Here is a 110,204-nt window from a genome sequence, read left to right as displayed (position 1 = left end):
CGACAGCGTCGCCACGCTCTGGCCCAGCGGGCTCAGCTCCACCACGCCGGAAGCCGCGCCGGGATGCACGGCCAGCAGCGCCGCCGCTGTCTTGACCGACAGCGAGTCCGTGGCCTGCAGGTTCGAAACGCCCCCGGGTACGGGCACGCTCTCGACCGGGGCGGCCGCTTCGGTGTGGGGAATGGCGGTGACTTTCACGCGCGGATTCTAGGAAGGCCCTCTTGCGCGCCCGCGGCGCAAAGCGTGCAGATGCCACACCCGCGGCCGGGCGCCGCGGGCGCGGCGTCACAGGAACATGCCGCCCGAGGCCTCGATGCGCTGCGCGTTGACCCAGCCCAGCTCCGGCGACAGCAGCGCGGCCACCACGGCGCCGATGTCCTCCGGCCGCCCGGCGCGGCCCAGCGCGGTCTGCGAGGCGACGAAGGCGTTGAGCTGCGCGTTGTCGCGCACTGCGCCGCCGCCGAAGTCGGTTTCGATCGCCCCCGGCGCCAGCACGTTGACGGCGATGCCCCGCGGCCCAAGCTCCTTGGCCAGGTAGCGGGTGAGCACTTCCACGGCGCCTTTCATCGCGGCATAGGCGGCGTAGCCGGGCAGGGCAAAGCGCGCCAGGCCGCTGGAGAGGTTGAGGATGCGCCCGCCGTCGGCCATCAGCGGCAGCAGCGTCTGGGTCAGGAAGAAGGGGCCCTTGAGGTGCACGTTCATGAGCTGGTCGAACTGCGCCTCGGTGGTGTCCGCGAACGCGGCGTGCACGCCGATGCCGGCGTTGTTGACCAGGTGGTCGAAGTGCTCGCGCTGCCAGTGCTGGCGCAGCGCCGCGCGCACCTGCTCGGCGAAGGCCGGGAAGCTGGCGCTGTCGGCCACGTCCAGTGGCAGCGCCACGGCGCGCACGCCCAGCGCCTGCGCCTGGGCCACCACGGCCTGCGCCTCGGCCAGGCCCGAGCGGTAAGTCAAGATGAGATCGACGCCGCGCGCGGCCAGCGCCAGCGCGGCGCTGCGGCCCAGGCCGCGGCTGCCGCCGGTGATGAGGGCGATGTGGGAACGGTCCATGGCGGGCTCCTGTGTGCAGTGAAGGTTCAATCCCGTCCGCCAGGTTCGTGGACGGGATGGAGTCACTGTATTGATCCGGCTGCGACCGATAAACCGGCTGCGTTTGACTAGACTGTTCGCGCTAACAAGACAAACGGGAGGATGAACCTTGGATCAACTTGAAGCGATGCGCATCTACGTGCGCGTGGCCGAGCTGGCGAGCTTCACGCAGGCAGCGCAGGTGCTGGGGCTGCCCAAGGCTTCGGTGTCGACCGCGGTGCAGCGGCTGGAGTCGCTGCTGGGCACGCGGCTGCTGCAGCGGACCACGCGCCGCGTGCACGTGACGCCCGATGGGCAGCTCTACCTCGACCGCTGCCGCGAGCTGCTGGCCGACCTGGAGGACCTGCAGCAGCTGTTCCGGCCCGAAGCCGAAGGGCTGCAGGGCCGGCTGCGGGTGGACATGCCCACCGGCACGGCGCGCGCGGTGGTGGTGCCGCGGCTGCCGGAATTCCTGGCGCGGCATCCGGGCCTGCACCTGGAGCTGGGCAGCACCGACCGTCGCGTGGACGTGGTCGGCGAGGGCTTCGACTGCGTGCTGCGCGTGGGCGCGCTGGAGGACTCCAGCCTGGTGGCGCGGCCCCTGGGCCACCTGGTGCAGCTCAACTGCGCCAGCCCGTCCTACCTGGCGGAGTTCGGCACGCCGCGCACGCTGCAGGACCTGCAGCGGCACCGGCTGGTGCACTACGCCAGCGGCCTGGGCGCGCGCAGCCCGGGCTTCGAATTCGTCGATGCCGTCACCGGCGAGGCCTGCCGCGTGCCCATGGCGGGAGGGCTGACGGTGAACAACGCGCAGTCCTACGAGGCCGCCTGCCTGGCGGGGCTGGGCCTGATCCAGGCGCCCGACCTGGCGCTGCGCCCGCACCTGGAGAGCGGCCGGCTGGTGGAGGTGCTGCCCGAGTGGCGCGCGGCGCCGCTGCCCGTGACGCTGCTCTACGCCAACCGCCGCCACGTGGCGCGGCGGGCGCAGGCGTTCATGGCCTGGCTGGCGGAGATCCTGGAGCCGTTCCTGCTGCAGGCCGAGCGGGTCTGATCAGCCTTCGGCGCCCTCGCTGCCGTCCTCCGCGCGCGGCCCCTGCAGCTCGCGCAGCTTGCGGTAGAGGGAGCGCTCGCTGATGCCCAGCTGCCGCGCCAGCTCCGCGCGGCTGCCCCGGTGTGCAGCCAGCAGCGCCGACAGCGCCTCGCGCTCGGCGTCGCGCAGCGGCTGGCCGCTGCGCCCGGACAGCGTCGGCGTGTCGGGCGGGGGCTGCACGCGCGCGGCCGGCGCGGCGCGGCGCCGGCCCACCGCCAGCGCCTGCTCGATCTGCGCCGCCTCGATGCCGTTGCCGTCGGTGAGCAGCGCCGCGCGCTCCAGCACGTTGCGCAGCTCGCGCACGTTGCCGGGGAAGTCGTGGGCCGCCAGCCGCGCCAGGGCCTCGCGCGAGAGCGCCAGCTTGCGCGGCGCCACCCGCTCCAGCAGCGATTTCGCCAGCAGCGGGATGTCCTCGCGCCGCTCGCGCAGCGCCGGCAGCCGGATCGGGAAGGTGCTGAGCCGGTAGTACAGGTCCTCGCGGAAACGGCCGTCGGTCACCATGGCGTCCAGGTCGCGGTGCGTGGCCGAAACCACGCGCACGTCGGCGCGGCGCAGCTCGGTGCTGCCCACGCGGCGGTAGGTGCCGTTCTCCAGCAGCCGCAGCAGCTTCACCTGCATCTGCAGCGGGATGTCGCCGACCTCGTCCAGGAACAGCGTGCCGCCGCTGGCGGCCTCCACCAGGCCGGGCTTGCTGGCGTGCGCGCCGGTGAAAGCGCCGCGCTCGTGGCCGAAGAGCTCGCTCTCGAACAGCGTCTCCGGCAGGCTGGCGCAGTCCACCACCACCAGCGGGCGCGTGGCGCGCAGACTGACCTCGTGCAGCGCGCGCGCCACGAGCTCCTTGCCCGTGCCGGACTCGCCCAGCAGCAGCACGCTGGCCTGCGACGGGCCCACGCGGGCCACCAGCGCCAGCATCTCCTGGAAGGCCGGGGCGCGGCCGATCATGCCCTTGGCCGAAGGCGTGCCCTCGGCCACGCGCAGCGGCTCCATCTTCTCGACGTAGAACGCAGCCTCGCCCGAGGCGTCGAGCACCGGCGCGAGCTCGATGTTCACGTAGGCCTCGCCCTGCGGCGTGTGGTGCAGGTGCAGCACGCGCTCGCGCTGGCCGCTCTGGCGCGAGCGCGCCAGCGGGCAGCTCTCGCCGGCCTCGTCGCAGGGCCGGTCGAAGTGGTGCGAGACGTCGTAGCAGGTGCGCCCGATCACGGAGCCGGTCGGGCTGAACTGGCGCCGGTAGGCTGCGTTGGCCGCCACGATGCGGTACTGCCGGTCGAACACGATGTGCGGCTCGGACAGGCCTTCGAGAAAGGAGACGAGCTCGGGCAGGACGCTGGACATGGGCTGCCTGGAAGTGGGGTGGGGCGCCGCTGCCGCGGCGCAGGCACCGGGCCGGTTTGGCGCACTGGCGCGGCGCGCGCAGTCTACTGCCAGCATTGGCAGCCCAGGCTGGCAGCCGGGGGCCGCCCGCTGCCGCTGCGGTGTGCCAAGTGGGCGTGGCACAAGGGATTTTTGCGGCCAGCCCGTCTTGGCCTGCTTCTTGATAGCCCCCGCACATCACCAGAGCGATGCCTGAACGCCCCCGGCGCCGCCGCAACGCGGTTGCCGGGCGGCGCGGACTTCTCCATGTACTTCCGTTTGCTGCACGACGAGGCCAGCGGGGCGATGAGCTACCTGCTGGCCGACCTGGACGCCCGCGAGGCGGTGCTCGTGGATCCGCGCGGCGCCGACGTGGCAGTGCTGCGCGCCATGCTGGCGGAGCACCGGCTGCGGCTGCGCTGGGTGCTGCGCACGCACGCGCACGACGCCGCGCTGCCCGAAGCGGAACGGCTGGCGCTGGCCACGCTGGACGCGCCGTGGGTGCAGGGACGGCCGCTGCCGGACGGCAGCCTCACCTTCGGCGGCGAGGTGGTGCGCACGCTGGCGACGCCGGGCCACACGGCGCATTGCCTGAGCTTCCTTTGGCGCGACCGCCTGTTCTGCGGCGGCCTGCTGGCGGTGGATGCCTGTCCCTTCCAGCCGCGGCCGGCCGTGCCCGAGGCCTTGTGGGACAGCGTCACGCGCGAAGTGTTCACGCTGCCGGCGGAGACGCTGCTGTTCTGCGGCCACGCGCGAGCGTCGCGTGCCGTGAGCCAGGTGCATGAGCAGCGGCGCACGCACCCGTGGTTCGCCGGTGCCGGCCGCGACGAGTTCCTGGCCCGGGTGGCCGCGCTGCCGCCGGCGTAGCGGCGGCGGCCACCGCACGCTCAGCCGCGGCGCCGCTCGCGCATCAGGCCGTGCACCAGTTCGCAGCTGTCGGCCAGCCCGGCGCTGGCCAGCGACCAGGAGGGAACGCGCTGCGCCAGGCTGGCCACGGCATCGAGCCCGTGGCTGGAATGCGCCAGCGCGTTGAGCGTGGTCACGTACAGCCTTGCCCCGGCTTCAGCCGCTTGCAGCGGGCGCAGCACCGGCTCGCGCAGCAGGGGGTCGTGCCGCACGAAGATCAGCCCGGCCAGCGGGCAGGGCGCGTGCATCACGTCCGCAGGCAGCGCCGCTACCGGCACGTGCAGCGTGCGGCCCAGGTCCAGCACCTCGTCCTCGGGAAAGGCGTAGGGCCCCGGCGGGCGGCGCTTGAGGCACAGCGCATGCGGATAGGGATGCACCGCCAGCGACTCCAGGTCCACCGGGCTGAGCTCGTCGCTGAGGTAGCGCAGGCCGTGGTGCAGCAGGCCCCAGGTGGTGGTGGACTTGCCGGCGCCGGAGTCGCCGATCAGCAGCCAGGCCTGGCCTTCCCACGCCAGCGCCGCGGCATGCAGGTGCAGCAGATCCGGGCGCCGGGTCTGCAGCGCCACGATGAGGTCCTTCTCCAGGTAGAACAGCAGCTCGCACAGGTTGTCGGCCGTGATGGGCGCGCGGCCCTGGCGGTGCAGGAGGTAGGCGTCATGTCCCGGATGGCGCGCCGCCGCGTAGGCCAGGTCGGGAACGGCGCTGTCCGGCGCCGGGGGCATGGCGGCGAAGTTGCCCGTCACGATGCGCGCGACGGTGGGGTCGGCATAGGCGATGCGCACGGTCTGCCCCAGCAGCTGGAAGGTCAGCGCGGGTGGCGGCTCCCCGCGCGCGGGGCGGAACGGGATCGGGTGAGGGCTCGGCACAGGCGACGCTCCGTGGCGGCTTCAGGGGCCGGATCGCGCACCATGCCGCCGCCCGGTGGTCGGGCGCGTCGGCGCGTGCGGTGTTGCGGGAGGAAGGCGCTCGGTACGGCGACGGGGGTCGTATCGCACGGCGGGCGCCTGGAGGAAAGACGGACCAAGGCCGGAGGGCCTGGTCACGTTCGCGGGGTCGTCAGTTCCCGCCCTTGCCTGGCTTGCCGGGCTTGTCCGGCTTGCCGGGTTTATCGGGCTTGCCCGGGTCCTTGACGGACCCGGCCTTGGCGAAGGACGGCGCGGCGGCCAGGGTCAGGATGGCCGGCGCGGCGTAGGCGCCGCGCTTGACGAAGTCCCGCCGAGAGCGGTCGGGTACTGCCATGGGTTGTCTCCTTTCACGCCAGGGGATGCGTGGGCGTGCTCTCGCATTCGTCCAGCAGGTTCAGGGATTCCAGGCGCTGCAGCGTGGTGTGCACGTCGGCAAGTGCCTGCGCCTCGTCGACCGCGAAGTCCGCAGCCAGGATCGCCGCAATGGCTTGCGGCATTGCGCCGTCGCGGCGCATGCGCCAGACGATGCTGGCGGTCTCATTGAGTTGGTGGATGTGATTGGAAGCCGTGTCCAGGATCAGCAGCTCGCCATCCACTTCACGGACGATCATTCCCCCGGATGCGGGGCCGGTTGTCTGCATCTCGCCCTCCCTTCCTTGCTTCGCGCGCCCTGGTACTTGGGCGTCGCGAGTCCCAACAGCGAAACTGTTGTGAATATTCACGTCTGACGCGATGCAATTACCCCCAGGGAGGCCCCCGAAAGTGTGTGTGACTGGCTACAGAATGTTTTTCGCATGCGGTCCGCGCTGACGGGCCAGCTGCTGGCCTACGCGGCCACCGGGGCGCCGCTGCGCCTGGACCCGGCAGGTGCCACGGGCCAGGGCGAAGCGGTGCAGGAGGGCCAGTTCCGCTGGCTGGTGCGCGGCGGGCTCGGTCCGCTGCTGCACCACGCCCTGCGCGCGCAGCCCGAAGGCGTGCCTGCGCCATGGCGCGACGAGCTGCTGGCCGCGGAGCTGACGGCGCGGGTGCGGCAGTCGGCGCTGGCGCAGTCGGCAGCGGAGCTGATCGACGCCTGCGCCGACCTGGGCGTGGAGCTGACGCTGCTCAAGGGCATCTCCGTCAGCGAGCAGCTCTGGCCCGCGCCGCACCTGCGGCCGATGTCGGACATCGACGTGCTGCTGCCGCGGCGGCTGCTGGGCGAGGTTGAGTCAGCACTCACCGCCCCGGCCGGCGGCTACGAGCGCATGGCGTTCCCCGTGCGCCCCGGGCTGCACCACGACGCGCCGCTGCGCCATCGCAGCCACGGCACGGTGGTGGAGTTGCACAAGGCGCTCTTCCCCGAGGACTCGCCCTTCAGCGTGGGAGGGCTGTTCGCGCCGCAGGAGGTGCTTGCGCGCACGGTGGCATCGAGCTTCCAGGGCCGCGAGGTGCGGCGGCTGCCGCCGGCGCTGCAGCTGCCCTACATCGCCGCGGCCTGGTTCAACGACATCACCGAGCTCAAGGTCGATCCCAGCTTCCTGCCCTCGGCCTTCGACGCGGTGTTCCTGCTGCGCCACCACGGCGCGACGCTGGAGTGGGACACGCTGCGCGGCTGGCTGGAGGACGACGACGGCATGGTGCGGGGCTGTCTGGTCGCGATGCTGAGCTGGCTGCCGCGCTTCGGCGTGGCGCCCGCGCCCGAAGGGTTCATGACCTGGCTGGCCGGCAGCCAGCGCGTGGTGGGCCCGCTGCAGCGCCGGCTGATCCACTGGATGCTGGACCGCCACCTCGTCGGCGCGCGGCCCTGGTCGCTGCCCCTGCCGCCGCCGGTGCCCGGCCGCTACAGCCCGCGCTACCAGTGGCGCAAGCGCGTGCGCTGAAGGCCGGGCCTCAGCGCACCGTGCGCGTCACCAGGCGCTCTTCAGGTGCGACGGTTGCCGAGGCATACATGTCCTTGGCGACCTGCTCGCACACCGCGCGGCACAGCACGGCCACGCGCTCGCTCTGCAGCCGGTAGAACATCTGCGTGCTGTCGCGGCGCTTGGCCAGCACGCCGGCGCGGTACAGCGTGGCCAGGTGCTGCGACAGGTTGGGCTGCGTGGTGTCGATCTCGCCCAGCATCTGCGACACGTTCTTCTCGCCGTGGCACAGCGAGCGGATGATCTTCAGCCGGATGGGCGTGCCCAGGAGCGAGAACAGCTCGGCAACCGACTCCAGGACCTCGTCCGAATAGCAGTCGTCTTCGTTCATGCGTCGGATGGCCAATTCAAGGGTAGGCAAAAAGGCTGCCATTTTATCGGTGGCCCGGCCGGCGCCAGCCGCGCAGCGACGCCGGAGCTGCTCAACTCTTATATAAGCATTTGGCAATGCGTTGAGCTTGGCCGGTGCTTGCTTCCCCTTGGAAACACCGAAGGCGCCTGTGCTGCCGGCCCCTGCCAGGGCTGTCAGGCAGTGGCAGCCCGTGGCACCGGCGCCAAGCCGCGGTCGCCCGACGCCAGCGCTGCGCCCGCCGGGGGCGATGGCGGCGCGGCGGCGGTTGGCCCGCATCTTGATACACCAGGGCACGAGCGGCTGCCACGGCTGCCGCATCTCGCCAAGGACCGACCATGACCAACCTGACCCTCGATGCCGTTTCCTGTTCCGACCCCCAGCGCCGCCAGTGGCTCATCGCCACCGCGGGCGCCGGCGGCGTGGCCGCGGCGGCCACCGCCGTGCCTTTCGCCTCCACCTTCGCGCCCAGCGAGCGCGCCAAGGCGATGGGCGCAGCCGTGGAGGTGGACATCGGCGACATCCCGCCCGGCGGCATGAAGACCGTGGAGTGGCGCGGCAAGCCGGTGTGGGTGGTGCGGCGCACGCCGGAGATGATCGCGGCGCTGCAGCGCAACGCCGATGCGCTGGCCGACCCGGCATCTGCCCGGGACCAGCAGCCTGAATACGCCCGCAACCACAGCCGCTCGCTGCGCCCGGAGGTCTTCGTTGCGGTGGGCATCTGCACGCACCTGGGCTGCTCGCCCAGCGCGGTGCCGGCCAACAGCGCCAACCCGAGCCTGCCCGCGGACTGGGCGGGCGGCTATTTCTGTCCCTGCCACGGCTCCACCTTCGACGGCGCCGGCCGCGTGTTCAAGAACAAGCCCGCGCCGACCAACCTGGAGATCCCGCCGCACCGCTACCTCAGCGACACGCGGCTGCTCATCGGCGAGGACAAGGCCTGAAGACAGGGCGCCGCATGGGGGCGCCGCGCCGCGTGGCAAGCTGGCCGGCGCTCAACGCCTGAATTGCGGAACCTCCACCATGCTGTCCATCCCTCTCGGTCCCCTGGCCCTGCCGGTCGCGCCGCTGCTGCTGCTGGCGGCGCTGTGGCTGGCGACGCTGGTGGCGCGGCGCCTGGCGCCCGAGGCGGACGCGGTCCCGGCCGAGCGCACGCTGTGGCTGGCCGCCGCGCTGGGCTTGCTGGCTGCGCGAGCCGCGCACGTGCTGATCCACGCGCAACCTTATCTGGCGCAGCCGTGGTCGGTGCTGGACCTGCGCGACGGCGGCTGGGAGGACAGCGTGGGCGTGATCGTCGTCGCGGTCTGGCTGGCTGGGCGGACACGCACGCGCCCCGCGTTGCGCCGTCCGCTGGCCTGGGGCACGGTGGCCGGGATGGCTGCCTGGGTGGCGGGCAGCGTGGCGGCCCTGGCCGCCGGCGGCCAGCCCATGCAGGCACCGGCGCCGGCGGTGGCGATCACGGAGCTAGACAGCGCACGCACCCGCAGCCTGGCCGAGGAGCTGGACGGGCGCCCCACGGTCGTCAACCTCTGGGCCACCTGGTGCGGTCCCTGCCGCGCCGAGATGCCCGTGCTGGACGCCGCGCGCCGGCGCGAGCAGGACGTGCGCTTCCTCCTCGTGAACCAGGGCGAGTCCGCCGCCGTGGTGCGCGCCTACCTCCAGCGCGAGGGCCTGGCGGCCGAGGGCGTGTGGCTCGACGAGGCCCGCGCGCTGGGCCCGGCCGTGGGCTCGCGCGGGCTGCCGACCACGCTTTTCTTCGATGCCCGGGGCCGCTTCGTGGACGCGCACCTCGGCGCCCTCAACGCAGCCGCGCTGCAGGTGCGCCTGCAACGGCTGCGCCAACCCTGACCGCCGCGTGCGACCCTGAAGACACCGATGAACGACTCACTGCCCCTGATCTCCGACGAGCTCGACCTGCTGGAGAGCCTGGTACCGCTGGACGGCGCGCGCCTGGTCGAGCTGGGCTGCGGCGCCGCGCGCATGGCACGGGCGCTGCTGGAGCGCCATCACGATGCCGAGCTCACCGGGCTCGAAGTGGACGAGCGCCAGCACGCGAAGAACCTGGCCGCGCCGCAGCCGCGGCTGCAGTTCCTGCAGGCCGGGGCGCAGGCCATTCCGCTGCCTGATGCCGCCTTCGACGGCGCGCTGATGCTCAAGTCGCTGCACCACGTGCCCGTGCCGCTGATGGCGCAGGCGCTGGACGAGGTGGCGCGCGTGCTGCGGCCCGGCGGCTGGCTCTACGTGTCCGAGCCCGTCTACGGCGGTGCGCTCAACTAGTTGACCCGGCTCTACAACGACGAGGGCGAGGTGCGCGCCGCGGCCCAGCGCGCGCTGGACGCGGCGCTGCGCACGGGGCCGTGGGAAGCGTGGGCCGAGCGTCGTTTCGAGATGCCGGTGCAGTTCCGCGACTTCGCCGATTTCGAGGCGCGCATGATGCGCCCCACCTTCGCCGACCACCGCATTGACGACGCCAAGCTGGCGCAGGTGCGCGCGCGCTTCGAGCCGCTGGCCGGGCCTGAGGGCGTCGCGTTCAGGAAGCCGATGCACGTGCGGCTGCTGCGGCGCCGCGGCTGAGCTGTAACGTTCCCTGCGCGGCGGTGCTGGCACGCACCGGCGGCCCGTCCAGCAAGCCGCTTAGGACGCAGGGCCAGCTACCGCACCAGCGCCACGCGCGTCAGGCTGCCACGGCGGCCGGCGCCGCGCCGCTGCCGGCCGCGGCGTTGCCCGGCGCGCCCAGCGGCACCGTCACCCGCCAGTGCGTGCCCGGCCCGGGGCCGATCTCCACCAGGGCGTCGAGCTGGCGCGACAGCAGCGTCACCAGCCGCATGCCCAGGCTGGTGGCGCCGGCGGGTTCGAAGCCCGGCGGCAGGCCGGGGCCGCTGTCGTGCACCTCCAGCACCACGCTGCGCGGCGCGGCCGGCTCGGCCTCCGGCATGCGCAGCACCAGGCCGAGCACGCCTTCGCTGCCCGGGCCGTAGGCGTACTTGAGCGCGTTGGTGATCAGCTCGGTGACGATCAGCCCCAGCGGGATGGCCGTGTTCACCGGCAGCGTCAGGGGCTGCAGCTCGCAGGCCGGGCGCACCCGGCCTTCGGCGCCGAAGGAGCGGATGAGCTGGTCCGCCAGCGTGCGCAGGTAGTCCGCGAAGTTCAGCGCCGACAGCGTGGACTGCTGGTACAGCCGCTGGTGCACCAGCGCCATGGCGCGCACCCGGTGCTCGGTCTCGCTGAACACGGCCTCGATGGCCGGGTCGCGCAGCTGGCGGCGCTGCAGCTGCAGCAGGCTGGAGACCACCTGCAGGTTGTTCTTCACCCGGTGGTGCACCTCCTGCAGCAGCACCTCCTTCTCCGCCAGCGCTGCCTTGAGCCCGGCCTCGGCCTCGCGCCGCGCCGTGATGTCCATGTTGATGCCGATCTGGCGTTGCAGCTCCCCGGCATCGGAGAAGCTGGCCTGCGCATGGTCGGCCGTCCAGGCCCAGCCGCCCGCGGCCGTGCGCAGGCGGTACTCCGCCGTGTAGCCCGGCTGCGCCGGGCTCACCCCGGCCATGCGCGAGCGCAGCATCGCGCGGTCCTCGGGATGCACGCGATCGAGGTACTCCTCGCCGTGGCCGCGCGGCGCCAGCCCCAGGGACACGTACAGCGTGCCGATGCGCTGCACCTCGCCGGTGGCCGGGTCGTGGTCGTAGGCGCCCATGCGCGCCGCCTCCAGCGCCAGGCGCAGGCGCTCCTCGCCCAGGCGCAGCGCCTGCTCGGCGCGCTTGCGCTCGGTGATGTCCATGGTGGTGCCGACGTAGACCTCGTGCCCGCCCTCGTCGCGCGCCAGGTACACGTCCACCAGCACCTCCAGGGGGCTGCCGTCGCGCCGCCGCGCCGTGAGCTCGGTGCGGCAGGCGCCCCAGGCGCGCAGCTCCTCGTAGATGCGCTGCGCCTGGCCGGGCTGCGTGCAATGCAGCTCCACGGGCTGGCCCACCACCTCCTCGGGCCGCTCGTAGCCGAACTGCAGGGAAAAAGCGTCGTTGGCGTAGGTGATGTAGCCCCGCCTGTCCACGATGCTCACGCCGTTGAGCGAGTGCTTGAGCGCGCCGGCCAGCAGCTGCACCTCGGCCGTGCGCACGGCCACGTGCTTCTCCAGCGCGCGCAGCTGCATGCGCACCGCCACGGCCGCCAGCACCGACTGCGCGATGCGCTCCAGCGCCGTCCACTGCCGCGGCTTGTCGTCCACGACGCAGAAGCTGCCCAGCACGTGGCCGTCGGGCGTGGCCAGCGGCACGCCCAGGTAGGCCACCACGCCCTCGGGCACCGGCAGGGCGTAGCGCGGCGGCGGCGCGTGCCGCGCGTCCTCCACCACCAGCGCCTCGCCAGAGGTGACGACGAACTGGCAGAACGACTCCTGCACCGGCAGCTCGCGCGAGCCCGCCAGCGCCTCGGGCAGCCCGAAGGCGCTCTTGAAGAACTGGCGCCGGTCGTCCACCAGGCTGATCAGGCACAGCGGCGCCTGCAGCGTCAGCGCCGCCAGCCGCGTGAAGCGGTCGAAGTCCTCCTCCGGCGGCGTGTCCATCAGCTGCGTGCGCCGCAGCGCCTCCAGCCGCTCCGGCGCGTCCAGGCGCTGCGGCGATGGCTGTGCCGAGGGCCGCGCCACGCCGTCGCCGATGGAGCGCCACAGCGCCTCGTTGAGCTCGGCCGTCTGCCCGGCCTGCGCCTGCAGCCGGGTGTTGGCCTGGCTCAGCGACGCCTGCGCCTGCTCCAGCGCCCGCACCGTGTCGCCCAGCCGGCGCAGGCTGCGCTGCTGGCCCCAGCCTGCCCAGGCCACCAGCGCCAGCGACAGCAGGCTGCCCAGCGCCGTCACGGCAATGGTCAGGTTGGTGTTGCGCTGCACCGCCGCGTCGCGCTCGCCCAGCAGCCGCAGCTCCTCCGCGTCCAGCGCATCGAACAGGCCTGACATCGCTGCCAGCTCCGCCGGGCCCGTGCTCGCGGCGATGCGCTGGCGCGCGGCCGGCAGGCCCTGCACCACCGCGGCGCGCAGCACCGCCTCGTCCAGCTCGATCAGCGCCTGCAGGTGCCGCTCCAGCGCCGCGAGCCGCTGCTGCTGCGCCGGGTGGCGCTCGCTGAGCTGGCGCAGCCGCTGCAGACGCCGCGGCGCCTGGCGCTGCGCTTCGCGCCCGGGCTCCAGCCAGTCCTCGCGCCCGGTGGCCACGTAGCCGCGCACCGCGCGCGAGAGCTCCAGCACCTCGTTGCGCAGCTCGGTCAGCTCCAGCCGTACCTGGTGCGTGTGGGCGCGCCCGCGCACGGCTTCGCGGGCAACGTCCTGGAACCACAGCGCCGCCAGCGCCACCGCCAGCAGCAGCCCCAGCGCGAGGCCGATCGCCGGCGGAAGCGGCAGTCCGCCGGCGCGCGGCAACCTGGAAGCCGGTTCGGAATGTTGCAAGAAGCCCCCAAAACGTCCGTCGATGACACGGCACCCGGGAGGAGGCGGCGTCCCCGCGGCGACGCTGGCCGGCCAGGACAGCGCCGAGGGACCCATTTTGTGTCAAGCCGTGACGGAGGGTGCGCGCGTTTCCTTGCCGGACGGGCGCGCTGCCGGCCGTGTTTCTCCGGCCAGCAGCGCGCTCTCATCAAGGCACCAGCACCGCCGCCCCCTGCAGCCGGCCGCCGCGCAGGTCGTCCAGCGCCTGGTTGGCCAACTCCAGCGGGTAGACGCTGGTTTGCACCTCCAGCGGCCGGGCGGCCACCAGGTCCAGGAACTCCAGGCCGTCGCGCCGCGTGAGATTGGCTACCGACACCACCTGCCGCTCCTCCCACAGCAGCCGGTAGGCGAAGGCCGGGATGTCGCTCATGTGGATGCCGCCGCACACCACGCGCCCGCCCTTGCGCAGCGCCTGCAGCGCCAGCGGCACCAGGGCGCCCACGGGGGCGAACAGGATCGCCGCGTCCAGCAGCCGCGGCGGCGTCTCCTCGGAGGCGCCGGCCCAGGTCGCGCCCAGCCGGCGCGCGAAGTCCTGCGCCGCCGTGTCGCCCGCGCGCGTGAAGGCGTACACCTCGCGCCCCTGGCGCAGCGCCACCTGCGCCACCAGGTGCGCCGCCGCGCCGAAGCCGTACAGCCCCAGCGCCCGGGCCTCGTCGCCGGCCGCGCGCAGGCAGCGCCAGCCGATGAGCCCGGCGCACAGCAGCGGCGCCAGGTGCACCGCGTCGGCCGCCTGGGCGCGCAGCGGCAGGCAGAACGCGGCTTCGGCGACCACGTGCGTGGCGAAGCCGCCGTCGCGGGTGTGGCCGGTGAAGGCCGGCGCATCGCACAGGTTCTCGTGGCCGTGCGCGCAGTAGTCGCAGTGGCCGCAGGCGTGGCCCAGCCACGGCACGCCCACGCGGTCCCCGGGGCGCAGCGTCTCCACGCCCGGCCCCAGCGCCTCGACCTCGCCCACGATCTCGTGGCCCGGCACCACGGGCAGCCGCGTGCCGGGCAGCTCGCCGTCGACCACGTGCAGGTCGGTGCGGCACACCGCGCAGGCCAGCACCCGCAGCCGCACCTCGCCCGGACCGGGCACCGGGTCGGGACGCTCCTGCAGCACCAGCGGCGTGCCGGGCCGCTGCAACACCATGGCTCTCATGAAGGCACCTCCTCTTCAGGCGCGAGCCATTCTGAGCGCCGATCCGAAGCCGCGGCCTTGAGCGGGGTCAAGCGGCGCGACGATCGTTGCGAAGGCAACCGATGTATGAAAGCAGCCCCTGTTCGAAGGCGTCGTGCGCGGACGTTGATCTGCGTCACGGCGGCGACGCAGGGTCGCGCCGATGCTGTGTTGCATGCGGAGGCCGAGCCTGGCCGGGCCATGACCCGGGGCCGGCCCCTCCGTGTTGGCATGCGTCGGGGAGGCCGCATGCGCCTCGTCGTTGGAGGTGACGCATGAACGCTCGCAGGCCCTGGAGGCTGACGGACCGATTCCTGGCCACGCTGGCACTTGCCGCGTGCGCGCTGGCGCTGCCCGCGCCGGGCCTGGCGGACACGCCGGCCGCCGCGGCCATGGCGCCGCTCGCCGAGGCCCAGGCCCCGGCGGACCTGCCGCCGCCCACGCTGTCCCCGGCCACGGCCGCCGCGCCGAGCGCGGCCGGGGCGCCGCCGCAGGCTCCCGCCCCCGAGCCGAACGCGATGTACGTCCTGGCGCTGGTGGCCGCGGGGCTGCTCGGCGGCTGGCGGCGCGCCTTTTCCTGAGGTGTTGCGGAGCGGGTGCCGGGCTGGCGAAAGCCTGCCCGTCGCTTGAGCCGCATCAAGCCCCGCCCTGAATCCAGGCGCAAAGATGCGTTCGTGCCTGCCACCGCCATCACGTCCGGGCCGCCTGGAACGGCCCCCGCCGCTGCCGCGATGCCCGCGGCCACGGCGGCCGAAGCACCGCTGTTCCACGCCCGCGGCCTGAGCAAGACCTACGGCAGCGGCGCCGCCGAGGTGCGCGCGCTGCGCGACGTGGACCTGGACGTCGCGCGCGGCGAGTTCATCGTGCTGCTGGGCCCCTCGGGCAGCGGCAAGTCCACGCTGCTCAACATCCTGGGCGGGCTGGACGTGCCCAGCGCCGGCGAGCTGCGCTTCGGCGACCTGGACCTCGCCCGCGCCGACGAGGGCACGCTCACCGAGTACCGGCGCCGCCACGTGGGCTTCGTGTTCCAGTTCTACAACCTCATCCCCAGCCTCACGGTGCGCGAGAACGTGGCGCTGGTGACGGACATCGCCGAGCACCCCATGTCCGTGGACGAGGCGGTGGACCGCGTGGGCCTGACGCCGCGGCGCGACCACTTCCCGGCGCAGCTCTCCGGCGGCGAGCAGCAGCGCGTGGCCATCGCGCGCGCCATCGCCAAGCGCCCCGAGGTGCTGCTGTGCGACGAGCCCACCGGTGCGCTGGACGTGCACACCGGCAAGCTGGTGCTGGAGGTCATCGGCGGCGTGCACCGCGACACGGGCACCACCACCATCGTCATCACGCACAACGCCGCCATCGCCGCCATGGCCGACCGCGTGCTGCACATGGGCGACGGCCGGCTGCAGCGCGTGGAGGTGAACGCGCGCAAGGTGCCGGCCTCCGAGCTGGTCTGGTGAGCGGAGCGCGGCATGAAGGCGCTCGACGTCAAGCTCCTGCGCGACCTGCGGCTGATGTGGTCGCAGGCCCTGACCATCGCGCTGGTGGTGGCCAGCGGCGTGGGGGGCTTCCTCACCAGCCTGTCGGCGGTGGACTCGCTGGCCTGGGCGCGCGACGGCTACTACGCCGAGGGGCGCTTCGCCGACGTGTTCGCCGGCCTCAAGCGCGCGCCCGACGGGCTGCAGGAGAGCCTGCGCGCGCTGCCCGGCGTGGCCGAGGTACAGACCGGCGTCGAAGCCATGGTGCGCGTGACGATTCCCGGCTCGCCCGACCCCGTGATCGGCCAGCTCATCGGGCTGGATTTGCGCGTGCCGCAGCGCCTCAACCGCGTCACCGTCAGCGCCGGGCAGCCGCTGCAGGCCGAAGGCGGCGTGGCGCAGGACGGTGCCATTCCCGCCCTGGTGTCCGAGGCCTTCGCGCAGGTGCGCGGCCTGAGATTCGGCGACACCGTGGGCGTGCTGGTGAACGGGCGCCAGCGCCAGCTGCGCATCGTCGGCACCGCGCTGTCGCCGGAGTTCATCTTCGCCGGGCTGTGGGGCATGCCCGACCAGCGCGGCTACGGCGTGTTCTGGATCGACCGCGAGGTGCTGCAGGCCGCCTACGACCTGCGCGGCGCCTTCAACCAGGTGCGCGTGCGGCTGGCGCCCGGCGCGTCCGAGCCCACGGTGATCGCCGCGCTGCAGCAGCGCCTGGCGCCCTATGGCGGGCGCGACGTGCACGGCCGCGCCGACCAGGCCTCGCACGTGATGCTGGGCAACGAGATCAAGTCGCAGCGCGTCATCGGCACCGTGCTGCCGGCGATCTTCCTGGGCGTGGCGGCCTTCCTGCTCAACGTCGTGGTCTCGCGCCTGGTGGGCACGCAGCGCGAGCAGATCGCCGCGCTCAAGGCGCTGGGCTACCCGGACGCCGCCATCGCGCTGCACTACCTGAAGCTGGTGCTGCTGATCGTGGCGCTGGGGCTGCTGCTGGGGCTCGCGCTGGGCCAGTGGCTGGGCGGGCGGCTCACGGCGCTGTACGCGGAGTTCCTGCGCTTCCCACACTTCGAGCACCGCGTGGCGACGGGGCTGCTGGCGCTGGCCGCGGGCGTCACCGCCGCCACCGCGGTGCTGGGCACGCTGGGGGCGATCCTGGCCACGGTGCGGCTGGCGCCGGCCGAGGCCATGCGTCCGCCCGCGCCCGGGCGCTACCGGCCCACGCTGCTGGAGCGGCTGGGCGTGCGCCGCCTGGCGCCGGCGCTGCGCATGGTGCTGCGCAACATGGAGCGACGGCCGCTGCGCACGCTGCTGTCCATCGGCGGCATCGCCGCGGCGGTGGCCATCACGATCATGGGCAACTTCCTGCGCGACGCCATCGACGAGGTGGTGGACACGCAGTTCACGCTGTCGCTGCGCGGCGACGTGACGGTGTGGATGAACGACGCGGTGGACGACGCCGCACGGCTGGAGCTGGCGCGGCTGCCGGGCGTGCTGGGCGTGGAGTCCACGCACTTCGTGCCCGTGAACTTCAGCCACGGCGCCCGCCACGAGCGCGGGCTGATCCGCGGCTACGCGCCGCGCGCCGAGCTCTACCGCGTGATCGACGCCGAGCGGCGCCAGCTGCTGCTGGAGGACCGCGGCCTGGTGCTCACCGACCGCCTGGCCGACAAGCTCGGCGTGCGCCCGGGCGACAGCGTGCGCGCCGAGGTGCTGGTGGGCCGGCCGCGCACGCTGGAGCTGCAGGTGTCGGCCACGGTCAGCGAGATGATGGGGCTCAACGCCTACATGGACCGTCGCCAGCTCAACCGCCTGCTGGGCGACGGCGACGTCTCCACCGGCTTCGTGCTGTCGGTGCAGCGCGGCAGCGAGGCGGCGCTGCTGGCGGCCACGCAGCGCATGCCGCGCATCGCCGGTGCCTTCAGCAAGGCCACGATGCTGCGCAACATGCAGGAGATCAGCGCGCGCAACGTGCGCATCATGAGCACGGTGCTGACCGCCTTCGCGGCGGTGATCGCGGTGGGCGTGGTCTACAACAACGCGCGCATCGCGCTGGCCGAGCGCGGCTGGGAGCTGGCGAGCCTGCGCGTGCTGGGCTTCACGCGCGCGGAGGTGTCGGCGCTGCTGCTGGGCGAGCTGGCGCTGTCGATCGCGGTGGCGCTGCCCCTGGGGATGCTGCTGGGCTATGCGCTGATGCACGGCGTGGCGCAGGCGCTGCAGAGCGACCAGTTCATGTTCCCGGTGGTGGTGCGCGCGCGCACCTACGCCTGGGCCGCCCTGGCCGTGGTGGCCGCCGGCGTGGCCAGCGCGCTGGTGGTGCGCCGGCGCATCGACCGGCTGGACATGGTGGCGGTCTTGAAGACGAGGGATTGATGCGACCTGGCACCTTTCCCATCCAGATCTCCGTTCGGGTTGAGCTTGTCGAAGCCTGCCGGCCATGCCGGGCTGCAGGCCCTTCGACAGGCTCAGGGCGAACGGGCAAGGAGGCGAGATGAAGCGAAAGACCTGGGCCTTCGCCGCCGTCGGCGCGGTGCTGGCCGTGGCGCTGCTGGGCTGGGCCTTCGCGCCGCGCCCGGTGCCGGTGGAGACCGCGGCGGTGACGCAGGGCACCTTCGAGGCCGTGATCGAGGAGGAGGGCAAGACCCGCGTGCGCGACCGCTACGTGGTGAGCGCGCCGCTGGCCGGCGTGCTGCAGCGCATCGCGCTGCGCGAGGGTGACGCGGTGCAGCCCGGCGACCCGGTGGCGCTGCTCACGCCGGTGCTGCCGGTGCTGCAGGACGAGCGCACGCTGCGCGAGCAGCAGGCGCGGCTGGAGATGGCGCTGGCCGGGCGCGAGCGCGCCGCGGCGCGCGTGGCGCGCGCGCAGGTGGGCCTGCAGCAGGCTCGCACCGAGGCCGCGCGCAGCGGCGAACTGGTGCGCCAGGGCTTCGTGTCGCTGTCGCGCTTCGACAACGACCAGCTCGCGGTGCTGGCCGCGCAGCGCGACCTGGAGGCCGCGGAGCAGGACGGCCGCGTGGCCTGGCACGACGTGGAGCAGGCGCGCGCGGCGCTGAGCACCGTGCAGCGCGGCCCGGCCGCGGCGCAGGGACGCGCCTTCGTGCTGCGCTCGCCCGTGGCCGCGCGCGTGCTGCGCGTGGCGCAGCAGAGCGAAGGCGCGGTGGCGGTGGGCACGCCGCTGCTGGAGCTGGGCGACACGGCGCAGCTGGAAGTGGTGGCGGAGCTGCTGACCACCGACGCGCTCAAGGCCGTGCCGGGCAGCCGGGTGCTGGTCGAGCGCTGGGGCGGCGCGGGCGCGCTCGAAGGCCGGGTGCGGCTGGTGGAGCCCGCGGCCTTCACCAAGGTGTCGGCGCTGGGCGTGGAGGAGCAGCGCGTGCGCGTGCTCATCGACCTGGCTGGCGACCCTGCCGCCTGGCGCGCGCTGGGCGACGCCTACCGCGTGGGCGTGCGCATCGTCACCCTGTCGGTGGAAGGCGCGGTGCAGGTGCCGGTGGGCGCGGTGTTCCCGGTGGAGGACGGCGAGGCGATGGCGGTGTACCGCCTGGACGGCGGGCGCGCACGGCTGCAGCCGGTGGAGGTGGCCGCGCGCAACGGCGCGCAGGCCTGGGTCAGGAGCGGGCTCAAGCCGGGGCAGGAGGTGGTGGTGTACCCCTCCAGCGCGGTGCGCGACGGGCAGCGGGTGCAGCGGCGCAAGGTGTCGTGACGCCGAACGGCGCGGGATCGCGACCGGATGCACGAAGCGGCCGCGGGCGTGACGGATGGCATGCGGCACCTTGCGCGAGGTCAATCCGCGCGGGCCGGGCCTTTCTAGAGTGGGGGCGTGACATCAGCGAGAACGGAGAGCGGCGCCAGGGCGCCGGACACCATGGGCACGATGCGGGACCTTGAGATGCTGGAGCAGCCTTCGCTGCGCGAGCTGGGCGACGAGCGCCTGTTGCGCGTGTTCGAACGGCCGGACGGCTGGCACTGGATCGACGTCAACGGCCACCAGGAATTCGGCCCGTTCGGCACGCTGGCGCTGGCCCTGGCGGACATGGACGCCCCGGGCGAGCCCGCGCTCGACGAGGGCGAGTGCATCGAGGACAAGACCTCCTGGCTGGGCCTGGACCTGGAGACCGACGGTCCCGGCGACGACGGCTTCGAGCGCGCCGCCTGGGCGCTGGCCGACGCGGCTTGAAGGGCGCGGCGCGGTACGGCGCCGAGGCGCGCTGCGCCGACTGCACACTCCGGGGTTGTGAATCCAACGGAGCATGTGCATGAGAGTCGGCGTATTGACCGGAGGCGGTGACGGCCCGGGCCTGAACGCGGTGATCCGCGCCGTCACCAAGTCGCTCATCCGCCAGTGCGGGGCGCAGGTGGTGGGCATCGAGGACGGCTTTGCCGGGCTGCAGGAAGGCCGCGTGCGCCAGCTCGACTGGCGCGCGGTGAGCGGGCTGATCCACCTGGGCGGCACGGTCCTGGGCACCAGCAACCGCCGCAACCCGCTGCTCGAAGGCGAGGAGGGCACGCAGCGCGTGGTCGAGAGCGCGCAGGGGCTGGGCCTGGACGCGGTGGTGGCCGTGGGCGGCGACGGCACCATGGCCATCGCGCAGGCGATCCTGCAGCGCGGGCTGCCGATGGTGGGCGTGCCCAAGACCATCGACAACGACATCGTGGGCTGCGAGCGCAGCTTCGGCTTCGACACTGCGGTGTCCATCGCCACCGAGGCGCTGGAGCGGCTGCAGACCACGGGACAGGCGCACGGGCGCGTGATGATCCTGGAGACCATGGGCCGCGACGCGGGCTGGATCGCGCTGGAGGCCGGCATCGCCGGCGCGGCCGACGTGATCCTGCTGCCCGAGATTCCCTACGACATCGAGGCCGTGGCCGCCGTGTGCCGCGAGCGCGAGTCGCGGCAGCGCTTCACCGTGATCTGCGTGGCCGAGGGCGCCCGGCCGCGCGGCGGCGACGTGGTGGTGCAGGAGCGCATCGAGGGCCGTGACGAGCCGGTGCGGCTGGGCGGCGTGGCGCACGTGCTGGCGGCGCAGCTGCAGCCGCGGCTGCACAGCGAGGTGCGCGCCACGGTGCTGGGCCACGTGCAGCGCGGCGGCGCGCCCACGGCCTTCGACCGCGTGCTGGCCACGCGCTACGGCAACGAGGTGGCGCGGCTGGTGTGCCGCGGCGAGTTCGGCCGCATGGTGACGCTGCAGGGCGGCGAGCTCACCAGCGTGCCCCTGGAGGCCGTGGCCCGCGGGCGGCGCAGCATCCCGGCACAGCACCCGCTGCTGGACTGCGCGCGCGAGATCGGCGTGAGCCTGGGCGAGCCGGCCTGATCCGCTCGGGGCCGCAAGAAAACGTCTCGCAAAAGCAACAAGAAAGCGGCTCTCGCTCTCAACACCCGGCCGGGACGGCCGAAATAGGGGGTGTACCGAGCAGTTCCTGGAGCCTTGATGCCGCTTTCACTTCGACGCATTGCAAGGGCTCTGACGCTTGCATTGGTCCCGGCGCTGTGTGCCGCCACTGCTGTGGCTGCGGAGCCGGGCGGTCGGCTGGAGCGCATCCGCCAGGCGCGCGAGCTGCGTGTGTGCATCTGGCCCGACTACTACGGCATCTCGTACCGCCATCCGGTGACGCGCCAGCTCGCGGGCATCGACATCGACCTGGCGCAGGCGCTGGGCAAGGACCTGGGCGTGGAGGTGCGCTTCGTGGACAGCAGCTTCGCCAAGCTGTTCGAGGACGTGCTGGGCGACCGCTGCGACGTGGCGATGTTCGCCATCGGCATCACGCCCGCGCGCCAGGAGAAGCTGCGCTTCACCTCGCCCTACCTGGCCAGCGACATCTACGCCATCACCACGCGCAGCAACCGCCGCATCCGCACCTGGGACGACATCGACCGTCCCGGCGTGGTGGTGGCGGTGGCGCGCGGCACGCTGCACGAGCCGGTGATGCGCGAGCGGCTGCGCCAGGCGCAGCTGGCGGTGCTGGACACGCCCAACGCGCGCGAGCAGGAGGTCGAGTCCGGCCGTGCCGACGTGTTCATGACCGACTTTCCCTACAGCCGCCGCATGCTGTCCAGCACCGACTGGGCGCGGCTGGTGGCGCCCACGTCCACCTACCACGTGACGCCCTACGCCTGGGCCGTGGCGCCGGGCGACGAGCGCTGGTGGCAGGAGATGGAGAGCTTCGTGGCCCGCATCAAGCGCGACGGGCGGCTGTCGGCGGCGGCGCGCCGCCATGGGCTGATGCCCATCGTCGTCGAGCCCTGAGCGTGGTGCGGGCGGAGAAAGGCTGCCGATGCGCGTGGTGAAGTGGAGCCGACTGGCGGACTTGTCCATCGTGGTGGCCATCGTGCTGGGTGCGCTGGGAGCCCTGGGGGCGCTGCACTACCACGGCGAGCGGCTGGAGCAGGAACAGGTGCTGGCGCACCGACAGCTTGCGGTGCTGCAGGCGCGCCACAGCGGCCACCTCTTCGGCCAGACGCTGGCGGCGGTGGAGCTGTCGCTGCGCGGGCTGCTGCAGGCCGAGGCACAGGACAGCGGCGCGCAGGGGCGCGAGCAGCGGCTGCGCCAGGTGCTGCTCGACGCGCCGCACCTGCGCTCGCTGTCGCTGCTGGACCGCCGCGGCGTGGTGATGGCGAGCTCCAACGCGGCCAACGTGGGCGTGCGCGTGCACCTGAGCAGCTATTTGCCCGAGGCCGATCCCGGCGAGCCGCTGCTGCGCATCGGACGGGCGCAGGCCGGGCGCGACCTGGCCGACGGGCGTCCGCTGGGCAGTGACCCGTTGGCCGGCACGGACCTGGGCTTCGTGCCCGTGGTGCTGGGTGGCGGGCCGCAGGGCCTGGGCGTCGTGGCCACGCTCAACGCGGACTTCTTCCTCAACCGGCTGCTGGCGCGCGACGCCGACGCGCCCGGCGCGGTGGACGTGCTGCGCTGGGACGGCGAGCTGCTGCTGAGCACGCGCGAGGAGCTGTCGCCGGTCTGGCGCACGGCCAACCAGGCGCTGGTGCGGCGCTGGCAGGACGGCGCCGAGATGGGCACGCTGGTGCAGCCCCTCGCGGGCCTGGGCGAATGGATCACGGCCTGGCGCGGCGACCGCACGCGGCCCTTCACGGTGGTGGTGCGGGTGGAGCAGGCGCAGGCGCTGTCGCAGGCACGCACGGAGGCGCGGCGGCTGGAGCTGATCGCGGTGCCGCTGATCGTGCTGGGCGCCGCGGCGATGCTCACGGGCTACGGGCTGCTGCGCGGCGCCACGCTGCGGCGCATGCGCAGCCAGGCCGAGCAGGTGGAGCAGCAGGTGCGGCTGCTCGATGCGCTGCCGGCCAGCGTGACGCTGTTCGGCCCCGACGGCCGGGCGCTGATGCTCAACCAGGCCTGGCGCGACATGGCGCGCGACGCCGTGCTGGCGGCCGGGGTGCCGCAGGACGTGCACTACGCGGCGCTGGCCGGGCTGTTCCAGCCCGAGGACGGCCGCGGCGGGCTGGAGGAGGGCATTGCCGCGGTCCTGGACGGGGAACTCGACGCGTACGAGGGCAGCTTCCGCGTGGGCGGCGTGGAGGGGCCGCGCTGGTTCCGCATCCTCGTGCGCCCGCTGCTGCGCGAGGGCCTGCGCTGCGCGCTGGTGCTGCAGCTGGACGTCACGGCGCAGCGCCGCGCCGACGAGGCGCTGCACCTCAACAGCCTGGTCTTCGCCATCAGCGCGGAGGCCATCATCATCACCGACGGCAGCAGCCGCATCGTCTCGGTGAACCCGGCCTTCACGCGCATCACTGGCTACACCAGCGAGGAAGTGCTGGGCCGCACGCCGGCGCTGCTGTCCTCGGGGCAGCACGACAGCGCCTTCTACGCGGCGATGTGGACGCAGCTGCTGGCGCAGGGCATGTGGGCCGGCGAGATCGTCAACCGGCGCAAGAGCGGCGAGACCTTCACCGAGTGGCTGACCATCACCGTGGACCGCGACGCCGAGGGGAACCCGCGCCACTTCGTGGGCGTGTTCCAGGACATCACCGAGCGCAAGCGCTCCGAGGCGCGGCTGCGGCTGCTGGGCGCGGCGCTGGATGCGGCCGACAACGCGGTGATGATCACCGACGCCCATGCCGTGATCGAGTGGGCCAACCCCGCCTTCAGCCGGCTCAGCGGCTACACGCTGGCGCAGCTGGTGGGGCACCGCCCGCAGGAGCTGCTGAGCTCGGGGCAGCAGCGCCCCGAGGCGTACGCGCAGATGTGGCGCACCATCCTGGCCGGCGAGGTCTGGCGCGGCGAGATGATCAACCGCCGTCCCGACGGCACGCACTACCACGTGGCGCACACGGTCACGCCGCTGGCCGACGACGAGGGGCACCCGCGCCACTTCATCGCCGTGATGGAGGACATCAGCGCGCGCAAGCGCCAGGAGCAGGAGCTCAAGCGCCTGGCCACCACCGATGCGCTCACCGGGCTGCTCAACCGGCGCGCCTTCCTGGAAGAGGTGGTGCAGGCGCTGCAGCGCTACCGCCGCCACGGGCGCGAGGGCGCGCTGCTGATGCTGGACCTGGACCACTTCAAGCGTGTCAACGACCGCTATGGCCATCCCGTGGGCGACGCGGTGCTGGTGCAGGTCAGCGCCGCGCTGCGCGGGCGGCTGCGTCTGACCGACCGCATCGGCCGTCTGGGCGGCGAGGAGTTCGCGGTGCTGCTGCCCGAGACCACGCCGGAGGGAGCGCTAGTGCTGGCGCAGGCACTGCGCGAGGAAGTGGGGGCGCAGCGCATTCCCACCCCCGCAGGGCCGCTGTCCGTGACGGTGAGCATCGGGCTGTCGGCCTTCGCGCCCGGCGAGACCGACGCCGTGGCGCTGCTGAGCCGCGCCGACCAGGCGCTCTACCAGGCCAAGGAGCATGGCCGCAACCGCGTGGTGGTGGCGGAGGCGGCGCCGGTGGCCTGAGGCGCTGGCGCCTTTGCCCGCGCCAAGGGGTCCAGTTGCATTTGTGCAAATCTTGCCGCAGCAGGCGCCGCGGCCGCGTACCGCCGCCGGCACGGCTGCGGTGGCCCCGGCTTTCGAGGCGAATGGCCTCGCAGGGGGTGCCAGGAACGTCGGCATCGCGCTTGCCGCGCTCGCGTCTTGAGGCCCTGCGCCGCCTGCGGTGGCAGGCGGCGTGGGCAGGTTCGGTGCCAATGAAGGACTGCCATGCAAGCCAAGCTCATCAACGAGGGACCCGAGCGCACGTTCGCGCTCGTCTTCGAACATGGCGACGAGGTCGTCTCCCTGCTGGAGCGGTTTGCCGTCGAGCAGGGCCTGGAGGCCAGCCGCATCACGGCCATCGGCGCGTTCGAGCGCGCCACGCTGGGTTACTTCGACTGGGAGCGCAAGGACTATGAGCACATCCCGGTGCAGGAGCAGGTCGAGGTGCTGTCCCTCGTGGGCGACGTGGCGCTCGACGCGGGGCGCCCCAAGCTGCATGCCCATGTGGTGCTGGGCCGCCGTGACGGCAGCACGGTCGGCGGCCACCTGCTTGAAGCCCGTGTCAGGCCGACGCTGGAGGTGTTGGTGATCGACTCCCCGTCGTACCTCAAGCGCGTGTGCGACCCCGAAAGCGGCTTGGCGCTGATCCGTGCCGACGAGTGAGCGCCCGGGGCGCGCAATCGCTGGAGCACTGGAGGCCCTGCGCCCATGGGCGACCCGCTGCGCCACGCCGCTGTGGCCCAACTCGGCGGCAGCCCTAGACGCCGCTACTACAGGGGCCGGGACCTGGCGCGCGCGGTGGCGGTGGAGGACCTGCGCGCGATCACGCACCGGCGGATGCCGCGGTTCGTGCTGGAGTACCTGGAAGGCGGCGCCGAGGAGGAGGCCAGCCTCGCACGCGAGCGCGGCGCCTACGGCCACTGGCGCTTCATGCCCTGGCAACTCGTGGACGTGTCGCAGCGCACCCTGGCCACGGCGCTGCTCGGGCGTGAAGCCCCGATGCCGCTCGTGGTCGCGCCGACCGGGCTCAACGGCCTGTTTTGCCACCATGCCGACACCTCGCTGGCCCAGGCCGCTGCCACGTGCGGCGTGCCGTTCGTGCAGAGCACGATGTCCAACGACACGATGGAAGACGTGGCGCGCGTGCCGGGCCTGCGCCACTGGTGGCAGCTCTACGTCTTCGGCGGTGACGAGGTGTGGCAGGAACTGCTGCGGCGTGCCGACGCGGCCGGCTGCGAGGCCCTGGTGCTGACCACGAACGCCCAGATCTTCGGCAACCGGGAGTGGTCCACCCGCACCCAGGCAACGAAGACCCGGCTGTCGCTGTCCAGCGCCATCGATGCCGCGCTGCATCCGCGCTGGCTCGCCTCCACGCTGCTTGCGCATGGCCTGCCCGCGTTCAGCAACGTGGTGGACTTCGTGCCCAAGGACCGGCGCGGCTTCTTCGAAACCGCGTTCTGGATCCGCGAGCACCAGCCGGCCTCGCTGTCGTGGGCCACGGTCGAGCGCATCCGGCAGCGCTGGCGCAAGCCCTTCCTGCTCAAGGGACTGCTGCACCCGGACGATGTACGGCGGGCGCTGGATGCCGGGGTGGACGGCATCGTGCTCAGCACCCATGGCGGCCGGCAGCTGGACTGGAGCGTGGCGGCGCTGGACGTGCTGCCCGAGGCCCGCGCCATCGTGGGCCAGCGCATGGCGCTCTATGTCTCCGGCGGGCTGCGCCGCGGCACCGACCTGCTCAAGGCGCTGGCCCTGGGCGCCGATGCGGTGCTGGCCGGCCGTGCCGTCCTCTACGGCCTGTGCGCAGGCGGCGCGGCCGGTGCGCAGCGCGCGCTGCAGATCCTGCACCAGGAAGCACTGGACGCGATGGGCCTGCTGGGCGTGGCGTCGGTTCGCGAGCTGGGGCCGGGCTGTCTGCGCGCCGTCCGCGACCCAGGCCCTTGCGAACAGGTTCCGAAGGGCGGTACCCGCCGCTCGTCCACATCGCCGGCCGGCGACGCGCGGTGAGCCGAGCATCGCGCGGGCATGGCCCCTCATCACCACCCGTTGCGACGTCCAGGAACCACCCATGAATTACGGCGATGTTGAGGAAACCGTCCAGCGTGCCGTCGAGTGGCTGCGCCTGCTGGTGGAGACGCTGGGAGCCTTGGTCATCGCCGCGGGCATCGTGGTGGCGGTGTTCGGCCTGGTACGGCATGCGCTCAACGCCCGCGGCACGAGCTTCACGCCCATACGCCTGGCGTTCGCGCGCTACCTCACGCTGGCGCTGGAGCTGCAGCTGGCGGCCGACATCCTGTCCACCTCGGTGGCGCCGACCTGGGAGCGCATCGGCAAGCTCGCTGCCATCGCCATCATCCGCACCGCGCTCAACTACTTCCTGAGCCGCGAGATGAGGGACGAGCAGGCCGGCGAAGAGCCGGCGCTGCGCGGGCACGCCACCGTGCCCGACGCGCCCGCCGGGCCGGGCCGTGGTCACTGAGCGCTCGCCGCGGCGCGGCGGGCTTCGCGGCGAGTTGCTGCTGGCGCTGCTGCCTACCGCCACCGTGCTGCTGGTGCTGGCCTTCGTGGAGGCGCTGGCGCAGCAGCGGCTGCTGTTCGCGTCGCTGGCCTCCAGCGCCTTCCTGATCTACCTCGATCCCGAGCACGAGATGAACCGCGTGCGCACGCTGGTGCTGTCGCAGCTCGCGGCGGCGGGCATCGGCTGGCTATGCCATGTGGCACTGGGGCCCGGCTACCTGGCGGCCGGACTGTCGATGCTGGTGGTGATCGGGGCCATGGTGGCGCTGGACCTCATGCACCCGCCCGCGGTGTCCACCGCGCTGAGCTTCGGCCTGCAGGCCGCGGGTGAGCACAGCCTGGTCCTTTTCACCACCGCGGTGGCCATCACCGCCGTGCTGGTCGGCTTGCAGCAGGTGGTGCTGCGCCTGGCACGGCGGGTGCGCCGAGACCTGCGCTCCAGCGCGGAGCAAGGGCGTCTTCATGCGGATTGACGCCCCTGCGTCCCCAACGGGGCGGACTTCGGACGGAGGCTACAGGCGGTCCAGGCGACCGCCGTCCACGCGCAGCGCCGCGCCCTGCACGAAGACCGCCTCGTCGGAGGCGAGAAACGCCACGGCGGCGGCAACGTCCTGCGGCTGTCCCACGTCGGCGAGGCTGACGGTCTCGATGCCCGACTTCAGGTTCGGATTGGCCCACAGCATCGGCGTGTCCACGGCGCCGGGCAGGATGGCGTTGGCCCGGATGCCCTTGGCCTTGCCCTCGATGGCGGTGGAGCGCGTGAGCGACAGGAGCGCGGCCTTGGCCGCCGCGTAGGAGGCCACCAGCGGCGTGGTCTCCTCGGCGTGGATGCTGGAGACGTTGACGATCGCGCCGCCCGGGCGCATGTGGACGAAGGCCTGCCGCGTGAAGAAGAAGGCGCCCATCAGGTCCACGCACAGCACGCGCATCCAGTCGTCGGCCGTGTGCTCCTGCAGCGGCTTGAACACCATCAGCCCGGCGTTGTTGACCACCACGTCCAGCCGTCCCCAGCGCTGCAGCACCGCCTGCACGGCGGCGGCGACCTGCTCCTCCTGCGCCACGTCGCAGGCCTGGGCCAGCGCGTCGGGCGCGCCGTCGTCGCGCAGCTGCTGCACGGCCGCCCCGGCCTTGCCGGCATCCAGGTCGGCGACCAGCACGCGCGCACCCTCCTGACCCAGGCGCCGGGCCACGGCCAGGCCGATGCCGCTGGCCGCACCGGTGACGATGGCCACCTTGTCCTGGAATCGCATGATCAGCCTCCTTGCACGTCGTGCGGCTCGGTGGGCGTGCGGGCCAGTCCGGCCGAGGCCTCGGACCGCTGGCCGGCGGCCCAGGACTGCGCGTAGCGCCGCGGCCGCACCACGGGCACCTGCAGGCACACGCTCTGCGTCGGCAGCACCTCCCGCCAGTCGGCGATGAGCTTCTGGTAGGCCTGGCCCACGGGCCGGATCCTGCGGTCGAGGTCGTACAGCCCCAGCGGGTTGACGCGGCCGTTGGCCTCGCGCAGCGCCGTGTCCCAGTCCACCTGGTCGGTGAGCGAATACCAGGTGAAGCCCAGGATGGGCACGCCGTCGTTGCGCAGGCGCAGCACGTTGGCCCACTCCTTCCACAGCCAGTACACCGCCTCGTCGCCGTTGGGGCCCTGGGCGAGGTTGGTCTCGGTGTGCATGACCGGCAGCCGGTAGCGGTCGTAGTACTGCCACGTGAGCTCGTCGTAGCCGAACACCTCGCCGGCCGCGGCGGTGCGGCCGTCCTCCCACACCCGGTGCTCGTTGGTGACGTAGTAGTCGTTGCCCATGATGCAGTGGTGCTTGAGGCGCTGGCCCAGGAAGAAGTGGTACTCCTCGCGCGTCATGCCGTTGTCCAGCAGGTACTCGTACATCTGCGAGTCCACGCGCCGGCCGTAGTTCAGGTCCAGCGACAGGAAGCGGCGGGCATTGAGCACCTCGGCCGGGCCGATGGCCCGCGGGTTGTCGGCATGGAAGTACTCGGACGACTCGCTCTGGATGAAGAGGGCGTCGGGGCGCACGCCGAGGATGGCGCGCATCGCCAGCACGTTGGCCTTGACGACGTGCTTGAGCGCCGTGACGAAGGCGCGGTCGCTGCGCAGCTGCTCGTTCCACCAGCCGTAGGAGGCGGAGAACAAGGCGCAGATGAACATCTCGTTGACCGGCGTGTAGAGCTGCACCCAGGGAAAGCGGCGGGCGAACGCGGCGGCGTAGTCCGCGAACAGCGCAGGGAAATCGGGGTTCTGGAAGTTGCCGATCCAGTCCGGCACGCCGAAATGGCACAGGTCCACGATGGGAACGATGTCGCGCGCCGCCAGGTCGGCGAAGGTGGTGTCGGCGAAGGACCAGTCGTGATGTCCGGCACCGAGCCAGGTGCGGTGGATGGGCGGCCCATAGCGCAGGAACGACAGGCCGAGCGCCTGCACGCGATCGAAATCCTCCTTCCAGCGCGCGTAGTGGCCACAGGCGTCCATCTCGTCCCGGCGCATGCGGCCACCGTCGATGGTCGGGCATGAGTTCTCGATGCCAGTGGCAAACATGAAGGCCGGTCTCACGGCAGCTGCATTCCTCGACGGTGCGGGCACGGGGCCCTGCCCGGATGCGGGCAAGGAAGAGGCCCGGGCCGAGCGCGGCGAGGACCAGCCGCTTTCGAGCATGTCCTGCCTGCCGTGCTTAAGCCGCTCTTAAGCACACCGGCACCGCGCTTGCCGCGATGCCGGCTCAAGGCTTTCGCCGTCGCGACTGCAGGGAGGTTGCGCTGGTTTCCAGGCGATCGCTCACTGCCACCGAAGGGGCCCATGCCATGACCATGACCGTCAGCGACCAAGTCCTGCAGCGCCTGCACGAGTGGGGCGTGCGCCGCATCTACGGCTACCCCGGCGACGGCATCAACGGCCTGATGGGCGCGCTGGACCGCTGCAGCGACCGCGTCGAGTTCATCCAGGCCAGGCACGAGGAGCTGGCGGCCTTCATGGCCACCGCGCATGCCAAGTTCACGGGCGAGGTGGGCGTGTGCATGGCGACCTCCGGGCCGGGCGCGATCCACCTGCTCAACGGCCTGTACGACGCCAAGGCCGACCACCAGCCGGTGGTCGCCATCGTGGGGCAGCAGGCGCGCGCGGCGCTGGGCGGCGACTACCAGCAGGAGGTGGACCTGCTGAGCCTGTTCAAGGACGTGGCCCACGAGTACGTGCACATGGCCACCGTGCCGGCGCAGATCCGCCACCTGGTGGACCGCGCCATGCGCATCGCGCGCGACCAGCGCACCGTCACCTGCGTCATCCTGCCCAACGACCTGCAGGAGCTGAAGGCCGAGCCCGACCCGCCGCGCGAGCATGGCACCGTCCATTCGGGCATCGGGTTCACGGCCAAGCGCGTGCTGCCGGCGCAGGCCGACCTGCAGGCCGCGGCCGACGTGCTCAACGCCGGCCAGCGCGTGGCCATCCTGGCCGGGGCCGGCGCGCTGCACGCCACCGACGAGCTCATCGCCGTGGCCGAGACGCTGGGCGCGGGCGTCGCCAAGGCGCTGCTGGGCAAGATGGCCGTGCCCGACGACCTGCCCTATGTCACCGGTTCCATCGGGCTGCTGGGCACCGTGCCGAGCTGGGAGCTGATGAGCGGCTGCGACACGCTGCTGATGGTGGGGTCGAGCTTCCCGTACTCGGAGTTCCTGCCCAAGGAGGGCCAAGCGCGCGGCGTGCAGATCGACACCGACGGCCGCAAGCTCTCGCTGCGCTACCCGATGGAGGTCAACCTCGTCGGCGACAGCCGGCTCACGCTGCAGGCGCTGCTGCCGCTGCTGCAGCCCAAGGCGGACCGCGCGTGGCGCGACAAGATCGAGGCCGGCGTGCGCCAGTGGTGGCAGGTGCTGGAGCAGCGCGCCATGAACGAGGCCAAGCCGATCAACCCGCAGCGCGTGTTCTGGGAGCTGTCGCCGCGGCTGCCCGACAACGCCATCCTCACCTGCGACTCCGGCACCAGCGCCGCCTGGTACGCGCGCGACCTCAAGGCCCGGCGCGGCATGATGGGCTCGCTCTCCGGCGGCCTGGCCACCATGTGCCCGGCCGTGCCCTATGCCACCGCCGCCAAGTTCGCCTACCCGGACCGCCCGGTGGTGGCGCTGGTGGGCGACGGCGCGATGCAGATGCTGGGCCTCAACGCGCTGGTGACCATCGCGCACCAGTGGCGGCGCTGGAGCGACCCGCGGCTGGTGGTCATGGTGCTGCACAACGGCGACCTCAACATGGTCACCTGGGAGCAGCGCGTGGGCGCGGGCGATCCGAAGTTCGAGGACTCGCAGGTGCTGCCGGCCTTCCCCTACGCCCAGTACGCGCAGATGCTGGGCCTGCACGGCCTGCGGGTGGACCATCCGGACGCGATCGCCGGTGCCTGGGAGCAGGCGCTGTCGGCCGACCGCCCCGTGCTGCTGGAGATGGTGACCGACGCCAACGTGCCGCCGCTGCCGCCGCACGTGACGTGGAAGCAGGCCCGGCACTACGCCAAGGCGTTGCTGCACGGCGACCCCGAGGCGCTGCAGACCGTCATGGCCAGCATGCGCGAGGCCTGGGACGGGCTCACGGCCAAGCGCGGCTGAGGCGCGATGGCCATGCTGGCGGCGCCGCTCGACACCGCGGCCCTGGAGCGCCGCCTGCGCGAGACGGTGCGCGGCGAGGTGCGCTTCGACGACGGCAGCCGCGCCCTCTACGCCACGGACGCCTCCAACTACCGGCAGGTGCCCATCGGCGTGGTGATCCCGCGCGACGCGCAGGACGTGATCGCCACCGTCGCCGCCTGCCACGCGTTCCGGGCGCCCGTGCTCTCGCGCGGCGGTGGCACCAGCCTGTGCGGGCAGTGCTGCAACGTCGCGGTCGTGATGGACTTCTCCAAGCACATGAACCGCGTGCTGGAGATCGATCCGGCCGCGCGCACGGCGCGCGTGCAGCCCGGCGTGGTGCTGGACGAGCTGCGCGACCAGGCCGCGCGCCACGGCCTGACCTTCGCGCCCGACCCGGCCACGCACGACCACAACACGCTGGGCGGCATGATCGGCAACAACTCCTGCGGCCCGCATTCGGTCATGGGCGGCGAGACGGTGCACAACGTCATCGAGCTGGACGTGCTCACCCACGACGGCCTGCGCCTGACGGTGGGCGCTACCGACGACGCGGCCCTGGCACGCCTGCGTGCCGGCGGCGGGCGCGCAGCGGAGATCGTTGCCGGGCTCAAGCAACTGGCCGAACGCTACGCGCCGCTGATCCGGGAGAAATTCCCCGACATCCCGCGCCGGGTCTCGGGCTACAACCTGCCCGCGCTGCTGCCCGAGAAGGGTTTCGACCTTGCCAAGGCGCTGGTGGGCAGCGAGGGCACCTGCGTCGTGGTCCTGGAAGCGACGCTGCGGCTGCTGCCCAACCCCAAGGCGCGCACGCTGCTGGTGCTGGGCTACGACAGCGTCTATGAAGCCGGCGACCACGTGGTCGATGTCATGCAGGCCGGGCCGATCGCGCTGGAGGGCCTGGACGACCGGCTCATCGAGGACATGAAGCACACCCACCTGCACGTCAACTACGTCGGCCTGCTGCCCGAAGGCAAGGGCTGGCTGCTGGTGGAGTTCGGCGGCGACACGCGCGAGGAGGCGGACGCCAAGGCCCAGGCCCTGATGGACCGCCTCAAGCAGGTGGACAAGCCGCCCTCCATGAAGCGGGTGGACGACCCCGTGCAGGAGGCCCATCTCTGGAAGGTGCGCGAGTCGGGCCTGGGTGCCACGGCGCACGTGCCCAATGCGCCCGTCACCTGGGAAGGCTGGGAGGACTCCTCCGTGCCGCCCGAGCGGCTGGGCGAGTACCTGCGTGCGCTGCGCCGGCTGTTCGACGAGTACGGCTATGGTTGCGACCTCTACGGCCACTTCGGCCAGGGCTGCGTGCACACGCGCATCGACTTCGACCTGGAGACGCAGCCCGGCATCGACAAGTTCCGCCGCTTCCTGCACGACGCGGCCAGGCTCGTCACCTCGCTGGGCGGCTCGATCTCGGGCGAGCACGGCGACGGCCAGTCCAAGGCCGAGCTGCTGCCCATCATGTACGGGCCGGCGCTGGTGCGCGCCTTCGAGGAGTTCAAGGCGCTGTGGGACCCGGACAACCTGATGAACCCGGGCAAGGTGGTGCATCCCTACCGCGCCGACCAGCACCTGCGCCTGGGCACCAGCTACCGGCCGCTGCCCGTGGCCACGCGCATGTTCTTCGCCGACGACCAGGGCGATTTCAGCCGCAGCGTGCTGCGTTGCGTGGGCGTGGGCGAGTGCCGCAAGCGCGAGGGCACCATGTGCCCGAGCTACAAGGCGACGCTGGAGGAGCAGCATTCCACGCGCGGGCGCGCGCACCTGCTGTTCGAGATGCTCAACGGCGAGCGCGAGCAGGGCGTGCTCAAGCGCGGCTGGCAGGACGAGTCGGTGAAGGAGGCGCTGGACCTGTGCCTTTCCTGCAAGGCCTGCAAGCACGAGTGCCCGGTGAAGGTGGACATGGCGGCGTACAAGGCCGAGTTCCTGTCGCACTACCACGAGCACCACGCCAGGCCGCTGGCCGCGCGCGTCTTCGGCTTCATCGACCGCTGCTGCGCGATGGCCGAGCTGGCGCCGGGCGTGGTGAACGCCTTCTTGCAGCACGAGCCCTGGGCCGGACTGGCCAAGCGGGGCGTGGGCATCGCGCCGCAGCGGCGGCTGCCGGCCTTCGCGCGGCACAGCTTTCGCGCCGGCTTCGAGTGGCGGCGCGACGACGGCCCCGGCCTGCGTGGCGAGGTGCTGCTGTGGCCCGACACCTTCAACGACCACTTCCATCCCCAGGTGGCGCATGCCGCGGTGCGGGTGCTGCGGCACGCCGGCTTCGCGGTGCGGCTGCCGCGGCGGCGGCTGTGCTGCGGGCGGCCGCTGTACGAGTTCGGCTACCTGGATGCGGCGCGCACCTACCTGCGGCGGGTGCTGGACGAGCTGGACGCGGACCTTCACGCCGGGACGCCCATCGTCGTGCTGGAGCCCGCCTGCCTGTCGGTGTTCAAGGAGGAGCTGCCGATGATGCTGCCGCACGACGAGCAGGCGCGGCGGCTGCGGCAACAGAGCTTCCTGCTCAGCGACTTCCTGCAGCAGCGCGCCCCCGACCTGGCGCTGGCGCCGCTGCGCCGCCCGGCGCTGGTGCACCTGCACTGCCATCACAAGTCGGTGCTGGGCACCGAGGCCGAGCTAGCGCTGCTCAAGCAGACGGGATTGGACCTGCGTCAGCCTGATACCGGCTGCTGCGGCATGGCCGGCTCCTTCGGGTTCGAGGCGCGCAAGTACGAGGTGTCGATGCGCTGCGCCGAGCGCGTGCTGCTGCCCGCGGTGCGCGAGCTGGCGCCGGACGCGCTGGTGGTTGCCGACGGCTACAGCTGCCGCGAGCAGATCGTCCAGGCCACCGGGCGGCCGGTGCATCACCTGGCGGAGGTGCTGTGCATGGCACTGCCGGGAACCGACGCCATACCGCCATGACTTTGCCTGGCGAGGGCCGCGCCGGCGTCATGGCGGGTGTGGCTCTCACGGAGTCCGCGCGGCCCGCTGGCTGCAGCGCGCGAACCCCCTCAACCGCAGCAGCATCCGCCGCCGCGCTTCGGCGCGGTGGCCCCGCGCGGGGCGGCTGCCACCGGCACGGGCCGGGCCGAGTAGCCTGCGTCCTCGATGGCCTGGCGCAATTGCGCCGCCTGTGCCGCAGAATCGATCCGCACCAGGTGGCGTGCGAGATCCACATCGACTTGCGCCTGGGGATCAGTAGCCTTCACGGCCCGGGTGATGGCTCCGACGCAGTGTCCGCAGCTCATGTCATTGACTTGGAAGGCAATCATCTCGTTTCTCCAACGGCAAACCACAGTGGGAGCGAGTTTGAACCTTCCCACGATGGCAATCTCAACACGCATTGCCCCAAACCCGGGCCGGCAGCATGGTCGTGCAGGCCTTGGGCCCGGTCGGCTCCCAGAGGGCGAGTCAAGCCCGGCGTGCTGCCATGAAGAGGAACGGCCCTTGCCCGCACGTGTGTCATGACCGCATCCGGCAACCCGTCTGCGCACCGCTCCCTTGTCTTCCTGCTCGACGAGGGCAGCGTGATACCGCTGGCCCATGACGCCTATGTACAACTGGCGCAGGGGCAGAAGTCCTTGCCGCAGCTTGCCAACCGCCGGGTCAGGCTGGCCGACTGGTACGTCGAACTCCTGGAAGGTCAGCAGCTCCGGCGAGTAAGCGAGTGGTACGGATGGGTGTGTTTCGACGCGGAGGGCCGGCTCGATCCCGCACCCGACAGGCCGGCGGTGACTGGGACCGACAACGTCGATCCCACCGCGTTGCCCACGCCGGATGAAATCGAGCGCATGCGCCGATGCATGTCCCACGCGCAAGGCCAGCAGGAAGGCTCCGCATGATGCGACGCTGGCTTGTGCTGGCCGGGCTGCTGGTGCTCGTGGGCCTGCAGCTGCGCCGCCGCCGTGGGCGTGGGCCCGTGCCGGACGCGGGCGACGTCGCGCCCGATGGCACGACGTTGGAGCGGTACGCCGGGTAAGGTGGGGTACCGGCGCCGCGGCGCTCAGCGCCCCGAGCCGGCCTGGCGCAGCGGCTGCAGTTGCTGCGGCGGCTGCATGGCCGCGGGCTCCGTCTCGCGCGTGGCGAAGTCCACGCTGCCCAGGCCGAACAGCAGCGCCAGCGTCCCGGCGGCCACGGCGGCGGCCACGCGGGCCAGGGCGGTGCTGCGGCCCAGGCCCATGAACAGCCCCAGCACCAGCGCCGACTTGAGCGCGGCGATGGCCAGGCCGATCACCAGGTTGAGCCGGCCCAGCGGCAGGTAGGCGCTGCCCAGGCTCAGCAGCAGCAGCGCCAGCAGCGCGGCCCAGGCCATGCCGATGCGCCGGCAACGGCGCTCGAAGGCCGAAGCGTCGCGGCTCACGTCGCCCTCCCGGCCAGGTACAGCAGCGGGTACAGCACGATCCAGACGATGTCCACGAAGTGCCAGTACAGCCCGGCGACTTCCACGCGCCCGGCATCGGCCCAGGGCGAGCCCCGCCACGCGCCCCAGGCGAAGGTGCCCAGCAGTCCCACGCCGATGAGCAGGTGCAGCGCGTGCAGGCCCGTCATCACGAAATACAGCATGAAGAAAAGCTCCGCGCCCGCGTGCCGCGCCAGCGCGAAGCCCGGGCCGGGGAACAGGCCCTCGTGCCACTCCTTGGCGTACTCCACGCCCTTGAGCGCCAGGAAGGCCCCGCCCAGCAACGCGGCGCCGGCCAGCAGCCAACCCGTCGCACGCCGGCGCCGCTGCTCGCCCGCGCAGGCCGCCGCCACGGCCACCAGCGCGCTGCTGCTCAGCAGCAGCGCCGTGTTGAGCGTGCCCAGCACCACGTGGGTGTGGCGGCTGGCGACGCTGAAACCTTCGCTCCAGTGCGTGCGGCCCCAGGTGTAGGCGGCGAACAGCCCACCGAAGAACAGCAGCTCAGTGGCGAGGAAGATCCACATGCCCAGCTGCGCCGTGTCCGGTGGCGGGGCGGCGGCTTCGGCGGGGAGGGCGCTGCTCATGGCGGCGTGCTGGCGGCGCCGGCGTCCGGCAGCGGCCGGTCCCGCAAGGCGTCGGGCGCGGTGTGCTCGGTGGCCGCCTCGGGCGTGTAGTCGTACACCCGCCGCGGCGGCCGGGGCGGCTCGTTGAAGTTGTGCGTGGGCGGCGGCGAGCTGGTCTGCCACTCCAGTCCGGTCGCGCCGAAGGGGTTGTCCGTGGCGCGCCGGCCGCGGGCCAGCGACCACGCCAGGTACACCAGCGGCATCAGGTAGCCCAGCGCCAGCACCACCGCGCCGCTGGAGGAGAACAGGTTGAGCACCTGGAACTCCGGCGGATAGGCGTGGTAGCGCCGCGGCATGCCGTGCAGGCCCAGCAGGTACTGCGGGAAGAAGGTGAAGTTGAAGCCCAGGAAGATCAAAACGGCCGCGATGCGCGCCCACACCTCCGGGTACTCGCGGCCCGTGGCCTTGGGCCACCAGAAGTGCAGCGCGCCGAAATACGCCATCACCGAGCCGCCGACCATGATGTAGTGGAAGTGCGAGACCACGAAATACGTGTCCGACAGGTGCACGTCCAGCGACAGCGAGGCCAGGAACAGCCCCGTGAGGCCGCCGATGGTGAAGAGTCCCACGAAGCCCAGCGCGTAGAGCATGGGCGCATCGAACCGGATCGCGCCCTTGTGCAGCGTCGCGGTCCAGTTGAAGACCTTGATGGCCGAGGGAATCGCCACCAGGAAGCTCAGCAACGAGAAAACCATCGAGGCCGCCGGCGATTGCCCGGCCACGAACATGTGGTGCCCCCACACCAGGAAGCCGATGCTGGCGATGCCCAGGATGGCGTAGGCCATGAAGCGGTAGCCGAAGATGGGCCGGCGCGCGAAGCACGGCACGATCTCGCTGACCACGCCCATGGCCGGCAGCACCATGATGTAGACCGCCGGGTGCGAGTAGAACCAGAACAGGTGCTGGAACAGCAGCGGGTCGCCCCCGTGCGCCGGGTCGAACACGCCCACCTGGAACAGACGCTCCGCCACCACCAGCAGCGCCGTGACCGCCAGCACCGGCGTGGCCAGCACCAGGATCACGCTGGTGGCGTAGATCGCCCACACGAACAGCGGCAGCTGGAACCAGCCCAGGCCCGGCACGCGGCAGCGGTGCACCGTGACGATGAAGTTCAGCCCGGTGAGGATGGACGAGAAGCCGGTGACGAACACGCCCAGCAGCGTCAGCGTGACGTAGCCGTTGGAGAACATCGACGAGTAGGGCGTGTAGAAGGTCCAGCCCGTGTCCACGCCGCCCAGGAACAGCGCCGCCAGCGTCAGCACCCCGCCGGCGAGGTAGACGTACCAGCTCAGCAGGTTCAGCCGCGGGAAGGCCAAGTCGCGCGCGCCGATCATCAGCGGCAGCACGAAGTTGCCCATCACCGACGGGATCGACGGGATCAGGAACAGCCACACCATGATCACGCCGTGCGCGGTGAAGAGCTTGTTGTAGGTGTCGTCGCCCACCAGGTCGCCCGGCGGCGTGGCCAGCTCCAGCCGGATGATCGTCGCCGCCGCGCCGCCGACGAAGAAGAAGGCCGTGATGGCGATGGCGTAGAGGATGGCGATGCGCTTGTGGTCGCGCGCCAGCAGCCAGGAGCGCAGCGTCAGGCCGTCGTCGAGGTAGCTCATGGCCGTCCCTCCGTGGTGGCGTGCAGGTACGCGATCAGTGCCTGGATGTCCTCCTCGCTGACCTGTCCGGCGAAGGAAGGCATCACCGGCTCGAAGCCGGCCACCACGTCCTTGCGCGGCAGCAGGATGCTGTCGCGCAGGTAGTTGTCGTCGGCCACCACCGTGCGCCCGTCCTGCAGGTGCACGCGGCGTCCGGGCAAGTTGTCGAGCAGCGGCGCGTGCACGGTGGAGCCGGTGGCGTGGCAGCCACTGCAGCCGAGCTGGCGGAACAAGGCGAAGCCGTACTGCGCGAGGCTGGGCTGCGCCGGCCCCTCGGCCAGCCAGCGGCTGAAGTCGTCCGGGCGCATCACGACGACGCGACCGACCATGTGCGAGTGCTCGCTGCCGCAGTACTCGGCGCAGAAGAGGTGGAACTCGCCGAGCTGCGTGGGCGTGAACCACAGCGCCGTGATGCGTCCGGGCAGCACGTCCTGCTTGAGGCGGAAGGCGGGCACGTAGAAGCTGTGGATGGCATCCTGCGCGCTCATGCGCAGCAGCACCGGCTGGCCCAGCGGCACGTGCAGCTCGTTGATCTCGCGCCGGCCGTTGCGGTGCTGCAGCTTCCACATCCACTGCTTGGCCACCACCGCCACCGGCAGCGCGTCGGGCGGCGGGCGGTACAACCGCAAGTAGTCGCGCGCGGACCAGGCGCAGATGCCCACGAAGATGAACAGCGGCGTCAGCGTCCAGGCGACCTCCAGCCAGGTCAGGTTGCGCTTGGCCTTGGACCGCGGCGCGTTGCTGCCCTGGCGGTAGCGCACGCAGAAGAAGACGATCAGCACGCACACCCCCAGCGCCACGCTGCCGCACAGGATCACCATGGCCGTGAACAGCGTGTCCACCGGTGCCGCGGCGGTGGAGGCGGCCTGGTCCAGCAGGTGGAAGCCCGCGGACAGGCCGGCATCGACCTCGCTGCTCACCGCGGCCTCCGTCCCGGCCAGGCCTGCCGTGCCACGAAGGCCAGCAGCGCCAGCGCCGTGAGCAGCCCCACCGCGCGCACCGCCTGCAGCACCGCCGCGCTGTGGCGGCCGAGTTGCTCATCGAGGTGGGCGCACAGCAGCGCCAGGCGGTCCGACAGCCCGCCGATGCGGCCCTCGCCGGCGGCCACCAGCGCCAGCCGCAGCTCCGCGGGGTCGAAGCGCACGCCCGGCAGGTAGCGCGAGACGCGGCCATCGGGCGTGAGCACCGCCACCACGGCGGGGTGGGCGTAGGCGTCTTCCGGGCTGTTGGCGTCGCCGATGGAGCGGTAGCGCCAGCCCAGGGCGTCTGCCAATGAGCGCAGCGCCGGCTCGGTGCCGGTGAGCAGGCGCAGGTCCAGCGGCGTGTCCGGCCGGCGCGGCCCTTCCAGGACGTCGGCGTAGGCGAGGTTGGCGTCGCGCGCGGCTTGCGCGGTGGCCGGGGTGTCGGCCGGGTCGATGCTGACGCGCACGATCCGGTAGGCGCTGCGCGGCAAGCCGGTGTCGTGCAGCGCTTCGAGCAGACCCTGCATCAGCAGCCCGCACAGCTGCGTGCAGCGGTAGTAGCCCAGCACCAGCAGCACCGGGCGCCCGCCGAAGCTTTCACCCAGGCGCACCGGGCGGCCGGAGCTGTCCAGCAGGGGCAGCGCCGGCGGCAGTTGGGCGTCCAGGTGCTGCTGCAGGCCGGCGTCGGGGGGCGGAGGGGGCGGGGACAGCGGCTGGGCCATCGACGGCGCCAGGCACAGCAGCCAGGCTGCCGCGCAGCTCGCGAGGCGCTTGCCGGCTTTCACGGCGCTCCTCCTGCGCTGGCTGCCGGCGCCGCCAGCAGCGCCATCGCGTCCTCGATGGGGATGTGCACGATGCCCGCGCCGGCATCGACCCAGCCGCGCCCGTGCAGCCGCGCCTCCTTCTCTGCCCGGTAGGCCGCCAGGTCGGGCTGCGGCGCGTTCTGCACGCGGGGTCCGGGGATGGTCAGCGTGTAGGGCTGCGCCAGCCGCTCGCCGCCGGGACGCATGTCCCGCCCGTGCAGCCACAGCAGCACCAGGATCACCACGCCGATCACCGTGCCGGCGATGGCCGCGCCGGCCAGCGCGATGCGGCCGGTGGGCAGATCAGGCGCGGCCATGCCGCACCTCCTGCGTGGCGAATCCCGGCTCCGAGGCGCCCGCTGGCGCCTCGAACAGCAGCAGCCCCATGCCCAGCGCCAGCGAGGGCAGCAGCCACCAGGCGAGCCAGGTGCCGGTGGCGACCGAGGGCAGCACCAGCCACGCGGTGTTGAGCGCCTGCGTGAGCAGCAGCCCGGCGGCGATGCGGCCCAGCCACCGCGGCCGGTCCTTGAGCCGGCGCTGCAGCAGCGCCAGCAGCGGCAGCGCGAGCTGCAGCAGCACCAGCGCGACACCCACCCACCACCAGCCGCTGCGCAGCCGCGGCACGTACCAGGCGATCTCGGCCGGCAGGTTCTCGGCCCAGATGATCAGGAACTCCATGAACGCCAGGTAGGCCCAGGTCAGCAGCCACATCAGCAGCAGGTTGCCCAGGTCGCGCGCCACGGGAGTCTGCTCGGCCGCCTCGGCTTCCAGTGCCTTGGGCGCCCAGTGCGCCAGTTGCCACACGCTGAGCGCGGTGCCGCCCAGCGCCTGGCCCGAGAGCACGACCAGGCCGAAGGCGGTGCTGAACCAGCCCGGCACCAGCGACATCAGCAGGTCCACCGAGGCCAGCGTGCCGGTGAGCGTGTAGATCGCCAGCGCCGCTGCCGCGCGGCCCTTGCCGGCCAGCGAGGCAGGCCGGGTGAGCCACCACCACAGCGCGCCGTACAGCGCCAGGCGCATCCCGACGAAGCCCGGCTGCAGCCAGAACGTGGGGAAGGCCGGCCGTGCCAGACCTTGCGCCCAGCCCTGTGGATCGGCCGCCCAGGGATAGAGCTGGCGCAGGCCCAGTGCCAGCGGCAGGAACAGCAGCAGCGCCCAGGGCAGCCGCGATGCCGCTGCCAGTGCCGCCGGCCGCAGCGCCTGGCCCCAGGCACCGCCGACGAGACGGTGCAGCCACAGGTTGACCATCCCGCCCAGCATCAGCCCGGTGACGAACCACCAGGCCGCCAGCCAGCAGGCCCAGAACAGCCGCGCATCCAGTGCCGCGCCGGGCAGGGCCAGCGCGAGAGCCACCAGGCCGGCGGCCCGGCGGCGCGTGAGCCAGCGGCTGGCGGTGGCGTTCATCGCCCGTGGCCTTCCTCGGCCGCGGAAGCCGCCCCCGCCGGCGCCAGCGCCCGCAGCGAGGCCTGCAGCGCCGGCGGCAGCGAGGCGATGCGCGCGTGCTGGCTGAGCTGCAGCGCGCGGATGTAGGCGACGATGGCCCAGCGGTCGTCCGGTGCCACGCGGTCGGCGTAGGGCACCATGACCCCGTAGCCCTGCGTGATCACGTCGTAGAAGTGCCGGTCCGGCGCCTGGCGCAGCCGGTCCTGGTGGTAGCTGGGCGGCGCCGGGAAGCCGCGGCGCACGACGGGGCCGTCGCCGTCGCCCAGCGGGCTGTGGCAGGGCAGGCAGTAGATGGTGTAGCGCTCCTGGCCGCGGCGCAGCAGCTCGGCCGTGACGGGCGGCAGCGCCGTCGCGGCCTGTGCGGACTGCAGTTGCGCCGGCGCGTCGTCGCCGCGGCGTCCGCTGCTGGTGGCGGCCAGGTCGCCCATCGCATGCGCCACGCTGCCCGGCGGCGGCGGGCGCGAGGCCTTGCCGTCGGCGAACAAGGAGCTGGGCTCGCCCGGGTCCAGGCGCGGCTGGTCGTACATGTTGCGCATCAGGCGCTCGCAGCCCGCGAGCAGGAGCAGGGCGCACACCAGCAGCGGCCACGGACGCCTCACCGGAACACCTCCGAACGCCGCAGCGGCGCTTGCGCATCCAGCCAGGCCGCGCTGCGCTGCTCGTCGAAGGCCGGGTCGTCGGCGCGCAGGCACAGGAAGAAGCGGTTGCGCGTGGCCAGGTCGAAGTCCGGCGCCGAGAACACCGGGTGCGCCAGGTCGGGCAGCCGGTTGCCGAAGATGACCATGGCAAAGGCGGTGAGCGCACCGCCCAGCACCGTGAGCTCGAAGGCCACCGGCACGAACATCGGCCAGCTGTGCAGCGGCCGGCCGCCGATGTTCACCGGGTAGTCCACCACCGCCGAGTACCACTGCATGAAGTAGCCCAGGCTGCCGCCCAGCAGCGCGCCGATGAAGGTCGCCAGCGCCACCCGGTTGCGCGCGAAACCCACGGCCTGCGCCAGCCCCTCGACGTGGAAGGGCGCGTAGGCCTCCACCTGCGCGTAGCCGGCCTGGCGCGCGGCCCGCGTGGCGCGCAGCAGCTCGTCGGCCGTGCGGAACTCGGCCAGCAGGCCCCACGGCCGGCGCGCGTTGGATGAGGCTGCCCCGGCCGGCGGCGGGTTTGCGGGCGACGGAGCCGCTTCAGGCGCCGGTGCCGGTGTCGGCGCAGACGGCACCGCCGGGCGCGAGCCTTCCTGCGCGCTCTCCTTCACCAGCAGCCGCATCTCCGAGATGGAGATCGCCGGCAGCACGCGGATGAAGACCAGGAACAGCCAGGCGAAGGCGCTGATCGAACCCAGCAGGAACACCCAGTCCCACAGCGTCGGCACGAACAGGCCCCAGGAGGAGGGCAGGAAGTCGCGGTGCAGGCTCTGCACGACGATGGTCACGCGCTCCATCCACATGCCCAGGTTGATCACCAGGCTCAGCAGGAACAGCGCCAGCGCGCTGCGGCGCACGCGGCGCCACCACAGCAGCTGCGGCACCACCACGTTGCAGGCGAGCATGCTCCAGTACACCGGTGCGTAGGCGCCGCTCCAGCGGTCCTGCGTCATCGCGATCTCGTAGGTGTCGCCGCTGTAGAAGGCCATGAAGGTTTCGCACGCGTAGCCGTAGGCCACCAGCGCGCCGGTGGCCAGCAGCACCTTGGCGGCATGGTCCAGGTGCACGTCGGTGATGAAGTCGTGCAGCTGGAAGGCGCGGCGCAGCGGGATGGCGAGCGTGAGCACCATCGCGAAGCCGGAGAAGAGCGCACCGGCGACGAAATAGGGCGGGAAGATGGTGGAGTGGTAGCCCGGCGTGTTGCCGATGGCGAAGTCCAGCGACACCACCGAGTGCACCGACACCACCAGCGGCGTCGCCAGCCCGGCAATCAGCAGATAGGCCGAGGCGTGCCGCGCCCAGTGCCGCGCCTCGCCGCGCCAGCCCAGCGCGAACAGGCCGTAAGCCGCGCGCTTGAAGCGCGTGCCGGCGCGGTCGCGCAGCGTCGCCAGGTCCGGAATCAGCCCCAGGTACCAGAACAGGAACGAGACGACGATGTAGGTGCCGATGGCAAAGAAGTCCCACACCAGCGGGCTGCGCCACTGCGGCCACAGGTTCATCTTGTCCGGGTAGGGCGCGAGCCAGTAGAAGAACCAGGGCTGCCCCAGGTGCAGCACCGGGAACAGCCCCGCCATGGCCGCGGCGAACAGCGTCATGGCCTCGGCGAAGCGGTTGATGGAGGTGCGCCAGCGCTGGCGCAGCAGCAGCAGCACCGCGGAGATGAAGGTGCCGGCGTGCCCGATGCCGATCCACCACACGCAGTTGGCGATGGCAAAGCCCCAGGCCACCGGGATGTTCACGCCCCACAGCCCGATGCCGGTGACGAACAGGTAGGCCATCGAGCCCAGCAGCACCAGCGTGCCGGCCAGCGTGATCGCGAAGCCCGCCAGCCACGGCCCGCGCAGCGGACGCGTGAGCACGAGGTCGGCGATCTTGTCGCTGATGCTGGCGTAGCCCCAGCCGGCGTGCAGCACGCCGATGTCGCGCGAGACGGGCGGCGCCGGACCGCCCCGGACGGGGCCCGAGCTCATCGTCCGGCGTTGCTCCGGCCGCCGCGCAGCTGGCCTTCCAGCTCGTCGATGCGGTCCAGCAGCTGCAGCACCAGTGCCACCGCCGGCACGTTCAGCTCCAGCTCACGCTGCAGCCGCGTGGCGCGGCGTGCGCGCTGCAGGCTTTGCCCGCGGAAGCGCCACTCGGGGGCCTGTACATCGGTGGCGTCGGTGGGCTGCAGCACGCCTTCGCGCACCAGCGCCACGATCGATTCGCGGCTGCAGCGGCAGGCATGCCCCAGCTCGTCGATGCTCAGCTCCACCTGCTCCTCGACGATCCATTGGCTCGTGTCGCGCTCTTCCATCACGAGACTCCCAGGTTGGCGCGCGGGTTGAAGTCGGGGGCGCCGGCGGCCAGGGCCCGGTACGCGGCCTCGGCCTCGGGCGTGTCCGGCGCGGGCAGCACGATGCTCAGCACCGCGTAGAAATCCCCGGGCGGGTCGCCGGGCAGGCCCTTGCCGCGCAGGCGCAGCTTGCGTCCGGCCTGTGAGCCGCGCGGCACGCCCACCTCGAAGGTGCCGCCCGGCGTGGGCGCCTGCACCTGCGCGCCCAGCGCCGCTTCCCAGGGCGCCAGCGGCAGCTCCAGGATCAGGTCGCGGCCGTCCACGCGGTAGAGCGGGTGCGGCAGCAGCTCCACCTCCAGGAACAGGTCGCCGGCCGGCGCCCCGGCGTGGCCGGGGCCGCCCTGGCCGGCCAGCCGCAGGTGCTGCCCGGCGCGGATGCCCGCCGGGATGCGCACCTCCACCTGGCGCTCCTGCAGCCGCACCTGGCCGTCGGCGTCGAGCACCGGCATGCGCAGGCCGAGGGTGCGGGTGGCGCCGTGGAAGGCGTCCTCCAGCGAGACGGCGATGCGCGCATGGTGGTCCTCGCCCCGGGCCGCGCGCTCGCGGTGCGCCTGACGTGCGGCCCGGGCGTGGCGGCCGAACAGGGCCTCGAAGAAGTCGCTGCGATCCAGGTCGTCGGCCGTGAAGTCGGCGCCCTGGAACTCGTAGCCCGTGTTCCAGTCCGGCGGCGGCTCGCCCGCGGGGCCGCGCTGCTGCCAGCGCCGGCCGGCGCTGTCGTAGGCGGCGCGCTTCTCGGGGTCCTTGAGCACCTCGTAGGCCTCGGCCACCTCCTTGAAGCGGGCCTCGGCCTCGGGCTCCTGGCTGACGTCGGGGTGGTACTTGCGCGCGAGCTTGCGGTAGGCGCGCTTGATCTCGTCGGCGTCGGCCTCGCGCGCCACGCCCAGCAGGGCGTAGTAGTCCTTGAAGTCCATGACGGTCTCAGCCTGTGGGGTCGGAAGGGGTGGCCACGCGCGCCAGGTAGGTCGTGCGCGGCTGCGTGTTGAGCTCGCCCAGCAGCGCGTAGTGGCGCGGCGAGGCTTTCAATCGCTCCACGTCGCTGCCCTTGTCGTTCAGGTCGCCGAAGTGGATGGCGCGCGTGGGGCACACCGCCTCGCAGGCGGTCACGACGTCGCCGTCGCGGATCGGCGCGCCGGTGGCCTCGGCGTGGTGGCGCGCCCGGGCGATGCGCTGCAGGCAGTAGCTGCACTTCTCCATCACGCCGCGCTGGCGCACGGTGACGTCGGGGTTGCGTTGCGCCTGCAGCGTCTCGGTGGTGGCGTCGGTGAACTGCAGGAAGTTGAAGCGCCGCACCTTGTACGGGCAGTTGTTGGAGCAGAAGCGCGTGCCGATGCAGCGGTTGTAGACCTGCACGTTGACGCCCTCGCTGTCGTGCACCGTGGCGCCCACCGGGCACACCAGCTCGCACGGCGCCTTCTCGCAGTGCATGCACGGCAGCGGCTGGAAGGCGGTGTCGCGGCCCTGCGCTCCGGCGTCGTCGTAGCGGTCCACGCGGATCCAGTGCATCACGCGCCCGTGGGCGACTTCTTCCTTGCCGACCACCGGGATGTTGTTCTCCGCCTGGCAGGCGACGGTGCAGGCGTTGCAGCCGATGCAGGCGTCCAGGTCGATGACCATGCCCCAGGCATGCTGCGGGTAGCTCACCTCCGGATAGAGACTGGGCCGGCGCCCTTCACCGCCCTGCAGCCGCTCGCCCGGGCGCACGCTGCGCACGATCTCGCGCCCCGCCTGCCCGGTCTCGTGCTGCGTGACGGCGAATTCATGGCGCCGGCCCAGCGGTCGCAAGGTCAGCGCCCGCGCCCCGCCCTGCGCCGGCCGCAGCGCGTAGGCGTCGAAGCCCACGCCGCTGCCCACCCGGCCGGCCTGCGTGCGTCCGTAGCCCAGCGGCAGCGTCACGGCCTCCTCGGCGTGGTGCTCGCCGACCCACACCGGCGCATCGAGCGAGCGTCCGTCCGCTTCGACCTGCACGAGGTCGCCCGTGGCCAGCCCCAGCCGCGCGGCGGTGCCCGGGCCCAGCATCAAGGCGTTGTCCCAGGTGAGCTTGCTGAAGGAGCGCGGCAGCTCCTGCAGCCAGCCCAGGTTGGCGAAGCGCCCGTCGTGCACCGCCGGATCGGGCGTGAACACGCCCACCAGCGTCCCCGCCGGCGCCGACGGTGGCTGCGCGGGCTGCCGCGCGGGCGGTACGGGCACCGGCGCGAAGGCGCTGTCCGGCACCACGCCGCGGCGCAGGGACTCGCGCCAGAAGGCCTCGAAGGCCGCGTCATCGGCGCCCCGGCGCCACTGCCGGCGCACCAGCGCCTGGCCCTGCCGCTCCACGTCGCCGGCCAGCAGGGCCAGCACTTCGACGGCCGAGCGGCTGTCGTACAGCGGCGCGATGGCCGGTTGCAGCAGCGTCGCGCTGCCGTCGTGGGCCAGCGCGTCGCCCCAGGACTCGTAGGCATGCGACAGCGGCAGGTGCCAGTGGCAGCGCAGGGCCGTCTCGTCGGCGTACAGCCCGGCATGCACGCTCAGCCGCGCTCGGCCGAGCGCCTGAGACACGCCGAGCTCGCCCGGCGCGTCGTAGGCCGGGTTGCTGTCCAGCACCACCAGGGTGTCCACCGCGTCCTCGCGCAGCGCCTGCACCAGCTCGGCCAGGGTGCCGGCCTGCGGCGCCGCGTCGGGCGGCTCGATCAGCTCGAGCGTGCGTCCCAGCGCCCCGAGCCGCTGGTTCAGCGCCAGCGCCAGCGCGTGCGCCTCGGCGGACAGGCCCGGGCCCGGCACCACCAGCGCATCCGGCCCGGCCTCCTGCAGCGCGCGCAGCACGCGGGCCTCGAAGGCCGCCTCGGCGCCTTCCGCGGGCGGCACCGGCGGCAGTTCAGCCCACCAGCGGCGTGCCAGGCGCCACAGCAGGGCCTCAATGCGCTGCGGCGCCAACGCCAGCCGCTCGTCCGCGCGGGCACCGAACAGCCCTGGCGCGACCTCGACCGCGAACAGCCGCGGCAAGCGGCCGTCGGTGCGCCCTTGTGCGCGCGCCGCGGACCAGTCCATTGCCTGCCGCACCGCGCCGGGCCCGTCGCTGAAGGGGTCGGCGCCCAGCGCCAGCACGCAGCGCGCGCGCTGAAGGTGCAGCAGCGGCACCAGCTCGCGGCCGAAGGCGGCGCGCGCGCCGTCCCGCGCCGCCACGTCGCGCACGGGGTCGTGCACATGCCAGCGCGCCTGCGGGAAGCGGCGCAGCAGCTGGTCGATCAGCGCGCGTTGCGTGGGCGAGGTCAGCGGCCCCGTCAGCAGGTGCAGCCCGCCGCCCCGGCCGGCGTCCAGCGCGCCGGCCCGCTGCCGCCACGCCGTGTCGAAGGCGGCCCAGCTGGACGCGCCCTGCGGCGCCGTGCCGGTGGCGACGCTGCCCAGTGCCTGGCGCACGGTGGCCGAGCGGTCCGGGTCCCAGAGCTGCAGCACCGAGGCCTGCGCGAACACGTCGGTGGCGCCCAGGCTGGAGGGATGCAGCGGGTTGCCCTCGATCTTGATCGGCCGACCTTCCACGGTGCCGATGAGCACGCCCTGCGCGTGGCCGTCGCGCACGAAGGCGCTGGCGTAGTGGATCGGCGTGCCCACCGCCTGTGCCTCGGGCATGTGCACGAAGGGGTAGATGCGCGCATTGGGCGGCGCGCTGCAGGCCCCGTTGGCCAGGGCCGCCGAGGCCGCCAGCAGCGACAGCGCCTGCCGCCGGGTGACACCCGGCCGCTCGCGCAGCACGTGCACGGGCGACGGTTGAACGGGAGGAAGGGGCATCGTGGGCACCCGGACCGTTGTCAGGCGTGATGGCCGGTGGCAACCGTCATGCCCCTGCGTGGTGCAAGCAGCGGCGGAAGCATTTGCACCAAACTATCAACGGTGACACGTAGAACAGTCCGTCAGGCGCCGCGTGTCGGGCAGCCGCAGCAGTTGCTCCAGGCGCTGCACGTCCTGTGGTGCCGGTGGGGTGGCGGCCTGCATGGAAAACACCTCTTCCCTGGGGTGCAGGTGCGGCGCGGGATTGCGATGGCAGCCCAGGCACCACTGCATCTGCAGCGGCGCGACGCGCCAGGTCAGGGGCATCTGGTCCACGCGTCCGTGGCACTCGACGCAGGCCACGCCCTGGTTGACGTGCACGCTGTGGTTGAAGAAGACGAAGTCGGGCAGCTGGTGCACGCGCCGCCAGGCGATGGGCCGGCCGGTGGCGGCGCTCTCGCGCAGGGGCTGGAGCACCGCCTGGTCGGTGTAGAGCTGCGAGTGGCAGCTCAGGCAGATGCCGCTGGACGGCAGCCCGGCGAAGGCGCTGCGCTCCACCGTGGTGTGGCAGTAGCGGCAGTCGATGCCGTCGTCGCCCACATGGTGCTTGTGGCTGAACGGGATCGGCTGGGCCACCGGCTCGCCCACGGGCTGGTACGAGCGGTCGCGCCACACCATCAGCCCGAAGGCCACGGCCAGCAGCGCGCCCAGCGCCAGAAAGGCGAGCTTCACGCCCAGCTCGGCACGGCGGCGGAACACGGGGTCCATGGGCAGCGATGGCGTCGGTCACGGGGGTGACTGGCGATGCGGCAAGCGGCATGCGCTGGCCTCCCTGTGGCCGTCCGTGCGGCATGCGGGTTGCCGCCGCGCCCGCGTGCAGGGCTGCGCCGGACACGTGGCCCGCCAGCGTCTGCCTACCTTGCCTGCGATGCGCCAACCCCCGATCGCCGACTACGCGCTCATCGGCAACACCTTCACTGCCGCGCTGGTGAGCCGCGACGGCTCGATCGACTGGTGCTGCCTGCCGCATTTCGACAGCCCGGCGGTGTTCTGCCGGCTGCTCGACGCGCGCATCGGCGGCTGCTTCCGCCTCGGGCCCGCGGCGGCCGGCCGCTGCGAGCGGCGCTACCTGGACGGCAGTGCCGTGCTGGTCTCGCGCGTCGAGACGGCCGACGGCGTGGCGGAGGTGACGGACTTCATGCCCGCCCCGGACCTGCTCGCCCCGGACCTGCCGCCGCACGGGCATGCGTACTTCAGCGTGCTGCGGCGCGTGCAAGGGCTGCACGGGCGCGTGGCGCTGGACCTGCTGTTCAAGCCGAGCTTCGATTTCGCGCGCCTGGGCGCGCGGCTGGCGCTGGTGCCCGGCGGCTGCCGCGCGGACGCGGGCGGAGAGTCGCTGCACCTGGCGCTGTCGCCCGAGGCGGCGCTGCAGGTGGCGGACGGCGAGGTGCGCGGCCGCCTGTGCGTGGGCGCCGGCAGCACCGCGTGGGTGGTGCTGTCGCACGGCCGTGCGGGGCTGGCCGGGCAGGGGCCCGAGGCCTGGGCGCGGTCGCTGCAGGACACGCTGCGGCAGTGGCAGGCCTGGGATGCCCTCAACCGCTACGACGGGCCCTACGCGGAGGCCGTGGCGCTGAGCGCACGCGTGCTGAAGCTGCTGACCTTCGCGCCCACCGGCAGCATCGTGGCCGCGCCCACGACGTCGCTGCCCGAGGCTCCGGGGGGCACGCGCAACTGGGACTACCGCTTCTGCTGGCTGCGCGATGCCTCGCTGATGCTCGAAGCGCTGATGTCCGTGGGCCACGAGTACGCGGCCGATCGCTTCTTCCAGTGGCTCGCGCGGCTGTGGGAGCACGAGCGCCGCATCCAGATCATGTACCGGCTCGATGGCGGGGAGCGCTTGCCCGAAGCGGTGCTGGCGCATCTGGCCGGCTACCGCGGCGCGCGGCCGGTGCGCATCGGCAACGGCGCCGCCGACCAGCTGCAGCTGGACATCTACGGGCACCTGCTCGACGCCGCCCACGTGGTCCTGCAGGGGCGGGGCACGCCCGTGCGGCCGGCACTGGCGCGGGTGCTGGCGCACCTGGCGAACGAGGCCGCGCGGCGCTGGCGGCAGCCGGACCAGGGCATCTGGGAGATGCGCAGCGCGCCGGCGCACCACGTGTCGTCCAAGCTCTTGTGCTGGGTGGCGCTGGACCGCGCACTGCGCCTGGCGAGTGCGGGCCGGATCCAGGGCGACACGGCGTGGTGGCTGCGCGAACGCGACACCATCGCGCGCGTGCTGCACGGGCAGGGCTTCAATGCGGCCGTCGGCGCCTACACCCAGGTGCTGGACGGCCGCGCGCTGGACGCCAGCGTGCTGATGATGCCCATCGTGGGCTTCGTGCCGGCCGGCGACCCGCGCATGCGCGCCACGGTGCAGCGCATCGGCGAACAGCTGATGCACGGGGGCCTGGTGTACCGCTACCGCAGCGCCGACGGGCTGGAGGGCGACGAGGGCGCGTTTGCCATCTGCAGCTTCTGGCTGGTGGAAAACCTGGCCCTGCAGGGCCGCGTCGAGGACGCCCGTGCGCTGTTCGAGCACGTCAACTCCTTCGCCAGCGACCTGGGGCTGCTGTCCGAGGAGATCGACCCCGTCAGCGGCGGTCTGCTGGGCAACTACCCGCAGGGCTACACGCATCTGGCGCTGATCCGCTCGGCGCTGGCCATCGGCCGCGCGGAAGCCGGCGCGGGCGGCGTTCCCGTGCCGTGAGGCGCTCCGGACGGGCTCCGCGCCCTGCGCAGGCGGGCCAATTGCTCCGGCGGGCGCCTGGCAGCACAGGAGCACGACATGGCTGAGATCGTGGGCGTCCTCAACGGTTTGGTCTGGAGCCAGGCACTGATCTTCCTGTGCCTGGGCGTGGGCCTCTACTTCTCCATCCGCACCCGCTTCATGCAGGTGCGAGGCATCCCGGAGATGCTGAGGCTGATGTTCCGCGGCCAGGCCTCGGAGGCGGGCGTGTCCTCGTTCCAGGCGCTGGCGCTGTCGCTGTCGGGCCGCGTGGGCACCGGCAACATCGCCGGCGTGGCCACGGCCATCACCTTCGGCGGGCCCGGGGCCCTCTTCTGGATGTGGATGATGGCCTTCCTGGGGGCCTCCACCTCCTACGTGGAATGCACGCTGGCGCAGATCTACAAGGAGGTGGACGACCGCGGCCAGTACCGCGGCGGGCCGGCCTTCTACATCGAGAAGGCCATGGGCCAGCGCTGGTACGCCTGGATCTTCGCCGTGGCCACCATCATCGCCATGGGGCTGCTGCTGCCGGGGGTGCAGGCCAACAGCATCGCCGCGGGCGTGAACAACGCCTGGGGCGTGGCGCCGTCGGTGAGCGCGGCAGTGATCGTGGTGGTGCTGGGCTTCATCATCTTCGGCGGCGTCAAGCGCATCGCGCGCTTCGCCGAGATCGTGGTGCCGTTCATGGCACTGGCCTACATCCTGGTGGCGGTGGTGATCGTGCTGCTCAACATCGACCAGGTGCCGGCCATGGTGGGCCTCATCCTGGGCAGCGCCTTCGGGCTGGAGGCCGGCTTCGGCGCCGTGCTGGGGCTGGCGGTGGAGTGGGGCGTCAAGCGCGGGGTGTATTCCAACGAGGCCGGCCAGGGCAGCGGCCCGCACGCGGCCGCGGCGGCGGAGGTGAAGCACCCGGCGCAGCAGGGCTACGTGCAGGCCTTCTCGGTCTACATCGACACGCTGTTCGTGTGCAGCGCCACCGCCTTCATGGTGCTGGTGACGGGCCGCTACAACGTGCAGGCGCCCGGGGGCGGCTTCCTGGTGGAGCGGCTGCCGGGCATGGAAACCGGTCCGGGCTACACGCAGGCCGCGGTGGAGTCGGTGCTGCCGGGCTTCGGCGCGAGCTTCGTGGCGCTGGCGCTGATGTTCTTCGCCTTCACCACCATCGTGGCCTACTACTACATCGCCGAGACCAACGTCGCCTACATCAACCGCCGCGTGCACCGGCCGTGGCTGAGCCTGGTGCTCAAGGCCGCGCTGCTGGTGTCGGTAACCTACGGCGCGGTGCGCTCCGCCGGCGTGGCCTGGGACCTGGGCGACCTGGGCGTGGGCCTGATGGCCTGGCTCAACATCGTGGCCATCCTCATCCTGCAAAAGCCCGCGCTGCTGTGCCTGCGCGACTACGAGGCGCAGAAGCGCGCCGGCGTGGAGCCGGTGTTCGACCCCGGGAAGCTGGGCATCCGCAACGCCGACTGGTGGAGCGCGGCGCGCCGGGCGCCCGCCACGGCGCAGACCGCATCAGGGCAGCAGCTGCCGCCGCATGCGGAACGCCGCACGTGAAGCCGGGCTCGGATAGTCAGGGCGTCTTGACGGCGGCCCAGGCCTCGAGCACGGCCTGCTCGAAGCTGCCCAGGTCGAAGGGCTTCTGCAGGTAGGCGTCGAAGCCCGCGGCAGCGGCGGCCTCGCGGGTGCGCGCGTCGCCATAGCCGGTGAGCGCCACCAGCACCACCGCCACCGGGCCGCGCAGCGCGCGGATGCGCCGCGCCACCTCCAGCCCGTCGATGCCCGGCAGCCCGATGTCCACCAGCGCCACCTCCGCCTGCTGCGCCTGCACCAGCGCAACGGCGCTTTCGCCGTCCGCCGCGCACGCCACCTGGTGCCCGGCCAGGCGCAGCAGCGAGGCGGTCATCTCCTCCACGTCGCGGTTGTCCTCCACCAGCGCGATGCGCAGCGGCTTCAGGCGCGTCACGGCTTCCCCATCGGCGTCGTCCTCCTCCTGCGCCGGCACGGCCGGCAGCCTCACGATGAAGGTGGCGCCGCGGTCGCGCCCCTCGCTCAGCGCCTGCACCGTGCCGCCGTGCAGCTGCACCAGGCGCCGCACCACGTGCAAGCCCAGCCCCAGCCCGCCCTGCGCCCGGTCCATGCGGCGCTCGCCTTGCGCGAAGGGCTCGAAGATGCGCGGCAGCAGCTCGGCGTCCAGCCCGCAGCCGTCGTCGCTGAAGCGCAGCTCGGCCAGGCCCTGTTGCTCGTGCAACCGTATGTGCAGCTGCCCGCCGACACGGCCGTACTTCACGGCGTTGTCCACCAGGTTGGAGACGATCTGCTCGATGCGCGTCTCGTCCGCGCACACGCGCACCGGCGCGAGCTCGGTGGTGATGCGCAGCGGCGCCGTGCGCCCGGACTGCTCGAAGAGCTGCAGCACGCGCAGCACCGCCTGCGCCAGGTCCAGCGCGCGCAGCTCCAGGTTGACGTGGCCGCTGGTCAGCCGCGCCGCGTCCAGCAGCTCGTCGACCATGCGCACCATGTGGCCCACCTGGCGCTCCAGCACCGCGCGCGCGCGCTTCTCGACCTCGGGGCCCGCGCGCGGGTTGCCCAGCACGGCGGTGGCGGAGCGGATGGCCGCCAGCGGGTTGCGCAGCTCGTGCGCGAGCATGGCCAGGAACTCGTCCTTGGCCTTGTCCAGCTGCTGCGCCTGCGCCAGCGCGTCGGCCTGGTCCGCCAGCGCGCGGCGCAGCGCGCGCCGCGCGGCCTCGGCCTCGCGGATGGGCAGCGGCGCGGCGGCGGGCTGCGCGTGTGCGTCCGAATGCGCCAGCGCCGCCAGCGGCTCCAGCGAGTCGGTGATGCGCCGTCCCAGCAGCAGCGCGATGCCCAGCGCCACGGCCATCGCCACCGCCAGCCCGCCGGCCGTCAGCAGCGCGGGCAGCTGCAGCGCCTCCTCCATCGCCTCCATCGGCACGCCCGTGCCCAGCACCCAGCCCGAGGAGCGCAGCTGGCTGAAGGCGACGAAGAAGCGCTGGCCCTCCAGGCCGGCGGTCTCGAAGGTGCCTTCCCGCGGGCCGCGCGCCCGTTCCCAGTACCCGTCCGTCGAGCGCTTGCCCACCCACTGCGCGGGATTGAGCGTGCGGGCGATGATCAGCCCCTGGCGGTCGTTGAGCGTGAGCGTCGCGCCCTCGGCCACCGGGTAGCTGCGTAGGAATTCGAGCCAGGCGCGGTGGTCGATGCCCACGTACAGCGCCCGCTGCACGCGGCCCTCGCGCACCACCGGCGTGACGATGAAGGTGTGGAAGCTGTCCACCCCGGGGCCGGGCACGAGGTCGGAGACCACGCTGGCGCGCTCGGCCAGCGCCCGCTGCAGCGTCTGGCGGTCCGGCACCGTGTGCTGCGGCTGCCCGGCGCGGTGGACGCCCAGCAGCTCGCGGCCCTCGGCATCGACCACGCCCAGCGCCATCCAGCTCGGAAAGCTCCTGAGCATCGTCTCCAGCTCGGGCTGCGCCGTGGCGTCCTGCTCCAGCCGGTCCGCGATGCCGCCCGCGAAGGCCAGGCCTTCGAGCACGCGCGAGGTGCCGCGGATCTCGTTGTCCAGCGCCAGCCGCAGGGCGCTCACGCGCTCCAGGTAGCGCTGCGCGTGCACCTCGCGCTGTGCCTGGCCCAGCGCGACGATGGACGCGCCCGCCAGCAGCGCCACCGGCGCCACCACCGCGGACATCATCAACACGAGCTGGGGACGGATGCGCATGCAGGCTGCTCCCGGGATGCCTGGCCGGGTGGGCAGACTATCACCGCGGTGCACAAAAGAAGACGGGGCGGATGCGACCGCGTTGGCCGCATCCGCCCCGGGCCAGCCCCTGCGGGCGCTTGCCGCGGCCTATCGCGATCGGGCGGCGGCCTCGCGGCGCCGGCGCACGCTCACCCAGCCGCTGAGCCCCAGGGCCAGGCCGGCCAGCGCCAGCGTGCCGGGCTCGGCCACCGCCCCGGGCCCGACGGCGAACAACTGGTTGTTGCCGTCCAGGCCGTACCAGGTCGGCGTGGCGTTGCCGAGCGTGCTGGCAGGGACGTGGCTCTGGAACTGGTAGTAGCTTGGCGCTGGCGGTGCGATTTTTTGTGCTGCCGGACTTGAGGTGTAAAGAAGTCTGACAGCGCCCCGGCGCTGGCCGGGGCAGGTGCGTCAGACCGTCACGTGCCCGCGCCGCGAGGCCGGGCCGCGCAGCAGCCACCAGGCGCCCAGCAGCGCGATGCCGCCCACCGCGCCGGCCACGGCCTTGGCCTTGTTGGCCTGGTGCACCTGGGCCGTGCCCGGCGCAGCCTGCTTCGCATGCTGGCGCGCCAGCGTCGTGCCGGGCGTCACGGTGGCTGCGGCCACCTGCAGCTTGTTCTTGAGCCCGGTGACCACGCCCGGCTTGCCGGCCAGCATGGCCTCGAAGCCCTGGCGCGCCACCATGGCCGCCTCGTCCTTCTTCATCGTGCCGACCTTGGTGTCGAGCAGGTCGGCGCGCTCGAAGAACTTCGTGTCGGTCGGCCCCGGCATCAGGCAGGTCACGCTCACGCCGCTGTCCTTGAGTTCCTCGCGCAGCGCGTAGGCGAAGGAGTCCAGGAAGGCCTTGCTGCCGTTGTAGACGGCCTGGTAGGTGCCGGGCATGTAGCCGGCGATGGAGCCGGTGATGAGAATGCGGCCGCTGCGGCGCTCGCGCATCTGGCGCCCGACCTTCTGCAGCAGCAGCAGCGTGCCGGTGATGTTGGTGTCGAGTACGTGGCGGGCGGCGCCGAAGTCCTGGTCCAGGAAGCCCTTGCCCAGGCCGTGCCCGGCGTTGGCCAGCAGCGCGTCCACCGCGCGGCCCTCGGCAGCGGCGAAGAGTTTCTCCACGCCCTCGGTCGTGGCCAGGTCCGCCTCCACGGCGTGCACTTCGGTGCCGTGGGCGCGCAGCTCCTGCGCCCGCTCCTGCACCTGTGCCTCGTCCGCGGCGATGAGCAGGTCGTAGCCGCGCTGCGCGGCGCAGCGGGCAAGCTCGAAACCGATGCCCGAGGAGGCGCCGGTGACGATGGCGAAGGGTCGGGAGGCGGTGGTGGACAGCGGGGTGTTCATGCGGGCAACTCCTTGATTCGAAGGGTGGATGTCGTTCCCCCACCCTTCGGCAAGTGCCGCGCCCGTGAATTAGCAACGGGGAATCCAGGCGCTTCGGCCCAAGTCGCCGCAAAAATGCAACGGTGCTGCAACAATAAGTAACATGAATACGTTGCAGGAGGTCAAGGCGGACGGCACTGAAGGCTCCACGGAGTCGGTGGTGCGCTCGTCCGCCACATTGGGGGCGGTGGTCCGGGCCCGGCGCAAGCGCTTGTCGCTGCGCCAGCTCGATCTGGCGGGGCTGGGGCATACCGGCAACCGCTTCATCGTCGAGTTGGAAGGCGGCAAGCCCACGCTGCAGTTGCAGAAGGTGCTGGATGTCGTGGACTTGCTCGGATTGGAGCTGGTGGTGCGGGCCAAGCAGCGCTGATGTCATGCCCCGGCCCGCACGGGCCGGGTTCTCTCAAGCCACCGGCTCGGCCGGCGCGGTCGGCTCTTCGGGTTCCTGGGGCGCGCTGGGCTCCGGCGCCGCCGCCGCGGCCGGCATGGCCTTCGGGGCCGCCGGCGCGGGCACCGGCGCACCGGCGCCGCGCACGATGGCGTGGATCAGCTGCAGCTTGGCCACCGCCGGCTTGGGCAGCACGAAGGGATAGAAGTCCGGCTGTCCCATGCTGCGCGCCATCTCGTTGAGCACGGCGGTGAGCTCCACCCAGGCGTTGAGGAAGCCCAGGAAGGCCTCGGCGTCCGCGTCCCCGGGGCGCCACAGCGCTTCCTTGGTCCAGGGCTCGGCCTCGATCTCCACGTCGTCGGCGTCGATGCCGAAGGACAGCGCCGTGTCCACGGTGTCCACCATGTGCAGGTAGTGGGCCCAGGTCTCGGCCCAGTCCTCCCACGGGTGGCAGCTGGCGTAGGTGCTCACGAAGCGGTCCTTCCAGTCCGCGGGCGGCCCTTCCTCGTAGTTCTTCTTCAGCGCCGCGGCGTAGTCCATGCGGTCGTCGCCGAAGAGCTCGCGCACGGGCTCGATCCACTCGGTGTCCTTCACCAGGCGGTCCCAGTAGTAGTGGCCGACCTCGTGCCGGAAATGCCCCAGCAGCGTGCGGTAGGGCTCGCGCAGTTGCGCGCGCAGCTTCTCGCGCTTGGCGTCGTCGGCCTCCTCGACGTTGATGGTGATGAGCCCGTCGTCGTGGCCCGTCATCACCGGCGGCCCGCCCTCGGGCGCGCGCAGGAAGTCGAAGCTCAGGCCGCGCTCCGGGTCCTCGCTCTTGGGCAGCACGGGCAGCCCCAGCGCGATGAGCTGCGACACCAGGCGGCGCTTGGCCATCTCGATGCGGCTCCAGTAGAGCGCGTTGTTGGGCACCGAGAGGTCGGGAATGGTGTGGTTGAGCCGGCACGCCATGCACAGCGGCTTGAGCTGCCCCTGCGCGTCCTTCTCGTTGGCGGGCAGCAGCCAGTTGCAGGCCGCCGCGGCGTCGAAGTTCTGGCAGCGCCTGTAGGCCGTGTCGTTCTGGCCGGCGCCGTATTCGCGCCACAGGTGCTCGCCCAGGGGCTCCAGCGGCATCACGCGCGCCTGCAGCGGCTCGTAGCCCAGCGGCGTGTCGCAGGCCAGGCACTGGCTGTTGCGGAAGAACACCGGCCGCCCGCACTGGCAGCGGAAGGCGCGCGGCGTCGTGGCCTGCTTGTGGGGTTTCCAGGCCGCGCGCAGGCGCGCGGACATCTTCTCGAAGGCGGACGACATGGAAGGAGGCTCCAGAGGGAATGCGGACGCCGCGACCGCCTGAAAGCGGCCTACGGTGCGTGACGCCGGCTCGCAGGGCAGGCGGCGTGCCGACCCCGGGCGACCCGGGCCGCGCCCGGAAGCCCTCCCGCTCAGGACCGCGGCCACGCTCCGCTGAACGGCCCCGCCGCCTCCTGCGCCAGGCACGGCCCCAGCACCTCGATAGGCCGCGGCGCGGCGCCGAGCAGTTGCCGGCACGACAGCGCGATCTCCGGCGGCTTGCCCGTGCGCTGCTGGCCCTCGATGTCCAGCCCGAAGACCACGCGCGAGATGCCGGACCAGAAGATGCCGCCCGCGCACATCGCGCAGGGCTCGCCCGAGGCGTAGATCGTGGCCTGGGCCAGCACCTCGCGCGGATGGCGTCCGCTCACCAGCCGCAGCGCGTTCATCTCGGCATGCGCGGTGAAGTCGTCGGTCTCGCTGCCCGTGTTGCGGGCCTCGGCCAGCACCTTGCCGTCCCGGTCCACGATCACCGCGCCGAAGGGCGCATTGCCGCGCCGCCGCGCCTCGGCCGACAGCTCGATGGCGCGGCGCAGGTGGCGCGTGTCGCGTTCGTCCAGGGGCTGGTCCTGCGCTGAAGAGCTCATGCTGGCTTCCTTGTCCGGGTCTGGGGAAAGAAGCGCGCCCGCCGCTGGGCGGGCCCGCGGTTGCCCGTTCAGGGGCACCGGGCATGCCCGCGCCGGGCCGGGCTCACGTCTCCCAGGCGCCCTCGTGCGGCGCCGCCGCCTCCTCCAGCAGGCAGGGGCCGTGCACCACGAAGCGCTGCGGCGAGGCCTCGAAGACCTGGCGGCAGGAGAGCTCCAGATCCTGCTGCCGGCCCACTGCGCCGCGAAAGCGCCGCAGGCTCACCGCGTCGATGCCGAACACCACGCGCCGGATGCCCGACCAGAAGATGGCGCCCGCGCACATCACGCAGGGCTCGCCCGAGGCGTACATCGTCGCCCCGGCCAGCACTTCGCGCCCGTGGAGCGGGCCGGCCAGGCGCAGCGCGTTGACCTCGGCATGCGCGGTGCAGTCGCCGCTCTCGCCGTTGCGGTTCGAGGCCTCGGCCAGCACGCGGCCGTGCGCGTCGGCGATCACGGCCCCGAAGGGCCGGTTGCCGCGCCGCCGTGCCTCGGCCGACAGCGCGATGGCGCGGCGCAGGTACAGCGCGTCCAGCTCGCCCAGGGTTTCATCGTCATGCGTTGCGTTGCTCATGTGCGTCTCCCGCTCAGGCCTTGGGCAGCCGCTCGGCCTTGGGCGGCAGGAACGACAGGTCGTACACCGTGTCCAGCTTCGGGCGCGACTTGAGCCCGAAGGTCTCGGCCACTTCCGCCAGCTGCTGCTCGGCGAAGGCCTTGCGCACGTCGCCCAGGCCGTGCTCGCGCGCGTCCGGGCCGATGACGTAGCGCTGCGTGATGCGCCAGCGCTCCAGCTCCACCTTCTCGTCCAGGATCGGCTCGCGCTGCTTCACGTAGGGCATGGCCGCCACCGGGTTGGCAATGGTCTCCAGCACCGCGCGGTTGGTGGCGCGCACGAAGCCGGCCACGGCCTTGGGGTTCTCCGCGATGAACTTGCTGGAAGCCAGCACCGCGTTGCCGTAGAGCGCCAGGCCCGTGTCGGCGAAGGACAGCACCGCGAGCTGCTCGGGCTTCAGGCGCTGGAACAGCGCCACGGCCGAGTCGTGGAAATAGGTGGCGCCGTCCACGTCGCCGCGCACCAGCACGTTGTCGCGCGCCGAGAAGTCGGTGGTGATCCACTCGAAGGCGTTGGGCTGGAGGCCGGCGTGGCGCGCGGCCATGGGCCAGCAGCGCTTGGTCGCCTCCACCGCCGCGGCGGCGATGCGCTTGCCCTTGAGGCTGGCGAAGTCGGTGATGCCGCGGTCCTTGCGCCCGATGATTGCGAAGGGCGCGCGGTTGTAGTACTGGTACACCGCCTGCACCACCGGCCCCGCCGTGGCCTGCTGGGTGTTGAACTCGATGAGCGAACTCACGTCGCCGAAGCCCATGTCGTACACGCCGCTGGCCACGCGCGTGATGGAGGCCACGGAGCCGTTGCCCACGTCCAGGCTCACGTCCAGGCCTTCCTCGCGGTAGTAGCCCTTGTAGAGCGCCAGCAGGAAGGGCGCGGTCTGGCCGCTGATGCGGAAGTCCAGCGTGAAGCGCAGCTTGGTCAGGCTGGCGGACGCGCCCTGCGCGAAGGCGGGAAGCGAACCCAGCGCGCCGAGGCCGGCGCCCAGTTGCAGCAGTTGGCGGCGTTTCATGGTGAAGGCTCCTTGGTCGAGGGTGAAGCGAAGGGGGGCCGCGCCCGCGTGCGGACAAAGGCGCGGCCTGGCCCGGGTCATGAAACCCGGGACCGGTCAGGAAAAGCGGGGAATCAGGCTGCGGCCTGGATCGGGATAACGGCGCTCTCGTCCGCGATGCCGCGGTGGATCTCGCGCTCGCCGTGGCGCGTGAGCAGCTCCAGCAGCTTCTTGCGGATGAGCATGCCGGGGCGGTCGCTCTCCATGGAGAACTCCACGCCGCGGCGGCGCGTGTCGATCACGGCGTCGGGGTCGGTGGACTCCAGGATGTCGCGGTCCTCGCGCGTGATCTCGGTGTCGAAGTCGATGAGCATCTGCGCGGGGCAGTCCTCTTCGGTGTCATTGCGGAACAGCCACTGGCACAGCTGGATATGGCCGTCGTCGATGGGCGTGAAGCAGTTGATGATCACGTGCCGTCGTCCGGGCCGCCCGTCCTGCGCGGGATATTCGATGTCCAGCCGGCGTGAGAAGGGCAGGAAGTACGCGTTGCGCATGTGGCGCGTGGTGATCGGGTCGGTCACGCCGCTGATGCGGTGGTACTTCTCGGGGTTGGCCGCGGCGATGGTGGTCTCGGCGTAGAACCCGGTCCCGCTTTCGATGAGCTCGTAACGGCTGGGCTTGGGCTGCGCCGCCACGCCGAAGGTGGCGCGGTGCACGAAGCTGAAGTGCGAGTTGTCGAAGCTGTTCTCCAGCGCCCGCATCGGGCTGGTGGCCCAGCGCTCATGGAACTGGAAGATGGTGCGCCAGCCCGGCGCCCCGAACTCGGGCACTTCCGGAATGTCGGCGATGGGCTCCTCCAGCGCCACCCAGGCGTAGCCGTAGCGCGCGGTGCAGTGGTACGCGGGCGTGCGGTAGTCCGGCGGGATGGTCTTGCAAGCGTCGTACTGCGGGATGTCCACCACGCGGCCGCGGGCGTCATAGGCCCAGCCGTGGTAGCCGCAGCGCAGCCGGCCCTGGTCGCAGAAGCCCTTGGAGAGCCTGGCCGTGCGGTGGCAGCAGCGGTCCTTGAGGGCAGCGGGGTTCCCGTCGGCATCCAGGAACAGCACGATGTCCTCGCCCAGCAGCGTGAAGGGCTGCGGGCCGTCCGCGAGCCGGGCCAGCGGCATGACGGCATGCCAGAACTTGCGGAAGACGGGTTGACGCGTGGTCAGCATGTTGAGAAGCGCTCCAGGGCACGAAGGCCCGGTCGAAGTGGTCACCCCGCCGCGTGGAACGCCGCTGATCGTCAGGGCGCCGCGCCGGGGCACTTCGAGAGCAATTTCCGGCCGCCTTGCGGCGGTGAACGCTTCTACTCTCGTCGCTTGATCCAAAGCAATGCGTGTGCCACGGCGGCGTGGCTGCGATGCTCCCAGGACAGCCCTTGCGCCCACGGCTTGATCCGCCTCATGCCGGGGCGCGCGGCCTGCCCGCGGTGCGTGAGCGCACCAGGGCCGCGCATACTGGCGCCATGGATGCCGCTCCCTCCACCACTTGGGCCCTCCAGGTGTTTCACGGCCTCCCTCGAAATGCCTCTCCTAGAGGGAAAACGGCCTCCCAGCCTTCACGAAGTGTCACGAAAAGGCGCCCAATCACTCCAGAATTGATGGGTGTCAACATGGACCGGACTACCGGAGCCAGCCCATGGGTCGTGCCGCTTCCGAGCTCAGCGCGCTGGCCGTCTCGCGCCTGAAACAGCCCGGTCTCCACTTCGTCGGCGGCATTTCCGGCCTGGCCCTGCAGGTCCTGCTCAAGGGCGGGCGCACGTGGATCCTGCGCATGACGGTGGGGGGCCGGCGCCGCGACATGGGCCTGGGCGGCTACCCCGGCGTGACCCACGCGCAGGCGCGCGAGGCGGCCCGCGTGGCCAGGGACAAGGTGCGCGCCGGCGTGGACCCGATCAAGGAAGGCCGCGCCGCCCGCTCGCAACTGCTGGCGCAGCGCGCCGCGGCACTGACCTTCGCGGAGTGCGCGGCCCGGTTCATCCGCGCCCATGCGGCGGGCTGGCGTAATCCCAAGCACGCCCAGCAATGGGCCAACTCCCTGGAAACCTACGCCCATCCCGTGATGGGCGCGCTGCTGGTGCGCGACGTGGAGCTTCAACATGTCATGGCCGTGCTGGAGCCCATCTGGCAGGCCAAGACCGAGACGGCGAGCCGGGTGCGCGGCCGCATCGAGCAGGTGCTGGACTGGGCCACGGCGCGAGGCTTTCGCGAGGGGCTCAACCCGGCCCGCTGGCGCGGGCACCTCGACAAGCTGCTGCCGGCGCCGGCGAAGGTGACGCGGGTCAAGCACCACGACGCGTTGCCCGTTGACCACGCACCCGGCTTCATGCAGCGCCTGCGTGCCGCGCCCGGCATCGGCGCCCGGGCCCTGGAGTTCGCCATCCTGACCGCGGCCCGATCCGGCGAGGTGCGCGGCGCCACCTGGGCGGAGATCGATCTGGATGCCGCGGTGTGAACCGTGCCCGCCGACCGCATGAAGGCCGGCCGCGAGCACCGGGTGCCGCTGTCGCCCGCGGCCTTGGCGCTGCTTCGTTCCCTTCCGCGCTGGCCGGACAATCCGCTGGTCTTCGCCGCGCCGCGGGGCGGGGTGCTCTCAGACATGACGCTGGCCGCCGAGCTGCGGCGGATGAAGGTCGCGGCCGTGCCGCATGGTTTCCGCTCCACCTTCCACGACTGGGCCGCCGAGCGCACCCACTTCCCGCGCGAGGTGGCCGAGATGGCGCTGGCCCACGCGATCGGCGACAAGGTGGAGGCGGCGTACCGGCGCGGCGACCTGTTCGACAAGCGGCGCCGGCTCATGGACGACTGGGCCGCCTTCCTGGACTCGGCGAAAGAGCAGGGCGGTTCATGAACGGCAGCACCAGTTCATCACCCGGGGTCAGCGTTGTTGGCGCTGCCACCTGCAGGCCGACTCGTCTGGGGCTGCCGTGTTGAGCGAAAAGACCGATTTCTTCAGTCTCTGTGCCGAACTTCTGGCAAACATCGGTCAGCGGAGAAGCATCCATGGCCGACGATGTGCCACTTCAACGAAGTGACCATCATCAACCGCTTCGCGCGCTGGGACACGACCGAAAGTGCCCTTGGCTTTGTGCCCTTATACGAGGCCAAAGACCTACCCAGGCGCGGGCGGCTGTGCTCTATGTAGAGGGATCAGCGCCGCAGGAAGTTGCCAGCGCTGGCTGCGCAACTCCACAGCGGCCGGCGCCTGCGCCTTACAGCTGTTCCTTCAGAAGGTAGAACGCCCGATCAAGCAGCTTGTGTCCGGTGCTGCGGCGGGTCCACACTGCCAAGTCGAGCTCGGTGCATTCGCGCATGTCGCGCTCAAAGAGCGCCTCCAGCCGCTGCGCCAGCCCCGGGTCCACTAGTACTACAGCCGGGCTTTTAGGAATCCGGTTTGCTGCGCCAGGGTCTGGACTCGTCATGCGAGGGCCTGACCATGGACGCACGATTCAACGCATGGGCGCTGCACTGGGAAGAGCTGCAGTGCCAGATTGCTCCGTGCTTCGGGCGCATTGAACTGCGCCGGCGCGCGCGGTCCTATCTTGAAGGGTTGCTCGCGCCGCTGGAGCGCAAGAACGGCTGGCATCTGGCCGAAGCCGCTGGGGACGCCTCGCCGGACGGCGTGCAGGACTTTCTGGCGCGCACGCGCTGGGATGCCGACACGCTGCGCGACGTGCTGCGCAGCTACGTGATCGAGCACTTGGCCGATCTCGACGGCGTGCTGGTGATCGACGAGACGGGCTTTTTGAAGAAGGGCGACAAGAGCGCAGGTGTGCAGCGCCAGTATTCGGGCACCGCGGGCCGCATCGAGAACTGCCAAGTCGGCGTGTTCCTAGGCTATGCGGGTGCCAGGGGCTATGCCTTCATCGACCGAGCGCTGTACCTGCCAGCAGACTGGGTCGCTGACGAAGCTCGATGTGCCCAGGCGCACATCCCGGCATCCGTAGGCTTTGCGACCAAGCCCGAACTGGCGCGGCAGATGCTCAAGCGCGCCTTCGACGCTGGTGTGCCGTGCGCGTGGGTCGTCGGCGACAGCGTCTATGGCGTCTCTGAACTACGAGCGTTCGTGGCCAAGCATGGGCGTGGCTACGTGCTGGGCGTCACCAGTGGCCAGCAGCTTTACTGGCCGCACCACCGCACGGTGGCCGAGATTGCCAATGACTTCCCACAGCGGGCGTGGCAGCGCGTCAGTTGTGGGCCTGGCGCCAAGGGCCCGCGCGTTTATCAGTGGCTCTACCAGCCGTATGGCAACACCGAGGACGGCTGGTGCAGGGGGCTGCTCGTGCGACGCCATCCCAAGCGGCGTAGTGAACGGGCTTACTACCTCACGCGTGCGCCGGTGGGTACCTCGCTGCAGACGCTGGTCGAGATCGCCGGCAGGCGCTGGACGATCGAGTCGGGCTTCGAGCAGGCCAAGGGCCAAGTCGGTCTCGATCAGTACGAGGTGCGGCGCTTTGACGGCTGGCTGCGCCACATCACACTGGCGTTGCTCGCGCATGCATTCCTGACCGCCATCCGCGCGCGCAGTGCGGGGGGAAAAATCAGCGCCCGCGCTCTGGCGCACGCTCTTGCCGCTCACCGTGCCGGAAGTGCGCAGGCTGCTCATCGCGTTCGTGTTTACGTCATACCCGGTGGGCAGAGCGATCCTGGCTTGGTCACATTGGCGGCGACGGCATCAGCAGCGCGCCAAGCAATGCCACTGGGCACGCCGCCTTCGTAAAACCAAAGCCCGGCTGTAGTACTAGCCCGAGCGTGACTCGTCGTTGATCTCTAAGGACCAGTCGTCGAAGTTGCTCGATCCGATGGGGCACTACAGGCCGTCGATGGTCATGACCTTCTGGTGCAGCAGCGTGGTCGGGTACTCGACACCCGCACGCCCGCAGCCAGCAGGCGCAAGCAGTTGTGGTGGGCCGCGTGCTGCACGATGGACATGTACGAGGCGCTAGCCGACGGCACATTCCCCGCACGTCCACGCCGCGGCGCACCGCACTCGGCCAGTGCCATAACGGCCTTGTCATACGGCAGGCAATAGGGGTTCTGTATCCACAGCCGCCGCTGCGCCATGCGCAACACCAAGTGGCGCAGGATCTTCACCGCCGGCGCCGTGCGCTCAGGCTCGGCGCGCGCGATGTACAGCGTGATGTCGCCCGCGGACTCCAGCGCGGGAAACACGTCGTCACCTACGAACAGCTCTCCGCACTCGGCCACCCAGTTCTTGCTGAAGGCCTACTGCACCGCGTGCACGCCGGGCTCGCGCAGGCGCACGCCGATGTCGTGGAAGGGCGGATAGCCCTTCATGCCTTCGTCGAGCCACTGGTCCACGATGCAATGCCCGCCCACGAACGCCACGCGTCCGTCGGCCACGCACACCTTGCGGTGGTCGCGCCGGTTAGGCACGCCCAGGTTGCGCAGCCGCGGCGCGTGGTAGCGCACCAGCCGGCCTCAGCCATGATGCGCTCGGCGTCCTGCCCCGCCTTGCTGCAGCCGCGCGCATCCAGCAGCACGCGCACCTGCACACCGGCCCGGGCGCGCTCGGCCAGCGCAGCGGCCAGCCGCGCGCTCAGGCGGTCCTCCTTCCACAGGAAGGTCTCGAAGTGCAGCGAGCACTGGACGGCGGCGATTTTCTGGACCAGCGCATCGAAGAAGGCGCCGTTTTCCAGCAACTCCACCGCGTTGCCTTCGACCATCGAGGCATGCGTATGGCCCCCCACCGACGGCAGCATCCGATCTGGGCTGGTTGCAGTCGAGCGACAGCTCGGGGTCACGGTGGCGCTTGATGGACCAGATGGCGATACCCAGCAGGACGACGATCACCAGCAGCGCCAATGCCAGTTTGAACAGCGTGTCGGCCTGACCCAAGCGCGGGATTCGACCATGCAGCCCCGTCCACGGCGACATCGCATGACGGCGGGTGAACGACTGCGCGCACTGCTCATGGCAAGCGGGCTGCGATGGGCGCCTCGTCCAGAGCTACCAGCGCCAGCACGTGCGCTGCCCTGACGCTCTCAAGTGCCCGGCTTGCAAGTAGACCGCTGCTGGAACCACCGCGCCGTGGCCTCATCCGCCGGAAAGAAGATCTCCACGCGCAGCTCGTGCACCGTCACGTCGTGCGGCGTGCCCAGCGTGGCGATCGTCGTGAACAGGTTCAGCTTGGTGGCGTCCTTACGCAGCTGCATCGGCAGGAACGGCAGCGCGCGGGCATTGAATTTGGCCATCGGCGCCGCGGTGGCGATACCCGGCAAGGCCAGCAGCTCGGCCAGCAACGTGGCAGCCTCGCTGCCGAGCCCGTCCCCCAGCGCCTCGCGCTGGATCCAGTGCAGCAGGTCGGCACCGACCTCCTGCTGGTTGAGCGGGTAACGGCAGACCAGCCGCGGATCAAGCATCAGCCTCAGCACGTTGATCCCGCCGCTGGGCAACGGAGCCGGCTCGGGCATGTCGAGCAGCCAGTGCATGGCAGGCGTTCGAAGCACGGGAAGCTCGGATTCGACACGGCCATCGGTTGCCATTGCACACCGGCATCGCGATTGCCGCGTGGCCGCATGGAATTGCCTGACGACAGGGCGCCAACAACGATGGAAGGATTGCCACGCAAGCCAAGCTCATCAACAAGGCACTCGAGCGCACGTTTGCGCTCGTCTTTGAACGCGGCGACGAGGTCCTGTCCTTGCTGGAATGCTTCGCCGCCGAGCAGGGCCTGGAGGCGAGCCGTATCACCGCCATCGGCGCGTTCGAGCGTGCAACGCTCGGCTACTTCGACTGGGAGCGCAAGGATTACGAGCGCATCCCGGTGCCCTGCCAGGAGCCGGCCGTAGCGCCGGACACCGAGGTGCGCCCTGGCATGTTGCCGGCCTGTCCGCTTTCGATGAACGACTTCATGCGCTCGAGGTCCTGCTCCAACTCCTGCCGCGGGTTGCGGCCGAACAGGCTGGCCACCGCATGGCCCAGGCGCCCAGCGGGCGGGGTATAGGACATCCACACCGTGGCCCGCGTGCCGGCCGCTGACGGCTCCAGGCGCACGCGGCCTGCATGCTCCACCGTGCTGCCGGACTCGCTGCGCCAAGCCAGCACCCGGCCGCGCTCGTGCTCGGTGAGCACCGAGTCCCACTCGATGCGCACACCGACCGGACCCTTGACGACCCAGTGCGAGCGATCGTGGTCCAACGGGCGCACCTCCTCGACCATCGACATGAAGCGTGGAAAGTTCTCGTACCGGGACCAGACGTCGAACACCTCTTCGGGCGAAGCTGCGATCTGTATCGACTGCTCCAGTTCGATCGGCTCTCCGCGTACGGTGCGACCCAGCTCGCGGCGCGTGTCCCGGGAAGCCAGTGCTTTCACCGCGAGGGTCACGCCCACTGCGCCGACAAGCAGGCCCAGCATGGACAGGGCATGCCCGCGCTCATGGGCATCCAGGCGAGAGGCATCGCGGTCTGACATCGCGTAGGGTCGCCGATCGAAACGCGCGGCGAGGTCCTCGCCCACAGACTCGACCCTTTCCTTCTGCTCATGACCGAACTCGGCGACGTGGTCGCGTACCGACGCGAGCTTCCTGTAAGCCGCCGCACGCCGCCGCGCGCCCATCTGCGGGTCGAAGGCATAGGCGAGCAAGGCGCCAACCTTGAGGCCCACCAACAGTTGCGGAATTCCCCAGCTCTTGAACCGACTCATCTGACACCTCCTGTTCTGGACGGAGCACAGGAGGCGAGCAAAAGAGATGCCCCGGCTCGCGGGTACACCCGTTCGCTGGCACTGCACACCGGCGGCGGGTGCCTGTACAACAAACGTATGGCCTATCCGCCTGGATGCCCCCGGTTTGCTACCGAGCGGGCGCACCCGCTACGCGAGCCCGCCAACGGGCCGGCCGGCAACCGTTGAAATGCTCTCTTCCATGCCGACAGAATCCTGCTCGCGGAGTATGGGTGTGGCCGCTGCTGTCCAACGAACACAACCGGTGAACCGATGGCTGCCGGCACGGTGCAGGTTCGACGCCGCCGTTCTGCGTAATTACGCATAGGAGTCCATGGTGGCTTGCGGCCGCATACGCCGTTGACTGAGGACAGCACATCGCCCAGGCGCTGCGGCGCCCGGACGATGACCGGTCAGCCCGCAGCCATGGCCCACTTGGCGAGCCCGGTCAGGATCAGCGCTACGCCCAGGCCGGATGACAGGCGTTGCCCGCCGGGCACCAGTTTCTCGAGCCCGACTCCAATTGATACCGCCGCGATCCAGGCCAGATTCATCACGCCACCGACAAAAAGCAAACCCATCAACGCCCAACAGCAGCCCAGACAAAACAAGCCATGACGCGCGCCCATGGCAAAAGCTCCCCACTTGCCGGGACGCCACTCGCCGAGCAGGAATCCCAGCGGGGTGCGGCAGCGCGACAGGCATAGCCGCTTGAGCGGCGAGAATTGATAGACACCGGCCAACAGCAGCAGCGCGCCGGTGAGCCAGTCCGACCTGCTTACCAACATCATGTCCACCCAGCCCAGCGCCTGGAACGCCCACTGGGCGGCGGCTGCCGCTGCGCTGAAGGCGAACCAGACGGCCAGGTAGGCGGCGACGAAGCTGCGCCCGCGTGCTGGCTCGCCACTGCGCGCACTGAGATCGACGAAAGTCAACGTCATCGGCAGTGCCGATGGCAGCATCATGGCCGCCATCATCACTGCCCACATGCACAGAATCGCCAGCAGGTTGGCTGGGCTCCACGCCGGCGAGCGGGGCATCGTCAGCCGCGCAAGGGGGTGCGTCATGTCGAGCGCGATCCAGGCCAGAAGCATCCAGCCAAGCAGCGCCATGACCAGGATGCCCAGCGTCAGACGTGGCCAGCGCGAGCCAAGCGCGAGCGTGCCTTGCGCGGCGCTGGTCGCCGAGTATTGTCCCCGAGGACTGCTCATAGCCCCTCCTGTCCCGTCACGACCACCTTGAACCTGCCGGCGCGACAACCTACGCTGACTATCAAGGTCAGCGGCAGGCCGCAGTGGCAAGGCCGCATTGGCCCAGGAGTTTGACCATGGCCACTTGGAGCGTCGAGGGCGAGTACATGGAAACCTGTAACTGCGCCTTTGTCTGTCCTTGCATCACGTCCAACCTTGCAGCGCAACCGACCGAGGGTGACTGCAAAGCCGCCATCGCGCTGCGCATCGACAAGGGGCAAAACGACGGTGTGGCCTTGGATGGCCTGGCGTTCATCGTCGTGATGCACGCACCCGCGGCCATGGGCGAGGGCAACATCACGGTCGGGTTGATCGTTGACGATCGCGCCTCGGACGCCCAACTCGGCGCCATCACCGCAATCGCCTCCGGGGCCGCAGGCGGGCCCATGGCTGCATTGGCTCCGTTGATCGGTCGTTTCGCCGGTGTGCAACGACGGTCGATCCAGTTCGAGATCGATGGCCTGAAGCGCTCGGTACAAGCAGGCGAGCTCGTTGATCAGGCCTGCGAGGGCATACCCAGCGCAGTGGCTCCCGGCGATGCCATCGTGGTCGACAACACGGTCCACCCTGTGAACCGTCGGCTGTCGCTGGCCAAGGCGACGCGCAGCAGCCTGCACGCCTTCGGCATCGAATGGGACGACGTCCTGGGCGACCGCAACGCCCACTTCGCGCCGTTTTCGTGGTCGGGCTGATCCCTTCGCGTGTCGGAACTGGTCGCGGCTCGCAGCTGTCCGAGAACAATGGACCGCAGTTCCAAGTCGACGCCGAGTGCCGGCAGCCAAGAGGGCTGGGAAAGTTCCGGTGGCCTGCGGCCCGTGCTGGCAGCAGGCATTGCGTTGTTGGCGCTGCTGATGGGGTGCGAACGGTCGACCGAGCGCCGGGCGCAATTACCCGCTGATGTCCGATCCGCTTGCACGCCTGCAGCGCGCACTGTGGAAGCAACACTGCGGCGCTTCGAGTGCAACGACGAGAAGTGTTGGCTGGAGGTTGAACTGCCCGATAGCCGTGTCGTGAGTGAGGTGTGCGAAGCGCCGATTTGCGTGCGGTGGCTCGACAACGGTGCCCGGCTACCGTTGGATCTGATAGGTCGCCGTGCGTGCATCGAACTGCGCCCGACAACGATCTTCATTGGAGCCGATGAGGACCCGATGGAGGCACAGGAATTCCGGCGCATTACGCTGTTCGAGTGAGCGTGCGTGTCACGCATACCAGCGCTGCGTGTGGTGAGCAGCAGGCCCCCCACGCCCCATGGTCCGCCACTTTCTCTCGCAGAAGACGCCTACGTACGCCAGCGCACCGATGCACCGGCGTGATGCTCATAACCTGCAATGCCAATTCGTGACCGTGAGGGCCGCTTGGTGCTTTCAGCAGGGCAGTGTCCTTGATGCGCCACGGCGCCGCCGAAACACGATCATCAGGACACGTGGCAGGCTGCGTCGGTCTGGTTGCTGGTCATCGCGCCTGCGGTCGATCCAGCCGCCCCGTTGTTCTGGATCGCCGTGGCTGTTTCGGTGCAACGTGCTGCTGGCATCCAACAGTAGTGCCCGCGGTTGACCACGGCCGGTATGGCGGTCTTGCTCTGCTGTGCAGGAACCCATGAAGATCACCGCGTTGATGTCATGTTTCACGCTGGCCATGGCCAGCTTGATGTGCGGCTGCTCGTCCACAGGCAGTGCCGTGGCGCGCTCCGGGCGCTGATGCCACCCCGTCACCGGCGCGCATCACCGTGCTCTACGACGCCTTCGGCCGCGACCCGGCGCTGCACAAGGACTGAGGCTACAGCGCCTTCATCGAGGCCGGCGGGCGGCGCATCCTCTTCGACACCGGCAACTCCGCCGAGGAGCTGGGGGCCAACGCGCGCGCCAAGGGCGTGGACCTTTCCAAGCTGGACTTCGTGGTGATGTCGCACCGTCACGGCGACCACATGGGCGGCTTGGCCTACGTGCTGCGCGTCAACCCGAACGTGAGCATCTACGCGCCCAAGGAAGGCTTCGGGGTCTACGGCGCGGACCTGCCGTCAAGCTCCTACCGGCGCGACGAGTCATTGCCGGCCGAGCGGCGCTACTTCGGCGGCCAGCCGCCCGAGACGCTACGCTTCGGTGCAGCATGGCCGCAGGGGCACTTCAAGCTCATCGACAAGGCCACCGAGATCGCCCCCGGCGTTCATCTCATTGCGCTCGTGTCGGACAAGCCCGGCACGCTGGAGCTGCGCGATCTCTCGCTTGTGCTGGACACGCCCGACGGCTTGGTGATCGTGGTGGGCTGCGCATACCCGGGCATCGATCGCATCCTGGAGACAGCCCTGAAGATCAACCCGCGCATCGCGCTGGTGGTGGGCGACCTGCGCCTGGTGGTGGCCAAGACGAGGAGATCGCCCGCATCGCCACGCTGATGCACGACACCTATCACGTCGGCTGGACGGCCCCTGGTCACTGCCCCGGCAAGTCCACTCTCAAGGCGCTGCAGGCAGTCTTTGGCGACCACGACCTCTATGCCGGCGTGGATAGCCGCATCGACCTGGGCGCCATGCCGCGCTTGGCGGCCGCAGAGGCCGCCGCTCCATGGCCCAAGCTGACTTTGCCGATTGGCGCCGGCTGCTGGCCGGAAGTGACGACGCCGTTCCCACAAGAGTCGCTGGTGGTAGCAGCGCTGAGGAAATCACCGGCCTGGAGGAAATGCCTGCCACCGCTGCGATCGTGCCACAGCGGTAAGCGCGCAGTGCCCAGGCGAATGAACCGCCTGATGCGGCAGCGCGCTGATCGCGGGATGTGATCAGCTCGTCTGGTGAGTCGCTGCCCGCACTGCGGTGCGGGCGTGCGACAAGCATCGCGCGGTACGTCCTTACGCATGCCGCCCATCTCCGGCATTCGCCTGCGCCATACCCAAGGAGCAGGACAAAGGTTTGCAGGGCTGGACGGGCCGAGGCATTGGCGCACATGGGGTGTCGTTGCTTGATGCCTGTCACCTACCGGGACGACTACTACTCGGGTGGCCGGTGGTCGCTGGCCGGACCGGATCGCTGCGGTTTTCGCGGTCGCCCGCAGGGTTGGGGGTGGACTGGCACACGGAAGCCTTGACCACTTTGCCGATGGACAGGCCCTGCACCAGCACGGAGAACACGACCACCGCGTAGGTCAGCGGCACCAGCAGCTCCCGCCCGCCGCTCTCGGGCACTGACAACGCCAGCGCCACCGAGATGCCGCCGCGCAGACCACCCCAGGTCAGCACCCAGGGCGAGCCGCCGGGCAGCTTGAACCAGCGCGGCGCCAGCGCCACCGGCAGGCCCACCGTGAGGCTGCGCGCCAGCAGCGTGACGGCGATGGCGACGGCCACCGCGCCCCAACTGCCCGGGCCGAAGGAGATGAGGATCACCTCCATCCCGATCAGCACAAACAGCACCGCGTTGAGGATCTCGTCGATCAGTTCCCAGAACAGGTCCACGTGGTGCCGGGTCTTGTCCGACATGCCCAGCGCCCGGCCGTGGTTGCCCACCACCAGGCCGGCCGCCACCATCGCCAGCGGTGCCGACACGTGCAGGTGCGCCGCCAGCGAGGAGCCGCCGGCCACCATGGCCAGCGTCAGCAGCACCTCGACCTGGTAGTGGTCGATGCTGCGCAGCAGCACGAAGGTGGCCCAGCCGAGCGCCAGGCCCAAGGCCAGGCCCCCACCGGCCTCGTGCAGCAACAACAGGCCGACCTCGCCCGCGGTCGGCACGGTGCCGCTGGCGGCGATGCCCAGCAGCAGCGCGAAGATCACCACGCCCACGCCGTCGTTGAACAGCGACTCGCCGGCGATGACCAGTTCCACGTCACGCGGCGCGCCGGCGGACTTGAGGATGCCCAGCACCGCGATCGGGTCGGTGGGCGAGATCAGCGCGCCGAAGAGCAGGCAGCTCAGCAGCGGCAGCTGCCAGCCCGCCAGCGGCAGCACTGCCCACAGCGCGACGCCCACCACCAGCGTGGACAGCAGCGTGCCGCCCACCGCCAGCGCCGCGATCTGCCAGCGATAGCGGCGCAGCTCGCTCAGGTCGATGTGGAGTGCGCCAGCGAACAACAGCAGCGACAGCATCCCTTGCAGCAGCACATCCGAGAAGTCGATAGAGGCCATCAGGGAAGCCTCGAAGTCCCGCAGTCCGGGCAGCCAGCCCAGCAGGTCCACCCCGATCAGCGCCACCGACAGCAGCAGCGCGGCGGCCATGACGCCAATGGTGGTGGGCAGCCCGACAAAGCGCTGGTTCAGGTAGGCCAGCAGGGCCGTGACCACGAGGCAGATGGCGGCGATATCGAGCATGGGATGCACGGATGCAATGCGATGCGGGCGCGCGTGACGGACCGCAACGATGGGTTTACGGTAGGGGCTGGAAGAAAGCGGCCGTGCCCAGAGCGGCCTTCAGACTTCCTTCATCACCTGGGCATGCGAGATCAGGGCAAACAACGCGGTGCCGCCAATCACATTGCCCAGCAGAACGGGCAGCGTGAAGCGCACAAGCATGTCCAGCGCGTCGAGCTCGCCCGTGAGCAGCAACAGGAACGCTTCGGCACTGCCGGCGATGATATGGGCGAAGCCGCCGACGCCGATCAGGTAAGTCATCAGCGTGACGACGTGAAACTGTGCCACCCCGGCTGCCGGGATCAGCCACACCATCGCCGCCATCAGGTAGCCCGCGGTGATGCCCTGCACGCCCAGGGCCAGCGCGTCATGCCGCATCGCATGGCGGCTGGTTTCCAGCATAGCTAGGCGCAGTGCGTCATCGACCGCTGGCGTGAACGCGAAAAACAGCGCCGCCAGCAGCGTGCCAACCAAGTTGGCCACCAGCACGATGCTCCAGATGCGCAGCGCGCTGGCCAGCTTGTGGCGGTCGGGCTGCTGGAGCAGCGGCAGCAGCACGGTGATGGTGGTTTCCGTGAAGAGCTGCTGGCGCGACATCACCACCATCAAAAAGCCCACGGGGTAGCCAAGCGCGATGACCAGCTCGCGCCACGGCGCCTCAGGCAGGTGCTGGCGCAGCACCGCCTGCGCCAGCAGCGAAAAGCTCATCGACAACCCAGCCGCCAGCCCCGACCACCACAAGGACACGGCCGGCCGCGCCATCTCCTGTTCGCCCAGGCGGCGCACGGTTTCGTAGATCACCGGGGTACGCGGTGTCGTCTGCTCCTCGACCTTGTCGGCCTCTTCCTGATCCTTGTCCATGGCTGTGCTGCTGGCAACGCGCAAGCCCTGGTGGCAGCAAACGACACACCCCGAAGCGGTTCGGCGGACCTCGGCCCACGCTGCAGGCGTGCATCGCGCGGAACCTCCACGGCCTGCGGGGCACGACTCCAGTATCAACAGCATGCAGGCCGCGCCTGCGGCGCTGCAGGCGACAAGCATCCGGCGCGCTCGATGTAGGGCAGCGAGAGCAACTCGTACAGCGGATGGCCGATCCAGCGCGACACCAGGCTGGCACCCAGCGCGGCCGCCATCAGGCTCAGCACCATGGCGTGGCCGTCCACCATCTCCATCACGATGATGAAGGTGATGAAGGCCGTCATCGGCGCGCGAGTCACTGCGGCCAGGAACGCGGCCATGCCCAGCGCGACCAGCGGCGCCGCATTGGTCTGCGGGCCCCAGAGCAGCGCAATGTCATGGCTGATGCCCGCGCCGATGACCAGCGACGGGGCAAAGATGCCATTTGGCACGCCGGACCAGGCCGCCAGCCACGTCGCCGAAGCGGAACAGCACGTACAGGCCGGGACATCGCCGGAGCCCTCCCAGCAGGCCTCGGGTGTACTCGTAGCCGCTGCCCCAGCTGGTACCGCCGCTGGCCAGTCCCAGCCCGGCGATGGCCAGCCCGCATGCACCGGCGAAAGCCACCGGATGCCGCCGCCACGGCGCGATACGGCCCTGCGTACCGGTCAACGAGGCATGCAGCAGCCGCGCGAAGACTCCACCGGCCAGGGCGCTGGCCAGGACCACGGCAACGCCCGACCACAGCCAGCCCGCAGCCGTGGCAGGCACGCGAATCACGCCAAAGTACGCGGCGTTGCCGAAGGCCGAAATGCCCACGACGCCAGCCTCGGCCTGGTGGCGCGCCACCGGCGCATCGCGCTGACGCAGACGCAGCGCAACTTCGGCGCGCTGGGAGACCTGCTGGCGGTGGCGCTGTTCACCTACACCGTCATGACCCTCGAATGGCACCGCGTCGCGGCCGGCGTGGGGCTGGCACTGACGGTGGTCGTGTTGCGCTCACTGGTCAAGGTGGCGTGCGTCACGGCGCTGGCGCATGCCAGCGGCAGCTCCTGGCACAAGGGGCGCCGCCCGCGGAGCAGGAGTAACCTCGTCTACAACTACAACCGTTTCCAGGCCTGCCGCTTCGGCCTGGATGGCACGCTGGTCGATCCCAAGGTCTATGCGTCACGCTCGCTGCGCGAGGACATGCAGGCCACGCTGCAGCGGCTGGCGCCGCATGCCGACACGCTGGGCTCACAGGTAGCGCTGGAGCTCATCCGCGAGCTCACTGAAGTCGGCAACCACGCCTCATACCTGCGTGCCCAATACCGGGAGCGAGGCAGTGCCGAAGGGATGGTGGAAGCCGCCATCACGGGTTTCAGGCGCTGAAGCCATGGCGGCCCGGCGCGGTGGCCACGCGCCATCGTCGGACCGTGCTCAGCTGTGTTGGTCACTGCGCTGGCCGCCCTGGTTGTTGCCTTGGCGCTCATTCGTCGGGGTGCCCGTCGGGTCGCCGGCGGGCCCGGTGCGGGTCATGCCGGGCGGGTGTTGCCCCTGGCCGGTGGACTGGCTCTGCTGGTTGCCCTGTGTGCCGCTGGTCGATGGCTTCCGTTGCTGCTGGTTGCTGCTTATGTCCGGCTCCTGAGTAAGGTTGCAGGGACAAGGAAACAGCAATGGACATACCGTCGAGCAGCGTGCAGCCGCTATCGCACCCTGGCTTGACGCACGAGGCACCGCCATGCCGGTGAAGGGCTCCACGGGTGTGCCTTCAGCCTTCTGGCTGGCATGGTTGACCGTGCTCATCGCGGCCATGCTGGCGATGGGTCTGGCCCCATTTCTCGCACCGGAGCTGGTGCTGCGGGGCATGTCGCTGCTGGTCTTCGTGAACCCCGATGTCCTGGGCCGCTTGGGCGCGCCGGTGCTGGGCTACCTCTTGTTCGTGCACGCCGTCATAGGCGCGATCATGACGGGCTGGGCAGCCTTGCTGCTGCTGGTCGTGCGCGGGCCCTACGCCCGGGGCTCGCGCAGCGCCTGGCGGGCTATCGCGCTGTCCGTGCTGGCCTGGTTCGTGCCGGGCACGCTGTTGTCGCTGTGGGCCGGCGTCTGGCTCAACGTGAGCGTGAACCTGCTGTTCCTGGCACTGTTTGCGGTGCCGCTGGCCGCGACACGGCCCACCCGCGCGCGATGAGCCCGGCCGCCCATCTGCGCCCTGGGCGGTTTTGTCTGCGGACTACGGCCGGCTGCCGCCCCCGCCGGGTCCCTGCGCGCCGCCCATGACCGGCGTGCCCTGCTCACTGCCCTTGCCCTGCATGGCCTGCTCGCCGCCGGCGGCGCTGGCGCCGCGCGGGCCCGACACCACGGCACTGGCGGCTGCGGCTACCGCCGTCGCGGGCTTGACATCGCGCGGGCGGGTGGGCGGCGGTAGCGTGGCGTAGTAGGCCGCTACGGCCTGGGCGTCCTGGTCGCTGAGCGCCTTGCCCACCAGTGGCATCTGCCCGCTGGGGTCGTTGCGGCGCATGCCGTCGCGCCAGGCGGCCAGGGTGCCTTGCAGGTAGGCCGCGTGCTGCCCGGCCAGGTAGGGGAAGAGGCGCCCCTGGCCCAGGCCGTCGGGGCCATGGCAGTTGGCGCAGGCCTGCAGTCGCAGCGACTGCTCGCCCACCGTGGCGAGCTGCCGCCCGCGCCCGCCTGCCGCCGTACCCGGGGTGCTAGCGCCCGCCGTGGCGGCCGGGGCCGAAGCCGCCAGCGAGGCGTAATAGGCCGCGCCGGCTTGGCGTTGCTCGGCCGTCATGGCCTTGGCGATGGGCCCCATCACGGGGTGCTGGCGGCTGTCGTCGCCATAGCTTTGAAGCTCGTGCAGCAGGTAGCCGTAGCTCTGGCCGGCGATGCGCGGAAAGCCCCCGGCCGCGTTGCCTTCGCCCTGCGCGCCATGGCAGCTGGAGCAGGCCGCCACGGCGCCGCCGCCGCCCTTGCTGGCGAGCTGGGCGCCGGCGCTGCGCTGGGCGTCGGTGGGTCGCGCATCGGCCATCGGCGCCAGGATCGGCCCGCTGGCCGCACCCACCGGGCTGGCAGCCGAGGCGGGCGCGGAGACCGACGCAGCCGCCGAGGCCGGCGCCGCGCTGTCGGGCGCCTGCGCGTCACGGCGGCCGCAGCCGCCCAGCAGTGCCAGCGCTGCAACGAGTACGGGCAGGGCGCGTTTCATGACACGAGCGGCCCGGGGGCCTTCAGGTAGCGGTTGACGATGGCATCCGCGCTCCAGTAGGCCAGCGCGCCCACGGTGTCGGTCGGGTTGTAGGACGCGTTCTGCGGGAAGTTGGAGGCGCCGATCACGAACACGTTAGACACGTCCCAGCTCTGCAGGAAGCGGTTGACGGTGCTGGTGGCGGGGTCGGTGCCCATCACGGTGCCGCCGGTGTTGTGCGTGGTCTGGTATTGCGTGCTGGTGTAGGGCCCCTTGCGCGGGCTGCCCTCCACCAGTTTGCCGCCCATGGCGCGGCCGATCTCCTCGGCCTTGCCAGTGATGTAGGCCGACATCTTCAGGTCGTTGGCGGGGAAGTCGAAGGTCATGCGCAGCAGCGGCAGGCCCCAGGCGTCCTTGTAGGTCGGGTCCAGATCCAGGTGGTTCTGCGGCGCGGCGCTGGAGCTGCCGTGCACGTTGAGCACGCAGGTGTGGTTGTAGTGCTCAGCCACGGCGCGCTTCCAGGCCGAGCCCCAGGCCGGCGTGCCCGGCGGCGTGGGGTGGAACTCGATGGGGCGGCCGTGGCTCATGACCTCGCCGACGTAGGCCCCGCCGACGAAACCCGGCGGGCCGTGGTCGAAGTTGTCGCTGACGAAGTCGGAGATCACCGTGCCACAGGCGCCCGAGCGCATGAAGGGGTTGATGTTCACGCTCCCGTCGAAGAAAACCTGCACCGCACTCATGGTCTGGTAGGCATAGTTGCGCCCGACCACACCCCGGCCCGTGGCCGGGTCGTAGGGCATGCCGATGCCCGACAGCAGCAGCATTCGCACGTTGTTGAGCGCGAACATGCCCACGATCACCAGCCGCGCCGGCTGCTCGAACTCGCGCCCGGCCGCATCGACGTAGGTCACGCCAGTGGCGCGCTTCTTGGCCTTGTCGAGGTTGATGCGCAGCACCTGGCACTGCGTGCGCAGGGTGAAGTTCTTGTCCTTGAGCAGCACCGGCAGCAGCACCGTTTGCGGCGAAGCCTTGGCGTAGTGCTCGCAGCCGAAGCGTTCGCAATAGCCGCAGAACATGCAGGTGTTCAGCTGCAGGCCCTCGGGGTTGGTGTAGGGCTGACTGAGGTTCGACGAAGGTTGTGGGTACGGGTGGTAGCCCAGCGAGGCCGCGGCCTTGCGGAACATGGCCGAGCCGTAGGGCTCCTTCATCGGCGGCGTGGGGTAGTGGCGCGAGCGCGGGTCCTCGAAGGGATTGCCGCCGTCGAGCTTGCGCCCCTGCAGGTTGCCGGCGTGGCCGCTGACGCCCAGCAGGTACTCGAAGCGGTCGTAGTGCGGCTCCATCTCCGTGGCCGTGACGCCCCAGTCCTGCACCAGCAGGTCGGCCGGGATGAACTTCTCGCCGTAGCGCTGCACGATGCGGCTGCGCCACTGGAAGTCGGTGTCCTGGAAGCGGTAGGTCTGGCCGTTCCAGTGCACCGCCGCGCCGCCCAGCCCGGTGCCGGGCAGAAAGCTCTCCCAGCGCCGCATCGGCAGCGCCACCTGCGCGTCGGTGTTGCGGAAGGTGACCGTTTCGCGCGTGTTGTCCTGCATCAGCGCCTTGCGCACCGCGAAGCGCAACTCGTCGTGCATGACCGTGCCCTGGAAGTCGGGCACCGTGAAGCGCGGCTCGCCGCGCTCCAGCCCCACGACCTTGAGCCCGGCGCGCGTGAGCTCGCGCCCCAGGATGGAGCCCACCAAGCCCACACCCAGCAGGACAGCATCGGCTTCGGGCAGACGGGTGGCGGCCATGTCAGCGCCCCCCGTGGCGGTGGCCCGAAGGAGGCGTGGCCGGCGTGCTCCGGGCCGGCGCGGTGGCCGGGATGTTGGCATGCACGTGCACCTAGCCCGCCTGCTCCGAGAGGCTGCGCGGCGTGGCGGCGAAGGCTACGCCGTGCCGGTCCACCAGATCGTAGAACGCGGCGTAGGCGCCGGGGAAACCGATCATCCGCCACGCCGCCATGTCGCGGTTGCCGCCGTACACCGGGTCGCAGAAATAGCCCTCGATAGTCATGCCCAGCAGCGACTCGAAGAACACGTCCGAGGGCACGCCGGCGAGGTCGCGCTGGGTAGTCTGCAGCAGCGTCAGGTATTCGTCCTGCTGCGCCCCGTCCATCTGCTCGAAGGCCGGGCGGCCGTTCTTCTGCAGGTCCTCGCGGATGCCGCGCAGCGCGGTGCGAAAGAGCTCCGCCGGCGTGAAGGGCAGCTGGTAGCCCTGCGTGGGCAGGCCCGGCTGCCAAGGGCCGGCGCGGTACAGCCGCTCGCCGGCGCCCCAGGCGCCGTGGATCTGCTTGTCCAGGTAGCCTGGCACGCCGGCCTCCAGCGCGCTGGGTCCGACCTCGTCGGGCGGGATCAGCCGCTGCACCGCCGCCTCGATGAAGGCGGCCTCGGGCGCATTGAAGAACAGGTACATGTCGCCGGCTGCAGGCCCTGAGGGCGCCGGCGCGGCAGCCGGCGCGGGCAAAGCCGGCCCCTGGGCCGTCTCGGCCGCGCCGGGCACGAGCGCGGCGGCGCCGCTGACCTGGAGAAAGATGCGTCGGGACAAGCGGGCCATGGCACAGCTCCGGGAATTGCAGGTCCGCGCGCGGGCAATCGGTGCGCCTTCGATGGGCGCGCCTGCAACGCAGCGTCGGCACTGGTGTGAGCTACCCGGGTGGCCTGATGCAAGAGCCCTGACGTTAAGCGCGCGGCCAGCCTGCGCCACCGGCGCTTGGTGCCACGACGTCCCGGGCATGGGAACCGTGCTTGCCTTCCAGGGCGTCCACCGTGGGGTTCACGATGCAACTGTTTGGCATCCGTCTGGTCGGCATCAACGAGGTCACCGGCCACAAGCTGCTGCTCACGCTGATACTGATTGCCGTGCTGGCGCTGCTCGGCGTGGCGCTGGGCGCGCTCATCCGCGCGCTCACCACCCACGCCGGCGCGCGCCGCGAGCGCGTGCGCTTCTGGGCCCGCCAGGGCCGCAGCCTGCTCATCGCCGTCGTCGGACTGGTAGGCGTGCTGTCGATCTGGTTCGACAACCCCGGAACGCTCACCACCGCGGTGGGCCTGGTCACCGCCGGCCTGGCCTTTGCGCTGCAGAAGGTGGTCACCTCGCTGGCGGGCTACTTCGTGATCCTGCGCGGGAAGAACTTCACGGTGGGTGACCGCATCACCATGGGCGGCGTGCGCGGCGACGTGGTGGCGCTGGGCTTCATCCAGACCACCATCATGGAGATGGGCCAGCCGCCGGCCGTGCAGGGCGCCGACCCGGCGATGTGGGTACGCAGCCGCCAGTTCACCGGCCGCATCGTCACGGTGGCGAACTCGAAGATCTTCGACGAGCCCATCTACAACTACACGCGCGAGTTCCCCTTCATCTGGGAAGAGATGACACTGCCCATTGCCTACCGCGACGACCGCGCGCGGGCCGAGGCCATCCTGCTGGAAGCCGCGCGCAAGCATGCCGTGCGCGCCGAGGACATGCCTTCCGAGTTGCGCGAGCGGCTGCAGCATCAGTACCACGTGAGTCCCGCCGACTTCGAGCCGCGCGTGTACTGGCGGCTGACCGACAACTGGCTGGAGCTGACCGTGCGGCTGCTGGCGCGTGACCATGGCGTACGCGGCCTCAAGGACACGATGAGCCGCGAGGTGCTGGCTGCGCTGGACGCCGCGGGCATCGGGCTGGCCTCGGCCACCTTCGAAGTCGTGGGCCTGCCGCCGCTGCGCATCCAGCGCCAGCCGCCGCAGCAGGGCTGAGAAGCCCCGGTGGCGGCCTGGCTCCTAGGTCACCGCCGCTGTCGCGCCAGCTCCTCGCGCAGCGCCGCCACCTCGCGCCGCAGCGCCTCGATCGCCTGCGCGCTGGGCAGCTCGCCTTCCTCGCTCTCGGCATCGCGCCCGACGAAGTAAGTGGCCAGCGTCGCCGTGACGTAGCCGAACACCGCGAAGGCGTAGAGCGCCAGCAGCACGCACAGCGCCCGGCCCTCCGGCGTCTCGGGCCAGTACTGCGAGCCCATGGTGGTCATCATCATCGCCGTCCACCACAGCGCCTCGCCGTAGCTGCGCAGGCCGCCCTTGACCTCGCTCTCGAAGGCGTACATGCCGGCCGCCCCGGCGAAGGTCACCAGCGCGGTCAGCAGCACGACGTAGCCGAAGCCGCGCCGTCCGAAGCTCGCGCTCAGCGCGCGGATGCCGCGGTTGAGCGAGCCCACCACCCGCACCAGGCGTACGCCGCGCGCCGCGCGCAGCAGCCGGGCCAGGCGAAACACGCGCAGCGCCGGCAGCAGCAGCGACACCGCCGTGAGCCAGTGCGTGCGCAGGTAGCGCAGCTTGTGCGGCGCGATGGTGAGCTCCACCAGGAAATGCACCACGAACACGGCCCAGATCACGGTGCTGGCCGTCTGCAGCAGCGGCGGCAGCCCGCGCGTGAGGTCCAGCACCAGCAGCGCCAGCCAGACGAAGCTCAGCACCAGCATCGGCGTGTCGAGCAGGTCGGCCACGCGGTGCAGCAGGTCCGCGCGCTCGGCCTCCACGGCCTCGTCGTCCGGGGCGGGCGGGGCAGGCCGGGGCGCGGACATGGCGTGGAGCCTCAGGAGGGATCGGTCCGGGGCACGGAGTGGCGCCGGGCCTCGGCCTGGGCGCCCTGCACGTGCGCCAGCGCCGTGCGCGGGCCGTCCACGGGCGCACGGATGACGTTGAGGCTGCCGTCCGTCTCCAGCACCACGGCGGCGACCTCCTCCAGGCGCCCGATGCCCTGCTGGCGCACGGCCGAGCGCAGCTCGTCCTCCGTGACCCGCTCGCGCTTCATGGCGCCCTGCAGGAAGCGGCCCTCCAGGAACAGCAGGCTGGGCTCGGACTTGACCAGCCGGCTCACGCGCGGCGAGCGCACCGACAGCCAGGTGAGCGCGCCCTGAAGCAGGACGAGCAGCGCCAGCGCCGTGAGCCCTTCGGCCAGCGCCACGTCCTTGGACAGCAGCACGGTGGCCAGCGTCGAGCCCAGCGCCACCGTGACGATCAGGTCGAAGGCGTTGAGCTTGGACAGCGTGCGCTTGCCCGTGACGCGCAGCAGCAGCACCAGGGCCGCGTAGGCCAGCGTGCCGAGGACGAGGATGCGTGCCAGTGGCATCCAGCCGTCGAAGAACATGTCGGGCCTCCACGCAGTTGCGTGCCGTGTCCTTATTCCGAGCGCTCGAAGTGGCGCTGCACGCGCAGGAACTGTTCTTCCCGCAGTGGCGCGCCACGCTGGTACGGCGGGCTGGATTCCACCGCCGCACGGGACAGCCTTACCTGGGCGCGCCGTTCGCCCCAGTCGATGTGCTCGATCCACCGCGGTGCGATCAGCACCTGCCGGCCGGGCAGCCAGTGCCCTGTGTCCACGACCACGAACGCGATGCTCCAGGAGCGCTCATCGAACACGAAGTCGTCGATGTGGCCGATGCTGCCGTCGCTGGCCTCGATGTGGTAGCCGGTGACTTCGGCGCTGCTGCGCAGGTGCGGGTCGTCGTCGGCACGCTGTGCCCGCATCTGCTCCGCGATGCCGGGAGGCAGCCCGGCACCGGACGACGGTGGCGCCAGCACCGTGCCGGCCAGCGTTGGAAGCGCGCTCACGCCCCACAGCGAGCCGCCGCTCCACCAGTACGGCCAGCCGTAGTGGTCGTAGATCGCCATCTCGTGCTGGCGCGACACCGGGCGCGCAGTGTCGACGTCCGGTGCGCTCTCGACCTGTCCGCGCTCCAGTGCCACCTCGATGCAACGCCGGGCGTGGTCGATGCGCCGCACGGCATGCGGCGAGACCAGCACCTTGCGCCCCGTCAGCCAGCCCCCCGTGTCGACCACGAGATGGCGGATCGTCCAGTGCCCGTCGTCGAAATACGCTTCCTTCGCGTGGCCGATCTCGCCATCGGGCGCCACCAGCGCGAAACCATCGAGCTCCTTGAGGCTGTACGGCATGGCTCTCTCCCGGTTGCGGTCACCGTAGCCGAGCAGCATGCGTGCCTGTGCCCGCGCCGCACTGCGGCGTTCGGCACTGCCGGCGTACGTCCGGGCTGCATGTCCGAGGTACATGCCTTGCTTGAGCGCCGTGCGGGTGAGCAGGCGTTGAGAAAAGGCAGCTCACGAGGACCTGCCGACACAGCCCGCGAAAGTCGGCATCGATACGCAGCAGTTTCACCGGCGCGGTTGCCGTGCAGCGTGGAAAGGGCAGGGATGCTTCCTTCGTTCGATTGGGAAACCGTGCTGCGGGTCTCGGCACAACTGCTGCTGGCTTACGTGCTCAGCCTGCCCATCGCATTCGAACGCGAGAAGGCGGCCCGCAGCGCCGGGCTGCGTACGTTTCCGCTCGTCGCGATGGCGAGCTGCGGCTACATGCTCTTCGCCGAAGGGCTGTTCGAGGATTCCCCGGAGGCGCAGTCACGGCTGGTCCAAGGCTTGATGACGGGCATCGGCTTCATCGGCGGCGGCGCCATCCTCAAGTCCGGTGCGACGGTCCATGGCACCGCGACGGCAGCGAGCATCTGGAATACAGGGGCCGTTGCGGCTGCGGTGGCTTACGGACGCTATGAGATCGCTGTCGTACTGAGCGCCATGAATTATCTGACGCTGCGCGTGCTCGGCCATTTCAAGTACGAACAAGAGGCACAGAGAAACGACAAGGGCTCCTGATGAAATCAAGCAAAGACACGATGAGGCGCTTGTCGGCCACTCGCCTTGGCGCAGTGCTCGCCATGGCCCTGGCGCTGGCTGCGTGTGCGACACCCGGAAATATTGCGGACCAGGCCCTGGAAGCCAATAGGGCCGTGGAGGACAGCCAGAATCGGGTGCTGTTGCTCAACATCATCCGTGCGGCGCAGGGCAAGCCTTTGTATTTCACCAGCTTGGATCAGCTGGTCGGCCCGCTGGGTGCTGGACAGGTTTCGGCCGATCTGACCCTGCCTTTCGACCCCTCAACCGGAAAATCCCTTGGACTGAACTTCACACCGCAGAGACCCAATTACAATATTTCGGTGCAGGACAGCCGGGAATTCATGCGAGGTTTTCTCAGCCCCGTGCCACCGGGTATTTTTGGCTACTATTTGCGTCGCCAGGGTTGGTCGCCCGTCACGATCCTCAAGCTCTTTGTGCAGGACGTGCTCATCGTGGATGCACAGGGCGTTGCCCGGCGGCGCTATGCCAACGATCCGCACGCCCAGGCGTCCCTTGCTGAGTTCGAACATCTGGTGGACAGGTTGGGCGCTTGCGACCTGAGGGTGCGCATGGAAACCAGGAAGAGGGCCTACGGTCCGGCCGTGAGCGTTGATGAGCTCTCCTCCATAAAAGGCAGCCAAGATGGGGAAATCTATTTCGAACCGCAGGAGTCGGATAACCAATCCTCTGAAAAATCGCGCCATTATCGCCCCTATCTGCTGTTCAGCAGGGTCATTCTCGACATGGTCAGCCAACCTGCCTCACCGCCGTGCGTAGGTATTCCGGACGATACAGGTGGTCATGTCGGGCAGGCCGGGTTCATGTATGGGAACAAGCTGGACAAGGAGGCGCGTGATCTGTTGTACACAGTTCCCGATCACTCCGATGCAGGCCAGAGGGGGTTGCGCAACGCCATCATCACGCTGCGCTCTACGGAAGCCATGATTCAGTATCTGGGCAGTTTGAGCAGGCAGGCACTGCCAGGTTCCGGGCAGCCTGGCGATATATCGACTGCCGGGGAGCCCGGAAACCGGATCTTCGAAATCCAACGGCTTGGCGCTGAAGGTCCGGGGCAAGTACCCGGCGACAGCGTGTCGCTGAGCTACCTCGGCCATACCTACTACGTGGCTGCCAGCAGCCAGTCGATGCAAGTGTTGACGCTGGTGTCGCAGGTCATCGGGCTGCAAAAGGAAGCCGCCCAATTCCCCGGCATCAGCACGTTCAGGGTCCTGCCTTGACGCGCGGTCCGCCGCACGAAGCGCGTTGATCGGACAGGCCGACGCGGCGCCGGCTTGGTCCAGCAAGCCGCAGCCGCTCATCGTAGTGGCCGGCCCCGGTCGCAGGGGGCTTGTCTTGTCCTGGGCGGCCGGCGTGCACGTCAAGACCGACCAGGCGCATACCGCGGGCGCAAGGGTTGCCCCAGGTGCCGCGCAATGAGTCCGATCCGAGAGCTGTGGCTGCGCCTGCAGGCGAGCCTGTGGTTCGTGCCGACGCTGGTCGTGGCCGGCTGCATGGCCTTGGCAGTGCTGCTGGTGGAGTCGCACGGCTGGGTCGAGGCCGACCTCGCAGCGCGCTGGCCGCGCCTGTTCGGGGCCGGCACCGACGGCGCGCGCAGCATGCTCTCGGCCATCGCCACGTCGATGGTCACGGTGGCCGGCGTGGTGTTCTCGATGACGCTCGTGGCGCTGTCGTTGGCGTCGAGCCAGTACTCACCGCGGGTGCTGCGCAACTTCATGAGCGACCGCCCGACGCAACTGGTGCTGGGCGTGTTCGTGGGCATCTTCGCCTACTGCCTGGTGGTGCTGCGCACGGTGCGCAGCGACGACGACGGTCCCGGTTTCCTACCCTCGCTGGCGGTGATGGGCGGCGTGGTGCTGGCGCTATTCGGCGTGGCGATGCTGATCTACTTCATCCACCACGTGGCCACGGCGATCCAGGTGTCCTCCATCCTGGAGCGCATCGCGGGCGACACCATCCAGGCCATCGACCGGCTGTTTCCGCAGGCAGTGGGCAAGGATCTGCCCGCAGAAGAAGCTTGGCAGGGGAGGCTGCCGCAGCGCTGGTGCGAGGTCGCGGCGCCCGCAACAGGCTATCTGGTGGGCGTGGACGATGCCGGGTTGCTTGATTTCGCCGTGAAGCGCCAACGCGTGGTGCAACTGGCCCACTGCATCGGCGACTTCGTGATCCAGGATCGGCCGCTGGCGCAGGTCAGCGGCACCGAGCCGCTCGACGCCACCGATGCCCGCGCGCTGTGCCGGCTGTTTTCCCTGCAGCCGCAGCGCACCGTGCACCAGGACGCGCCCTATGGCGTGCAGCAGATCGTGGACGTGGCGCTCAAGGCCCTGTCGCCCGGCATCAACGACCCCACCACGGCGGTGATGTGCATCGATCACCTGTGCGCGCTGCTGGTGCGCTTGGTGGGGCGCCATGCACCGTCGCCGTACCGCAGCGACGAGCAAGGGTTGCGCGTGGTGGCCCGCGGGCCGGATTTCGAGGCCCTGGCGGCGCTGGCCTTGGATGCCATCACTGAGCACGCGCGCGGTGACGTCGAGGTCTTCACGCGTCTGCTGCACACGCTCGAAACGCTGGCTGCCTGCACGGCAGAGCCCTCGCGCCGGCAGGCGCTGCAGCGCCGCCTGGTGTTGGTCGCGGATGCCATGGCGCGCACCGTCGAATCACCGCTGCGGCGCGAGGGCCTGCTAGCACGGGCGTGTACGCTGGCATCGCAGCTTGACGCTGCGGACGCTACAGGAGCTCGGCCGACGGCAGGCTGAGCCGGTTGCCAAGCCCTAGCGCTGGCCGGGCAGCGGGCTGCCCTGTGAGCCTGTTGGCATTCCTTGCAGTTAATTTGTACAAATGCACATGAGCCGCGGGATGGTTCACTGTCTGGACGCATGTGGGTCCTGGCTCCGCAAGCCACTGACGGCCGCATCACCGCCAGGCGCTGATGCCGCCATCAAGTTGATCGTCAAGAACCACCTCGGGCGGCGCTGACGCTGCCGAGGCGAGGCTCATGGGTGTCCCGCTTGCCTTGATTCGCTTGCAACGTGCCCCGGCCATGCACCGCGCAACCGCCGAGGGCCCGCACATAAAGGAGACCTTGCCATGACTGTTAACACCGATCGCCCTGCGTGCCCGAAGCCGCTAGTGCGCTGGCTCAGCGGGCTGAGCCTGGCTGCTTTCCTGGTTCCGATTGCCGTGGCACAGAGTAGCCCGGGCCTTGCTCGGTCTACCCCGGGTCCGGCTGCCGCGGTGCCGGCACAGTCGGTGGCGTCCGGCACGCCAGCCGGCGGCAACAAGGCAGGCAAGCCGCCGGTGGCCCGGGCCGCTGCGCAGGAGCATGCCGTCGTCGACAAGCCGGCAAAGGCCGGTACGCAGGCGGGCGCCGTCACGACCCCGGCGTCGGCACCTGGCCACGGTACGCAGCAGCGCTGATGTCCGCTGCGGATGCGCCCAAGCGCGGTCAGCGCCGCCTGGGCGCATGCCAGGATCCATTCCAACTCGACGACAGGCCAGACCATGCTCTACAAGTTCAAGTCCAAAGCGGCCGGCGACGTGGTGATGCTCGGCCCGAACGGCGACCAGTTACTGCGGCTGTTGGGGCGCGAGCCGGCGCCCCAGGGAATTTTCGAAGTCGCGGACATGCCGGCGCTGCGCGCCGCGCTGGAGCAGGCGGTGCTCGTGGAAGAGGCTGAACAGGCCAGGGCGCAGGCCGAGGCCGCCGCCGAAGGGCACCGCTTGCCGGTGCACGAGGGTGTCGGCCTGCGCCAGCGTGTGTGGCCGCTGCTGGACATGATGAAGCGCGCCGAAACCGCCCATCATCCGATCGTCTGGGGCGTGTAGCGGCCGGGCCGTCGAGTATCGCCGCGCGCCTGAGCCTCAGGGGGCCGGGACGGGCAGCTTTGGCCCGGCGCGGGCTCGATGGAAGTCAGGGCGTGCGGCCCGTGCGTTCCTCCTGCTCAGTGCGCGTGGCCTGCGTGGACGTCGGTGGTCGGACCATACGCATGCGGCGCGTCGGCCTGCTCGCAGGGCTCCTGCTCCACCTGAACCGTGGCATGGTGCAGGCCCCAGCGCCGCGCAGCCAGCTCGCGCACGCGGTGCATCAGCGCGAAACCGTCCTGCGCCATCGGCGTGCACACCACGTGCACGCTCAGGCTGGCCTTGCCGCTGGCGATCGACCACACGTGCAGGTCATGCACGTCGGCCACGCCCTCCATGCCGCGCAAGCCCTGTTCGATCTCGCCCAGGTCCAGCCCTTCGGGCACGCCTTCGAGCAGCACATTCAGGCTCTCGCGCAACAGTTGCCCGGTGCGCGGCAGCACCCACAGCGCGATGGCCACCGCCACCACCGAATCCACCCAGGCCCAGCCGGTGAAGCGGATCACGAGCGCGCCGGCGATCACGCCCAGCGAGCCCAGCATGTCGCTCCACACCTCCAGGTACGCGCCCTTGACGTTGAGGTTCGACTCCTTGCCGCCCGAGAGCAGCCGCATGCCGATGAGGTTGACTGCCAGGCCGGCCACGGCGATCCACAGCATCAGGCCCGACTCCACCGCCGCCGGCGCGTGCAGGCGCTGCCACGCCTCCCACAGGATGTAGGCCGCGGCCACGATCAGCAGCACGGCGTTGAAGGCCGCGGCCAGGATCTCGAAGCGGTGGTAGCCGAAGGTGCGGCGCGCATCGGCCGCCCGCCGGGCGACGCGCGTGGCCGCCAGCGCGATGGCCAGCGCCGCCGTGTCGGTGAACATGTGCGCCGCGTCGGACAGCAGCGCCAGGCTGTCGGCTAGCAAGCCGCCGACGACTTCCGCCACGAGAAATCCCGTGGTCAGCAGCAGCGTGGCCTTGAGCGCGCGCTCGTTGTCGCTGCCGTGGTGGTGCGTGTGGGCCATGGAAGTCTCCGCCTTGGCCAGGCTCAGGCAACGGCCGTACCTTCGCGCCGCGGTTGCGTCAACGTGCGCTGCCCTTCCAGCGCCGCAGCGTCAGCGCGTTGGTCACCACGCTGATGCTGCTGAAGGCCATCGCCGCGCCGGCCACCACGGGGTTGAGCAACCCCAGCGCTGCCAGTGGGATGCCCACCACGTTGTAGACGAAGGCCCAGAACAGGTTCTGGCGGATCTTGGCGTAGGTGCGGCGCGAGATGTCGAGCGCATCGGCCACCAGCGCGGGGTTGCCGCGCATGAGCGTGATGCCCGCCGCGTGCATGGCCACGTCGGTGCCCGTGCCCATGGCGATGCCCACATCCGCGGCGGCCAGCGCCGGTGCGTCGTTGATGCCGTCGCCGACCATCGCCACGCGCCTCCCGGCTTGTTGCAGCTCGCCGACGATCTGCGCCTTGTGCTCGGGCAGCACTTCGGCCCGCACCTCCTCGATGCCCAGCGCGCGCGCCGCGGCCTGCGCGCTGCCGGCGTTGTCGCCGCTGACCAGCACGGTGCGCACGCCCAAAGCGTGCAGCGCCTGGATCGCACCGCGCGCCGTCGCCTTGGGCCGGTCTCCAAAGGCCAGCAGCCCGACCAGCCGGGGGCCGTCGGTCACGTCGGCCAGCCAGGACACGGTACGGCCCTCTGCGGCCAGCGCCGCGGCGTCCACCTTCAGCTCCTGCATGAATCGTCCACTGCCCAGGCGCAGCTCGCGACCATCCGCGCTGGCGGCCATGCCGCGGCCGGAGACGGCGCGCACCTGTGTGGCGGCGGGCACGGCCAAGCCTTCACGCTCGGCCGCGGCCGTCACTGCGTACGCCAGCGGGTGCTCGCTGAGCGCCAGCAGCCGGCGCGCGTCGCCATCGGCCGCCTCGTGCGCCACCAGCTCGGGCTTGCCTTTGGTGAGCGTGCCGGTCTTGTCAAAGGCCACGGTGCGCACCGCGTGCGCCACCTCCAGGGTCTCGGCGTCCTTGATCAGGATGCCGTGGCGCGCGGCCGCGCCGGTGCCGGCCATCAGCGCCGTGGGCGTGGCCAAGCCCAGCGCGCAGGGGCAGGCGATCACGAGCACCGCCACGGCGTTGAGGATCGCCGCCTGCCAGTCGCCGACGGTGAAGCCCCAGGCCAGCGCCGTGACCAGCGCGATGGCGATGACGGCGGGGACGAACACGGCGCTGACGCGGTCCACCAGGCGCTGGATCGGCGCCTTGCGCGCCTGGGCCGACTCCACCAGCCGGATGATGCGGGCCAGCGTCGATTCCGCGCCCAGCGCCGTGGTGCGCACCAGCAGCAGGCCCTCGCCGTTGACCGCGCCGTCGGTGACCCGGTCGCCCTCGTGGCGCGCCACGGGCAGGCTCTCGCCGGTGATCAGCGACTCGTCCACCTGGCTCGCGCCTTCGAGCACCTGGCCGTCCATCGGGATGCGCTCGCCGGGGCGCTTTCAGGAGACCCGTCATGGCCCACGAAAAGTACCAATCCTGCGTCCAGGCTTGCAACGACTGCGCCGACGCCTGTGACCACTGCGCCAGCGCCTGCCTGCAGGAGCAGGACGTGCAGATGATGGCCGGCTGCATTGCCCTGGACATGGACTGCGCCGCCATCTGCCGCCTGGCCGCCGGCTACATGTCGCGCGACAGCCGGTTCGCGGCCCAGATCTGCCGCCAGTGCGCCGACGTGTGCCAGGCCTGCGGTGACGAGTGCGCCAAGCACCAGCACGACCACTGCCAGGCCTGTGCACAGGCGTGCCGCCGCTGCGCCGAGGAGTGCCGGCGCATGGCCGCGGCCGCGTAAGCCCGCTTCACCGCCGACGCCCGCCTGCTCCGTGCGCGGGCGCTGGCAATTGGCCGGAGCCCGCCTCCCTGATGGGACGCGGGCCGGCCATTTTGTGCGGTCGTTCGGCGGCAGTGCGGCCGTACCGCACGGGTCCGGCACGGGCGGACGCCCCACCGCCGCATTGCACGGCGCGCCATGGCGTTTCGCATCGTGCACGTCTTCCGAAGCTGCACGGCGGTTTGAAAACATTGGTGCAAATATGACACGGCTTGCAAGCCGAGACGATGCACGCCGTTGCTGCATCGCAAAGGCCGCCAGCGAGCACCGACGGGGAACGCTGATTGCAATTGCTCTTTAAAACATTTGTCCAAACCCATCATGCCGACAGTATCCAGGCCGACGGTGGAGCAGACGCTCGATGCGCTGTGGTCCACGCCCAAGACGCTGTGGGGCCTGTTGGCCACGGTGGACCACAAGACGGTAGGCAAGCGCTACATCGTCACGGCACTGGTGTTTCTTCTGCTAGGCGGGGGGGAGGCGCTGTTGATGCGCCTGCAACTGGCGCAGTCGGAGCTGCGGCTGCTGCCGCCCGAGGCCTACGACCAGATCTTCACGATGCACGGCGTGACGATGATCTTCTGGTACGCCGCGCCGATTCTTTCGGGCTTTGGCAACTACCTCATCCCGCTGATGCTAGGCGCGCGCGACATGGCGCTGCCGCGGCTCAACGCCTTCAGCTACTGGGCCTTCCTGCTGTCGGGCATCTTCCTCTACACCAGCATCCTCATCGGGCAGGCGCCGCACGGCGGCTGGTTCGCGTACGTGCCCTACACCAACGACAAGTACTCGCCCGGGCTGCACATGGACTATTACGCCATTGCGCTGATCTTCCTGACGATCTCGCAGACGGCCGGGGCCATCAACTTCCTGGTGACGATCTGGCGGCTGCGCGCGCCGGGCATGGCGGTGAGCCGCATGCCGCTGTTCATGTACTCCACCGGCACGATCTCGGTGCTGTCGGTGCTGGCGCTGCCTTCGCTCACGGCCGCGTGCGTGATGCTGCTGCTCGACCGCAACTGGGGCATGCACTTCTTCGACACCACGCACGGCGGCTCGGCCTTCCTGTGGCAGCACCTGTTCTGGTTCTTCGGCCACCCGTGGGTCTACATCATCTTCCTGCCCGCCACCGGGATGATCTCGATGATGATCCCGGTGTACGCGCGCCGGCCCATTGTGGGCTACACCTGGGTGGCTCTGGCCACGGTGCTCACCGGCGTGGTGGGCATGGGCGTGTGGGTGCACCACATGTTCGCCACCGGCATGAACCAGCTCTCCATGAGCTTCTTCGCCGCGGCGAGCATGACGATCTCCGTCTTCAGCACCGTGCAGGTCTTCGCCTGGATCGCCACGCTGTGGCTCGGACGCCCGGTGATGACGACGGCGCTGCGCTTCGTCATCGGCTTCATCGCCCTCTTCGTCATTGGCGGTCTCAACGGCGTGGTCACGGCGCTGATCCCCTTCGACTGGCAGCTCACCGACACCTACTTCGTCGTGGCGCACCTGCATTACGTGCTCATTGGCGCCAACGTCTTCCCGGTGGTGGGCGCGCTCTACCACTGGGTGCCCAAGATGACCGGGCGGCTGCTCGACGAGCGCACCGGGCGCTGGAGCTTCTGGCTGATGTTCACGGGCTTTAACCTGGGCTTCTTTCCCATGCACCTGCTGGGCCTGGCGGGCATGCCGCGGCGCATCTACACGTATCCGGGCTCGATGGGCTGGGACACCAACAACCTGCTCGTGACGCTGGGCGCCTTCCTGTTCGCCGCGGGGCTGCTGGTGACGCTGGTCAACTGCATCGTCAGCCGCCACCGCGGGCTGCCGGCCGGCAAGAATCCCTGGAAAGCCGATTCGCTGGAGTGGTCCACCGAGTCGCCGCCGGCGCACTACGGCTCGGTGCACATTCCCACCGTGACGAGCCGCCACCCGCTGTGGGACGCGCACGAGGAGGAGCATGACCCCGGGGGCGAGCGCATCCTGTCGCAAGGCCGGCTGACGCTGGCCACCAGCGGGCTCGACGCGCGCGTGCGGGCGATCTCCAAGATGCCCGAAGACACGCTCATGCCGCTGCTGGCCGCGCTGGCGCTGACGGCGCTGTGCTTCGCGGTGCTGGTCAAGGCGATGTGGGTGGCGCTGGGCGCGGTGCTGCTCACCGCGCTGGTGGCCGCGTTCTGGCTGTGGCCGGAGGCCGAAAAGAAGGGCGAGGTGCGGGCATGAGCGCAAGCGCGGATTCGAGTCTGGTACGCCCGCCCATCGCGGCGCTGTCCTGGGACGACCGGCGCGGCAGCGCCTCGATGCTGTGGTTCATCGCCACCGAGGCGATGCTGTTCGTGGCGCTGTTCTTCGCCTACTTCTACCTGGGCGCGCTCAACAGCCAGTGGCCGCTGGACGAGCCGCCCAAGCTGCTCAAGGCCAGCGCGATGCTCCTGGTGCTGCTGACCAGCAGCGCGGTGCTGTGGAAGGCCGAGCAGGCGTCCAAGGCAGGCAACACTGCCCGGGCGCGGCTGTGGCTGGGCGGCACCATCGTGCTGGGCCTGGTGTTCATCGCGATCCAGGTGTCGGAGTACCGCGAGCACCTGCGCAAGCTCAAGCCCAGCGCCGACGCCTATGCGTCCATCTTCTACACCATCACCAGCTTCCACGCGCTGCACCTCATCGTCGGGCTGCTGATGCTGAGCTACGTGCTGTTCCTGCCCGACCTGGAGGGCAAGGAGAAGCCTCCGCACCGGCCGCTGCACAACGCCGGGTTGTACTGGCACTTCGTCGACACGGTGTGGGTGCTGGTGGTGGCGCTGCTGTACGTGCTGCCCAACCTGCACAGGAGCTGAGCCATGGCCGAAGCCTCCTCGATGTCTCCCGAGGCGCTGCACACGCACAACGTCTGGCCGCGGCCGGCATGGTGGGTGTGGTTCGGCGTGCTGGGCGGGCCGCTGGCCTGGGCCGCGCAGCTCGCGCTGGGCTGGTTCGTTTCGGGCAGCGCCTGCATGGCCGGCACGCCGCATTGGGGTGCGCTGTCCAAGGGCGGTGTGCAGATCGTGCAGGCCCTCGTCGCCATCGCCTGCATCGCCATGGCGCTGGCAGCGCTGGGCTGCGCGTGGAAAGCCTGGCGGGCCTCGCGCAACCAGGGCATCACGCAGATCCATGCCAACGACCGGCCGGACTACCTGGCCGCGGTCGGCGTGGTGGTGAGCGCGCTGTTCGTGGCCGGGCTGGCATGGAACGCGATGGCGCAGCTGTGGCTGCCGCTGTGCGAGAGGATCCGATGAACGCGCTTCATGCCTGCGGGCTCGCGGCGGCGCTGGCGGTGGCGCTGCTGGCGGGGGGCTGCGGCCCCGGGCAGACCGCGGTCGTGCAGCAGCAGACCGCGGGCAATTCGGTCGCTGCGCCGGGCTCGTGGACCGAGCTGGCGCAGCGCTCACAGCGCGGCGCGGTGCTGATCCGCGACATGGGCTGCGGCAGCTGCCACACGGTGCCGGGCGTGCGCGCGGCCGACGGCAAGCTCGCGCCGCCGCTGAACTTCTTCTCGCGCCGCACCTTCATTGCCGGCGAGATCCCCAACACGCCGCAGAACCTCGTGCGCTGGCTCAAGGACCCGCCGTCCGTGGAGCCGGGCACCGCCATGCCCAATCTCGGGCTGTCCGACGAACAGGCGCGCGACATCGCCGCCTACCTGCTGAGCTTGAGGTGACCTTGATGAACCTTCAAAACGGCCGGCCCCTGCAAAGCGTCGCCACGCTGCTGTTGGCACTGACCCTGCCGCTGGCGCCCGCGGCGCGGGCCGATGAGCGTCCGACACCGCCGCCGGGCACCACGCGCATCCCGCCGCAGGACGCCCAGCGCCAGGTGCCGCCCTCGCGGCTGATCTCGCCCTTGCCCGAGCGCGAATGGAAGCTGCCCAACGGCGACCTGGCCAACACGCGCTACAGCCCGCTCAACGCCATCAACGCCGGCAATGTCGCCAACCTCAAGATCGTTTCGACGCTGAGCACCGGCATCCCGCACGGCCACGAGGGCGGGCCGTTGATGGTGGACAACACGCTCTACGTCGTCACGCCGTTTCCCAACCACCTGCTGGCCATCGACCTCACGCAGCCGGGCTACCCGGTGAAGTGGACCTACAAGCCCCATCCCGACCCGCGCGCCCAGGGCATCGCCTGCTGCGACGTGGTCAACCGCGGCGCCTCCTACGTGGACGGCAAGATCATCTACAACACCCTCGACGCCCATACCGTGGCGGTGGACGCCAAGACCGGCAAGGAGGTGTGGAACACCAAGGTCGGCAACATCGACGTGGGCGAGACGGTGACCATGGCGCCGCTGGCCGTGAAGGACAAGGTCATTGTCGGCAACTCCGGCGGCGAGCTCGGCGTGCGCGGCTGGGTGCTGGCGCTGGACGTCAAGACCGGCAAGGAGGTCTGGCGCGCCTACAACACCGGCCCCGACAAGGACGTCAAGATCGGCACGGACTTCAAGCCCTTCTACGCCAAGGATCAGGGCCAGGACCTGGGCGTCAAGACCTGGCCGCCCGAGCAGTGGAAGCTCGGCGGCTCCACCGTGTGGGGCTGGATCTCCTACGACCCCGAGACCAACCTCATCTACTACGGCACCGGCAACCCCGGCGTGTGGAACGCCGACATGCGCCCGGGCGACAACAAGTGGTCCACCACGCTGTTCGCGCGCGACGCCGACACCGGCATGGCCAAGTGGGCCTATCAGTTCTCGGCCCACGACGCCTGGGACTACGACGAGATCATGGAGAACATCCTGATCGACCTGCCCTTGAACGGGCAGATGCGCAAGCTGCTCATCCACCCCGGGCGCGCCGGCTTCATCTACGTGCACGACCGCGGCACGGGCGAGCTGCTGGCGGCGGACAAGTTCGAGCCCACCAACTGGGCGCATGGCTACGACCTCAAGACCGGCAAGCCCGACGAGGACCCGAGCAAGCGCACGCACCAGGGCACCGTGACCAAGGACATCTGCCCGTCCTCCACCGGCGCCAAGGAGTTCGTGCCTTCGTCCTTCTCCCCGCGCACGGGGCTGCTCTACATCCCGGCGCACAACACCTGCATGGACTACGAGGGCGTCGAGGCCAACTACATCGCCGGCACGCCGTACCTGGGCGCCGACGTGAAGATGTACCCCGGCCCGGGCGGCTACCAGGGCGAGCTCATCGCCTGGGACTTGCAGGCGCACAAGCCGACCTGGAGCATCCGCGAGCACTCCTTCCCGCTCTACAGCGGCGTGCTCTCCACCGCCGGCGGCGTGGTGTTCTACGGGACGATGGACGGCTGGTTCAAGGCCGTGGACGACCGCGACGGGCGCGAGCTGTGGAAGGTCAAGCTGGCTTCGGGCATCGTGGGCAACCCCATGACCTTCGCCGGCCCCGACGGCAAGCAGTACGTGGCCGTGTACTCGGGCGTGGGCGGCTGGATGGGCGCGGCGGCGCTCTCGGGCCGCACGCCGGAGAAGGACCCCTATGGCGCGCTGGGCGCCTTCGGGGCGATGAAGGACCTGCCCAAGGCCACCAACCCGGGGAACGTGCTGTATGTGTTCGGCCTCTGACTCCGGACGGCGCGCGCTGGCCGCGGCTGGCGCCCTGGCGGCGGCCCTGGCGTTGGCCGGTTGTGCGCACAACACGGCGCCGCAGCGTGCCGACGATGAGACGGCCGTGCCGGAGCTGCGCGTGTGCGCCGATCCGAACAACCTGCCGTTCTCCAACGAGCGCGGGGAAGGTTTCGAGAACGCGATCGCGCGGCTCATCGCCGAGGACCTGGGCGCGCGCCTGAGCTACGCCTGGTGGCCGCAGCGCCGGGGCTTCGTCCGCAACACGCTGGGCGCCGGACGCTGCGACCTCGTGATCGGCGTGCCCGCGCGCTACGAGCTCACGGCCACCACGCGGCCGTACTACCGCTCGACCTACGTCTTCGTCACCCGTGGCGGCGACGTGCCGGGGCTCCAGTCCTTCGACGACCCGCGGCTGCGCGAGCTGCGCATTGGCGCGCACGTGGTAGGCGACGACTACAGCAGCGTGCCGCCGGTGCAGGCGCTGGTGGCGCGGCACATCGTGGGCAACGTGTACGGCTACTCGATCTACGGCAACTATGCCGAGCCCGACCCACCGCGCCGGCTCATCGACGCCGTGGCCAACGGCGAGGTGGACGTGGGCCTGGCCTGGGGGCCGCTGGCGGGCTACTTCGCGCAGCGTGAGCCGGTGGCGCTGCAGGTCACGCCGGTGGCGCCGCAGCGCGACGCCGGGGGCACGCCCATGTACTTCGACATCGCCATGGGGGTGCGCCGCGGCGACCTGGCTTGGCGCGAGCGGGTGCAGCAGGCCCTGGATCGGCAGCAGCCGCGCATCGAGGCGGTGCTGTCGCGCTACGGCGTGCCGATGCTGCCGCTGCCGTCCGCCCCGCAGTCACTGGCGCAACAGGAGGCACCATGAAGCGCGCGCTTTGGACGACCCTGGCCTTGGCCGGCGTGTGGGCGCTGGCCGGTTGCGACAGCAAGTGGGGCGTGGACAGCGGCGCGCAGCGCACCAGCAGTGCGCTGCCGGCCGTGTTCCGCCCCGTGGGCCCGCTGCCCGGCCCCGGTGACGGACCGCCGCAAGGCACGAACCCGCTGGGACACGACCCGCAGGCGCTGCGCGACGGACGCCAGCTCTTCGTGCGCTTCAACTGCTCAGGCTGCCACGGCGGGCGCGGCGGCGGTGGCATGGGGCCCAGCCTGCGCGACGTGGTGTGGATGTACGGCGGCAAGGACATGGACATCTTCGACTCCATCGCCGAGGGCCGCGCCAACGGCATGCCGGCTTGGGGCACCAAGCTCAACCAGGAACAGATCTGGCGCCTGGTGGCCTACATCGACTCCATGGGCACCGACCACGAGCCGGAGGCGCCGCAATGAGATGCCCGCGCACGGCGACGCTGCTGGCCTGCTGGCCGCTGCTGATGGCGGGCTGCAGCGGGCCGCAGGACTACATGCACTCCGGCGGCCCCGGCGCGCGCGGCCTGGCCGCGCTGGGCTGGCCGGCGCTGGTGGGGCTGCTGGCCGTGTCGATCGGCGTGTGGGCGCTGCTGTTCTGGGTGGCGCTGCGCCGGCGCGGCAGCTTCGACGAGCACGCGCCGGCCGAGGCCGGCGGCGGCCAGCGCTGGATCCTGTGGGGCGGTGTGGCCTTCCCGGTGGTGGTGCTCACGGCGCTGTTCGTGGGCACGCTGCAGACGCTGGCCAGCTACCCGATGGCGCACGAGAAGATGGACGAGCCCGACATCCGCATCGTCGGTCACCAGTGGTGGTTCGATGCGCAGTACCTGCCCGGCGGCTCGATCTGCGGCACCACCGGCGGCGACCTGGACCGCGCGCAGGCGCTGCGCCCGCTGGGCGAGCGGGCCGAGCTGATGGTGCACGCACCCAGCGAGATCCACATCCCGGTCGGGCGCCCGATCGAGATCGCAGTGGAGTCGCACGACGTCATCCATTCCTTCTGGGTGCCCAAGCTGCACGGCAAGGTGGACCTGGTGCCCGGGCATGTCAACCGCGTGCGCATCCAGGCCGACCAGCCCGGCGTGTACGAGGGCGAGTGCGCCGAGTACTGCGGCGTGCAGCACGCGCACATGCGGCTGCAGATCGTGGCCGAGCCTGCCCAACAGTTCGTGGCCTGGCTCAACCGCCAGCGCGAGTCGGCGCCGCCGCCGGCCAATGCCCAGATCGAAGCCGGGCGGCGGGTCTTCGAGAACGCCGCCTGCGCGCTGTGCCACACCGTGCGCGGCACGCCGGCCCACGGCCAGATCGGCCCCGAGCTCACGCACGTGGGCAGCCGCGCGCGCATCGCCGGCGGCTCGCTGCCCAACACGGTGGCCAACCTGGAGGCGTGGGTCACCGACGCCCAGTCGCTCAAGCCCGGGACGCAGATGCCCAGCTTTCGCCAGTTCAGCGGCCCCGAACTGCGCGCGCTGACGGCCTATCTGCAGAGCTTGAAGTAGCGTCAGCCGAAGCGCGGGGCCGCAAGGGAGAAGGAAATGAGCTTCAACGCACTGAGCTTCCTGGCCGAACCCGGCTTCGTCGTACCGTGGTACCTGTTCGGCGCCCTGGCGGCGGCCTGGGTGATATGGGACCTGCGCCGGGTCAACACGCCGCTGAAGACGGCCATCCAGTGGGCCTGGCCCATCGTGGTGCTGTTTTTCTCGGTGCTGGGGCTGGCGCTGTATTTCGCCACGGCGCGCGCGCCAGGTGTCGCGCGCGCCCGCGGCGCCGAGGAGAAGAAGCGCCTGCACGACGCCTACGAGCAGTCGATGCTGCGCCGGGTCAACGGCGCGGTGATCCACTGCATCGCCGGTGACGGGCTGGGCATCATGACCGCGATGGTGATCGCGCGCGTGTTGGAGATGAGCTTCTGGCAGGAGTTCTGGTTCGAGTACGCGGTGGGTTTTGCCTTCGGCTGGTTCATCTTCCAGCTCAAGAGCATGAAGATGATGACCGACAGCACCGCGCGAGCGCTGGCGATGGCCTTTCGCGCCGAGTTCTTCTCCATGCTCACCGTCATGGGTGGCATGGGCGCGGTGATGACCTGGGTGACGCCGGCCGTGGTGGGCATGCAGCCCAAGCCGACCACCGCGGCCTTCTGGGGCTTCGGCATGCTGGGGCTGCTCGTGGGCTACGTCTTCACGTTCCCCGTGAACTGGCTGATGGTCAAGGTGGGCTGGAAGCACGGCATGGGCAGCGCCGAAGGGGTTCAGCCGGTCCAGCAGCCGCGGCGCAAGGCGGCGCTGGTGGCGACCTTCGCGGCGCTGGGCTTGGCGGCCATGGCCTTGCCGGCCTGGCTGACCGTGTTGCGCGAGCAGCGCGGCATGGACGTGGTGGCCTGGGTGATCCTGCAGCCGCGGCCTGGCGCCGGCGAGGCGGCGCAGCGCCAAGCCGTGGTGGACCACGGCTTGGCGGTGAGCATGCAACTGGCGCAGGCGCAGCTGCAGTCCGGCCTCCGCGAGCGGGCCACCGCGGCGCTCGATGACGCCTTGCGGGCCTCGGAGGTGCTGCGCGTGGCCTGGGCCGGGCCGCAGGCCGAGGCTTGGTCCGACGCCGTGCGCCAGGCGCGGCGCGCGCTGCAGAACGGCCACGCCGAGGAGGCCGCGCGCGTGCTGGCGCAGGCCACCCACGGCAGCATGGCACCGGACGGACAGGGCGCGGAGACGGCCCAGCGCGCCGCCGCCGCGCTGGAGCCCTCCGCCTACCGGGGCGTAGCGCTACTCAACGCGCTGGGGGCGGTGATCGGCGAGGTCCGGGCCGTCGAAGGTCAGCGCGTGCGCGTGGCGCTGGGCGGCGCGCACGATGTGTGGGGCTGGTGGGATGGGCGGCCACGCCAGGAAGCCTGGATACCGGCCTCCGGGCTGCTGCTCGGTACCAGGCGCCACGTGGGCAAGTCCTTCGCGATGCTGCCCACGGCGGACACGCCGCCGCTGGCGTTGACGACGCCGGATGCAGCCGGCAGCGCGCGGTGAAGTGACGACAGCCCAGCGCCTGCGCACCGTGGCGCTAACGGCGCTGGCCAGCTTCATCCTGACGCTGCTGGTGCTCAACCTGAGCCTGGGCGACAAGCAGGTGGACGACCGGCTAGAGCGGCTGCACGGCGTGGGCGACGCGGCCTTCCTGCGCACCATGGGCTCGGTGCTGGGCCCCGGGCTGCTGGGCGGCAACCGGATCGAGACGCTGGTCAACGGCGCCGAGTTCTTTCCGGCCATGCTGGAGTCCATACGCGCGGCGCGTCACTCCGTCACCTTCGAGAGCTACATCTACTGGTCGGGCAGCATCGGGCAGGAGTTCTCCGCGGCGCTGTCGGAGCGCGCGGCCAGCGGCGTGCGCGTGCACGTGCTGCTGGACTGGATCGGCGGGCGCCTCGACGACGCGCACGTGCAGCGCATGCGCGAGGCCGGCGTCGAGATCCGGCGCTACAACTCGCCGCACTGGTACAGCCTGGACTATCTCAACCACCGCACGCACCGCAAGCTGCTGGTGGTGGACGGCCGCGTGGGCTTCATCGGCGGTGCGGGCATCGGCAACGAGTGGCGCGGCGACGCGCAGGACGCGCAGCACTGGCGCGACAACCAGTACCGGGTGCAAGGGCCGGTGGTGGCGCAGCTGCAGTCCGCGTTCATCGACAACTGGCTGCAGGCCACCGGCCGCATGCTGCATGGCGACGCCTACTTCCCCGCGCTGCAGCCCGCCGGCCAGGCCCAGGCGCAGGTGTTCACCAGCGCCCCCGGTGGGGGGCGCGAGGACATGCAGTTGCTGATGCTGATGTCCATCACCGCCGCGGCGCGCTCCATTCGGCTGTCCTCGCCCTATTTCCTGCCCGACGAGGTCGCGGTGCAGTCGCTGGTGGCGGCGCGCCGCCGCGGCGTGCGGGTGCAGGTCATCGTGCCCGGCGCGCACATCGACCTGCCGCTGGTGCGCTGGGCTTCGCGCGCCACCTGGGGCCCGCTGCTGGCTGCGGGCGTGGAAATCTGCGAATACGTGCCGACGATGATCCACGTCAAGCTGCTGGTCGTGGACGAGCTGTGGTCCTCGGTGGGCTCCGCCAATTTCGACACGCGTTCCTTCAGCATCAACGACGAGGCCAACATGAACGTCCACGACGCAGCCTTCGCGCACCGCCAGCTGGAAGTGTTCAAGCAGGACCTGCGGCACTGCCGCGCGGTCACGCTGCAGCAGTGGCGGGGGCGTCCGCTCAGCGAAAAGGCGCTCGACTTTGCGGCGTCACTGTTGAGCTCGCAGCTTTGAATGGTGGCGCCGCTACGCCAACGCCATCCGGGTCACGATCCGCCAGCAACGTCGCTGCCGGCTCCGGACGAGGCCTGCAGGATGGTGCCGACATACAGCTGCCGTACCAGCACCAGCAACGCGGCCGTGAGCGGCGTGGCCAGCACCAGGCCGATGCCGCCGACCCAGACGCCCATGGTCACCTGCGCGGTAATGGTGAGCGCGGGCGGCAACGACACCGTGCGCCGCTGCAGCATGGGCGTCAGGAAATAGCTCTCCACGATTTGGATGCCCAGGTAGAGCAGGGCGACATACAGCGCGTGTTGTGGTCCTTGCAGCAGCGCCAGCAGCAAGGCCGGCACCACTGACAGGATCGGACCGATGTTGGGGATGAAAGTCAGCAGCGCGGCCAGCAACCCCAGTGTCAGTGCCAGCGGGACGTCCAGCAGCCACAGGCCAACCGCCGTGAGCACGCCGACCACGGTCATGGAGCCCAGTTTGCCGATCAGCCACCAGCGCAGCGTGTGCGCCAGATCACCCAGTAGATCGCCGGTCTTTTGCCGCCAGCGCGGGGGTGTGAGCTGTACCAGGCCCTCGGTGTAGAGCCGCGGCTCGGCGGCCAGATAGAGTCCGATGATCAGGACGATGAAGAGGTTCGCCATCGCTCCCAGCGTGCCCGAAAACACGCCCGTGGCACGCGCCAGCACGTCGTCCTTGTCGCCCAGCAGTTGGTCCGCATCCCGGGCCTGTTGCAGGATCTGGCGTCCCCATTCCCAGCGCTTGAGTTGCTGCGTGAGGCGCTCGGCAGCCTGGGGCAACTGCTGGCGCAGCTGGTCGATTTGGTCGCCAACGTCCGGCGCAATCAGCCATGCGCCTGCGCCCGCCAGCGCTGCCAGGCCCAGCGTCACGGCGGCCAGCGCCCATCCTTCTCCCAGCCCGGTGTAGCGGCTCAGCCCCTGGGCCAGCCCGTGCAGGAAAATGGCAAGCAGCACACCTGCGAAAACCAAAAGCAGCACGCGGACCGCCTGCCACGCCAGCAAGGTGAGCACAACGACAAAGACTGCGATGGCCGCTGCGACCAGCACGCGCCGGGCGAAATCACGCCAAGAATCGTTCATGCGGTGCATCCGTCGTCGTCACCCTGCCGCTTGGCAGGAGCCTGCAGGCCTTCAAACCGCAGCGCGGGGGTCGCGGGCACTGTCCTGGTGCGGGATGCGCCTGCGGACTCGACCAGCACCTGTGCAGCAGCCGTGCATGCAACCATGACGAGGGACGCATCATGAACCGACCCGCAGCCGCACGCCATGGCTGGTGTATGGCATTCATGGCGCTGTTTAAGGGCAAGCCCTGCGCCCGGCTGCGGTATGCCCGTTGCTGCGCGAGCTTATCGTGGTCCACGAAACACATGTTCGGCGCCGGGTGCACGCAGTAATCACGGCGTGCCGCTGATGGAAGCCGAGCTGACGCTGATCTTGGTGCGCGCGATTCCCACCGTCTCGTTGACGTTCCAGCTCCACCCCGATGTCCAAGCCCCGACCGCTTCGCACGAGACTGCTGCTGCTGGTGGCCGGTTCGATCGTGCCGATGCTGCTGCTGGCCGTGGGCAACGCATGGCTCGGCTATCGGGCCGAGCGCGAACGCTTGCAGACCGCCACGGTGTCCCTGGCGCGCAGCATGGTCTTGAGCGTGGAGCGGGAGGTGCAGCGTGCCCTGGGCGGGCTCAGCGCGCTGGCGCTGTCCAGGCGCCTATGCGCGGGCGATCTGAAGGATTTTCGGGACCAGCTGCAGACCTTCGTCAACCAGCAGTATCCGGGCACCAACGCGCTGCTGTCGCGGCGCGACGGACAGCAGCTCATCAACCTCTACCAGCCCCCGGGTGAGCCGCTGCCGCGGCGCAGGAACCGCGAGCTCGTTGAGCGCACCTTCGCCACCGGGCAGCCTGCGGTCTCCGACGTCTATGAGGGCAGCTTCAGAGGGCGCTTGGTCAGCTTCGAAGTCCCGGTCACCTGTGGCGGCAGGGTTGAGTACAACTTGGCGTTGACCCCCAGGTTCGACACGTTCAAGACCGTTCTCGAACTGCAGCGCCCGCCGCCGGACTGGGCCGTTCTGTTGGTAGATTCGAAGGGGGCCATCATCGCCAGCGTGCACGACCGCGACGATCCGGACATGGCCGTTCTGACGCCGGCCGAGCCCCTGCGCATGGACGGCAATGAGGGCTTGCTGCAACTGGCGGTCTCCAGCGGCACGACCAACGCGTTTTCCTTCAGCCGCGCGCCGGACACGGGCTGGTCCGTCGTGATCGGCCGTCCTCTGCGCGAGCTCAGCAATGACCTGAACCGCTCGCTGATCGCATTGAGCTTGGCCAGCGTGGCAATGCTCGCGGCGGCCATGGGCATCGCCTGGGCCGTCAGCCGCTCGATCACTCGGCCGATTGCCAAACTCGGACGGCTGGCCCACAGGGAGCAGGCCGCCGCGACAGAGCTCGCACCATCCGGCCTGCTTGAGGTCGATGCGATTGCGGACAGGCTCAACTGCGCCATGCGGCAGCTGGAAGAGGCCGACCACCGCAAGGACGAGTTCATTGCCATCCTGGCGCACGAGCTGCGCAACCCGATCTCTCCGGTCAAGAACGCGCTGGGCTTCCTGCAGAAGAGGGAAAGCCTGAGCGAGGACGGCGTTCGTTTGATCGGCATCGCGCACAGGCAGCTGCGCAACATCGAGCGGCTGATCCAGGATCTGCTCGAAATCAGCCGGATCGGCCAGGGCAAGGTGGCATTGGACCTCCAGGCAATCGACCTGCGAGACCCCATACGCACCGCCGTTGAAAGCGTGGCCGAGAGCTATGCGCGCAAGCACCAGCAGTTGAGCGTACTGCTGCCCGACCAGCCGCTGCGCATCCAGGGTGACCCACTGCGTCTCGCACAGGTGTTCAACAACCTGCTGGACAACGCCTCCAAATACACGCAGGACGGTGGAGCGGTTCGCATCGAGGCTTCACGCGAAGGCCCCACGTGGAAAGCCTGCGTCATTGACAACGGTTCCGGCATGGAGGCGTCCAAGGTCGGCCAGGTCTTCGAGATGTTCTGGCAGATTGGAAGCGAGCAGCGCTCAACCCGGTCAGGCCTGGGTATCGGCCTGGCGCTTGTGAGGCAGCTGGTGGAAATGCATGGGGGCGCCGTGACGGCGCACAGCGACGGGCTGGGCGCCGGTTCGTGCTTCACGGTACGCCTGCCCATGGCAATGTCCAAGCACGCCGGCGCCCGCGCCTGAAAAGTGCACGCCGTCATCAGGCCGAGGCTCGCCCGCGCTACCTGTCCGTGGGTCTGTCGATGCTGCTGGTGATCGTGACCAGGGTGTCCTTCAGGCTCATACATCCGCCGGCCGTCTCCACGGCGTTGAGCGCTTGGTGCTGTTCATGACGGCGGTGGCCATAGCGGCCGTGCTGGTAGCGTTGCAGCAAGCTGTGTTGCGCTTGGCACGGTGGCTGAAACGGTGGAGCCGAGTGCAAATTGACGTTGAGCTCTCATCAATCCCACCGCCACGTCCACACCAGGTCCACCCCGGTGGTTTCGCCCGTCAGCAGCCGCAGCGTGAAGTGCTGGGCGATCTTGTAGACCAGGTCGAAGCCACCGCCGGTGGCATCCAGGCTCTGGCGGTAGCCGACGTAGAAGCGCTCCGAAAGCTGCTTACCGAAGCCCACCACCGCGTCGGACAGGCCGCCCGAGGCGCCGCGCGAGAAGGACAGCGCGTCCAACCCCAGGCGCTGCGCCAGGCCGGGGCCGCTGCTGCCCTTGTTGCCCGCCAGCAGCGCCAGCGCCGCGCGCTGCAGCAGCGCGGTCTGGTCGCCGGCGAGGTCGGTCGAGGCCTTGCCCAAAGTGAGCCAGGACAGCTTGTCGATGTCCGACAGCTCCGGCGTGGACACCAGCGCCACGCGCGGGTTCTGCGCCGAGCCGGTGATGCCCACGCCCACCTTCACCTCTTCCAGGTCGGTGCGCATGGCCTCGATGTCCAGCCTCGGGTTGGCCACCGGGCCGGTGAAGGTGATGAGCCCGCGCGTGATGTCGAGCTTGGTGCCGTAGGCCTCGAATACGCCTTCCACCGTGCGCACCGTGCCGGTGACCGCGATCTGGTCCTGCGGCGCGGTGACGCGCAGCTCGCCCGCCAGCAGCGTGTTGATGCCCTTGCCGCGCACGCGCAGGTCGCTGCCCAGATCCACGCGCAGGTCCAGGTTCATGCGCAGGGGCGCCTGCGGCTGCTCCGTGCCCTTGGCAGCCCTTAACGTGGGGTCGTCCACCACCACCACGTCCTCCGACAGCGCCGGTGCCGAACTCTGGCCCAGGTCGATCAGGCCCTCGTCCACCTTGAAGCCGCCGCGCACCGACAGCGTGCGCTCCTGCAACCGGGCCTGCGCCCGGCCGCTGAGCTCGATGCGCCGGTCCACGCGGCCCAGCGCTCGGAAGTGGTCCGCCACCACCGCCACGTCCACGGCCGGCTCCGCGCCCAGCCGCGCGCCGCCTTCGAGCCGCACGCTGCCGTCGCCGGCGTAGGCGATGAAGCGCTCGATGCGCAGCTGCTCCCCCTCCAGCGCCACGCGCAGCACGCCGTCGCGCACGCGCACCCCTTCGACGAAGTTGGCCACTGCCAGCTGGTTGCCCTCCAGCCGCCCGCTGAACACGGGGGCGCCGACGCTGCCCGTGACGCGGCCGCGCGCTTCCAGGTTGCCGCCCAGGCGCCAGCCCACGGGCAGCCAGGGGTCCCACACGCCCAGGTCCGCCACGCGCAGTTGCACGTTGCCCTGCAGCGGTGTGTCGGCGCCGGGCCAGAGCTGGCCGGACGCGGTCTGGGCGCTGGCGCCGGCGGAGAGCACGCCGATCTGCTGCCCGGCCACCGCCGCGGCGGCGTTCCAGGTGTGGCCCTGCGCGCGCACCAGCAGGCTCAGCTCGCTCAGGCCCATGGGGCGACGGGCGCTGCCCGCGGCCAAGCTCAAGTCGCCGCGGTGGCGCTGCACCTGCACGTCCACCTGCAGCGCCGGCGCCGTGCGCACGACGGCGCGGCCTTCGATCTCCAGGTCGCCCTGCCAGCCCAGGTCGGGCTGCAGCCGTGCCAGCAGCGGCGCCACGCTCAGCGGCTCCAGCGTCGCGGCGGCGTCGATCTGCGCCGGCGCGCCGTTGACGCCCGCCTGCCAGCGCACGGGGCCCCATTGCAACCCGGCGCCCAGTACCCGGGCCCGGCCCGGCTGCAGGGCCAGCCGCGCGGGCTGGTTGCCGCTGCTGAGGCGGAATTCCAGTCTCACGTCCTCCATTTCCAGCAGCGCGTCGCGGGCGCCGGCGCGGCGCACGTCCAGCCGCAGCAGCCGGCCTTGCCAGCCCTGCAGCGTCGCGGGCAGCGTGCCGCTGCCGCTGTGCAGCAGTGCGCCTTGGGCCTCCAGCGTGAAGCGGGTGCGCGCGCCGGCGGCGCCGGGCGGCGGCTGCAGCAGGTCGGTCCACTGCGGCGGCTGTGCCGCCACCTCGCCTTGCAGCGTGGCGCGATGCGCCCGGGTGCTGCCGTCCACGCGCAGGCTCAGCGCCGGCACGCGCTGCCACTGCCCACTGGCGGCCAGCGCGAGGTCGGCCAATTGAAGGTTCAGGTCCAGCGGCGCATCGCCCGAGGTCGCGAGGCGCCAGCGCGCCTGGGCGCTGCCCAGGCGCAGGGTGGGCAGGGCCACGTTGTCAGCGCTGGCTTGGCCCTGGGTGCGCAGCGCGGGCCAGCGGCCGTCCACGGAGAGCTCGGCGCGCAGCGCGCCGGCCGTCGTCAGGGTACGGGCGGGCGCGGCGGCCGTGCGCGGGCTGCCTTGGGACGCCGCCCGGCCCTGGCCTGAAGCCTTGGCCGGCGTGGGTGCCGGCAGCAGCTCGGCCAGCGGCGCCAAGCGCTGCAACGCCGGCGCGTCCAGCGTGGCCTGCCAGTGGTCCGCGCCCGGGTTGCGGCCGAGCAGGCCCTGGGCGCGGGCGGTGTTGCCGGCAACGTCCGCGTTCAGCGTCACCTGCAGCCCCGACGGCGTACCGCGCAGGGTGGTTTCGCCCTGCAGCGGCAGCTCGGCGAGCTGGCTGGGCGGCACGCTTGCCGTGGCCCGTCCCTGCAGCGCGGCTAGCCAGGCAAGCAGGTCGCCCGAAGGGCCGGCGCCGGGCAGCGTCAGCGCGGCTTCGATGCGCGCGGCAAGCCGGCTGGGGCGGTGGCGCAGCGGGCTGTCCAGGGTGGTGGGCAGCCAGGGGCGCAGATCCAGCTCGTCCACCCGGGCGCGGCTGTCCACCTGCCAGGAAGCGCCGGCGCCGGGCTGGCGCAGCCGGCCCTGGGCGGACAGGCGTGCGTCGCCCGCGCTGCCTTCCAGCCGGCGCAGCTCCACCAGCGTCGCGGCTGCCTGCGCTTGCCAGCTGGCGTCGAGCTGGAGCTTCAGGGGCTGCGTGCCGCCCGGCGCCTCCAGCGTGCCGGCCAGGTTGCCGCTCAGCTCGATGGCGCGCGCGGTGTTCGCGGCCGCGGGGGCGCTGGCTGCGGAGGCTGCCGGCGCGGGTGCCGACGCGGCGGTCGCCGGGGCCGCGGTGCTGAAGAAACCCCGGCCGGTGGCGTCCAGCCGCCCGCCCAGCGTCATCGCCGGCGCGCGTGTGTCCAGCCGCGCCGGGCGCACGTCTTCCAGCGTGGCCTGCAGCGTCCAGCCGTCGCCTTCGGTGCGGCCCTGGCCCAGGACGCGCCCGGCTGGCGCGTCGGCGCTGCCCAGCAGCGCCTGCACGTCGTTGAGCTGCAGGCGGCCCAGGTCGTTCGGGTCCACCAGGGCCGCCAGCCGCAACTCGCGCAGCGGCACGTGCGCGGTGTTCCACGGGCCGGGCACGGCGTTGTCCAGCCCCACCCGGGCCTGGAGCTGGTTCTGGGGGCTGGGCTGGACCACGGCCTGGCCGCTGAGCGCCGTGCGCGGCGCGCCGGCGGCCAGCAACGACAGGTCCAGTGCCTGCACCTGTGCCTGCAGTCGCGTCAGCGGGAAGGCGGCGAAGGGCGCCAGCGTCGCCGTGGCAAGCAGCATTTGCGGCGGTTCGGTGCGCACCTGCAGCGCCGCGTCGGCCGAAAGCTGCTCCAGCGGGCCGCCCAACTGCAGCGCGGCGCCCCAGGGCGGCAGGCCGCCGCGGGCGGGCTGCGCCAGCGTGAAGAAGCCCTGCAGCGGCATGGGGGCGTCGGCGCCGAGTTGCAGCCGTCCCTTTGCCCGCAGTGCGCCGCGAGTGAGGGACAAATCCTCGACGCGGTGCTGGCGCCCGCCCTGTTCGCCGATGTGCAGCGAGGCTTGCACGTCGCGCAGCGGCTCCCCGGCCAGGGCCGCAGCGTGGAATTCGCCGATGCGCAGCGCGCCCACGTCCAGCGCCACCGGCAGCCGCATCTGCGGCGGCGGGGGCGACTTGGGCTCCTGTGACGCCTGCGCCTCGGGCAGCGTGAGGAAGGCATGGCGGACGCTGAGCGTGTCGAAGGCCAGCCGCGCGTAGGGGCTGCCCAGGTGCAGGCGGCCCACGCGCAGGTCGGTCCAAGCCACGTCCACCAGCCGGGTTTCACCGCCGGTGCCCCAGCGCACCGTGACGGCCTCGGCGCCGAAGTCGCCCAGCAGCGAGCCGCGCGGGTGCGTCACTGTCACGCCCGGCAGCCGCTGCAGCGCCCAGGCGGTGCCGCGCTCGGTGCGCAAGCTCCACCACAGGACCGAGGCGAGCGCCAGGACCAGCAGGAGCAGCAGGACGGCCAGCGCCAGCAACGCGCGGCGCAGCCGGTGCGGACGCCGCGGTGGCGGGGGTTGGGCGGCGGTCGTGGTGGGGGGATTCAGAACTGCCATGGCTCAGGACCGATTCAGAAGCTCACCCCTGCCGTCACGTGCAGTCGAAACCGCGCGTCGTCCACGCCGTAGGCCAGGTCCACCCGCAGCGGCCCGACCGGGCTGCGGTAGTGCAGGCCCACGCCCACGCCCACGGCCGGGTTCAGCTCGGAGAAGCGGTCCGCGGCGTTGCCCGCGTCGATGAAGGCGGCGCCCCACAGCGCCGGCAGCTTGCGCGAGATCGGGTGCGCCACCTCGGCGCTGGCCGTGAACAGCGAGCGCCCGCTGGTGACCACGCCGTTGACCACCGGGCCCAGGCCGCGGTAGGCGTAGCCGCGCACCGACTCCTCGCCGCCGGCGCGGAACAGCAGCGGGTCCGGCACGCCGACGCCGGTGCGCGCGAACACCTGCCCCAGGTCCACCCGCAGCCGCGCGTTCCAGCCGTCGCCGAAGGGGCGGAAGGCCAGCAGCCGCGTGTACAGGCGCCCGAAGGGGCCGCTGTCGGCCTGGTTGGCGCGGGCGTAGCCCAGGGCGGTCTGCAGGATCACGGCCTGGCCGCGCGTGGGCAGCAGCCGGCTGTCCACGTTGCGCCAGGTCCAGTCGGCATTGCCGGTGAGCGACTGCGCCTCGCTGCGGCCCAGCGGCGAGTCCACGCGCGCGTGCTGCGCTTCCACGTAGTAGGTGCGCTCCAGCCGGTTGCGGTCCTGCGTGCGGCCCGCGCGCAGCCGCGCGGAGAAGCGGTCCTCGTC

108 protein-coding genes and 2 pseudogenes (1 of these 110 only partly in view) are annotated in these 110,204 nt (G+C 71.1%); 53 read left to right on the top strand and 57 right to left on the bottom strand.

The window, feature by feature from the left end:
- Together H537_RS0102580 and H537_RS0102575 are read right to left on the bottom strand one after the other, a co-directional pair.
- Positions 1 to 198, bottom strand: partial view of a hypothetical protein gene (locus tag H537_RS0102580; protein WP_028996644.1) — the 5' end (the start) only. Its footprint begins 624 nt before the window's first position; only the first 198 of its 822 coding nucleotides appear in the window; it begins with the start codon at positions 196 to 198; the stop codon falls past the left edge of the window.
- An 87-nt stretch (positions 199 to 285) separates the two neighbouring features.
- Positions 286 to 1,047, bottom strand: coding sequence for an SDR family NAD(P)-dependent oxidoreductase (locus H537_RS0102575; protein WP_028996643.1), 762 nt, complete (start codon positions 1,045 to 1,047; stop codon positions 286 to 288).
- Between the two features lie 166 nt (positions 1,048 to 1,213).
- Here H537_RS0102575 and H537_RS0102570 point away from each other — a divergent pair, with 166 nt between their 5' ends.
- Positions 1,214 to 2,116: a LysR family transcriptional regulator gene (locus H537_RS0102570; protein ID WP_043458031.1), complete on the top strand. Its 903-nt coding sequence runs from the start codon at positions 1,214 to 1,216 to the stop codon at positions 2,114 to 2,116.
- Here H537_RS0102570 and H537_RS40760 read toward each other — a convergent pair whose 3' ends face one another.
- Complete coding sequence (locus H537_RS40760; protein ID WP_043458030.1) at positions 2,117 to 3,487, bottom strand: sigma-54 interaction domain-containing protein; 1,371 nt, start codon at positions 3,485 to 3,487, stop codon at positions 2,117 to 2,119.
- Between the two features lie 285 nt (positions 3,488 to 3,772).
- On the opposite strand from H537_RS40760, the gene H537_RS0102560 reads away from it, so the two are divergent.
- Positions 3,773 to 4,372, top strand: a complete 600-nt coding sequence (locus H537_RS0102560) for an MBL fold metallo-hydrolase (protein WP_028996641.1) — start codon at positions 3,773 to 3,775, stop codon at positions 4,370 to 4,372.
- A 20-nt stretch (positions 4,373 to 4,392) separates the two neighbouring features.
- On the opposite strand, the gene H537_RS0102555 is transcribed toward H537_RS0102560, so the two are convergent.
- The 3 genes from H537_RS0102555 to H537_RS0102545 all read right to left on the bottom strand — a co-directional run bounded on the left by H537_RS0102555 (position 4,393) and on the right by H537_RS0102545 (position 6,038).
- Positions 4,393 to 5,277, bottom strand: a complete 885-nt coding sequence (locus H537_RS0102555; RefSeq protein ID WP_028996640.1) for a hypothetical protein — start codon at positions 5,275 to 5,277, stop codon at positions 4,393 to 4,395.
- Positions 5,278 to 5,467: 190 nt separating this feature from the next.
- A complete protein-coding gene (locus H537_RS0102550) occupies positions 5,468 to 5,650 on the bottom strand; it encodes a hypothetical protein (protein WP_028996639.1) in 183 nt (60 codons plus the stop codon).
- 13 nt (positions 5,651 to 5,663) lie between these two features.
- A complete protein-coding gene (locus H537_RS0102545; RefSeq protein WP_156901347.1) occupies positions 5,664 to 6,038 on the bottom strand; it encodes a PqqD family protein in 375 nt (124 codons plus the stop codon).
- A gap of 72 nt (positions 6,039 to 6,110) precedes the next feature.
- Here H537_RS0102545 and H537_RS0102535 point away from each other — a divergent pair, with 72 nt between their 5' ends.
- Positions 6,111 to 7,175 (top strand): nucleotidyltransferase family protein, encoded by a 1,065-nt coding sequence (locus H537_RS0102535; protein ID WP_051241623.1) that lies wholly within the window; start codon positions 6,111 to 6,113, stop codon positions 7,173 to 7,175.
- 10 nt (positions 7,176 to 7,185) lie between these two features.
- Here the strand turns inward: H537_RS0102535 and H537_RS40750 are convergent, their stop codons facing one another.
- The gene (locus H537_RS40750; RefSeq protein WP_051241621.1) at positions 7,186 to 7,545 is read right to left on the bottom strand and encodes an ArsR/SmtB family transcription factor; all 360 of its coding nucleotides are present in this window, start codon (positions 7,543 to 7,545) and stop codon (positions 7,186 to 7,188) included.
- Between the two features lie 356 nt (positions 7,546 to 7,901).
- Here H537_RS40750 and petA point away from each other — a divergent pair, with 356 nt between their 5' ends.
- The 4 genes from petA to H537_RS56430 all read left to right on the top strand — a co-directional run bounded on the left by petA (position 7,902) and on the right by H537_RS56430 (position 10,137).
- Entirely contained in the window at positions 7,902 to 8,507 is a 606-nt protein-coding gene (petA, locus tag H537_RS0102525; RefSeq protein WP_028996636.1) for a ubiquinol-cytochrome c reductase iron-sulfur subunit, read from the top strand.
- Positions 8,508 to 8,586: 79 nt separating this feature from the next.
- Positions 8,587 to 9,411 (top strand): TlpA family protein disulfide reductase, encoded by an 825-nt coding sequence (locus tag H537_RS0102520; protein WP_028996635.1) that lies wholly within the window; start codon positions 8,587 to 8,589, stop codon positions 9,409 to 9,411.
- 27 nt (positions 9,412 to 9,438) lie between these two features.
- Complete coding sequence (locus H537_RS56435) at positions 9,439 to 9,840, top strand: class I SAM-dependent methyltransferase (protein ID WP_310733004.1); 402 nt, start codon at positions 9,439 to 9,441, stop codon at positions 9,838 to 9,840.
- Positions 9,841 to 10,137 (top strand): hypothetical protein, encoded by a 297-nt coding sequence (locus tag H537_RS56430; protein ID WP_310733003.1) that lies wholly within the window; start codon positions 9,841 to 9,843, stop codon positions 10,135 to 10,137.
- Positions 10,138 to 10,237: 100 nt separating this feature from the next.
- Here H537_RS56430 and H537_RS0102510 read toward each other — a convergent pair whose 3' ends face one another.
- A complete protein-coding gene (locus H537_RS0102510) occupies positions 10,238 to 12,985 on the bottom strand; it encodes a histidine kinase dimerization/phosphoacceptor domain -containing protein (RefSeq protein WP_084150325.1) in 2,748 nt (915 codons plus the stop codon).
- Between the two features lie 187 nt (positions 12,986 to 13,172).
- The gene (locus H537_RS0102505) at positions 13,173 to 14,162 is read right to left on the bottom strand and encodes a zinc-dependent alcohol dehydrogenase family protein (protein ID WP_028996633.1); all 990 of its coding nucleotides are present in this window, start codon (positions 14,160 to 14,162) and stop codon (positions 13,173 to 13,175) included.
- A gap of 293 nt (positions 14,163 to 14,455) precedes the next feature.
- Here H537_RS0102505 and H537_RS0102500 point away from each other — a divergent pair, with 293 nt between their 5' ends.
- The 12 genes from H537_RS0102500 to H537_RS40730 all read left to right on the top strand — a co-directional run bounded on the left by H537_RS0102500 (position 14,456) and on the right by H537_RS40730 (position 27,549).
- Entirely contained in the window at positions 14,456 to 14,761 is a 306-nt protein-coding gene (locus tag H537_RS0102500; protein WP_028996632.1) for a hypothetical protein, read from the top strand.
- Between the two features lie 150 nt (positions 14,762 to 14,911).
- Positions 14,912 to 15,637: an ABC transporter ATP-binding protein gene (locus tag H537_RS0102495; RefSeq protein WP_028996631.1), complete on the top strand. Its 726-nt coding sequence runs from the start codon at positions 14,912 to 14,914 to the stop codon at positions 15,635 to 15,637.
- Between the two features lie 12 nt (positions 15,638 to 15,649).
- On the top strand, positions 15,650 to 18,022 hold the full coding sequence (locus H537_RS0102490) for an ABC transporter permease (RefSeq protein WP_028996630.1): 2,373 nt from the start codon (positions 15,650 to 15,652) through the stop codon (positions 18,020 to 18,022).
- Positions 18,023 to 18,140: 118 nt separating this feature from the next.
- A complete protein-coding gene (locus tag H537_RS0102485) occupies positions 18,141 to 19,349 on the top strand; it encodes an efflux RND transporter periplasmic adaptor subunit (RefSeq protein ID WP_028996629.1) in 1,209 nt (402 codons plus the stop codon).
- A 117-nt stretch (positions 19,350 to 19,466) separates the two neighbouring features.
- On the top strand, positions 19,467 to 19,823 hold the full coding sequence (locus H537_RS40740) for a hypothetical protein (RefSeq protein ID WP_156901343.1): 357 nt from the start codon (positions 19,467 to 19,469) through the stop codon (positions 19,821 to 19,823).
- A 79-nt stretch (positions 19,824 to 19,902) separates the two neighbouring features.
- A complete protein-coding gene (locus H537_RS0102475) occupies positions 19,903 to 20,958 on the top strand; it encodes a 6-phosphofructokinase (RefSeq protein ID WP_028996628.1) in 1,056 nt (351 codons plus the stop codon).
- Positions 20,959 to 21,075: 117 nt separating this feature from the next.
- On the top strand, positions 21,076 to 21,891 hold the full coding sequence (locus tag H537_RS0102470; RefSeq protein ID WP_084150323.1) for an ABC transporter substrate-binding protein: 816 nt from the start codon (positions 21,076 to 21,078) through the stop codon (positions 21,889 to 21,891).
- Positions 21,892 to 21,919: 28 nt separating this feature from the next.
- Positions 21,920 to 24,541 carry a diguanylate cyclase gene (locus H537_RS50575; protein ID WP_051241617.1) on the top strand — a complete coding sequence of 874 codons (2,622 nt, stop codon included), beginning with the start codon at positions 21,920 to 21,922 and terminating at the stop codon, positions 24,539 to 24,541.
- 243 nt (positions 24,542 to 24,784) lie between these two features.
- Entirely contained in the window at positions 24,785 to 25,222 is a 438-nt protein-coding gene (locus H537_RS0102460; protein WP_028996625.1) for a PPC domain-containing DNA-binding protein, read from the top strand.
- A gap of 45 nt (positions 25,223 to 25,267) precedes the next feature.
- Positions 25,268 to 26,566, top strand: coding sequence for an alpha-hydroxy acid oxidase (locus H537_RS40735; protein WP_051241616.1), 1,299 nt, complete (start codon positions 25,268 to 25,270; stop codon positions 26,564 to 26,566).
- Positions 26,567 to 26,627: 61 nt separating this feature from the next.
- On the top strand, positions 26,628 to 27,038 hold the full coding sequence (locus H537_RS0102450) for a DUF1622 domain-containing protein (protein WP_028996624.1): 411 nt from the start codon (positions 26,628 to 26,630) through the stop codon (positions 27,036 to 27,038).
- Positions 27,028 to 27,549, top strand: coding sequence for an HPP family protein (locus H537_RS40730; RefSeq protein ID WP_051241613.1), 522 nt, complete (start codon positions 27,028 to 27,030; stop codon positions 27,547 to 27,549). The genes H537_RS0102450 and H537_RS40730 overlap by 11 nt, the downstream gene beginning before the upstream one ends.
- Before the next feature lie 39 nt (positions 27,550 to 27,588).
- On the opposite strand, the gene H537_RS0102440 is transcribed toward H537_RS40730, so the two are convergent.
- Together H537_RS0102440 and H537_RS0102435 are read right to left on the bottom strand one after the other, a co-directional pair.
- The gene (locus tag H537_RS0102440; RefSeq protein WP_028996623.1) at positions 27,589 to 28,326 is read right to left on the bottom strand and encodes an SDR family NAD(P)-dependent oxidoreductase; all 738 of its coding nucleotides are present in this window, start codon (positions 28,324 to 28,326) and stop codon (positions 27,589 to 27,591) included.
- A 2-nt stretch (positions 28,327 to 28,328) separates the two neighbouring features.
- Positions 28,329 to 29,639, bottom strand: coding sequence for a family 1 glycosylhydrolase (locus tag H537_RS0102435; protein WP_211234956.1), 1,311 nt, complete (start codon positions 29,637 to 29,639; stop codon positions 28,329 to 28,331).
- A 248-nt stretch (positions 29,640 to 29,887) separates the two neighbouring features.
- Here H537_RS0102435 and H537_RS0102425 point away from each other — a divergent pair, with 248 nt between their 5' ends.
- Together H537_RS0102425 and H537_RS0102420 are read left to right on the top strand one after the other, a co-directional pair.
- Complete coding sequence (locus H537_RS0102425) at positions 29,888 to 31,678, top strand: thiamine pyrophosphate-requiring protein (protein ID WP_028996621.1); 1,791 nt, start codon at positions 29,888 to 29,890, stop codon at positions 31,676 to 31,678.
- A gap of 12 nt (positions 31,679 to 31,690) precedes the next feature.
- Positions 31,691 to 34,597 carry an FAD-binding and (Fe-S)-binding domain-containing protein gene (locus H537_RS0102420; RefSeq protein WP_028996620.1) on the top strand — a complete coding sequence of 969 codons (2,907 nt, stop codon included), beginning with the start codon at positions 31,691 to 31,693 and terminating at the stop codon, positions 34,595 to 34,597.
- Positions 34,598 to 34,686: 89 nt separating this feature from the next.
- On the opposite strand, the gene H537_RS50570 is transcribed toward H537_RS0102420, so the two are convergent.
- Positions 34,687 to 34,947 (bottom strand): heavy-metal-associated domain-containing protein, encoded by a 261-nt coding sequence (locus H537_RS50570; RefSeq protein ID WP_028996619.1) that lies wholly within the window; start codon positions 34,945 to 34,947, stop codon positions 34,687 to 34,689.
- A 192-nt stretch (positions 34,948 to 35,139) separates the two neighbouring features.
- Between H537_RS50570 and H537_RS0102410 the strand changes: the two genes are divergently transcribed.
- Both H537_RS0102410 and H537_RS52275 read left to right on the top strand, forming a co-directional pair.
- Entirely contained in the window at positions 35,140 to 35,517 is a 378-nt protein-coding gene (locus H537_RS0102410; protein ID WP_028996618.1) for a hypothetical protein, read from the top strand.
- A complete protein-coding gene (locus H537_RS52275; RefSeq protein ID WP_156901341.1) occupies positions 35,517 to 35,654 on the top strand; it encodes a hypothetical protein in 138 nt (45 codons plus the stop codon). The genes H537_RS0102410 and H537_RS52275 overlap by 1 nt, the downstream gene beginning before the upstream one ends.
- Before the next feature lie 24 nt (positions 35,655 to 35,678).
- Here H537_RS52275 and H537_RS0102400 read toward each other — a convergent pair whose 3' ends face one another.
- The 13 genes from H537_RS0102400 to H537_RS0102335 form a co-directional block, all read right to left on the bottom strand.
- On the bottom strand, positions 35,679 to 36,035 hold the full coding sequence (locus tag H537_RS0102400) for a cytochrome C oxidase subunit IV family protein (protein ID WP_051241611.1): 357 nt from the start codon (positions 36,033 to 36,035) through the stop codon (positions 35,679 to 35,681).
- Entirely contained in the window at positions 36,032 to 36,658 is a 627-nt protein-coding gene (locus tag H537_RS0102395) for a cytochrome c oxidase subunit 3 (RefSeq protein ID WP_028996616.1), read from the bottom strand. Before H537_RS0102395 ends, H537_RS0102400 begins: the two co-directional genes overlap by 4 nt.
- Positions 36,655 to 38,307, bottom strand: a complete 1,653-nt coding sequence (gene ctaD / locus H537_RS40725) for a cytochrome c oxidase subunit I (RefSeq protein ID WP_084150321.1) — start codon at positions 38,305 to 38,307, stop codon at positions 36,655 to 36,657. Before ctaD (H537_RS40725) ends, H537_RS0102395 begins: the two co-directional genes overlap by 4 nt.
- Complete coding sequence (gene coxB / locus H537_RS0102385) at positions 38,304 to 39,266, bottom strand: cytochrome c oxidase subunit II (protein WP_238446583.1); 963 nt, start codon at positions 39,264 to 39,266, stop codon at positions 38,304 to 38,306. Before coxB ends, ctaD (H537_RS40725) begins: the two co-directional genes overlap by 4 nt.
- Entirely contained in the window at positions 39,263 to 40,093 is an 831-nt protein-coding gene (locus H537_RS40720) for an SCO family protein (RefSeq protein WP_043458027.1), read from the bottom strand. The genes coxB and H537_RS40720 overlap by 4 nt, the downstream gene beginning before the upstream one ends.
- A complete protein-coding gene (locus H537_RS48795) occupies positions 40,090 to 40,428 on the bottom strand; it encodes a hypothetical protein (RefSeq protein ID WP_051241609.1) in 339 nt (112 codons plus the stop codon). The genes H537_RS40720 and H537_RS48795 overlap by 4 nt, the downstream gene beginning before the upstream one ends.
- Entirely contained in the window at positions 40,415 to 41,515 is a 1,101-nt protein-coding gene (locus H537_RS40710) for a hypothetical protein (protein ID WP_051241607.1), read from the bottom strand. Before H537_RS40710 ends, H537_RS48795 begins: the two co-directional genes overlap by 14 nt.
- The gene (locus H537_RS40705) at positions 41,512 to 42,153 is read right to left on the bottom strand and encodes a c-type cytochrome (protein WP_043458026.1); all 642 of its coding nucleotides are present in this window, start codon (positions 42,151 to 42,153) and stop codon (positions 41,512 to 41,514) included. The genes H537_RS40710 and H537_RS40705 overlap by 4 nt, the downstream gene beginning before the upstream one ends.
- Positions 42,150 to 44,162, bottom strand: coding sequence for a quinol:electron acceptor oxidoreductase subunit ActD (locus tag H537_RS40700; RefSeq protein ID WP_238446582.1), 2,013 nt, complete (start codon positions 44,160 to 44,162; stop codon positions 42,150 to 42,152). Before H537_RS40700 ends, H537_RS40705 begins: the two co-directional genes overlap by 4 nt.
- Entirely contained in the window at positions 44,159 to 44,485 is a 327-nt protein-coding gene (locus H537_RS40695) for a chaperone modulator CbpM (protein ID WP_043458025.1), read from the bottom strand. Before H537_RS40695 ends, H537_RS40700 begins: the two co-directional genes overlap by 4 nt.
- Positions 44,485 to 45,435, bottom strand: a complete 951-nt coding sequence (locus tag H537_RS0102345; RefSeq protein ID WP_028996614.1) for a DnaJ C-terminal domain-containing protein — start codon at positions 45,433 to 45,435, stop codon at positions 44,485 to 44,487. Before H537_RS0102345 ends, H537_RS40695 begins: the two co-directional genes overlap by 1 nt.
- Before the next feature lie 7 nt (positions 45,436 to 45,442).
- Positions 45,443 to 48,286, bottom strand: a complete 2,844-nt coding sequence (locus H537_RS0102340; protein ID WP_064735889.1) for a 4Fe-4S dicluster domain-containing protein — start codon at positions 48,284 to 48,286, stop codon at positions 45,443 to 45,445.
- A 96-nt stretch (positions 48,287 to 48,382) separates the two neighbouring features.
- A complete protein-coding gene (locus tag H537_RS0102335) occupies positions 48,383 to 49,033 on the bottom strand; it encodes a cytochrome c3 family protein (protein WP_028996612.1) in 651 nt (216 codons plus the stop codon).
- A 160-nt stretch (positions 49,034 to 49,193) separates the two neighbouring features.
- Here H537_RS0102335 and H537_RS0102330 point away from each other — a divergent pair, with 160 nt between their 5' ends.
- Positions 49,194 to 51,014 carry a glycoside hydrolase family 15 protein gene (locus H537_RS0102330; RefSeq protein ID WP_028996611.1) on the top strand — a complete coding sequence of 607 codons (1,821 nt, stop codon included), beginning with the start codon at positions 49,194 to 49,196 and terminating at the stop codon, positions 51,012 to 51,014.
- 78 nt (positions 51,015 to 51,092) lie between these two features.
- Positions 51,093 to 52,592, top strand: a complete 1,500-nt coding sequence (locus H537_RS40690; RefSeq protein WP_051241605.1) for an alanine/glycine:cation symporter family protein — start codon at positions 51,093 to 51,095, stop codon at positions 52,590 to 52,592.
- 16 nt (positions 52,593 to 52,608) lie between these two features.
- Here the strand turns inward: H537_RS40690 and H537_RS0102320 are convergent, their stop codons facing one another.
- The 3 genes from H537_RS0102320 to H537_RS40685 all read right to left on the bottom strand — a co-directional run bounded on the left by H537_RS0102320 (position 52,609) and on the right by H537_RS40685 (position 56,112).
- On the bottom strand, positions 52,609 to 54,768 hold the full coding sequence (locus H537_RS0102320; protein ID WP_028996610.1) for a hybrid sensor histidine kinase/response regulator: 2,160 nt from the start codon (positions 54,766 to 54,768) through the stop codon (positions 52,609 to 52,611).
- A gap of 129 nt (positions 54,769 to 54,897) precedes the next feature.
- On the bottom strand, positions 54,898 to 55,023 hold the full coding sequence (locus tag H537_RS54300; protein WP_169516940.1) for an LPXTG cell wall anchor domain-containing protein: 126 nt from the start codon (positions 55,021 to 55,023) through the stop codon (positions 54,898 to 54,900).
- A gap of 174 nt (positions 55,024 to 55,197) precedes the next feature.
- Positions 55,198 to 56,112 (bottom strand): SDR family NAD(P)-dependent oxidoreductase, encoded by a 915-nt coding sequence (locus tag H537_RS40685; RefSeq protein ID WP_064735888.1) that lies wholly within the window; start codon positions 56,110 to 56,112, stop codon positions 55,198 to 55,200.
- 142 nt (positions 56,113 to 56,254) lie between these two features.
- On the opposite strand from H537_RS40685, the gene H537_RS40680 reads away from it, so the two are divergent.
- The gene (locus H537_RS40680; RefSeq protein ID WP_051241603.1) at positions 56,255 to 56,521 is read left to right on the top strand and encodes a type II toxin-antitoxin system Y4mF family antitoxin; all 267 of its coding nucleotides are present in this window, start codon (positions 56,255 to 56,257) and stop codon (positions 56,519 to 56,521) included.
- Positions 56,522 to 56,554: 33 nt separating this feature from the next.
- Here the strand turns inward: H537_RS40680 and H537_RS40675 are convergent, their stop codons facing one another.
- The 5 genes from H537_RS40675 to H537_RS0102280 form a co-directional block, all read right to left on the bottom strand.
- Positions 56,555 to 57,826 carry a zinc-binding metallopeptidase family protein gene (locus tag H537_RS40675; protein ID WP_051241602.1) on the bottom strand — a complete coding sequence of 424 codons (1,272 nt, stop codon included), beginning with the start codon at positions 57,824 to 57,826 and terminating at the stop codon, positions 56,555 to 56,557.
- A gap of 131 nt (positions 57,827 to 57,957) precedes the next feature.
- Positions 57,958 to 58,452 carry a nucleoside deaminase gene (locus tag H537_RS0102295; protein ID WP_028996609.1) on the bottom strand — a complete coding sequence of 165 codons (495 nt, stop codon included), beginning with the start codon at positions 58,450 to 58,452 and terminating at the stop codon, positions 57,958 to 57,960.
- 103 nt (positions 58,453 to 58,555) lie between these two features.
- The gene (locus H537_RS0102290; RefSeq protein ID WP_028996608.1) at positions 58,556 to 59,062 is read right to left on the bottom strand and encodes a nucleoside deaminase; all 507 of its coding nucleotides are present in this window, start codon (positions 59,060 to 59,062) and stop codon (positions 58,556 to 58,558) included.
- Positions 59,063 to 59,075: 13 nt separating this feature from the next.
- Positions 59,076 to 60,107, bottom strand: a complete 1,032-nt coding sequence (locus H537_RS0102285; protein ID WP_028996607.1) for an ABC transporter substrate-binding protein — start codon at positions 60,105 to 60,107, stop codon at positions 59,076 to 59,078.
- 113 nt (positions 60,108 to 60,220) lie between these two features.
- Entirely contained in the window at positions 60,221 to 61,300 is a 1,080-nt protein-coding gene (locus H537_RS0102280) for an aromatic ring-hydroxylating dioxygenase subunit alpha (protein WP_028996606.1), read from the bottom strand.
- A 466-nt stretch (positions 61,301 to 61,766) separates the two neighbouring features.
- Between H537_RS0102280 and H537_RS40670 the strand changes: the two genes are divergently transcribed.
- A complete protein-coding gene (locus H537_RS40670) occupies positions 61,767 to 62,582 on the top strand; it encodes a tyrosine-type recombinase/integrase (RefSeq protein WP_310733002.1) in 816 nt (271 codons plus the stop codon).
- A gap of 3 nt (positions 62,583 to 62,585) precedes the next feature.
- Positions 62,586 to 62,978, top strand: coding sequence for a tyrosine-type recombinase/integrase (locus H537_RS56425; RefSeq protein WP_310733001.1), 393 nt, complete (start codon positions 62,586 to 62,588; stop codon positions 62,976 to 62,978).
- 361 nt (positions 62,979 to 63,339) lie between these two features.
- On the opposite strand, the gene H537_RS52265 is transcribed toward H537_RS56425, so the two are convergent.
- Positions 63,340 to 63,549 carry a phospholipase D-like domain-containing protein gene (locus H537_RS52265; protein WP_169516939.1) on the bottom strand — a complete coding sequence of 70 codons (210 nt, stop codon included), beginning with the start codon at positions 63,547 to 63,549 and terminating at the stop codon, positions 63,340 to 63,342.
- Between the two features lie 14 nt (positions 63,550 to 63,563).
- Between H537_RS52265 and H537_RS40665 the strand changes: the two genes are divergently transcribed.
- On the top strand, positions 63,564 to 64,847 hold the full coding sequence (locus H537_RS40665; protein ID WP_375136313.1) for an IS701 family transposase: 1,284 nt from the start codon (positions 63,564 to 63,566) through the stop codon (positions 64,845 to 64,847).
- 107 nt (positions 64,848 to 64,954) lie between these two features.
- On the opposite strand, the gene H537_RS0102255 is transcribed toward H537_RS40665, so the two are convergent.
- The 3 genes from H537_RS0102255 to H537_RS40660 form a co-directional block, all read right to left on the bottom strand.
- Positions 64,955 to 65,299, bottom strand: coding sequence for a phospholipase D-like domain-containing protein (locus H537_RS0102255; protein WP_156901335.1), 345 nt, complete (start codon positions 65,297 to 65,299; stop codon positions 64,955 to 64,957).
- A gap of 122 nt (positions 65,300 to 65,421) precedes the next feature.
- Positions 65,422 to 65,814, bottom strand: a complete 393-nt coding sequence (locus H537_RS0102245; RefSeq protein WP_156901333.1) for a phospholipase D-like domain-containing protein — start codon at positions 65,812 to 65,814, stop codon at positions 65,422 to 65,424.
- Between the two features lie 318 nt (positions 65,815 to 66,132).
- Positions 66,133 to 66,579 carry an MmyB family transcriptional regulator gene (locus tag H537_RS40660; RefSeq protein ID WP_051241601.1) on the bottom strand — a complete coding sequence of 149 codons (447 nt, stop codon included), beginning with the start codon at positions 66,577 to 66,579 and terminating at the stop codon, positions 66,133 to 66,135.
- Between the two features lie 212 nt (positions 66,580 to 66,791).
- Between H537_RS40660 and H537_RS56690 the strand changes: the two are divergent.
- Positions 66,792 to 66,854: pseudogene (locus tag H537_RS56690) on the top strand (hypothetical protein); the annotation flags it as partial.
- A 44-nt stretch (positions 66,855 to 66,898) separates the two neighbouring features.
- Here the strand turns inward: H537_RS56690 and H537_RS48790 are convergent.
- Together H537_RS48790 and H537_RS40650 are read right to left on the bottom strand one after the other, a co-directional pair.
- Positions 66,899 to 67,795, bottom strand: coding sequence for an SRPBCC family protein (locus H537_RS48790; RefSeq protein ID WP_084150317.1), 897 nt, complete (start codon positions 67,793 to 67,795; stop codon positions 66,899 to 66,901).
- A 431-nt stretch (positions 67,796 to 68,226) separates the two neighbouring features.
- Positions 68,227 to 69,024, bottom strand: coding sequence for a DUF2182 domain-containing protein (locus H537_RS40650; protein WP_051241597.1), 798 nt, complete (start codon positions 69,022 to 69,024; stop codon positions 68,227 to 68,229).
- A gap of 116 nt (positions 69,025 to 69,140) precedes the next feature.
- On the opposite strand from H537_RS40650, the gene H537_RS0102225 reads away from it, so the two are divergent.
- Both H537_RS0102225 and H537_RS52260 read left to right on the top strand, forming a co-directional pair.
- The gene (locus tag H537_RS0102225) at positions 69,141 to 69,755 is read left to right on the top strand and encodes a DUF1326 domain-containing protein (protein ID WP_028996603.1); all 615 of its coding nucleotides are present in this window, start codon (positions 69,141 to 69,143) and stop codon (positions 69,753 to 69,755) included.
- A 48-nt stretch (positions 69,756 to 69,803) separates the two neighbouring features.
- Entirely contained in the window at positions 69,804 to 70,253 is a 450-nt protein-coding gene (locus tag H537_RS52260) for a hypothetical protein (RefSeq protein WP_156901329.1), read from the top strand.
- Between the two features lie 174 nt (positions 70,254 to 70,427).
- Here H537_RS52260 and H537_RS52255 read toward each other — a convergent pair whose 3' ends face one another.
- Positions 70,428 to 70,730, bottom strand: a complete 303-nt coding sequence (locus H537_RS52255) for a hypothetical protein (protein ID WP_156901327.1) — start codon at positions 70,728 to 70,730, stop codon at positions 70,428 to 70,430.
- Positions 70,731 to 70,852: 122 nt separating this feature from the next.
- Between H537_RS52255 and H537_RS48785 the strand changes: the two genes are divergently transcribed.
- Positions 70,853 to 71,455, top strand: coding sequence for an MBL fold metallo-hydrolase (locus H537_RS48785; RefSeq protein WP_084150315.1), 603 nt, complete (start codon positions 70,853 to 70,855; stop codon positions 71,453 to 71,455).
- Complete coding sequence (locus tag H537_RS52250) at positions 71,455 to 71,835, top strand: hypothetical protein (RefSeq protein WP_156901325.1); 381 nt, start codon at positions 71,455 to 71,457, stop codon at positions 71,833 to 71,835. Before H537_RS48785 ends, H537_RS52250 begins: the two co-directional genes overlap by 1 nt.
- 189 nt (positions 71,836 to 72,024) lie before the next feature.
- On the opposite strand, the gene H537_RS40640 is transcribed toward H537_RS52250, so the two are convergent.
- The 4 genes from H537_RS40640 to H537_RS55335 form a co-directional block, all read right to left on the bottom strand.
- A complete protein-coding gene (locus H537_RS40640) occupies positions 72,025 to 73,353 on the bottom strand; it encodes a cation:proton antiporter (RefSeq protein WP_064735885.1) in 1,329 nt (442 codons plus the stop codon).
- Positions 73,354 to 73,452: 99 nt separating this feature from the next.
- The gene (locus H537_RS0102200) at positions 73,453 to 74,253 is read right to left on the bottom strand and encodes a formate/nitrite transporter family protein (RefSeq protein ID WP_028996601.1); all 801 of its coding nucleotides are present in this window, start codon (positions 74,251 to 74,253) and stop codon (positions 73,453 to 73,455) included.
- Positions 74,254 to 74,387: 134 nt separating this feature from the next.
- A complete protein-coding gene (locus tag H537_RS55340; protein WP_028996600.1) occupies positions 74,388 to 74,741 on the bottom strand; it encodes a chloride channel protein in 354 nt (117 codons plus the stop codon).
- On the bottom strand, positions 74,686 to 75,108 hold the full coding sequence (locus H537_RS55335; RefSeq protein ID WP_051241593.1) for a chloride channel protein: 423 nt from the start codon (positions 75,106 to 75,108) through the stop codon (positions 74,686 to 74,688). Before H537_RS55335 ends, H537_RS55340 begins: the two co-directional genes overlap by 56 nt.
- Positions 75,109 to 75,126: 18 nt before the next feature.
- Here H537_RS55335 and H537_RS40630 point away from each other — a divergent pair, with 18 nt between their 5' ends.
- Entirely contained in the window at positions 75,127 to 75,660 is a 534-nt protein-coding gene (locus tag H537_RS40630) for a glutamate-cysteine ligase family protein (RefSeq protein WP_051241591.1), read from the top strand.
- A gap of 48 nt (positions 75,661 to 75,708) precedes the next feature.
- On the opposite strand, the gene H537_RS52245 is transcribed toward H537_RS40630, so the two are convergent.
- A complete protein-coding gene (locus H537_RS52245; RefSeq protein WP_156901323.1) occupies positions 75,709 to 76,074 on the bottom strand; it encodes a hypothetical protein in 366 nt (121 codons plus the stop codon).
- Between H537_RS52245 and H537_RS0102185 the strand changes: the two genes are divergently transcribed.
- Positions 76,061 to 76,459: a hypothetical protein gene (locus H537_RS0102185; protein ID WP_156901321.1), complete on the top strand. Its 399-nt coding sequence runs from the start codon at positions 76,061 to 76,063 to the stop codon at positions 76,457 to 76,459. The genes H537_RS52245 and H537_RS0102185 overlap by 14 nt on opposite strands.
- Positions 76,460 to 76,501: 42 nt before the next feature.
- Here H537_RS0102185 and H537_RS48770 read toward each other — a convergent pair whose 3' ends face one another.
- The 3 genes from H537_RS48770 to H537_RS0102170 form a co-directional block, all read right to left on the bottom strand.
- Positions 76,502 to 77,470: a c-type cytochrome gene (locus H537_RS48770; RefSeq protein WP_051241589.1), complete on the bottom strand. Its 969-nt coding sequence runs from the start codon at positions 77,468 to 77,470 to the stop codon at positions 76,502 to 76,504.
- Positions 77,467 to 79,236, bottom strand: a complete 1,770-nt coding sequence (locus H537_RS0102175) for a GMC family oxidoreductase (RefSeq protein ID WP_028996597.1) — start codon at positions 79,234 to 79,236, stop codon at positions 77,467 to 77,469. The genes H537_RS48770 and H537_RS0102175 overlap by 4 nt, the downstream gene beginning before the upstream one ends.
- Positions 79,237 to 79,327: 91 nt before the next feature.
- Positions 79,328 to 80,038, bottom strand: coding sequence for a gluconate 2-dehydrogenase subunit 3 family protein (locus H537_RS0102170; protein WP_028996596.1), 711 nt, complete (start codon positions 80,036 to 80,038; stop codon positions 79,328 to 79,330).
- 224 nt (positions 80,039 to 80,262) lie between these two features.
- Between H537_RS0102170 and H537_RS0102165 the strand changes: the two genes are divergently transcribed.
- The gene (locus H537_RS0102165) at positions 80,263 to 81,222 is read left to right on the top strand and encodes a mechanosensitive ion channel family protein (protein ID WP_028996595.1); all 960 of its coding nucleotides are present in this window, start codon (positions 80,263 to 80,265) and stop codon (positions 81,220 to 81,222) included.
- 29 nt (positions 81,223 to 81,251) lie between these two features.
- Here the strand turns inward: H537_RS0102165 and H537_RS0102160 are convergent, their stop codons facing one another.
- From H537_RS0102160 to H537_RS40610, 3 genes are read right to left on the bottom strand one after another with little or no spacing between them, the layout of a single operon-like run.
- Positions 81,252 to 82,040, bottom strand: coding sequence for a potassium channel family protein (locus tag H537_RS0102160; RefSeq protein ID WP_028996594.1), 789 nt, complete (start codon positions 82,038 to 82,040; stop codon positions 81,252 to 81,254).
- Between the two features lie 11 nt (positions 82,041 to 82,051).
- Positions 82,052 to 82,606: a DUF421 domain-containing protein gene (locus tag H537_RS40615; RefSeq protein ID WP_051241587.1), complete on the bottom strand. Its 555-nt coding sequence runs from the start codon at positions 82,604 to 82,606 to the stop codon at positions 82,052 to 82,054.
- A 32-nt stretch (positions 82,607 to 82,638) separates the two neighbouring features.
- A complete protein-coding gene (locus H537_RS40610; protein ID WP_043458074.1) occupies positions 82,639 to 83,412 on the bottom strand; it encodes a PRC-barrel domain-containing protein in 774 nt (257 codons plus the stop codon).
- Positions 83,413 to 83,667: 255 nt separating this feature from the next.
- Here H537_RS40610 and H537_RS0102145 point away from each other — a divergent pair, with 255 nt between their 5' ends.
- The 4 genes from H537_RS0102145 (at position 83,668) to H537_RS0102125 (ending at position 87,987) form a co-directional block, all read left to right on the top strand.
- Positions 83,668 to 84,123, top strand: coding sequence for an MgtC/SapB family protein (locus tag H537_RS0102145; RefSeq protein WP_028996593.1), 456 nt, complete (start codon positions 83,668 to 83,670; stop codon positions 84,121 to 84,123).
- Positions 84,124 to 84,185: 62 nt separating this feature from the next.
- The gene (locus H537_RS0102140) at positions 84,186 to 85,382 is read left to right on the top strand and encodes a hypothetical protein (RefSeq protein ID WP_156901318.1); all 1,197 of its coding nucleotides are present in this window, start codon (positions 84,186 to 84,188) and stop codon (positions 85,380 to 85,382) included.
- A gap of 195 nt (positions 85,383 to 85,577) precedes the next feature.
- Entirely contained in the window at positions 85,578 to 86,918 is a 1,341-nt protein-coding gene (locus H537_RS40605; RefSeq protein WP_051241585.1) for a DUF2254 domain-containing protein, read from the top strand.
- Positions 86,919 to 87,663: 745 nt separating this feature from the next.
- On the top strand, positions 87,664 to 87,987 hold the full coding sequence (locus H537_RS0102125; RefSeq protein ID WP_028996591.1) for a DUF1840 domain-containing protein: 324 nt from the start codon (positions 87,664 to 87,666) through the stop codon (positions 87,985 to 87,987).
- 116 nt (positions 87,988 to 88,103) lie between these two features.
- On the opposite strand, the gene H537_RS0102120 is transcribed toward H537_RS0102125, so the two are convergent.
- Both H537_RS0102120 and H537_RS40595 read right to left on the bottom strand, forming a co-directional pair.
- Complete coding sequence (locus H537_RS0102120) at positions 88,104 to 89,033, bottom strand: cation diffusion facilitator family transporter (protein WP_028996590.1); 930 nt, start codon at positions 89,031 to 89,033, stop codon at positions 88,104 to 88,106.
- A gap of 58 nt (positions 89,034 to 89,091) precedes the next feature.
- Positions 89,092 to 90,495 (bottom strand): annotated as a pseudogene (locus tag H537_RS40595) (heavy metal translocating P-type ATPase); the annotation flags it as partial.
- 17 nt (positions 90,496 to 90,512) lie between these two features.
- On the opposite strand from H537_RS40595, the gene H537_RS0102110 reads away from it, so the two are divergent.
- From H537_RS0102110 to H537_RS0102060, 11 genes are all read left to right on the top strand, one after another.
- Positions 90,513 to 90,848, top strand: a complete 336-nt coding sequence (locus H537_RS0102110; protein ID WP_028996589.1) for a four-helix bundle copper-binding protein — start codon at positions 90,513 to 90,515, stop codon at positions 90,846 to 90,848.
- A gap of 360 nt (positions 90,849 to 91,208) precedes the next feature.
- Entirely contained in the window at positions 91,209 to 93,104 is a 1,896-nt protein-coding gene (gene ctaD, locus H537_RS0102105) for a cytochrome c oxidase subunit I (RefSeq protein WP_051241583.1), read from the top strand.
- On the top strand, positions 93,101 to 93,715 hold the full coding sequence (locus tag H537_RS0102100; RefSeq protein WP_051241582.1) for a cytochrome c oxidase subunit 3: 615 nt from the start codon (positions 93,101 to 93,103) through the stop codon (positions 93,713 to 93,715). Before ctaD (H537_RS0102105) ends, H537_RS0102100 begins: the two co-directional genes overlap by 4 nt.
- Positions 93,716 to 93,718: 3 nt before the next feature.
- Positions 93,719 to 94,153, top strand: a complete 435-nt coding sequence (locus tag H537_RS0102095) for a hypothetical protein (RefSeq protein ID WP_028996586.1) — start codon at positions 93,719 to 93,721, stop codon at positions 94,151 to 94,153.
- Positions 94,150 to 94,575, top strand: a complete 426-nt coding sequence (locus H537_RS50290; RefSeq protein WP_028996585.1) for a c-type cytochrome — start codon at positions 94,150 to 94,152, stop codon at positions 94,573 to 94,575. Before H537_RS0102095 ends, H537_RS50290 begins: the two co-directional genes overlap by 4 nt.
- Before the next feature lie 5 nt (positions 94,576 to 94,580).
- Positions 94,581 to 96,452 (top strand): PQQ-dependent dehydrogenase, methanol/ethanol family, encoded by a 1,872-nt coding sequence (locus H537_RS0102085; protein WP_084150342.1) that lies wholly within the window; start codon positions 94,581 to 94,583, stop codon positions 96,450 to 96,452.
- Positions 96,436 to 97,332, top strand: a complete 897-nt coding sequence (locus H537_RS40590; protein ID WP_084150307.1) for a substrate-binding domain-containing protein — start codon at positions 96,436 to 96,438, stop codon at positions 97,330 to 97,332. The genes H537_RS0102085 and H537_RS40590 overlap by 17 nt, the downstream gene beginning before the upstream one ends.
- Positions 97,329 to 97,793: a c-type cytochrome gene (locus H537_RS40585; RefSeq protein ID WP_051241579.1), complete on the top strand. Its 465-nt coding sequence runs from the start codon at positions 97,329 to 97,331 to the stop codon at positions 97,791 to 97,793. Before H537_RS40590 ends, H537_RS40585 begins: the two co-directional genes overlap by 4 nt.
- Positions 97,790 to 98,869: a cytochrome c oxidase subunit II gene (locus H537_RS0102070; protein WP_028996583.1), complete on the top strand. Its 1,080-nt coding sequence runs from the start codon at positions 97,790 to 97,792 to the stop codon at positions 98,867 to 98,869. Before H537_RS40585 ends, H537_RS0102070 begins: the two co-directional genes overlap by 4 nt.
- A 36-nt stretch (positions 98,870 to 98,905) precedes the next feature.
- On the top strand, positions 98,906 to 100,381 hold the full coding sequence (locus H537_RS50285; RefSeq protein ID WP_064735884.1) for a DUF4396 domain-containing protein: 1,476 nt from the start codon (positions 98,906 to 98,908) through the stop codon (positions 100,379 to 100,381).
- 1 nt (position 100,382) lies between these two features.
- Positions 100,383 to 101,660 (top strand): phospholipase D-like domain-containing protein, encoded by a 1,278-nt coding sequence (locus tag H537_RS0102060; protein ID WP_238446581.1) that lies wholly within the window; start codon positions 100,383 to 100,385, stop codon positions 101,658 to 101,660.
- Positions 101,661 to 101,692: 32 nt separating this feature from the next.
- On the opposite strand, the gene H537_RS0102055 is transcribed toward H537_RS0102060, so the two are convergent.
- Positions 101,693 to 102,757 (bottom strand): AI-2E family transporter, encoded by a 1,065-nt coding sequence (locus tag H537_RS0102055; protein ID WP_169516938.1) that lies wholly within the window; start codon positions 102,755 to 102,757, stop codon positions 101,693 to 101,695.
- A 445-nt stretch (positions 102,758 to 103,202) separates the two neighbouring features.
- Here H537_RS0102055 and H537_RS0102050 point away from each other — a divergent pair, with 445 nt between their 5' ends.
- On the top strand, positions 103,203 to 104,909 hold the full coding sequence (locus H537_RS0102050; RefSeq protein ID WP_169516937.1) for a sensor histidine kinase: 1,707 nt from the start codon (positions 103,203 to 103,205) through the stop codon (positions 104,907 to 104,909).
- A 37-nt stretch (positions 104,910 to 104,946) separates the two neighbouring features.
- Here the strand turns inward: H537_RS0102050 and H537_RS52235 are convergent, their stop codons facing one another.
- The 3 genes from H537_RS52235 to H537_RS0102035 form a co-directional block, all read right to left on the bottom strand.
- Positions 104,947 to 105,099 (bottom strand): hypothetical protein, encoded by a 153-nt coding sequence (locus tag H537_RS52235; RefSeq protein ID WP_156901314.1) that lies wholly within the window; start codon positions 105,097 to 105,099, stop codon positions 104,947 to 104,949.
- Positions 105,100 to 105,165: 66 nt separating this feature from the next.
- Positions 105,166 to 109,476, bottom strand: a complete 4,311-nt coding sequence (locus H537_RS0102040; protein ID WP_156901312.1) for a translocation/assembly module TamB domain-containing protein — start codon at positions 109,474 to 109,476, stop codon at positions 105,166 to 105,168.
- A 14-nt stretch (positions 109,477 to 109,490) separates the two neighbouring features.
- The coding region (locus H537_RS0102035; protein WP_211234955.1) for an autotransporter assembly complex protein TamA at positions 109,491 to 110,204 on the bottom strand (714 nt) is incomplete at its 5' end.

The organism is Azohydromonas australica DSM 1124 (assembly GCF_000430725.1).
Lineage (GTDB): Bacteria > Pseudomonadota > Gammaproteobacteria > Burkholderiales > Burkholderiaceae_C > Azohydromonas > Azohydromonas australica.
This window is presented reverse-complemented; position numbering and strand designations above follow the sequence as displayed.

Excerpts from the sequence above, each read along its gene's own strand:
- H537_RS0102575 (WP_028996643.1), bottom strand. The coding sequence starts at position 1,047 with ATGGACCGTTCCCACATCGCCCTCATCACCGGCGGCAGCCGCGGCCTG.
- H537_RS0102570 (WP_043458031.1), top strand. The coding sequence starts at position 1,214 with ATGCGCATCTACGTGCGCGTGGCCGAGCTGGCGAGCTTCACGCAGGCA.
- H537_RS40760 (WP_043458030.1), bottom strand. The coding sequence starts at position 3,487 with ATGTCCAGCGTCCTGCCCGAGCTCGTCTCCTTTCTCGAAGGCCTGTCC.
- H537_RS0102560 (WP_028996641.1), top strand. The coding sequence starts at position 3,773 with ATGTACTTCCGTTTGCTGCACGACGAGGCCAGCGGGGCGATGAGCTAC.
- H537_RS0102550 (WP_028996639.1), bottom strand. The coding sequence starts at position 5,650 with ATGGCAGTACCCGACCGCTCTCGGCGGGACTTCGTCAAGCGCGGCGCC.
- H537_RS0102535 (WP_051241623.1), top strand. The coding sequence starts at position 6,111 with ATGCGGTCCGCGCTGACGGGCCAGCTGCTGGCCTACGCGGCCACCGGG.
- H537_RS40750 (WP_051241621.1), bottom strand. The coding sequence starts at position 7,545 with ATGAACGAAGACGACTGCTATTCGGACGAGGTCCTGGAGTCGGTTGCC.
- petA (WP_028996636.1), top strand. The coding sequence starts at position 7,902 with ATGACCAACCTGACCCTCGATGCCGTTTCCTGTTCCGACCCCCAGCGC.
- H537_RS0102520 (WP_028996635.1), top strand. The coding sequence starts at position 8,587 with ATGCTGTCCATCCCTCTCGGTCCCCTGGCCCTGCCGGTCGCGCCGCTG.
- H537_RS56435 (WP_310733004.1), top strand. The coding sequence starts at position 9,439 with ATGAACGACTCACTGCCCCTGATCTCCGACGAGCTCGACCTGCTGGAG.
- H537_RS0102505 (WP_028996633.1), bottom strand. The coding sequence starts at position 14,162 with ATGAGAGCCATGGTGTTGCAGCGGCCCGGCACGCCGCTGGTGCTGCAG.
- H537_RS0102500 (WP_028996632.1), top strand. The coding sequence starts at position 14,456 with ATGAACGCTCGCAGGCCCTGGAGGCTGACGGACCGATTCCTGGCCACG.
- H537_RS0102495 (WP_028996631.1), top strand. The coding sequence starts at position 14,912 with ATGCCCGCGGCCACGGCGGCCGAAGCACCGCTGTTCCACGCCCGCGGC.
- H537_RS0102490 (WP_028996630.1), top strand. The coding sequence starts at position 15,650 with ATGAAGGCGCTCGACGTCAAGCTCCTGCGCGACCTGCGGCTGATGTGG.
- H537_RS0102485 (WP_028996629.1), top strand. The coding sequence starts at position 18,141 with ATGAAGCGAAAGACCTGGGCCTTCGCCGCCGTCGGCGCGGTGCTGGCC.
- H537_RS0102475 (WP_028996628.1), top strand. The coding sequence starts at position 19,903 with ATGAGAGTCGGCGTATTGACCGGAGGCGGTGACGGCCCGGGCCTGAAC.
- H537_RS0102470 (WP_084150323.1), top strand. The coding sequence starts at position 21,076 with ATGCCGCTTTCACTTCGACGCATTGCAAGGGCTCTGACGCTTGCATTG.
- H537_RS50575 (WP_051241617.1), top strand. The coding sequence starts at position 21,920 with ATGCGCGTGGTGAAGTGGAGCCGACTGGCGGACTTGTCCATCGTGGTG.
- H537_RS0102460 (WP_028996625.1), top strand. The coding sequence starts at position 24,785 with ATGCAAGCCAAGCTCATCAACGAGGGACCCGAGCGCACGTTCGCGCTC.
- H537_RS40735 (WP_051241616.1), top strand. The coding sequence starts at position 25,268 with ATGGGCGACCCGCTGCGCCACGCCGCTGTGGCCCAACTCGGCGGCAGC.
- H537_RS0102450 (WP_028996624.1), top strand. The coding sequence starts at position 26,628 with ATGAATTACGGCGATGTTGAGGAAACCGTCCAGCGTGCCGTCGAGTGG.
- H537_RS0102440 (WP_028996623.1), bottom strand. The coding sequence starts at position 28,326 with ATGCGATTCCAGGACAAGGTGGCCATCGTCACCGGTGCGGCCAGCGGC.
- H537_RS0102425 (WP_028996621.1), top strand. The coding sequence starts at position 29,888 with ATGACCATGACCGTCAGCGACCAAGTCCTGCAGCGCCTGCACGAGTGG.
- H537_RS0102420 (WP_028996620.1), top strand. The coding sequence starts at position 31,691 with ATGCTGGCGGCGCCGCTCGACACCGCGGCCCTGGAGCGCCGCCTGCGC.
- H537_RS50570 (WP_028996619.1), bottom strand. The coding sequence starts at position 34,947 with ATGATTGCCTTCCAAGTCAATGACATGAGCTGCGGACACTGCGTCGGA.
- H537_RS0102410 (WP_028996618.1), top strand. The coding sequence starts at position 35,140 with ATGACCGCATCCGGCAACCCGTCTGCGCACCGCTCCCTTGTCTTCCTG.
- H537_RS52275 (WP_156901341.1), top strand. The coding sequence starts at position 35,517 with ATGCGACGCTGGCTTGTGCTGGCCGGGCTGCTGGTGCTCGTGGGCCTG.
- H537_RS0102395 (WP_028996616.1), bottom strand. The coding sequence starts at position 36,658 with ATGAGCAGCGCCCTCCCCGCCGAAGCCGCCGCCCCGCCACCGGACACG.
- ctaD (WP_084150321.1), bottom strand. The coding sequence starts at position 38,307 with ATGAGCTACCTCGACGACGGCCTGACGCTGCGCTCCTGGCTGCTGGCG.
- H537_RS48795 (WP_051241609.1), bottom strand. The coding sequence starts at position 40,428 with ATGGCCGCGCCTGATCTGCCCACCGGCCGCATCGCGCTGGCCGGCGCG.
- H537_RS40710 (WP_051241607.1), bottom strand. The coding sequence starts at position 41,515 with ATGAACGCCACCGCCAGCCGCTGGCTCACGCGCCGCCGGGCCGCCGGC.
- H537_RS40700 (WP_238446582.1), bottom strand. The coding sequence starts at position 44,162 with ATGAGCTCGGGCCCCGTCCGGGGCGGTCCGGCGCCGCCCGTCTCGCGC.
- H537_RS40695 (WP_043458025.1), bottom strand. The coding sequence starts at position 44,485 with ATGGAAGAGCGCGACACGAGCCAATGGATCGTCGAGGAGCAGGTGGAG.
- H537_RS0102345 (WP_028996614.1), bottom strand. The coding sequence starts at position 45,435 with ATGGACTTCAAGGACTACTACGCCCTGCTGGGCGTGGCGCGCGAGGCC.
- H537_RS0102340 (WP_064735889.1), bottom strand. The coding sequence starts at position 48,286 with ATGCCCCTTCCTCCCGTTCAACCGTCGCCCGTGCACGTGCTGCGCGAG.
- H537_RS0102335 (WP_028996612.1), bottom strand. The coding sequence starts at position 49,033 with ATGGACCCCGTGTTCCGCCGCCGTGCCGAGCTGGGCGTGAAGCTCGCC.
- H537_RS0102330 (WP_028996611.1), top strand. The coding sequence starts at position 49,194 with ATGCGCCAACCCCCGATCGCCGACTACGCGCTCATCGGCAACACCTTC.
- H537_RS40690 (WP_051241605.1), top strand. The coding sequence starts at position 51,093 with ATGGCTGAGATCGTGGGCGTCCTCAACGGTTTGGTCTGGAGCCAGGCA.
- H537_RS0102320 (WP_028996610.1), bottom strand. The coding sequence starts at position 54,768 with ATGCGCATCCGTCCCCAGCTCGTGTTGATGATGTCCGCGGTGGTGGCG.
- H537_RS40685 (WP_064735888.1), bottom strand. The coding sequence starts at position 56,112 with ATGAACACCCCGCTGTCCACCACCGCCTCCCGACCCTTCGCCATCGTC.
- H537_RS40680 (WP_051241603.1), top strand. The coding sequence starts at position 56,255 with ATGAATACGTTGCAGGAGGTCAAGGCGGACGGCACTGAAGGCTCCACG.
- H537_RS40675 (WP_051241602.1), bottom strand. The coding sequence starts at position 57,826 with ATGTCGTCCGCCTTCGAGAAGATGTCCGCGCGCCTGCGCGCGGCCTGG.
- H537_RS0102295 (WP_028996609.1), bottom strand. The coding sequence starts at position 58,452 with ATGAGCTCTTCAGCGCAGGACCAGCCCCTGGACGAACGCGACACGCGC.
- H537_RS0102290 (WP_028996608.1), bottom strand. The coding sequence starts at position 59,062 with ATGAGCAACGCAACGCATGACGATGAAACCCTGGGCGAGCTGGACGCG.
- H537_RS0102285 (WP_028996607.1), bottom strand. The coding sequence starts at position 60,107 with ATGAAACGCCGCCAACTGCTGCAACTGGGCGCCGGCCTCGGCGCGCTG.
- H537_RS0102280 (WP_028996606.1), bottom strand. The coding sequence starts at position 61,300 with ATGCTGACCACGCGTCAACCCGTCTTCCGCAAGTTCTGGCATGCCGTC.
- H537_RS40670 (WP_310733002.1), top strand. The coding sequence starts at position 61,767 with ATGGGTCGTGCCGCTTCCGAGCTCAGCGCGCTGGCCGTCTCGCGCCTG.
- H537_RS52265 (WP_169516939.1), bottom strand. The coding sequence starts at position 63,549 with ATGACGAGTCCAGACCCTGGCGCAGCAAACCGGATTCCTAAAAGCCCG.
- H537_RS40665 (WP_375136313.1), top strand. The coding sequence starts at position 63,564 with ATGGACGCACGATTCAACGCATGGGCGCTGCACTGGGAAGAGCTGCAG.
- H537_RS0102245 (WP_156901333.1), bottom strand. The coding sequence starts at position 65,814 with ATGGTCGAAGGCAACGCGGTGGAGTTGCTGGAAAACGGCGCCTTCTTC.
- H537_RS40660 (WP_051241601.1), bottom strand. The coding sequence starts at position 66,579 with ATGCACTGGCTGCTCGACATGCCCGAGCCGGCTCCGTTGCCCAGCGGC.
- H537_RS48790 (WP_084150317.1), bottom strand. The coding sequence starts at position 67,795 with ATGAGTCGGTTCAAGAGCTGGGGAATTCCGCAACTGTTGGTGGGCCTC.
- H537_RS40650 (WP_051241597.1), bottom strand. The coding sequence starts at position 69,024 with ATGAGCAGTCCTCGGGGACAATACTCGGCGACCAGCGCCGCGCAAGGC.
- H537_RS0102225 (WP_028996603.1), top strand. The coding sequence starts at position 69,141 with ATGGCCACTTGGAGCGTCGAGGGCGAGTACATGGAAACCTGTAACTGC.
- H537_RS52260 (WP_156901329.1), top strand. The coding sequence starts at position 69,804 with ATGGACCGCAGTTCCAAGTCGACGCCGAGTGCCGGCAGCCAAGAGGGC.
- H537_RS52250 (WP_156901325.1), top strand. The coding sequence starts at position 71,455 with ATGCACGACACCTATCACGTCGGCTGGACGGCCCCTGGTCACTGCCCC.
- H537_RS40640 (WP_064735885.1), bottom strand. The coding sequence starts at position 73,353 with ATGCTCGATATCGCCGCCATCTGCCTCGTGGTCACGGCCCTGCTGGCC.
- H537_RS0102200 (WP_028996601.1), bottom strand. The coding sequence starts at position 74,253 with ATGGACAAGGATCAGGAAGAGGCCGACAAGGTCGAGGAGCAGACGACA.
- H537_RS52245 (WP_156901323.1), bottom strand. The coding sequence starts at position 76,074 with ATGAGCACGGTCAACCATGCCAGCCAGAAGGCTGAAGGCACACCCGTG.
- H537_RS48770 (WP_051241589.1), bottom strand. The coding sequence starts at position 77,470 with ATGAAACGCGCCCTGCCCGTACTCGTTGCAGCGCTGGCACTGCTGGGC.
- H537_RS0102175 (WP_028996597.1), bottom strand. The coding sequence starts at position 79,236 with ATGGCCGCCACCCGTCTGCCCGAAGCCGATGCTGTCCTGCTGGGTGTG.
- H537_RS0102170 (WP_028996596.1), bottom strand. The coding sequence starts at position 80,038 with ATGGCCCGCTTGTCCCGACGCATCTTTCTCCAGGTCAGCGGCGCCGCC.
- H537_RS0102165 (WP_028996595.1), top strand. The coding sequence starts at position 80,263 with ATGCAACTGTTTGGCATCCGTCTGGTCGGCATCAACGAGGTCACCGGC.
- H537_RS0102160 (WP_028996594.1), bottom strand. The coding sequence starts at position 82,040 with ATGTCCGCGCCCCGGCCTGCCCCGCCCGCCCCGGACGACGAGGCCGTG.
- H537_RS40615 (WP_051241587.1), bottom strand. The coding sequence starts at position 82,606 with ATGTTCTTCGACGGCTGGATGCCACTGGCACGCATCCTCGTCCTCGGC.
- H537_RS40610 (WP_043458074.1), bottom strand. The coding sequence starts at position 83,412 with ATGCCGTACAGCCTCAAGGAGCTCGATGGTTTCGCGCTGGTGGCGCCC.
- H537_RS0102145 (WP_028996593.1), top strand. The coding sequence starts at position 83,668 with ATGCTTCCTTCGTTCGATTGGGAAACCGTGCTGCGGGTCTCGGCACAA.
- H537_RS0102140 (WP_156901318.1), top strand. The coding sequence starts at position 84,186 with ATGGCCCTGGCGCTGGCTGCGTGTGCGACACCCGGAAATATTGCGGAC.
- H537_RS40605 (WP_051241585.1), top strand. The coding sequence starts at position 85,578 with ATGAGTCCGATCCGAGAGCTGTGGCTGCGCCTGCAGGCGAGCCTGTGG.
- H537_RS0102125 (WP_028996591.1), top strand. The coding sequence starts at position 87,664 with ATGCTCTACAAGTTCAAGTCCAAAGCGGCCGGCGACGTGGTGATGCTC.
- H537_RS0102120 (WP_028996590.1), bottom strand. The coding sequence starts at position 89,033 with ATGGCCCACACGCACCACCACGGCAGCGACAACGAGCGCGCGCTCAAG.
- H537_RS0102110 (WP_028996589.1), top strand. The coding sequence starts at position 90,513 with ATGGCCCACGAAAAGTACCAATCCTGCGTCCAGGCTTGCAACGACTGC.
- ctaD (WP_051241583.1), top strand. The coding sequence starts at position 91,209 with ATGCCGACAGTATCCAGGCCGACGGTGGAGCAGACGCTCGATGCGCTG.
- H537_RS0102100 (WP_051241582.1), top strand. The coding sequence starts at position 93,101 with ATGAGCGCAAGCGCGGATTCGAGTCTGGTACGCCCGCCCATCGCGGCG.
- H537_RS0102095 (WP_028996586.1), top strand. The coding sequence starts at position 93,719 with ATGGCCGAAGCCTCCTCGATGTCTCCCGAGGCGCTGCACACGCACAAC.
- H537_RS50290 (WP_028996585.1), top strand. The coding sequence starts at position 94,150 with ATGAACGCGCTTCATGCCTGCGGGCTCGCGGCGGCGCTGGCGGTGGCG.
- H537_RS0102085 (WP_084150342.1), top strand. The coding sequence starts at position 94,581 with ATGAACCTTCAAAACGGCCGGCCCCTGCAAAGCGTCGCCACGCTGCTG.
- H537_RS40590 (WP_084150307.1), top strand. The coding sequence starts at position 96,436 with ATGTGTTCGGCCTCTGACTCCGGACGGCGCGCGCTGGCCGCGGCTGGC.
- H537_RS40585 (WP_051241579.1), top strand. The coding sequence starts at position 97,329 with ATGAAGCGCGCGCTTTGGACGACCCTGGCCTTGGCCGGCGTGTGGGCG.
- H537_RS0102070 (WP_028996583.1), top strand. The coding sequence starts at position 97,790 with ATGAGATGCCCGCGCACGGCGACGCTGCTGGCCTGCTGGCCGCTGCTG.
- H537_RS50285 (WP_064735884.1), top strand. The coding sequence starts at position 98,906 with ATGAGCTTCAACGCACTGAGCTTCCTGGCCGAACCCGGCTTCGTCGTA.
- H537_RS0102055 (WP_169516938.1), bottom strand. The coding sequence starts at position 102,757 with ATGAACGATTCTTGGCGTGATTTCGCCCGGCGCGTGCTGGTCGCAGCG.
- H537_RS0102040 (WP_156901312.1), bottom strand. The coding sequence starts at position 109,476 with ATGGCAGTTCTGAATCCCCCCACCACGACCGCCGCCCAACCCCCGCCA.